This is a genomic window from Massilia yuzhufengensis (genome assembly GCF_900112225.1).
GTDB classification, from domain to species: domain Bacteria; phylum Pseudomonadota; class Gammaproteobacteria; order Burkholderiales; family Burkholderiaceae_D; genus Telluria; species Telluria yuzhufengensis.
Window position 1 is genome coordinate 1 of the sequence record NZ_FOLD01000004.1, and the last position, 113,464, is coordinate 113,464.

The 113,464-nt window shown below is 66.7% G+C and carries 104 protein-coding genes, 1 tRNA gene, 1 pseudogene and 1 riboswitch (1 of these 107 cut by a window edge); of the genes and pseudogenes, 38 read left to right on the plus strand and 68 right to left on the minus strand.

Annotated elements, in window-relative coordinates; genetic code table 11:
• Positions 1-152, plus strand: a pseudogene (locus BM031_RS25860) (transposase); the annotation flags it as partial.
• Between the two features lie 346 nt (positions 153-498).
• On the opposite strand, the gene BM031_RS04755 reads toward BM031_RS25860, so the two are convergent.
• From BM031_RS04755 to BM031_RS04765, 3 genes are read right to left on the minus strand one after another with little or no spacing between them, the layout of a single operon-like run.
• A complete protein-coding gene (locus tag BM031_RS04755; protein ID WP_091871829.1) occupies positions 499-2,061 on the minus strand; it encodes an FGGY-family carbohydrate kinase in 1,563 nt (520 codons plus the stop codon).
• On the minus strand, positions 2,046-3,614 hold the full coding sequence (locus BM031_RS04760) for a glycerol-3-phosphate dehydrogenase/oxidase (RefSeq protein ID WP_091871831.1): 1,569 nt from the start codon (positions 3,612-3,614) through the stop codon (positions 2,046-2,048). The genes BM031_RS04755 and BM031_RS04760 overlap by 16 nt, the downstream gene beginning before the upstream one ends.
• On the minus strand, positions 3,611-5,206 hold the full coding sequence (locus tag BM031_RS04765; protein ID WP_091871832.1) for an FAD-binding oxidoreductase: 1,596 nt from the start codon (positions 5,204-5,206) through the stop codon (positions 3,611-3,613). Before BM031_RS04765 ends, BM031_RS04760 begins: the two co-directional genes overlap by 4 nt.
• A 75-nt stretch (positions 5,207-5,281) precedes the next feature.
• Here BM031_RS04765 and BM031_RS04770 point away from each other — a divergent pair, with 75 nt between their 5' ends.
• Entirely contained in the window at positions 5,282-6,328 is a 1,047-nt protein-coding gene (locus BM031_RS04770) for an AraC family transcriptional regulator (RefSeq protein WP_091871833.1), read from the plus strand.
• A 62-nt stretch (positions 6,329-6,390) separates the two neighbouring features.
• On the opposite strand, the gene BM031_RS04775 is transcribed toward BM031_RS04770, so the two are convergent.
• From BM031_RS04775 to BM031_RS04785, 3 genes are read right to left on the minus strand one after another with little or no spacing between them, the layout of a single operon-like run.
• Positions 6,391-6,780 (minus strand): hypothetical protein, encoded by a 390-nt coding sequence (locus BM031_RS04775; RefSeq protein WP_091871834.1) that lies wholly within the window; start codon positions 6,778-6,780, stop codon positions 6,391-6,393.
• A gap of 1 nt (position 6,781) precedes the next feature.
• A complete protein-coding gene (locus BM031_RS04780) occupies positions 6,782-7,276 on the minus strand; it encodes a hypothetical protein (RefSeq protein ID WP_143084509.1) in 495 nt (164 codons plus the stop codon).
• 11 nt (positions 7,277-7,287) lie between these two features.
• A complete protein-coding gene (locus tag BM031_RS04785; protein ID WP_091871839.1) occupies positions 7,288-7,782 on the minus strand; it encodes an Hcp family type VI secretion system effector in 495 nt (164 codons plus the stop codon).
• Between the two features lie 369 nt (positions 7,783-8,151).
• On the opposite strand from BM031_RS04785, the gene dapC reads away from it, so the two are divergent.
• From dapC to BM031_RS04820, 7 genes are all read left to right on the plus strand, one after another.
• Positions 8,152-9,366, plus strand: coding sequence for a succinyldiaminopimelate transaminase (gene dapC / locus BM031_RS04790; protein ID WP_091871840.1), 1,215 nt, complete (start codon positions 8,152-8,154; stop codon positions 9,364-9,366).
• Positions 9,367-9,395: 29 nt separating this feature from the next.
• The gene (gene dapD, locus BM031_RS04795) at positions 9,396-10,223 is read left to right on the plus strand and encodes a 2,3,4,5-tetrahydropyridine-2,6-dicarboxylate N-succinyltransferase (protein ID WP_091871842.1); all 828 of its coding nucleotides are present in this window, start codon (positions 9,396-9,398) and stop codon (positions 10,221-10,223) included.
• A gap of 91 nt (positions 10,224-10,314) precedes the next feature.
• Positions 10,315-11,460, plus strand: coding sequence for a PilT/PilU family type 4a pilus ATPase (locus BM031_RS04800; RefSeq protein WP_091871844.1), 1,146 nt, complete (start codon positions 10,315-10,317; stop codon positions 11,458-11,460).
• A 133-nt stretch (positions 11,461-11,593) separates the two neighbouring features.
• The gene (locus BM031_RS04805; protein WP_091871846.1) at positions 11,594-11,953 is read left to right on the plus strand and encodes an ArsC family reductase; all 360 of its coding nucleotides are present in this window, start codon (positions 11,594-11,596) and stop codon (positions 11,951-11,953) included.
• Positions 11,950-13,095, plus strand: a complete 1,146-nt coding sequence (dapE, locus tag BM031_RS04810) for a succinyl-diaminopimelate desuccinylase (protein WP_091871849.1) — start codon at positions 11,950-11,952, stop codon at positions 13,093-13,095. Before BM031_RS04805 ends, dapE begins: the two co-directional genes overlap by 4 nt.
• Positions 13,096-13,129: 34 nt before the next feature.
• The gene (gene prmB / locus BM031_RS04815) at positions 13,130-14,020 is read left to right on the plus strand and encodes a 50S ribosomal protein L3 N(5)-glutamine methyltransferase (protein ID WP_091871851.1); all 891 of its coding nucleotides are present in this window, start codon (positions 13,130-13,132) and stop codon (positions 14,018-14,020) included.
• Between the two features lie 54 nt (positions 14,021-14,074).
• Positions 14,075-16,066, plus strand: a complete 1,992-nt coding sequence (locus tag BM031_RS04820; RefSeq protein ID WP_091871853.1) for an ATP-binding cassette domain-containing protein — start codon at positions 14,075-14,077, stop codon at positions 16,064-16,066.
• An 18-nt stretch (positions 16,067-16,084) separates the two neighbouring features.
• Here BM031_RS04820 and BM031_RS04825 read toward each other — a convergent pair whose 3' ends face one another.
• Positions 16,085-16,546 carry a chemotaxis protein CheW gene (locus BM031_RS04825; protein ID WP_091871855.1) on the minus strand — a complete coding sequence of 154 codons (462 nt, stop codon included), beginning with the start codon at positions 16,544-16,546 and terminating at the stop codon, positions 16,085-16,087.
• Between the two features lie 51 nt (positions 16,547-16,597).
• Here BM031_RS04825 and BM031_RS24930 point away from each other — a divergent pair, with 51 nt between their 5' ends.
• Positions 16,598-16,849: a hypothetical protein gene (locus BM031_RS24930; protein ID WP_143084510.1), complete on the plus strand. Its 252-nt coding sequence runs from the start codon at positions 16,598-16,600 to the stop codon at positions 16,847-16,849.
• Here BM031_RS24930 and BM031_RS04830 read toward each other — a convergent pair.
• Entirely contained in the window at positions 16,833-17,492 is a 660-nt protein-coding gene (locus tag BM031_RS04830; RefSeq protein WP_091871857.1) for an NUDIX hydrolase, read from the minus strand. The genes BM031_RS24930 and BM031_RS04830 overlap by 17 nt on opposite strands.
• Before the next feature lie 153 nt (positions 17,493-17,645).
• Between BM031_RS04830 and BM031_RS04835 the strand changes: the two genes are divergently transcribed.
• Positions 17,646-18,488, plus strand: coding sequence for a DUF817 domain-containing protein (locus BM031_RS04835; RefSeq protein ID WP_091871859.1), 843 nt, complete (start codon positions 17,646-17,648; stop codon positions 18,486-18,488).
• A 273-nt stretch (positions 18,489-18,761) separates the two neighbouring features.
• Positions 18,762-19,262, plus strand: a complete 501-nt coding sequence (locus BM031_RS04840) for a nuclear transport factor 2 family protein (protein ID WP_177207655.1) — start codon at positions 18,762-18,764, stop codon at positions 19,260-19,262.
• Between the two features lie 4 nt (positions 19,263-19,266).
• On the opposite strand, the gene BM031_RS04845 is transcribed toward BM031_RS04840, so the two are convergent.
• Together BM031_RS04845 and BM031_RS04850 are read right to left on the minus strand one after the other, a co-directional pair.
• Positions 19,267-21,192 (minus strand): flagellar assembly protein A, encoded by a 1,926-nt coding sequence (locus BM031_RS04845; protein WP_091871863.1) that lies wholly within the window; start codon positions 21,190-21,192, stop codon positions 19,267-19,269.
• Between the two features lie 169 nt (positions 21,193-21,361).
• Positions 21,362-21,661, minus strand: coding sequence for a hypothetical protein (locus BM031_RS04850; protein WP_091871865.1), 300 nt, complete (start codon positions 21,659-21,661; stop codon positions 21,362-21,364).
• 352 nt (positions 21,662-22,013) lie between these two features.
• On the opposite strand from BM031_RS04850, the gene ompR reads away from it, so the two are divergent.
• The 5 genes from ompR to BM031_RS04875 all read left to right on the plus strand — a co-directional run bounded on the left by ompR (position 22,014) and on the right by BM031_RS04875 (position 26,121).
• Positions 22,014-22,715 carry an osmolarity response regulator transcription factor OmpR gene (ompR, locus tag BM031_RS04855; RefSeq protein ID WP_229408641.1) on the plus strand — a complete coding sequence of 234 codons (702 nt, stop codon included), beginning with the start codon at positions 22,014-22,016 and terminating at the stop codon, positions 22,713-22,715.
• Entirely contained in the window at positions 22,715-24,088 is a 1,374-nt protein-coding gene (locus tag BM031_RS04860; RefSeq protein WP_091871875.1) for a sensor histidine kinase family protein, read from the plus strand. The genes ompR and BM031_RS04860 overlap by 1 nt, the downstream gene beginning before the upstream one ends.
• Positions 24,089-24,303: 215 nt before the next feature.
• Positions 24,304-25,272: a threo-3-hydroxy-L-aspartate ammonia-lyase gene (locus tag BM031_RS04865; RefSeq protein WP_091872407.1), complete on the plus strand. Its 969-nt coding sequence runs from the start codon at positions 24,304-24,306 to the stop codon at positions 25,270-25,272.
• Positions 25,273-25,647, plus strand: a complete 375-nt coding sequence (locus BM031_RS04870) for a RidA family protein (protein WP_091871876.1) — start codon at positions 25,273-25,275, stop codon at positions 25,645-25,647.
• Positions 25,648-25,743: 96 nt separating this feature from the next.
• Positions 25,744-26,121, plus strand: a complete 378-nt coding sequence (locus BM031_RS04875) for a DUF4124 domain-containing protein (RefSeq protein WP_091871877.1) — start codon at positions 25,744-25,746, stop codon at positions 26,119-26,121.
• A gap of 156 nt (positions 26,122-26,277) precedes the next feature.
• Here the strand turns inward: BM031_RS04875 and BM031_RS04880 are convergent, their stop codons facing one another.
• The 4 genes from BM031_RS04880 to BM031_RS04895 all read right to left on the minus strand — a co-directional run bounded on the left by BM031_RS04880 (position 26,278) and on the right by BM031_RS04895 (position 31,716).
• Positions 26,278-29,160, minus strand: a complete 2,883-nt coding sequence (locus BM031_RS04880) for a putative bifunctional diguanylate cyclase/phosphodiesterase (protein WP_229408642.1) — start codon at positions 29,158-29,160, stop codon at positions 26,278-26,280.
• 162 nt (positions 29,161-29,322) lie between these two features.
• On the minus strand, positions 29,323-30,108 hold the full coding sequence (locus tag BM031_RS04885; RefSeq protein WP_229408581.1) for an N-acyl amino acid synthase FeeM domain-containing protein: 786 nt from the start codon (positions 30,106-30,108) through the stop codon (positions 29,323-29,325).
• A 237-nt stretch (positions 30,109-30,345) separates the two neighbouring features.
• On the minus strand, positions 30,346-31,182 hold the full coding sequence (locus BM031_RS04890; RefSeq protein ID WP_091871879.1) for a PhzF family phenazine biosynthesis protein: 837 nt from the start codon (positions 31,180-31,182) through the stop codon (positions 30,346-30,348).
• A gap of 69 nt (positions 31,183-31,251) precedes the next feature.
• Positions 31,252-31,716, minus strand: a complete 465-nt coding sequence (locus BM031_RS04895) for a VOC family protein (protein WP_091871880.1) — start codon at positions 31,714-31,716, stop codon at positions 31,252-31,254.
• A gap of 133 nt (positions 31,717-31,849) precedes the next feature.
• On the opposite strand from BM031_RS04895, the gene BM031_RS04900 reads away from it, so the two are divergent.
• The gene (locus BM031_RS04900; protein WP_307185670.1) at positions 31,850-32,137 is read left to right on the plus strand and encodes an autorepressor SdpR family transcription factor; all 288 of its coding nucleotides are present in this window, start codon (positions 31,850-31,852) and stop codon (positions 32,135-32,137) included.
• Positions 32,134-32,808 (plus strand): SdpI family protein, encoded by a 675-nt coding sequence (locus tag BM031_RS04905; protein WP_091871884.1) that lies wholly within the window; start codon positions 32,134-32,136, stop codon positions 32,806-32,808. The genes BM031_RS04900 and BM031_RS04905 overlap by 4 nt, the downstream gene beginning before the upstream one ends.
• Before the next feature lie 4 nt (positions 32,809-32,812).
• Here the strand turns inward: BM031_RS04905 and BM031_RS04910 are convergent, their stop codons facing one another.
• Positions 32,813-33,709 (minus strand): LysR family transcriptional regulator, encoded by an 897-nt coding sequence (locus BM031_RS04910; RefSeq protein ID WP_091871887.1) that lies wholly within the window; start codon positions 33,707-33,709, stop codon positions 32,813-32,815.
• A gap of 106 nt (positions 33,710-33,815) precedes the next feature.
• Between BM031_RS04910 and BM031_RS04915 the strand changes: the two genes are divergently transcribed.
• On the plus strand, positions 33,816-35,021 hold the full coding sequence (locus tag BM031_RS04915) for an MFS transporter (protein WP_091871890.1): 1,206 nt from the start codon (positions 33,816-33,818) through the stop codon (positions 35,019-35,021).
• Between the two features lie 21 nt (positions 35,022-35,042).
• Positions 35,043-35,843, plus strand: a complete 801-nt coding sequence (gene dkgB, locus BM031_RS04920; RefSeq protein WP_091871892.1) for a 2,5-didehydrogluconate reductase DkgB — start codon at positions 35,043-35,045, stop codon at positions 35,841-35,843.
• Positions 35,844-35,849: 6 nt separating this feature from the next.
• On the opposite strand, the gene BM031_RS04925 is transcribed toward dkgB, so the two are convergent.
• A complete protein-coding gene (locus BM031_RS04925) occupies positions 35,850-36,557 on the minus strand; it encodes a glutathione S-transferase (protein WP_091871895.1) in 708 nt (235 codons plus the stop codon).
• 309 nt (positions 36,558-36,866) lie between these two features.
• Here BM031_RS04925 and BM031_RS04930 point away from each other — a divergent pair, with 309 nt between their 5' ends.
• Together BM031_RS04930 and BM031_RS04935 are read left to right on the plus strand one after the other, a co-directional pair.
• Entirely contained in the window at positions 36,867-37,826 is a 960-nt protein-coding gene (locus BM031_RS04930; protein ID WP_091871898.1) for a DUF535 family protein, read from the plus strand.
• 44 nt (positions 37,827-37,870) lie between these two features.
• Positions 37,871-37,977, plus strand: a riboswitch (TPP riboswitch).
• Positions 37,978-38,065: 88 nt separating this feature from the next.
• Complete coding sequence (locus BM031_RS04935; protein WP_091872413.1) at positions 38,066-40,195, plus strand: TonB-dependent siderophore receptor; 2,130 nt, start codon at positions 38,066-38,068, stop codon at positions 40,193-40,195.
• Between the two features lie 439 nt (positions 40,196-40,634).
• On the opposite strand, the gene BM031_RS04940 is transcribed toward BM031_RS04935, so the two are convergent.
• The 3 genes from BM031_RS04940 to pnuC form a co-directional block, all read right to left on the minus strand.
• A complete protein-coding gene (locus BM031_RS04940; protein ID WP_091871901.1) occupies positions 40,635-41,600 on the minus strand; it encodes an HDOD domain-containing protein in 966 nt (321 codons plus the stop codon).
• A gap of 91 nt (positions 41,601-41,691) precedes the next feature.
• Entirely contained in the window at positions 41,692-42,213 is a 522-nt protein-coding gene (locus BM031_RS04945) for an AAA family ATPase (RefSeq protein WP_091871903.1), read from the minus strand.
• Positions 42,210-42,803, minus strand: coding sequence for a nicotinamide riboside transporter PnuC (pnuC, locus tag BM031_RS04950; protein WP_091871906.1), 594 nt, complete (start codon positions 42,801-42,803; stop codon positions 42,210-42,212). Before pnuC ends, BM031_RS04945 begins: the two co-directional genes overlap by 4 nt.
• A gap of 181 nt (positions 42,804-42,984) precedes the next feature.
• On the opposite strand from pnuC, the gene BM031_RS04955 reads away from it, so the two are divergent.
• The 6 genes from BM031_RS04955 to BM031_RS04980 are packed head-to-tail and all read left to right on the plus strand — an operon-like array spanning position 42,985 to position 50,224.
• Positions 42,985-44,232 (plus strand): efflux RND transporter periplasmic adaptor subunit, encoded by a 1,248-nt coding sequence (locus BM031_RS04955; RefSeq protein WP_091871909.1) that lies wholly within the window; start codon positions 42,985-42,987, stop codon positions 44,230-44,232.
• 29 nt (positions 44,233-44,261) lie between these two features.
• Entirely contained in the window at positions 44,262-44,924 is a 663-nt protein-coding gene (locus BM031_RS04960; RefSeq protein ID WP_091871911.1) for an ABC transporter ATP-binding protein, read from the plus strand.
• A gap of 10 nt (positions 44,925-44,934) precedes the next feature.
• The gene (locus BM031_RS04965; protein ID WP_091871914.1) at positions 44,935-46,182 is read left to right on the plus strand and encodes an ABC transporter permease; all 1,248 of its coding nucleotides are present in this window, start codon (positions 44,935-44,937) and stop codon (positions 46,180-46,182) included.
• Positions 46,182-47,402 (plus strand): ABC transporter permease, encoded by a 1,221-nt coding sequence (locus BM031_RS04970; protein WP_091871917.1) that lies wholly within the window; start codon positions 46,182-46,184, stop codon positions 47,400-47,402. The genes BM031_RS04965 and BM031_RS04970 overlap by 1 nt, the downstream gene beginning before the upstream one ends.
• Before the next feature lie 21 nt (positions 47,403-47,423).
• Positions 47,424-48,845: a sigma-54-dependent transcriptional regulator gene (locus BM031_RS04975; protein WP_091871920.1), complete on the plus strand. Its 1,422-nt coding sequence runs from the start codon at positions 47,424-47,426 to the stop codon at positions 48,843-48,845.
• Positions 48,842-50,224 carry a sensor histidine kinase gene (locus BM031_RS04980; RefSeq protein WP_091871923.1) on the plus strand — a complete coding sequence of 461 codons (1,383 nt, stop codon included), beginning with the start codon at positions 48,842-48,844 and terminating at the stop codon, positions 50,222-50,224. Before BM031_RS04975 ends, BM031_RS04980 begins: the two co-directional genes overlap by 4 nt.
• Before the next feature lie 35 nt (positions 50,225-50,259).
• Here the strand turns inward: BM031_RS04980 and BM031_RS04985 are convergent, their stop codons facing one another.
• From BM031_RS04985 to BM031_RS05035, 11 genes are all read right to left on the minus strand, one after another.
• A complete protein-coding gene (locus BM031_RS04985) occupies positions 50,260-52,401 on the minus strand; it encodes a S46 family peptidase (protein ID WP_091871925.1) in 2,142 nt (713 codons plus the stop codon).
• 48 nt (positions 52,402-52,449) lie between these two features.
• Complete coding sequence (locus BM031_RS04990) at positions 52,450-53,325, minus strand: lysozyme inhibitor LprI family protein (RefSeq protein WP_218147565.1); 876 nt, start codon at positions 53,323-53,325, stop codon at positions 52,450-52,452.
• A 74-nt stretch (positions 53,326-53,399) separates the two neighbouring features.
• Positions 53,400-54,260, minus strand: a complete 861-nt coding sequence (locus BM031_RS04995) for a PEP-CTERM sorting domain-containing protein (protein WP_091871928.1) — start codon at positions 54,258-54,260, stop codon at positions 53,400-53,402.
• 146 nt (positions 54,261-54,406) lie between these two features.
• A complete protein-coding gene (locus BM031_RS05000; RefSeq protein WP_370660035.1) occupies positions 54,407-55,810 on the minus strand; it encodes an efflux transporter outer membrane subunit in 1,404 nt (467 codons plus the stop codon).
• A complete protein-coding gene (locus tag BM031_RS05005; protein ID WP_091871933.1) occupies positions 55,807-59,043 on the minus strand; it encodes an efflux RND transporter permease subunit in 3,237 nt (1,078 codons plus the stop codon). Before BM031_RS05005 ends, BM031_RS05000 begins: the two co-directional genes overlap by 4 nt.
• A complete protein-coding gene (locus BM031_RS05010; protein WP_091871936.1) occupies positions 59,040-62,138 on the minus strand; it encodes an efflux RND transporter permease subunit in 3,099 nt (1,032 codons plus the stop codon). Before BM031_RS05010 ends, BM031_RS05005 begins: the two co-directional genes overlap by 4 nt.
• Before the next feature lie 58 nt (positions 62,139-62,196).
• Entirely contained in the window at positions 62,197-63,549 is a 1,353-nt protein-coding gene (locus BM031_RS05015; protein WP_370660036.1) for an efflux RND transporter periplasmic adaptor subunit, read from the minus strand.
• A gap of 248 nt (positions 63,550-63,797) precedes the next feature.
• The gene (gene sppA / locus BM031_RS05020) at positions 63,798-65,654 is read right to left on the minus strand and encodes a signal peptide peptidase SppA (protein ID WP_091871941.1); all 1,857 of its coding nucleotides are present in this window, start codon (positions 65,652-65,654) and stop codon (positions 63,798-63,800) included.
• 30 nt (positions 65,655-65,684) lie between these two features.
• Positions 65,685-67,154: a sodium:solute symporter gene (locus tag BM031_RS05025; protein ID WP_091871944.1), complete on the minus strand. Its 1,470-nt coding sequence runs from the start codon at positions 67,152-67,154 to the stop codon at positions 65,685-65,687.
• Between the two features lie 100 nt (positions 67,155-67,254).
• A complete protein-coding gene (locus BM031_RS05030; RefSeq protein WP_229408588.1) occupies positions 67,255-67,671 on the minus strand; it encodes a hypothetical protein in 417 nt (138 codons plus the stop codon).
• Between the two features lie 128 nt (positions 67,672-67,799).
• Positions 67,800-69,365, minus strand: a complete 1,566-nt coding sequence (locus BM031_RS05035; RefSeq protein ID WP_091871948.1) for an NYN domain-containing protein — start codon at positions 69,363-69,365, stop codon at positions 67,800-67,802.
• A gap of 150 nt (positions 69,366-69,515) precedes the next feature.
• Here BM031_RS05035 and BM031_RS05040 point away from each other — a divergent pair, with 150 nt between their 5' ends.
• A complete protein-coding gene (locus BM031_RS05040) occupies positions 69,516-71,435 on the plus strand; it encodes a PAS domain-containing hybrid sensor histidine kinase/response regulator (protein ID WP_091871950.1) in 1,920 nt (639 codons plus the stop codon).
• Between the two features lie 18 nt (positions 71,436-71,453).
• Here the strand turns inward: BM031_RS05040 and BM031_RS05045 are convergent, their stop codons facing one another.
• On the minus strand, positions 71,454-71,873 hold the full coding sequence (locus BM031_RS05045) for a DUF1810 domain-containing protein (RefSeq protein ID WP_091871953.1): 420 nt from the start codon (positions 71,871-71,873) through the stop codon (positions 71,454-71,456).
• Between the two features lie 70 nt (positions 71,874-71,943).
• On the opposite strand from BM031_RS05045, the gene BM031_RS05050 reads away from it, so the two are divergent.
• A complete protein-coding gene (locus tag BM031_RS05050; protein WP_091872420.1) occupies positions 71,944-72,159 on the plus strand; it encodes a DUF3820 family protein in 216 nt (71 codons plus the stop codon).
• A gap of 22 nt (positions 72,160-72,181) precedes the next feature.
• On the opposite strand, the gene BM031_RS05055 is transcribed toward BM031_RS05050, so the two are convergent.
• Together BM031_RS05055 and BM031_RS05060 are read right to left on the minus strand one after the other, a co-directional pair.
• On the minus strand, positions 72,182-74,095 hold the full coding sequence (locus tag BM031_RS05055; RefSeq protein ID WP_143084511.1) for a PKD domain-containing protein: 1,914 nt from the start codon (positions 74,093-74,095) through the stop codon (positions 72,182-72,184).
• A gap of 192 nt (positions 74,096-74,287) precedes the next feature.
• The gene (locus tag BM031_RS05060) at positions 74,288-75,877 is read right to left on the minus strand and encodes a PAS domain-containing protein (RefSeq protein WP_091871958.1); all 1,590 of its coding nucleotides are present in this window, start codon (positions 75,875-75,877) and stop codon (positions 74,288-74,290) included.
• A gap of 129 nt (positions 75,878-76,006) precedes the next feature.
• Here BM031_RS05060 and ribA point away from each other — a divergent pair, with 129 nt between their 5' ends.
• From ribA to BM031_RS05095, 7 genes are all read left to right on the plus strand, one after another.
• Positions 76,007-76,657 (plus strand): GTP cyclohydrolase II, encoded by a 651-nt coding sequence (ribA, locus tag BM031_RS05065; RefSeq protein WP_091871961.1) that lies wholly within the window; start codon positions 76,007-76,009, stop codon positions 76,655-76,657.
• Between the two features lie 64 nt (positions 76,658-76,721).
• The gene (locus BM031_RS05070) at positions 76,722-78,143 is read left to right on the plus strand and encodes a S1 family peptidase (protein ID WP_091871964.1); all 1,422 of its coding nucleotides are present in this window, start codon (positions 76,722-76,724) and stop codon (positions 78,141-78,143) included.
• Positions 78,140-79,102 carry an FHA domain-containing protein gene (locus BM031_RS05075; protein WP_091871967.1) on the plus strand — a complete coding sequence of 321 codons (963 nt, stop codon included), beginning with the start codon at positions 78,140-78,142 and terminating at the stop codon, positions 79,100-79,102. The genes BM031_RS05070 and BM031_RS05075 overlap by 4 nt, the downstream gene beginning before the upstream one ends.
• 190 nt (positions 79,103-79,292) lie before the next feature.
• Positions 79,293-79,664 (plus strand): ribonuclease E inhibitor RraB, encoded by a 372-nt coding sequence (locus tag BM031_RS05080; protein WP_091871969.1) that lies wholly within the window; start codon positions 79,293-79,295, stop codon positions 79,662-79,664.
• 23 nt (positions 79,665-79,687) lie between these two features.
• Positions 79,688-80,776 carry a sensor histidine kinase gene (locus BM031_RS05085; protein ID WP_091871972.1) on the plus strand — a complete coding sequence of 363 codons (1,089 nt, stop codon included), beginning with the start codon at positions 79,688-79,690 and terminating at the stop codon, positions 80,774-80,776.
• Entirely contained in the window at positions 80,764-81,471 is a 708-nt protein-coding gene (locus BM031_RS05090; protein ID WP_091871975.1) for a LytR/AlgR family response regulator transcription factor, read from the plus strand. The genes BM031_RS05085 and BM031_RS05090 overlap by 13 nt, the downstream gene beginning before the upstream one ends.
• Before the next feature lie 102 nt (positions 81,472-81,573).
• Positions 81,574-82,812 (plus strand): acyltransferase family protein, encoded by a 1,239-nt coding sequence (locus BM031_RS05095; RefSeq protein WP_091871978.1) that lies wholly within the window; start codon positions 81,574-81,576, stop codon positions 82,810-82,812.
• On the opposite strand, the gene BM031_RS05100 is transcribed toward BM031_RS05095, so the two are convergent.
• From BM031_RS05100 to BM031_RS05270, 35 genes are all read right to left on the minus strand, one after another.
• The gene (locus BM031_RS05100) at positions 82,792-83,370 is read right to left on the minus strand and encodes a phasin family protein (RefSeq protein WP_091871981.1); all 579 of its coding nucleotides are present in this window, start codon (positions 83,368-83,370) and stop codon (positions 82,792-82,794) included. The two genes, BM031_RS05095 and BM031_RS05100, sit on opposite strands and share 21 nt — an antisense overlap.
• Before the next feature lie 139 nt (positions 83,371-83,509).
• Entirely contained in the window at positions 83,510-84,400 is an 891-nt protein-coding gene (locus BM031_RS05105) for an ion transporter (protein WP_091871983.1), read from the minus strand.
• A 5-nt stretch (positions 84,401-84,405) separates the two neighbouring features.
• Complete coding sequence (locus tag BM031_RS05110) at positions 84,406-84,828, minus strand: VOC family protein (RefSeq protein WP_091871986.1); 423 nt, start codon at positions 84,826-84,828, stop codon at positions 84,406-84,408.
• Positions 84,818-85,372: an NADPH-dependent FMN reductase gene (locus tag BM031_RS05115; RefSeq protein ID WP_091871989.1), complete on the minus strand. Its 555-nt coding sequence runs from the start codon at positions 85,370-85,372 to the stop codon at positions 84,818-84,820. The genes BM031_RS05110 and BM031_RS05115 overlap by 11 nt, the downstream gene beginning before the upstream one ends.
• A gap of 69 nt (positions 85,373-85,441) precedes the next feature.
• Entirely contained in the window at positions 85,442-85,750 is a 309-nt protein-coding gene (locus BM031_RS05120) for a hypothetical protein (RefSeq protein ID WP_091871990.1), read from the minus strand.
• A 4-nt stretch (positions 85,751-85,754) separates the two neighbouring features.
• Complete coding sequence (locus BM031_RS05125) at positions 85,755-87,011, minus strand: MFS transporter (RefSeq protein ID WP_091871993.1); 1,257 nt, start codon at positions 87,009-87,011, stop codon at positions 85,755-85,757.
• A 77-nt stretch (positions 87,012-87,088) separates the two neighbouring features.
• A complete protein-coding gene (ispF, locus tag BM031_RS05130) occupies positions 87,089-87,598 on the minus strand; it encodes a 2-C-methyl-D-erythritol 2,4-cyclodiphosphate synthase (protein ID WP_091871996.1) in 510 nt (169 codons plus the stop codon).
• A gap of 2 nt (positions 87,599-87,600) precedes the next feature.
• Positions 87,601-88,323 (minus strand): 2-C-methyl-D-erythritol 4-phosphate cytidylyltransferase, encoded by a 723-nt coding sequence (gene ispD, locus BM031_RS05135; RefSeq protein ID WP_091871997.1) that lies wholly within the window; start codon positions 88,321-88,323, stop codon positions 87,601-87,603.
• Positions 88,320-89,018 (minus strand): hypothetical protein, encoded by a 699-nt coding sequence (locus tag BM031_RS05140; RefSeq protein ID WP_091872000.1) that lies wholly within the window; start codon positions 89,016-89,018, stop codon positions 88,320-88,322. The genes ispD and BM031_RS05140 overlap by 4 nt, the downstream gene beginning before the upstream one ends.
• Positions 89,019-89,022: 4 nt before the next feature.
• A complete protein-coding gene (locus tag BM031_RS05145) occupies positions 89,023-89,580 on the minus strand; it encodes an NUDIX domain-containing protein (protein WP_091872003.1) in 558 nt (185 codons plus the stop codon).
• Between the two features lie 133 nt (positions 89,581-89,713).
• Complete coding sequence (locus tag BM031_RS05150; RefSeq protein WP_091872006.1) at positions 89,714-90,043, minus strand: DUF2818 family protein; 330 nt, start codon at positions 90,041-90,043, stop codon at positions 89,714-89,716.
• A 9-nt stretch (positions 90,044-90,052) separates the two neighbouring features.
• Entirely contained in the window at positions 90,053-91,567 is a 1,515-nt protein-coding gene (gene nuoN / locus BM031_RS05155) for an NADH-quinone oxidoreductase subunit NuoN (protein WP_091872009.1), read from the minus strand.
• Positions 91,568-91,574: 7 nt separating this feature from the next.
• Positions 91,575-93,071, minus strand: coding sequence for an NADH-quinone oxidoreductase subunit M (locus BM031_RS05160; RefSeq protein ID WP_091872012.1), 1,497 nt, complete (start codon positions 93,069-93,071; stop codon positions 91,575-91,577).
• A 26-nt stretch (positions 93,072-93,097) separates the two neighbouring features.
• The gene (gene nuoL, locus BM031_RS05165) at positions 93,098-95,170 is read right to left on the minus strand and encodes an NADH-quinone oxidoreductase subunit L (protein WP_091872014.1); all 2,073 of its coding nucleotides are present in this window, start codon (positions 95,168-95,170) and stop codon (positions 93,098-93,100) included.
• A gap of 41 nt (positions 95,171-95,211) precedes the next feature.
• On the minus strand, positions 95,212-95,520 hold the full coding sequence (nuoK, locus tag BM031_RS05170; RefSeq protein ID WP_091872017.1) for an NADH-quinone oxidoreductase subunit NuoK: 309 nt from the start codon (positions 95,518-95,520) through the stop codon (positions 95,212-95,214).
• A complete protein-coding gene (locus BM031_RS05175; protein ID WP_091872019.1) occupies positions 95,517-96,185 on the minus strand; it encodes an NADH-quinone oxidoreductase subunit J in 669 nt (222 codons plus the stop codon). Before BM031_RS05175 ends, nuoK begins: the two co-directional genes overlap by 4 nt.
• Before the next feature lie 17 nt (positions 96,186-96,202).
• Positions 96,203-96,691 carry an NADH-quinone oxidoreductase subunit NuoI gene (nuoI, locus tag BM031_RS05180; protein WP_091872022.1) on the minus strand — a complete coding sequence of 163 codons (489 nt, stop codon included), beginning with the start codon at positions 96,689-96,691 and terminating at the stop codon, positions 96,203-96,205.
• A gap of 9 nt (positions 96,692-96,700) precedes the next feature.
• The gene (gene nuoH, locus BM031_RS05185; protein WP_091872025.1) at positions 96,701-97,783 is read right to left on the minus strand and encodes an NADH-quinone oxidoreductase subunit NuoH; all 1,083 of its coding nucleotides are present in this window, start codon (positions 97,781-97,783) and stop codon (positions 96,701-96,703) included.
• Positions 97,783-100,122: an NADH-quinone oxidoreductase subunit NuoG gene (gene nuoG, locus BM031_RS05190; protein WP_091872027.1), complete on the minus strand. Its 2,340-nt coding sequence runs from the start codon at positions 100,120-100,122 to the stop codon at positions 97,783-97,785. The genes nuoH and nuoG overlap by 1 nt, the downstream gene beginning before the upstream one ends.
• 21 nt (positions 100,123-100,143) lie before the next feature.
• Positions 100,144-101,439, minus strand: a complete 1,296-nt coding sequence (gene nuoF / locus BM031_RS05195) for an NADH-quinone oxidoreductase subunit NuoF (RefSeq protein WP_091872030.1) — start codon at positions 101,437-101,439, stop codon at positions 100,144-100,146.
• Positions 101,436-101,912 (minus strand): NADH-quinone oxidoreductase subunit NuoE, encoded by a 477-nt coding sequence (gene nuoE / locus BM031_RS05200; protein WP_091872033.1) that lies wholly within the window; start codon positions 101,910-101,912, stop codon positions 101,436-101,438. The genes nuoF and nuoE overlap by 4 nt, the downstream gene beginning before the upstream one ends.
• Positions 101,913-101,923: 11 nt before the next feature.
• Positions 101,924-103,177 (minus strand): NADH-quinone oxidoreductase subunit D, encoded by a 1,254-nt coding sequence (locus BM031_RS05205; protein ID WP_091872035.1) that lies wholly within the window; start codon positions 103,175-103,177, stop codon positions 101,924-101,926.
• The gene (locus BM031_RS05210) at positions 103,177-103,770 is read right to left on the minus strand and encodes an NADH-quinone oxidoreductase subunit C (RefSeq protein ID WP_091872038.1); all 594 of its coding nucleotides are present in this window, start codon (positions 103,768-103,770) and stop codon (positions 103,177-103,179) included. Before BM031_RS05210 ends, BM031_RS05205 begins: the two co-directional genes overlap by 1 nt.
• Before the next feature lie 15 nt (positions 103,771-103,785).
• Positions 103,786-104,262 carry a NuoB/complex I 20 kDa subunit family protein gene (locus BM031_RS05215; RefSeq protein ID WP_020654624.1) on the minus strand — a complete coding sequence of 159 codons (477 nt, stop codon included), beginning with the start codon at positions 104,260-104,262 and terminating at the stop codon, positions 103,786-103,788.
• Between the two features lie 3 nt (positions 104,263-104,265).
• On the minus strand, positions 104,266-104,625 hold the full coding sequence (locus tag BM031_RS05220) for an NADH-quinone oxidoreductase subunit A (RefSeq protein WP_026354735.1): 360 nt from the start codon (positions 104,623-104,625) through the stop codon (positions 104,266-104,268).
• A gap of 165 nt (positions 104,626-104,790) precedes the next feature.
• A tRNA-Leu gene (locus BM031_RS05225) sits at positions 104,791-104,875 on the minus strand.
• Positions 104,876-105,109: 234 nt separating this feature from the next.
• Positions 105,110-105,550 carry a preprotein translocase subunit SecG gene (gene secG / locus BM031_RS05230; protein ID WP_091872040.1) on the minus strand — a complete coding sequence of 147 codons (441 nt, stop codon included), beginning with the start codon at positions 105,548-105,550 and terminating at the stop codon, positions 105,110-105,112.
• A gap of 49 nt (positions 105,551-105,599) precedes the next feature.
• On the minus strand, positions 105,600-106,349 hold the full coding sequence (gene tpiA / locus BM031_RS05235; RefSeq protein ID WP_091872043.1) for a triose-phosphate isomerase: 750 nt from the start codon (positions 106,347-106,349) through the stop codon (positions 105,600-105,602).
• A 97-nt stretch (positions 106,350-106,446) separates the two neighbouring features.
• Positions 106,447-107,427, minus strand: a complete 981-nt coding sequence (locus tag BM031_RS05240; protein WP_091872047.1) for an NAD(P)H-quinone oxidoreductase — start codon at positions 107,425-107,427, stop codon at positions 106,447-106,449.
• 64 nt (positions 107,428-107,491) lie between these two features.
• Positions 107,492-107,956, minus strand: a complete 465-nt coding sequence (locus BM031_RS05245) for a hypothetical protein (protein WP_091872050.1) — start codon at positions 107,954-107,956, stop codon at positions 107,492-107,494.
• Between the two features lie 257 nt (positions 107,957-108,213).
• Entirely contained in the window at positions 108,214-110,628 is a 2,415-nt protein-coding gene (locus BM031_RS05250; protein WP_091872053.1) for a catalase, read from the minus strand.
• A 142-nt stretch (positions 110,629-110,770) separates the two neighbouring features.
• Positions 110,771-110,974, minus strand: coding sequence for a hypothetical protein (locus BM031_RS05255; RefSeq protein ID WP_143084512.1), 204 nt, complete (start codon positions 110,972-110,974; stop codon positions 110,771-110,773).
• Positions 110,975-111,040: 66 nt separating this feature from the next.
• The gene (locus tag BM031_RS05260; protein ID WP_091872059.1) at positions 111,041-112,036 is read right to left on the minus strand and encodes an MYG1 family protein; all 996 of its coding nucleotides are present in this window, start codon (positions 112,034-112,036) and stop codon (positions 111,041-111,043) included.
• A 44-nt stretch (positions 112,037-112,080) separates the two neighbouring features.
• Entirely contained in the window at positions 112,081-112,923 is an 843-nt protein-coding gene (gene fdhD, locus BM031_RS05265) for a formate dehydrogenase accessory sulfurtransferase FdhD (protein ID WP_091872062.1), read from the minus strand.
• Positions 112,920-113,464, minus strand: partial view of an FdhF/YdeP family oxidoreductase gene (locus BM031_RS05270; protein WP_229408616.1) — the 3' end only. Its footprint extends 1,759 nt past the window's final position; the window shows 545 of its 2,304 coding nt (coding positions 1,760-2,304); its start codon lies beyond the right edge, outside the window; the stop codon is at positions 112,920-112,922. The genes fdhD and BM031_RS05270 overlap by 4 nt, the downstream gene beginning before the upstream one ends.

A 113,464-nucleotide genomic window follows, 5' to 3' on the forward strand; every position in this document is an offset into this window, starting at 1 on the left:
AATCGCCCAGCGCTATAAGGAACGCTGGGGCATCGAACTGTTCTTTAAGTGGATCAAACAGCATTTGAAGATCAAGTCGTTCCTGGGCCGCTCGGAAAATGCAGTCAGAATCCAGATCCTGACTGCCCTGATCACTTACTTGCTCGTGGCTCTGCTGCACCATTCAAGGCAAGCCACCAACTCGCTGTGGGACTTTCTCTGCCTGATCAGCGCCACCCTTTTCCAACGTCCTGACGCGGAAGCCGCTGCTGTCCGAAGGCGACGAGAATGGCAGACGCACGCCAAAAATCAGGGGTGCCTATTCTGATGAAGAGGTCAACAGAATTATTCCGGACAGCAGTGGGCGAAGGCCGGAACCTAAGTTCGTAGCGCAGCCACGAGCGCTTGAATGTCGTGGTGTGCACACAAAAATCGGGTCCCGGCCTGCGCCGGGAGTCGTAGGCGCCAGTGGCGCGTACGACGGTCTTACGGATAACAATGGGGTTGAGATGAGCTGCCCTAAACCTTCTGCGGATACCCCGTAATCCGCGCAATATCGCGATACATCGGCTGCAACTGCCGGTACATCTTCAGATACACCTCGCGGTACAGCTGCTCGTACACCGCATGGTTCGCCGAGATCGGCGCGAACACCCTCCCCACCCGCGTCATCGCCCCAATCGCCTCCGCGAAATCCGGATACAAGCCCAAGCCCACCGCCGCATCGATCGCCGCCCCCAGCCCCGAAGTCTCATACACATGCGGCCGCGACACCGGCAGCCCGAAGATATCGGCCGTCAGCTGCATCGCCGCGTCGCTTTGCGAGCCGCCCCCGGACACGCGCAGCTCGGTGATCCGGGTGCCGCCGCGCCGTTCGATCCGTTCCTTGCCTTCCCTCAGCGCATACGCCAGCCCCTCCAGGATCGCGCGGTACACGTGGGCGCGCGTGTGCACGTCGCCGAAGCCGATAATGGCTCCCTTGGCTTCGCGCCCCGGCACCCGGATGCCGGGCGTCCAGTAAGGCTGCAGCATCAGGCCCATCGAACCGGGCGGCACGGCATTGGCCAGCTCGTCGAACAGGCGCTCCGGCGCCACGTCTTCCAGCAGAGCGCGCGACTGTTCGTGGTGGCCGAACTGCTCCTTGAACCAGTTGACCATCCAGTAGCCGCGGAAGACCTGCACCTCGGTGCTGTAGGCGCCGGGGATCGCGGCCGGATACGGCGGCACGAACGGGGTCACTTCGATATAGCGAGTGTCGGTGGTGTTGATGGTGGCGGTGGTGCCGTAGCTCAGGCAGCCGACGTGGGGCGCGCTGCAGCCGGCGCCGATCACTTCGCAGGCTTTGTCTGCGGCGGCGGCCAGCAGCGGCAGGCCTTGCGGGATGCCGGTGTCCTGCGCGGCCTGGGCGCTGATCGTGCCCAGGCGGGTGCCCGGCTCGCACAGCTCGGGCAGCATGCGCGGCTCCACCGCCAGCGCCTGCCATTTCCAGTCGCGCCGGCCGGCCCACTTGCGACGCCGGTAGTCGAACGGCACGTAGGCCACCTGCGAGCCGGACGAATCGGCGTAGCGCCCGCACAGGCGGTAGTTCAGGTAGCCCGACAGCAGCAGGAACTTGTGGGTGGCCTGCCAGACCTCCGGCTGGTGGGCCCGGATCCAGTTGATCTCGGCTTCGCCGCGGAAGTAGTCGATGGTGTTGGAGACCCGCGCCAGCCGGAACGCCGCGCGCCACAGCGGGCCGATGGGCGGCACCACCTCGGTGCGGCGCTGGTCGAGCCAGGTGATGGCCGGGCGCAGCGGCTTGCCTTCGCCGTCGACGTTGATGACGGTGCCGCGCTGGGTCGTCACGGCCACGCCGGCGATGCGGGTACGGTCGGCGCCGGGCTGCGTCCACAGCGTGTGGCAGGCTTCGCACAGCGCCTGCCAGAAGCCCTCCGGCGCGTGCTCGGCCCAGCCGGGATGGGCGCTGGTGTAGTCCAGCAGCGCCACCTGCGCCTTGGCGACAATCTCGCCCTTCAGGTCGAACAGCAGCGCGCGCACGCTTTGCGTGCCGTTGTCGATGGCGAGGATCAGCGGGTCATGCATGCGGTAGCTCGCGCGTGGTCGATTGGCATGCCGTAGTGTGCCTGCCACAGCGCCAGATAGGAAGCCTGTTCGGTCTCCCAGCGCGCATCGCTCCAGCACAGCTCCGGCTGGCAGATGGCGCGGATGCGCGGCAGCAGCGCGGCGCCGCCGCCGCGCTGCTGGATGCCCAGGCGGGTGCGGCGCAGCAGCAGGTCGTCGAGCCGGTGCACGGCCTCGGCGCGCGCGGCCCAGCGCAGCTCGGCCCAGGGCGTGAGGGTGCCGGGAATGGTCTCCAGTTCGCCGTCGCGCGCGGCGTCGACCAGCGCCTGCGCGTGCCGGCCATGGCGCCCGCCCAGGCGCGCCAGGACGGTGGTGGACACGCCGCGCGGGCCTTGCGGCAGGCCGTGGCGCGCAAATACCGGCTGCGGCGCCAGGTCGGCGCGCCAGCCGGGCAGCTGGCGCGCGACGTGGGCCAGCGTATCGAGTGCGATCGCGCGGAAGGTGGTGAGTTTTCCGCCGGTGACGGCCACCAGCCCGGGCTCGTCCCAGACGATGTGTTCACGCGTCTCCTTCGACGGCGCGCCCCCGGTACCGCCGGCCAGTACCGGGCGCACCCCGGCATAGGTAGCCAGCACGTCGCCATCCTGCAGATCGAGCTGCGGGAACTGGGCGCGCAGCGCCGCCATCAGGTAGTCCACTTCCGCGCGCGTGACCTTCGCTTCCAGCGCCAGGCCCTCGCCATGGTCGACGTCGGTGGTGCCCACCAGCGTGACGCCCTCCCACGGGAAGGCAAATACCGGCCGTCCGTCGGCCGGGTGCATCAGGCTGACCGCCTGCGCCAGCGGCAGGCGCCAGGCCGGCAGCACCAGGTGGCTGCCGCGCAGCGGGCGCAGGCGCGGCGCCCCGCCCTGCCCGGCGATGCCGCAGGCCCAGGCGCCGGTGGCGTTCACCACGACCCGCGCCGAGACCAGCTGCGCGCGGCCATTGCGCGCATCGCGCAGCAGTGCGCCGGTCACCCGGCCTCCGCTACGCTGCAGCGATTCCACCGCCACGTAGTTGCGCGCCGCGGCGCCGTGGCTGCGCGCCTCGTCCAGCACGCGCAGCACCAGGCGCGCGTCGTCGGTCTTGGCGTCCAGGTAGCGGATCCCGCCAACCAGTCCGGCGCGCGCGACGTTCGGCGCCAGCATCTGGAACTCCTCGCCAGACACCCAGTGCGGCGCGCGCCGTCCGGCCATCAGGTCGTAGATCGCCAGGCCCGCCAGGAAGCTGCGCCGCTTGCGCCGGCTGGCGCCGTAGTCGGCGAAGGCGAAGCCCTGCGGCTCCACCAGGCCGGGTGCATCGCGCAGCAGCGCTTCGCGTTCGCGCACCGACTCCCGGGTCAGGCGCAGGCGGCCTTCGGCCAGGTAGCGCAGGCCGCCGTGCACCAGTTTCGACGAGCGGCTCGACGTCCCCCAGGCGAAATCGCGCTGCTCCACCAGCAAGGCCCTGAGCCCGCGCCGCGCCGCTTCCAGCAAGATGCCGGCGCCGGTGATGCCGCCGCCGATCACCAGCAAGTCCCAGTCGGCGTCCATCATCGCGCCACCAGCTTGCCCGGGTTCATGCGGCCTTCGGGATCGAAATGGCGGAACAGCGCAGCCATGACGCCCAATCCCAGCTCACCCTTTTCAATCCCCAGCCAGCGCGCATGGTCCACGCCCACGCCGTGCTGGTGGCTGATGGTGCCGCCTGCAGCGACGATGGCCTCGGACACGCGGTCCTTCAGCTGGCGCCAGCGCGCCAGGTCGGTTTCGAAGTCGCCCGCCAGGCGAAACACGAAGGTCGAGTACACGCTCGCGCCCTGCGGGTACAGGTGCGACAGGTGGGTATAGGCATGCACCCGCTCGCCCCAGGACTGCAGCGCGCCGGCGGCGGCGCGCTCGATGCCCTCCATCGCCTGGGTCACGCGCGGCCAGTCGAGCGCGGTTTCCACGGTGTCGATCGCGTAGCCTTGCGCCCAGGCCGCATTGCGCAGGTAGACGCTGCGGAAGCGGTTGCGGCGCCAGCGCTCGCCCAGCGCGCGCCCGACATGCACGCCGCCATGGGCCCGCGCCAGCCTGAGCGCGGCGCGCAGGGCCGGCCCGGCCTGTGATTTGGCGCCGCTCACGCCCACCATCAGCATGCACTTGCCGTCGGCGCAGCCACGCAATTGCAGCCAGCCTTCCAGCAGGCGCACCAGCCGCGCGTGCCCCGCCAATGCCAGCATGGTGGTGGTCTCGACCGGGTTGGACAGCCGCAGCATCGACAGCGGCAGCCGCGCCTGCGCCAGTTCGCGCACCGCCTCCAGCGCGCGCTCCCAGCTGGGGAAGAACACCGCGTGGAAGGCCTCATGCTGGGGCAGGCGGCTGACGCGCACCGTGGCGTGGGTGACGATGCCCAGGCGCCCTTCGGAGCCGAGCACCATCTCGCGCAGGTCGACGCCGGCGGCGGACGCCGGAAAGGTGGGGATGTCGAGCGTGCCCGCTGGCGTCTCGACCCGGCCGCCGGCGAACAGCCCCTCGATGCGCCCGTAGCGCAGCGACTGCTGGCCGGACGAGCGCGTGACCACCCAGCCGCCCAGCGTGGAGTATTCGAAGGACTGCGGGAAGTGGCCGAGCGTGTAGCCGTGCGCGCGCAGTTGCGCTTCCAGGTCGGGCCCGGCCACGCCGGCCTCGAAACTGGCCAGCCGGGCTTCGTGGTCGAGCGAGACCAGCGCGCGCATGCGGCGCATGTCGATGGTGAGCACCGGGCGCGCCGCATCGGCCACGCCCACATGGCCGGCCACGCTGGTGCCGCCGCCGTAGGGAATCACGTCGGCGCCACAGCCCTTGGCGTAGGCCAGCAGCGCGCGCACCTGCTCCGCGCCTTCCGGGTAGGCGACGCCGTCGGGCGCGGCGTTGATGCGGCCGTAGCGCAGGCGCAGCCAGTCGGGCAGGCTCTGGCCGAACGCATGCAGCAGGCGCGCCTGCGCACTGGCGTCGACCAGCGGGTGCTGCGGCAGGCGTCCCGGCGGCAGCAGCGCGCAAGCCGCGTCGAAGCGGACATCGAGCAGCGCCGTGCCCTGCCCCAGCTGCTGCGCCAGGAAGCTGCGCGCCTCCACGCCCAGCTCCAGCTCGACCGAATCGTCCCCCCAGCCATTCCATCGCCGCATCGCCGTTTCCCCTTATACTGATCCTTGCCATTGACGCCACAGTAAGGAACTATCCTCTCCCGGTATTGCGCTTTCATGACACCGTCTTGTTCCATTGCGCCATCCGCCGCGCCGGATCGCGGCCGGGTGACCGGCGCCTACCTGCAACCGCTGATCGAGGCCGCCCGCGCCCGCGGCGTCGATGCGGCGCAGCTGGCGCAGGCCGTGGGCCTGGCGCCCGCGGCCCTGTGGCCGCTTCCCGAATCGCTGGCCGCGCGCGACTACATCGCCCTGCTCGACGCCGGCGCCAGGCTCACCGGCGACCTGCATTTCGGCCTGCACGTGGGCGAGCGGGTGCGCCCCGCCACCTTCTCGGTGTATGGCCTGGTGCTGATGGCCTGCCGCGACTTCGGCCAGGCGCTGGAACAGACCCAGCGCTACGAGCAGCTTGCCCATGACCTGGGCCGCTCGCATCTCACGCTGGAGGGAGCGGACGCGCTGTACGGCTGGACCAGCCACTATCCGGCCGCCTCGCGCCACCTGGTCGAGAGCGTGTTCGCGGGCATCCGCGTGTTCGGCAGCTGGCTGGCCGGCCAGCCGCTCGGCTCGCGCCAGATCGCCTTGTGCCACCACAGCGATGCGCCGGCCGACGAATATGTGCGGGTGCTCGGCATGCTGCCGCGGTTCGGCGCCAGCGCCAACGTGGCGCGCTTCGACGCCGCGCTGCTGGCCGCGCCCGTGCCCAACGCCGACCCCAGCCTGTACCCGGTGCTGCGCCAGCACGCCGAGCGCCTGCTGGGCGAACGCGGCGCCGAAGGCGGCAGCATCCTGGTGCAGGTGCGCGCGGCCGTGGTCCGGCAGCTCGCGCGCTGCCAGGCCCGGCTGCCCTCGGTGGCGCAGGAGCTCGGGATGTCGGCGCGCACCCTGCAGCGCAAGCTGGCCGACGCCGGCGCCAGTTTCCAGCAAGTGCTCGACGGCGTGCGCTACGAGCTGGCGCGCGACTACCTGCGCCAGCGCGACCTGGGACTGGTCGACATCGCCTTCCTGCTGGGCTACCAGGAACAGAGCGCGTTCACGCATGCGTTTCGCGAATGGTCCGGCGTCAATCCCGGCGCATGGCGTGAGCGTGAGTGCGGGGGATAGAAGGGCAATTACCGTTCAGTGAGCGGTGTTCTTGTCCCGTCTGAAATTCATACGGCAAATGCTCAGCACGACACAGTAGGTATGCCCTGCCCATTCATCAGGTCGACTCCGATCCAGCACCTGTAACCCTTGCCTGGATCGTTGGCTGCCTTGGCGGTGTACATGCACTGGACGGCTCCCTTGTTTCGCTCTCGGTCGCCCTTCTCGGAACTACATGTTTCGCGAGCGTCAGGACCAATCGAATCGAATATTTCCTTTGCTCCTAGCCCTTTGACGACGATAGCTAATTTCCGATCCTTGGCTGTGGGTGCCTCACCATAAGCGACAGTGTCGCCGGAAAAAATCTTGTAGCGGCCATCCTGAAGCGACTGCCACGTGCCCAACGTATCGGCCGCAACCGCCAGCGAGACAACGCCCAATGCAGCAAGAACAGCTGCTATAGTTTTTCTCATATCATCCTCGCAGGCCTACGTGAAAGTGGTCGTTGTGGCCTATAAGAGGCTTCACGAACGGTACTTTTGGATCATTGAAGTAGACGACCATGACTGGGGCGAAGGTGTGAAATAACCCGATCAGCTTTGCAGTGGCCTCTTGGTCATACTCCTTGTCGCCCCACCTTACCGGCAGATGCAACCCATCCTTTCTGAGCGCCCGAACATCGACCTCGAGTCCTTCCAGGTGAGTCTTGTGTTCATCGTCATCGAACCTGTCTGCCCGGCTTATATTACCGACACCAAAGCGGCGCTTATCGATCGCCTGCCACTCGATACCGACCCGTAGGATGGCCGTCATCATGATCGGATGAGCGTATTGATATCCGCCTCTATCGGGCTTCCCGTCCATCTTGCCGTAGCTGTAGTAACCGGCTTCCATCGGCGCCTGCGGCAACATATAGAAGCCCCGCTTGTCCTGCGTAGGTCGGAGCGGATCGTCCTTTTGATCAGTCATGATCCGCCCCGTCATGCGCACGACTTGTTGCAAGACAGGTCCCAGCCGCCTGCCGTGTTGCCACCCATGCCGCCGCCGATCTTCTGCCGCGCATACTTCCATTTCACTTTGGCGAACTGCAGGCCGATGCGATCACTAAGGATGCTCCCCTCGGTCACCATCTGCTCCATGTTGGCGATCAATACATTCTCCAATTCGAGCTCGTAATACTTGACCCGATTGCCATCGCCATCAGCCCGCATGAATTCCATTTTCGCCTTCGCGATGGTTTTTCCAGACGAGCAGGTCTGCATCAGTGCAGGCGACGCGAGATCGACATGCTTGACGATTGACAGCGTATGGTATTCGCTGCGTCCCGTAGTGCGCCCGCCGGTGGCCGAACCCGGAGCTATCGTCGGCTGCACGACGCCCCATTGGGCCGAGTCCACCTCGATCCATCCCTGGTGCTTGGAGTCCGCCGACTCGCCCTTGATGCCGTCGATTTGCAGGTATACGTCGATTGCCATGTCCACTTCTCCATTTGGTTAACTGCATCCGGCCATTCTTCGCCAGGACGTTTCGTGACCGATTGGGGGCGCGCAATTGAAGACGGTGATAGCTCACAAGCATTGAACAAGTTCCGACCGGTGTGATGCCGCCCGGAATCGACTGATGACTCCGCCTTTGGAGGATTAGGACGAGCTCGGTCACTGCTCCCGATCGCGGCACAACAACTGGTGCTTGTAGGGCCTGGACGAAAAGCCACCCGGCGAAAGATCGACCGGGGCTATGAACCTTGGAAAGGGCAATGCCACAACCTGAGCAGCCGTCCATCGCTTCTTGACGCAAGGACTATAATTGTCGGAATATCGAAGACGCCCAGACCGGTAACCGACGTGAATCCACATCTCGAGCAACTCCATCCCTACCCCTTCGAACAGCTGCGCCAGCTGTTCAGCGGCGTGGTCCCGAATGCCGCATTCAGCCCGATCAGCCTGGGCATCGGCGAACCGAAGCACCCGACGCCCGCCTTCATCGAGAAAGCTTTGACGCATGCAATGGCGGGGCTGTCGGTCTACCCCACCACCCACGGCGGCGAAGCGCTGCGCAGCGCCATCGCGGGGTGGCTGGAGCGGCGCTACGGCATCCCGGCGGTCGACCCGGCCACCATGGTGCTGCCGGTGAACGGCTCGCGCGAAGCGCTGTTCGCCATCGCCCACTGCATCGTCGACGGCTCCCAACCCGGCGCGCTGGTGATGAGCCCCAACCCCTTCTACCAGATCTACGAGGGCGCGGCCTACCTCACCGGCGCCACGCCGTACTACGTCAATTCCGAGCCGGGCCGCAATTTCGCTCCCGGCTACGACAGCGTGCCGGACGAAGTATGGGCGCGCGTGCAGCTGCTCTACGTCTGCTCGCCGGGCAACCCGACCGGCGCCGTGCTCACACAGGAAGACTGGCAGCGCCTGTTCGAATTGTCCGACCGCCATGGTTTCGTGATCGCGGCCGATGAGTGCTATTCCGAGATCTATTTCGGCGCCACGCCCCCGCTGGGCGCGCTGGAAGCGGCGCACCAGCTGGGCAGGAGCCGCGGCGAGCATCCGTATGCCAACCTGATCGTGTTCTCCAGCCTGTCCAAGCGCTCCAACGTGCCCGGCATGCGCTCGGGCTTCGTGGCAGGCGACCCGCGCCTGCTCAAGAAATTCCTGCTCTACCGCACCTACTGCGGCGGCGCCATGTCGCCGCCGGTGCAGGCGGCCTCGATCGCGGCCTGGAGCGACGAGCACCACGTGCAGGACAACCGCGCGCTCTACCGCGAGAAGTTCCAGCTCATCACCCCGCTGCTGCGCCAGGTGATGGATGTCGAGCTGCCCGACGCCGGCTTCTACCTGTGGGCCGACGTGCGCCGCAGCGGCTTGTCGGACACCGAGTTCGCACGCCGCCTGTACGCCGAATATAATGTGACGGTCCTCCCGGGCAGCTACCTGGCGCGCGAAGCGCACGGGCTCAACCCGGGCAGCAATCGCATCCGCATGGCGCTGGTCGCCGGCGTCGATGAAGGACTCGAAGCGGCCAACCGCATCGTCGAGTTCTGCAAGGGCCTCGCCTGAATTCCGAATCCCCCCAACTGAAAAACACCATGACCCAACAACTCCAGAACATCATCGACACCGCGTGGGAACAGCGCGCGGAAATCAGCCCGTCCAATGCCAGCGCCGAAGTGCGCGACGCGGTCGCCCACGTGCTCGCAGGCCTCGACGCCGGCACCTTGCGCGTGGCGCAAAAGGATAGCGGCAGCTGGGTCGTCAACCAGTGGATCAAGAAAGCCGTGCTGCTGTCGTTCCGCCTCGAGAACAACGTGCCGGTGTCGGGTGGCGATGGCATGCAATTTTATGACAAGGTGCCGACCAAGTTCGCCGACTACACGCCGGAAGATTTCGCCAAAGGCGGCTTCCGCGTGGTGCCGCCGGCGGTCGCCCGCCGCGGCAGCTTCATCGGCAAGAACGTGGTCCTGATGCCGTCCTACGTCAACATCGGCGCCTACGTCGACGAAGGCGCGATGGTCGACACCTGGGCCACCGTCGGCTCCTGCGCCCAGATCGGCAAGAACGTCCACCTGTCCGGCGGCGTCGGCATCGGCGGCGTGCTGGAACCGATGCAAGCCAACCCGACCATCATCGAAGACAACTGCTTCATCGGCGCGCGCTCGGAAATCGTCGAAGGCGTGATCGTCGAAGAGAACTCGGTGATCTCGATGGGCGTGTACATCGGCCAGTCGACCAAGATCTACAACCGCGAAACCGGTGAAGTGAGCTACGGCCGCGTGCCGAGCGGCTCGGTGGTGGTGTCGGGCAGCCTGCCCTCCGCCGACGGCAAGTACAGCCTGTATTGCGCCGTGATCGTCAAGCGCGTCGATGCGCAGACGCGTTCGAAGACCGCGATCAACGACTTGCTGCGCGGCGATTGATGCCATAGCCGGACACGACGTAGGGTGGTCGGCTCCGCCGACCGCGCGTCCAACCGGCTTCACCACATATCAAGAGTAACGGGAGACGACGATGGCCATGGACCGCCTGTTCCAGCTGATGAAAGAGAAGAACGCTTCCGACATGTTCTTCGCCGTGAACTCGCCGGTACACATCAAGATCAACGGGAACCTCATCCCGATCAACCAGCATCGCCTCGAACCCGACAACATCATCTCGCTCCTCTCCGAAATCGCCTCGCCCGAGCAGATGACGGAACTGGAACGCGAGAATGAGCTCAACATGGGCGTCTCGGTGCCCAACCTGGGCCGTTTCCGCCTGTCGGCCTTCCGCCAGCGCGGCACGATCTCGGCGGTGTTCCGATTCGTGCCGGCGAATATCCCGCCGATCGGCGAACTGGGCCTGCCGCCGGTGCTGTCCGAGCTGATCATGGAAAAGCGCGGCCTGCTGCTGATCGTCGGCGCCACCGGTTCCGGCAAGTCGACCACCATCGCCTCGATGCTCGACCACCGCAACGACCAGCGCAGCGGCCATATCCTCACCCTGGAAGACCCGATCGAATACCTGTTCAAGAACAAGAAATCGATCGTCAACCAGCGCGAGATCGGCAGCGACGCCACCAGCTTCGGTACCGCCCTGCGCAACTCGATGCGGCAGGCGCCGGACTGCATCCTGATCGGCGAGATCCGCGACAAGGAAACCATGGCCGCCGCCCTGGCCTATGCCCAATCGGGCCACCTGGTGCTGGCCACGCTGCACGCCAATAACAGCTACAACGCGCTGAACCGCATCATCAGCTTCTACCCGATCGAAAACCGCGCCGCCCTGCTGCAGGATCTATCGTCGGCGGTGAAGGCGATCGTCTCGCAGCGCCTCATCAAGTCGGCCGCCGGCGGCCAGCGCCAGGCGGCGGTGGAAGTCATGCTCAACACCCGCTACGTCGCCGACCTGATCGAAAAAGGCGAGATCGGCCAGATCAAGGACGCGATGGACAAGAGCCTGTCGCCGGGTTCGCAATCCTTCGAGACCGCGCTGCTGAAACTGGTGAAGGATGGCCTGGTGACCCAGGAAGAAGCGCTGGCCAATGCCGATTCGGCCACCAACCTGCTGTGGCTGCTCAACAATGGGCCGGACAGCCAGGCGCAGCCGGAAGAGCAGCAAAAACCAGGCAATGAGCCCCCTGGGGCCTCGTTCACCGAATTCACGCTGAATAACTGAGCCGTACCAGCCGTCCGCTGTCCCCAGCCGCCCCTGTGTAGAATCCTCGCAGGGGCCTGGCTGTGCTATTCTTGCCGCCTTTCCAAAATTACCATCGGCCTGCGCATTCGCGCGGGCGCAGCGAGCTACGCCCATGACCATTACCCTGTACGGCATTCCCAACTGCGACACCGTCAAGAAAGCCCGCACCTGGCTGGCGGACAACGGCCACGACTTCGCCTTCCATGATTTCAAGAATCAGGGATTGACGCGCGAACTGGTCGCCGGCTGGCTCGAGCAGCTCGACTGGGAAACCCTGGTCAACCGCAAGGGCACCACCTGGCGCAACCTCCCCGACGAACGCAAGGCACAAATCACCGACAAGGCCGGCGCACTGGAACTGATGCTGGAGAACCCGTCCGTCATCAAGCGCCCGGTGCTGGCCGGCGTGGGCCCGGTCTCGGTCGGCTTCTCGGCCGACATGTACGACACCAAGTTCAAGGCAGCTGCATGAAACCGTCCCGCACCCAGCTCCTCCTTGAAGAGCTGATCGCGCTCGATTCCGTCACGCCGCAGGACAAGGGCTGTCAGCAAACGCTCATTAGCCTGCTCGCACCGCTGGGCTTTGCCTGCGAGACCATCGAATCGAACGGCGTCACCAACCTGTGGGCACGCAAGGGCACCACCTCGCCCGTGTTCGTGTTCGCCGGCCACACCGACGTGGTCCCGCCCGGCCCCGAGCACCAGTGGGCATCGCATCCCTTTGTGCCGACCCGGCGCGACGGCAAGCTGTATGGCCGCGGCGCCTCGGACATGAAAGCCTCGATCGCGGCCATGGTGGTGGCCTGCGAAGAATTCATCGCCGCCCACCCCGGGCACAAGGGTTCGATCGCCTTCCTCATCACCAGCGACGAGGAAGGCCCGGCCACCGATGGTACGGTCGTCGTGTGCGAACGCCTGGAAGAGCGCGGCGAAACCCTCGACTACTGCCTGGTGGGCGAGCCCACCTCGAACCACGTGCTGGGCGACACCATCAAGAACGGCCGCCGCGGCTCGCTGTCGGGCCACCTGGTGGTCAAGGGCGTGCAGGGCCACATCGCCTACCCGCAGCTGGCGCGCAACCCGATCCACCAGGCCGCGCCCGCACTGGCCGAGCTGGCCGCGGAAGTCTGGGACGAAGGCAACGAATACTACGCCCCCACCAGCTGGCAGGTGTCGAACATCCAGGCCGGCACCGGGGCCAACAACGTCATTCCCGGCCACCTGAGCCTGGACTTCAACTTCCGCTTTTCCACCGCCAGCACCGCCGACGGCCTGGACGCGCGGGTGCACGCCATCCTCGACCGCCACGGGCTGGACTACGCGCTGCAGTGGACGCTCTCCGGCCTGCCCTTCCTGACGCCGAAAGGCGTGTTGTCGGACGCGCTGGGCGCGGCGATCCAGGACGAACTGGGCGTGCAGACCGAGCTGTCGACCACCGGCGGGACCTCGGATGGCCGCTTCATCGCCCGCATCTGCCCGCAAGTGATAGAATTCGGGCCTCCGAACGCCAGCATCCACAAGATCGATGAGCACATCGAGCTGCGCTATATCGACCCCCTCAAGAATATCTACCGCCGCACGCTGGAACAGCTGCTGGCGCCGCATGAACAGTAGAACAACAGAACCGGACCACACCAGGAGCGAAGCCATGACCAATACTAACTTCAGCACGCCGCGCGACCTGCTGCGCTATGCCATCACCCGTTTCAATGGCGCCAAATTGTTCTTTGGCCATGGCAGCGCCGAGGCCTTCGACGAAGCGGCCTACCTGATCCTGCACACCTTGAAGCTCCCGCTGGACCGGCTCGACCCTTTCCTGGATGCGAAACTGCTGCAGGACGAAGTGCTGCAGGTGCTGTCGGTGATCGAGCGCCGCGTGTCCGAGCGCGTGCCGGCCGCCTATATCACCAGGCAGGCGTGGCTGGGCAGCTACCACTTCTACGTGGACGAGCGCGTGCTGGTTCCGCGTTCCTTCATCGCCGAACTGATCCCGCAATTCTTCAGCCCCTGGGTGCAGGATGCGGACGGGGTCGAGAACGTGCTGGAGCTGTGCACCGGCAGCGGCTGCCTGGCCATCATGATGGCGGACGCCTTCCCGAACGCCGTGGTGGACGCGGTGGACATCTCCACCGATGCGCTGGCCGTGGCCGAGCACAACATCCGCGAGTACAAGCTCGAGGGCCGGGTGAATCCGATCGCCTCGGACCTGTACACCAACGTGCCGTTCAAGAAGTATGACCTGATCGTCACCAACCCGCCCTACGTCAACAGCGCCTCGATGGGCAAGCTGCCGCCGGAATACCAGCGCGAGCCGCACATCGCGCTGGCCGGCGGCGAAGACGGCATGGACCTGGTGCGCAAGATCGTCGCCGGCGCCGCCGAACGCCTCACGCCGGAAGGCATCCTGGTGGTCGAGATCGGCAATGAAGCGGAATACGCCGAAGCCGCGTTCGGCCACCTGGGCCTGACCTGGCTCACCACCAGCGCGGGCGACGATGCCGTGTTCCTCCTTACTGCAGAACAGCTGCAAGCCAAGTAACCCGCCGGGGCGGACGGCCATGCCGTCCACCCGGGTCACAACGAAAATCCCGCAATGATCCGTTTCCAGAACGTCAGCCTGATGCGCGGCACCAAGCCGCTGCTCGTGAACGCCGACCTGTCCCTCAACCCGGGCGACAAGATCGGCCTGATCGGCGCCAACGGCGCCGGCAAATCGAGCCTGTTCGCCATGCTGCGGGGCGAGCTGCACGCCGACCAGGGGTCGATCGACTTCCCCACCAAATGGCGCATGGCCTACGTGGCCCAGGAGACCCCGGCGCTCGACCGTCCGGCGCTGGAATACGCGATCGACGGCGACGTGACCCTGCGCCGCCTGCAGGCCGAACTCGAGCGCCTCGAAGCGCACGAGGACATGGACGAACACGGGATGGCGCTGGGCGAGGTGCACGGCGCCCTGCTCGACGCCGACGCCTACACGGTGCAGTCGCGCGGCGAACAGCTGCTGCTGGGCCTGGGCTTCTCGCTCGACCAGATGCAGCAGCCGGTGGCCAGCTTCTCGGGCGGCTGGCGCATGCGCCTGAACCTGGCGCAGGCGCTGATGTGTCCCTCCGATTTATTACTGCTCGATGAGCCGACCAACCACCTGGACCTGGACGCGATCATCTGGCTGGAAGACTGGCTCAAGCGCTATCCGGGTACCCTGGTCATCATTTCCCACGATCGCGACTTCCTCGATGAGATCACCAACGTGATCGTGCACATCGACGAGCGCAAGCTCAAGCGCTATTCGGGCAATTATTCGTCCTTCGAGCGCCAGCGCGCCGCCGCCCTGGTGCTGGCCGCCAGCGCCATGGAAAAGCAGCAACGCACGCGTGCCCACCTGGAATCGTTCATCAACCGCTTCAAGGCGCAGGCCACCAAGGCGCGCCAGGCCCAGAGCCGCATGAAGGCGCTGGCCAAGATGGAAGAGCTGGCGCCGCTGCGCGCGGCCGCCGAGTTCTCGTTCGAGTTCCGCGACCCGCTGGCCGCGCCGAATCCGCTGCTGGTGCTCGACGGCGTCGACGCCGGCTATCCGCTGCTGGACGAACATGGCGACAAGGTCGGCGCCAAGACCATCGTCAAGCACATCAACTTCTCGCTGCAGATCGGTCAGCGCATTGGCCTGCTGGGTGTGAACGGGGCCGGCAAGTCGACGCTCATCAAGACCATCGCCGGCGAACTGGCGCCGGTGGAGGGCATCGCCACCCTGGGCAAGGGCCTGTCCATCGGCTACTTCGCCCAGCACCAGGTGGAAATGCTGCGCCACGACGAGTCGCCCCTGTGGCACCTGGCGAAAATCGCACCGACCGTGCGCGAGCAGGAACTGCGCAACTTCCTCGGCAGCTTCAACTTCCCGGGCGATATGGTAACCAGCGCGATCGCACCGTTCTCCGGCGGCGAGAAGGCGCGCCTGGCGCTGGCCCTGATCGTCTGGCAGCGTCCAAACCTGCTGCTGCTCGATGAACCGACCAACCACCTCGACCTCGAAACCCGCGAAGCCCTGACCCTGGCGCTGGCGCAGTTCGAAGGCACCGTGGTGCTGGTGTCCCACGATCGCCACCTGCTGCGCGCGACCACCGAAGAATTCATCATCGTCGCCGACGGCAAGCTGCAACCCTTCGACGGCGACCTGGACGACTACAAGGACTGGCTGTTCAAGACCAAGCTGGGCAAGGGCGCCGTGAACCTGCCGTCGCCGGTGGCCGCGGCCCCGGCGCCGGTGGCGGCCAAGGCCCCGGCCGCGGTGGCGGGTGGCGGCGAGCGCAAGGAACAAAAGCGCATGGATGCCGGCGAGCGCCAGCGCCTGGCCGCGCTGCGTAAGCCAATCGAGAACCGCATCAAGCGCGTCGACGAGCAAATGGCCAAGCTGCAGGCGAAGAAAGCCGGGATCGACGCCGAATTGCTCGACCCGGCCGTGTACGAGGCGGACAAGAAGGACCGCCTGAAGACCCTGGTGGCCGACCAGGCCTTCGTCACGCGCGACCTGGAGCAGCTGGAAGTGGAATGGCTCGAGCTGCAGGAGCAGCTCGAGGGACTGGCGGCCTAAGCGGCCTGGCCGCCCGCCTCAGGCCACCTGGCGTGGCGCGGCGGGCGCCACCGACATCAGGCGGTCGATGTCGATCAGGATCAGGCGCCGGCCCTTGGCCAGGCCGAGCCCGATCAGGTAATCGGCCTTGGGCTGTGCGCCCGGCAGCGGCACCACCTGCTCCGGATACAGCCGCAACACGCCCGTCACCCGCTCCACCACCACCCCCACCAGCCCGGCCGGAACGCGCACGATGATCACGTCGGTGTCGGGCGCGGGCGCGCAAAACGCCGCCGCGAAGGCGGCCCGCAAGTCCACCACCGGCATGATCACCCCGTGCGAGAGCGCTACGCCGCCGATGATCTCGCCATCGCTGGAAAAGCGCTCGAGCGCACTGAATACCTTCAGCTCCTGGACGGCGGCGTAGTCGACTCCGTACTCGAGCCCGCCCAGGGTGAAGGCAAGGAACTGCTGGGGTGCGGCGAGGGTCTGCTGGTGCATGGCGTGTCCTTTCATGGGGCAAGGCCTATGCTAAGGGCTTGCCCAGAAAGAATGTTGACTGCAGTCAACTACAGCACCTTGCCGGGGCGTGCTGCACCAGCATTGCCCCGCTTTCCTCAGGAAACGTCAGGCGACGCGGGATACCTCGACCGGGCGCGCCAGTTCCCTGGCCTGGTCGTGCATCGACTCGGCCGCCGCCGTTCCTGCCAGGCGCGGGCCGCGGCCACGCCGACCTGGAGCAGCGTGTACGTGAACAACATGGACGGGCGCCGCCTGTGGGTCTCGGTCAGCGCGGACTTCTGAGCGACCCCGGCGCGGCCTGCAGCAACGCCACCAGGGCCGCGTCGTTCTGGTTGGCCAGCGCCGCGGCCAGCTGCGCGCGCGGCACCAGCGATACGGCCTGGCTTTCCCAGCACATCTGCGCGGGACAGCCGCCGACGCGGCGGCCCAGATAGTAGCGGGTCTTGCTGCGGCTGCGGTCGACGTCGGCGAGGAAGCCGGTCAGTACCACCTGCAGCCCGCATTCCTCGAAGGCTTCGCGGATGGCGGTGGCGCGCATCGGCACGCCGCTGTCCTGCGTGCCTTTCGGGAAGGTGGCCGGGTAGCCGCCGAACCCATTGGTGGGATGCACGACCCAGACCCGGCCATCGGCTTCCTCGATCACCACACCCGCCGCCACCCGCTTGCCGGGCGCCGGAACGAAGGCCGGCTCGGTGAAGCCGTCGCCGTCCTGGCCTGCCACGTTGGCCCAGCCGGCGTCGCTGTGCGGCGCGTCCTGCCAGGGGGTGAACGGGATGCCGTTCAGGCCAGCCGGGACCGGGCCTTCCGGGAGGACCGTGGCATGCTGCGCAGGGTCGAGCCAGGCGGCCAGCGGGGAAGGCAGGCTGGGGTGGTGGATCGGCTCCGGGCTGCCGTCTTCCCTGCGTTTCGGGTGCATGAGTGTCATGCGGGCATTCTACAGCATCGATTTGACAATCTTTCGTTACGCGGCCGCATCACTGCCCGGCCCTGCCATTGATTCGCGCCTCCTTCTGTGACAACATCGGCTGACCTCCCTGCCTTTCGAAGAATAATGAAAAAACAGCTCGGCTCCGCGCCCATGACGCTTGCGCTCGACAACGTCCTGCTCGATACCCGCCCGCGCCAGCTCGGCGGCTGGCGCCGCGGCGGCGCCGAATTCCTGTATTTCGGCTTCAAGAATGCGCGCGCCTGCCTGTTCGTCGGCCTGTTCTTCGCCGCCATGATGCTCACTCCCCGCGCCGGCGTGTTCGGCGTGCCGCGCTACGACGTGCTGCTGCTGGTGGCCCTGGCCATCCAGCTGTGGATGGTGCGCTCCGGGCTGGAGACGATGGACGAACTCAAGGCGATCTGCCTGTTCCACGCGATCGGCTTCGTGCTCGAAGCGTTCAAGGTGTCGGGCACCATCCAGTCGTGGAGCTATCCGGATTTTGCGTACACCAAGGTGGTCGGCGTGCCGCTGTTCTCGGGCTTCATGTACGCGGCCATTGGCAGCTACATCGTGCAGGCCTGGCGCCTGTTCGACCTGCGCATCCGCCACCATCCGCCGCACTGGATGGCCTGGACCATCGCGATCCTGATCTACCTGAACTTCTTCACCCACCACTACATCGGCGACTACCGCTGGTACCTGGCGGCCTGCGCGCTCGGCCTGTACTCGCGCACCACGGTGGTGTTCCGCCCGCTCGACCGAGACCGCAAGATGCCCCTGCTGCTGGCCTTCGTGCTGATCGGCTTCTTCATCTGGCTGGCCGAGAACATCGGCACCTTCTGGGGCGTGTGGCGCTACCCGAACCAGCTGGGCGCCTGGTCGGTCGTCCACGTGAGCAAGTGGAGCTCGTGGTCGCTGCTGGTGATCATGACCTTCACCATCGTCGCCAACCTCAAGCACATCAAGGAAAAGATCCACGTTGCGCGGGCCTAGCGCGGCGCCGTGCAACAAGCCCGAACCGCCCGCAGCCCGGCCCCGGTACCAAGCTGTATGCCTACTCCGGGGTCGAGCTGTGGCGCTCGATCTTCGACCCCGACGCGGCCGCGCGCATCCACGGCTACGACGGCCCCTGCCCCGCTGGTCCGGCCGGCTAGCGGCCGGCGGCCAGGGCGCCGGGCCGCCACGGCCGCGCTATTGCGTGAGGCGCACGCCTGCTATGATCTGGCCATGCGGCACGCCCGTGCCTGTTTTGACGAAGGAATCGTCATGAAGCCGCTGATCGGTCTTACCCTGTGCCTGGCAGCGCTGCTGCTGCCGGCCGCCAGCCCCGCCGCGCGGGCCCAGAGCGAGCGCGCCGTGGCCGCCGGCGAAGTCGAGCTGCAGGCCCTGATCGCCTCGCTCGAGCGACAGCGCGCCAATGCCATCGTGCGGCGCGACATCCCCTTGCTGCGCAACCTGATGGACCGCCAGTACTACCATGTGGAGGCGCGCGGCAGGGTGCGCAGCAAGACCGAGCTGCTGACGACGCTCGAACGCGACGAATTCCGCATCCGCACCTACGAGCTCGAATCGACCGAAGTACAAATGCTGGACGACGGCGCGGCCCTGGTCACCGGCATACTGCGCACGGCGCAGGCGAGCCCCCAGGCGCGCGTGACGCGCGTGCGCTATGCGCGGATCTGGGTGCGCCAGCCGGACGGCTGGAAGAATACCTTCCACCAGGGCACCATGATCCGCTCGCCCCAGGACAGCTGCCAGTGCGATTGACGGCCTAGGCCGCGGTGGCTTCCGAGGTGCTCCAGCTGAAGCTGCCGCTGCTGCCCGCGAACAGCAGCTCGGCGCCGCTGGCGTCGCGCAGCCGCGCCTTGATCTCGCGCGCCTGCTGGTTGTAGACGGCGCCGCGCTCGGCGGCCGCGGTGTCGGGCTCGATGTTCAGCGCGCGCACCGTGATGTCGCCGGCCACCTGCGCGATCGCGACGCTGACTGCGCCGCTGTGCTCCGCGCGCTGGGTTTCCAGCCGGGCCAGCAGGGCCGCGCCGGCCTGCTGCTCGGCTTCGATGTCCTTGATCTCCTGCGTCAGCGTGGACAGCTGCTTGAGCGCCGGGGCCACGCCCGCCGCCAGCTTCTTGAACATCGGCTGCTGCTCGGGCGTGAGCACCAGTTCTCCCTTGCGCACGCGCCCGGCCAGTTTCACGTAGCTGGCCACGTCCGGCTGGGCCGCCACCGCGCCCATCGCCGCGCGCCGCTGCAGCGCCAGTTCGCCGAACTGGCCGACCCGCTCGCGGATCAAGACCATGGCCGCATCGATGCGCGTGCAGTCCGGTCGCAGTACGAACACCCGCATCTCGCTGTGCCCGCGCGGGGCGGCGCGCTCGATCGCGATGCGCTTGGCGGCGATGGCGCAGCCTTCGGCCTGGCCCAGTTCCACCACGTCGGCGATGATGTCGCAATTGAGCGCCTCCAGCACCGTCACGCTGGCGCCCGAGATCGTGCAGTTCTCGGCGCGCTGCAGGTGCACCTCGCCGTTCTCGCTCTGGATGGTGGCGCCGGACGCCACGCCCAGCACCCGGATCGGGCCATCGGCGTTGCGCGCGCTGCCGCCGATCAGGTTGCGGTTCAGGCACACCACGCCGCCACGCGAGGTGACGTGGCCGAACACGTCGGCGTGCACCGTGATGCTCTCGCCTTCGACCACGCGGTTTTCCTGGACTTCGCCGAACTCTTCGTAGTCGCCTTCGAGGTGCAGGTTGCCGGTGGTGCGGGCGCTGACGCCGTCATGGCTGACGATCTTGTCGCCCACCGCCAGCTTGGTGCTGCCCGGCTCCACGTTCAGGAAGCCGTCCTGCAGCGCCACCACGAACTCGCCCTCGGCGATGCGGTCGATGGTGGTGCCCGGGCCGCTCCAGCCGGCCAGGTCGAGATCAAGCGGCATCTCGGGCGCCAGCGCGATGCCGGACAGCTCGAAGCCCGGCTCGCCCTGCACGCGCGGCATCTTGCGCAGCAGGCGCGTGCCGCGCTGGACCTGCGGGAAGCGGTTCTGGAAGCTCATCAGGTCCAGCTTGCCGTTGGCGAGCTGGCGCGGGGCGTCGCTGCGGTGCAGTTCGTTCGACACCTCGACCACGTGCGCGTCTTCGCCCGGCTTGGGCGGCTGCCGGCGCGCCACCGTGAAGCGCCCGGCCGCATTGGTGGCGATGGCCTCCCGCACGACGGCGATGTCGATGCCGAAGCGGATGCCCTTCATCCACATGTCGGCGATGAATTCGTCCAGGTCGAGCCGGGTCGGCTGCTCGACGCCTTCGGCGTCGGGCATGAAGACCGGCTCGAAATAGTATTCGGCCTGGCCATCGGCGATCTTCGCGGCGCGATACAGTGCGCGGCGCGCCGGGTCGAAGGCCTGGATATCGTCCGCCAGCCGCACCACGGTCTCGCCGCGCGCATTGCGCGGCAGTTCGGGGCCATGGCCGAATAGCGCCTTGACCAGCACCGCGTAGTCCAGGCCGACGAAATACTGGTTCTTGAGCAGGATGCTGTCGACCGCCGCGAGCAGCACCGCGCCGAGTGCGGCGACGTCGCCATAGACGCCGTCCGGCTGCAGCGCGATGCAGGCCTCGGGGCCGGCGGGAATGCCGGACGCGAGCGGGCGCACTGCGGGCGCCGCGAACGATTCGGGTGCGGTGGATGCTACGGGGTTGGACAAGGCACGCTCACTTGGGCTGGATTGTGAACGCTAAGATAGCATGTTGCGATACGCAAATAAACATAAGGCAACAAAATTACTTACGAGAAACCCGCTCGTGGGGGCATGCCGGCGCCGCACATGCAAACGGCGCCCGTAGGCGCCGTTTGGACAGGACCGGCCGGGCCGCTCAGCGGCGCCGTGCGTTCGGGTACAGGTCGACGTTGGCCTCGTTGATCTGGCGCTTGAGTTCGCGGCGCTCGTCGGGGGTCATGCGCGCCCCGCGGCGGCTGTCCTGCTCGCGCATGGACTGCTCGGCGCGCTGCTGCTCGCGCATGGCCTGTTCCTGGCGGCGCGCGTCGTCATAGGCGCGCTGGTCGAAGCGCTGGTCCTGGGCACGGGGCTCGTAGCGCTGCTGCTGCAGGTCGTCCCTGCGCGGCGTACGATCCTGGCCACCGGCGATGGCACCGGCGGCGCTGCAGGCGAGCACGCACGCAACGACGCCATGCCGAACAAGGCGGGCTACACGCTCGCCAGTGACTGCCTGGTTTTTGATATGCACGTCGTTCATAGTGTCCCTCTTCCGCGATGCCATATAAACAGATAAGCTGTGTTTTTCACTTGCAGCCAGTTTATGTGCATACCGTCTGAGGTGTAAGCCTGAATGGGTAAAGTTTGTAACACAATGTAATGGCTGAGCCAATAGAACAGGTTGCTCAAGCGATAAGACGTTACCATAGCGACATGCTTCTGACAATTCTGGAATCCAAATGAATCCATCGACGAACAACAACGGACCTACCGCGACCGCCGGGGCCACGGGCGGCCACAGCGCCAAGATCATGGTCGTGGACGACGACGTGCGCCTGCGCGACCTGCTGCGCCGCTACCTCACCGAACAGGGTTTCCAGGTGGTGACCGCGGAAAGCGCGCCGGCCATGAACAAGCTGTGGCTGCGCGAGCGCTACGACCTGCTGGTGCTCGACCTGATGCTGCCGGGCGAAGACGGCCTGTCGATCTGCCGCCGCCTGCGCGGCGCAGGCGACCAGACCCCGATCATCATGCTCACCGCCAAAGGCGAGGACGTCGACCGCATCGTTGGCCTCGAGATGGGCGCCGACGACTACCTGCCCAAGCCCTTCAACCCGCGCGAGCTGGTGGCCCGCATCGGTGCGGTCCTGCGCCGCAAGGGCCCGGACGAAATCCCGGGCGCGCCAAGCGAAACCCCGCAGACCTTCGAGTTCGGCGACTTCGTGCTCGACCTGGGCACCCGCACGCTCAAGAAGAACGGCGACACCGTGCCGCTGACCACCGGCGAATTCTCGGTGCTGAAGGTGTTCGCACGCCACGCGCGCCAGCCGCTGTCGCGCGAGAAGCTGATGGAACTGGCGCGGGGCCGCGAATACGAGGTCTTCGACCGCTCGCTCGACGTGCAGATCTCGCGCCTGCGCAAGCTCATCGAACCGGATCCATCGAGCCCGCTGTACATCCAGACCGTGTGGGGCCTGGGCTACGTGTTCATCCCTGAAGGACAGCCGCGCTAGTGTTCGCCCCCTTCTCGAACGCGCGGCGCGTGGCGCGCTTCGCCTGGTACCGCAGTGGCCTGTTCTGGCGCACCTTCCTGCTGATGTCCGCCCTCACCGCGGCCTCGATGGGCTCGTGGATCGGCATGATCAGCGTGTTCCAGCGCGGCGCCGAGGTGCAGAAGACGGCCGAACTGGTGAACTCGGTGGTCACCATCACCAAGGCCGCGCTCACCCACTCCGCGCCCCACCTGCGTACCGAGCTGCTGCTCGAGCTGGTGTCGAACGAAGGCATCCGCATTCAGGCCGTCAACGATACCGACATCGTCGAACCGCCGCCCAGCAACCCCTTGATGCCGGAGATCGCGGCCATGGTGCGCGAGCGCCTCGGCAAGCAGACCCGCTTCTCGCGCGGCGTGAACGGCGTGCCGGGCTTCTACATCAGCTTCAACATCGATGAAGACGAATACTGGCTGATGCTCGAGCGCGAACGCATCGCCGGCCTGACCCGCGTGCAATGGCTCGGCTGGGCCACGCTGGTGGGCCTGCTGTCGCTGCTCGGAGCGGCGCTGATCTCGTCGCTGGTGAACCTGCCGCTGGCACGCCTGACCGCCGCCGCGCGCGCCATCGCCAAGGGCGAGAAGCCGGTGCCGCTGCCCGAAAAGGGCTCGCAGGAGATCATCGAGGCCAACCGCAGCTTCAACCAGATGGTGGACGACCTGGCGCAGGTGGAAAAAGACCGGGCGGTGATCCTGGCCGGCATCTCGCACGACCTGCGCACGCCGCTGGCGCGCATGCAGCTCGAGGTCGAGATGGCCCACCTGCCGCAGGATGCGCGCGAAGGCATGCAGTCGGACATCAACCAGATGGACGCGATCATCGGCCAGTTCCTCGACTTCGCCAAGCCGACCGACGCCTCGACCTTCATTTCGGTGAACCTGTCCGAGCTGCTGTCCGACCTCGGCCGCGAGGCCGGCCGCATCCGCGACCTCACCGTGCAGGTCGACCTGATGCCGGGCGTGCACGTGATGGGCAACGCCACCGACCTGCGGCGCGTGGTCAACAACATCATCGAGAACGCCCGCAAGTACGGCAAGACCCCCGGCCAGGACGTCACCGAGATCGCCATCGTCCTGCGCGTCAAAGCCACCGGCCACGGCCGCCGCGCCGTCATCGAGATCTGCGACCACGGCGTGGGCGTGCCCGACGACCAGATCGCCCAGTTGCTCAAGCCCTTCACCCGCCTCGACAGCGCCCGCGGCCAGGCCAACGGCGCCGGGCTCGGCCTCGCCATCGTCGAACGCGTCCTGGCCCGCCACAACGCCGAACTCACCGTGAGCAACCGCGAAGGCGGCGGCCTCCTGCTCCAACTGGCCCTGCCCCTGGCCGGTTAACTTCGGGGTCAGGTCTGACATTTGGACACGGCCTCAGCCCTATTGCTGGTTTACGCGCCGCGCCCAGCTAACATCGCATGGGGTACGGGCTCAGACTCAAGTAATCAGACCAGGGGCGCCTATACCGTTGAGCTCGTGTCCAAATGTCAGACCTGACCCCGAAGTTGCGCGGGCCATTCGCTATACTGTCGGCTTCCGACTTCCGCGAGCCCACCATGACCGACACCGCCCTCTCCTACCGCGACATCGAACTGGCCGCCGGCCTCATCCAGGGCGCCGCCCACCGCACGCCGGTACTCACCTCCAGCACCGCCAACGCGCTTTCCGGCGGCACCCTGTTCTTCAAGTGCGAGAACTACCAGCGCATGGGCGCCTTCAAGTTCCGCGGCGCCTACAACGCCATCGCCAAGTTCGACGGCGCCCAGCGCGCGGCGGGCGTGCTCACTTTCTCGTCCGGCAACCATGCGCAGGCGATCGCGCTGTCGGCGAAACTGGCCGGCATCAAGTCGACCATCATCATGCCCAGCGACGCCCCGGCCCTGAAGGTCAAGGCCACCAGGGAATACGGCGGCGAAGTGATCACCTACGACCGCTATACCGAAGACCGCGAAGCGATCGGCCGGCGCCTGTCGCAGGAACGCGGCATGACGCTGATCCCGCCCTACGACCACCCGGACGTCATCGCCGGCCAGGGCACGGCGGCCAAGGAATTGTTCGAGGAAGTGGGCGAGCTCGATGTGCTGCTGGTCTGCCTGGGCGGCGGCGGCCTGTTGGCCGGCTGCGCGCTGGCGGCACGGGCGCTGTCGCCGTCGTGCAAGGTGATCGGCGTCGAGCCGGAAGCGGGCAACGACGGCCAGCAGTCGCTGCGCAAGGGAGAAATCGTCCACATCGCCGTGCCCAAGACCATCGCCGACGGCGCCATGGTGACCCATATCGGCGAACACAATTTCGAGGTGATCCGGCGCCACGTGGACGACATCGTGACCGTCACCGACGCCCAGCTGGCCCAGACCATGGCCTTCTTTGCCGAGCGCATGAAGATGGTGGTGGAGCCGACCGGCTGCCTGGGTGCCGCCGCGGCCCTGCATGGCGTGGTGGATGTCAAAGGCAAGCGCGTGGGCATCGTGATCAGCGGCGGCAACGTCGACCTGTCGCGCTTTGCCGAACTGGTCACGGCGGCCTAGATGGAATTCGTCCAGGCGCCCGGGCTGCCGCCGCCGGCGGGGCATTATTCGCAGGCCGTCGTCACGCGCGGCGGCATGGTCTACGTGTCCGGCGTGCTGCCGGCGCGCGACCTGGCCGACAACGCGTTCGACGCGCAGTGCGCCTCGGTGTTCGCGCAGTGCGAGCAGGTCCTGCGCGCGGCCGGCTGCGGCCTGGACGACGTCGTCCAGTGCACGGCCTACCTGGCCGGTGTCGAGCACTGGCCAGCCTTCAATACCGTGTATGCGGGCATGTTCGGCGACCATCGCCCGGCCCGTGCGGTGGTACCGGTGCCGGCGCTGCATTATGGTTTCCTGGTGGAAGTACAGCTGGTGGCAGAACGCGCGAATGGCTGAGTGATTCTTGTGCACATATGCCGCACGCGTGAACTAGCGTACAGAGGCGTATCAAAATGACACTGAAAATGGAGGCTCGATATCTAGGAGCCGACCATGAAGCGTCAACTCTCCCTCAGCATTCTCCTTGCGGCCCTGGCCGCCCCTGCCGCGATGGCCGGGTCCGACATCGTCAAGTGCGTCGACGGCGCCGGCCGCGTCACCCTGACCGACCAGCCCTGCGACACCGGCGCTGCCACCGTGCGCCTGGCCAGCATGCCGGCCGACGAAGGCTTCACCCGGGTGGAGGCGGCGCCGGTCGCGGTCGAGCAGGCCGTCCTGCCGCCGGCCGCCGTGCAGCGCCGCCAGGTGCTGCCGCGCGTGAAACCCATCAAGCCGATGATGCGCGACGTGGCCACGCTCAAGGCGGCCAGGGCGCAGTTCTTGCTGGGGGATGCGACGGCGGGGAGGCATACGCTGGCGACGCTGGATTGAGCGTGACGGGTGTTCTGCAAACGTCAAATTAGGATCCCGCCTGCGCGGGAGTCGCAGGCGCCAGTGGCGCCTGCGACGGTCTTTAGGCTACGTAATCAAGCACGTCGCTCCCGCGCAGGCGGGAATCCAAGTTTGCCCGCACTGCGCTAACCTTGATCAGTGCAAATCCCTCACCCTCGTCACCCCCACCGGCACAACCGCTGACGGCCCCTCCATCACCCGCAGCAGATCCAGCAACGCCGGATCCGTAATGAAATCCGCCGCCGACCGTGCCTGCAGCATGCGCTCCGGCGGCAGCGAGCGCGCCACGGCCCAGCCCTGCACATAGTCCACGCCGATCTCCACCAGCGTCTGCACGGTGGCCGCGTCTTCGGCCCATTCCGCGATGGTCTTCATGCCCAGGTTGCCCGCCAGGCTGACGATGGCCTCCACGATGGCCACGTTGGCCGGGTGGGCGTTGATGTTGACGATGAAGTTGCCGTCGATTTTCAGCACGTCGGCCGGCAGTTCCTTCAGATACGAGAACGAGGTGTAGCCGGCGCCGAAGTCGTCCAGCGCCACCTTCACGCCAAAACTGCGCACCTGGTCGATGAAGCGGCGTGTGTTATCCAGGTCGTGCAGGGCGACGCTTTCCGTGATTTCCAGGCACAGGCGGCTGGCCACGTGCACGTAGCGGCCGAGGATGTCGAAGGTGTCCTGCACGAAGCGCTCGTCGTTGAGCGAGGCGCCCGACAGGTTCATGCAGACGAAGCGGGTATTGACCAGCTGGTCCGCGTGCTCGGCGATCCAGGCCAGGGTGGTATTGAGCACCCAGCGGTCGATCACGCTGGCGCGCCCGCTTTTTTCGGCCGCCGAGATCACGCCGCCGGCCGGCACCACGCGGCCGTCCGGCTCGCGCATGCGCAGCAGCACTTCGAAGTTCAGCGAGCCGCGCGGGTCGGTCAGCGACATGATTGGCTGCATTTCCAGCAGCAGGCTCTCGGTCGCGTGCGGGCCCGACAGGCGCGCCACCATGTCCAGCTCGGCCGCGCGCTGGCGGAAGGCTTCGGCGCCGCGCTCGTACACCACCAGGCCTTCGCCGGTGCCCGTCTTGGCTTCGCGGCAGGCGCGGTCGGCGGTGGAGACGGCGTCCTTCATGGCGATGCCGGGCGTGACTTCGATCAGGCCGACCGAGCCGCGCACATGGAAAGCCTTGTCGCCCACGCGGTAAGGCGTGTTGCCGAGGCGGTCGACGATGCCGCGGCAGATGATCGAGGCCAGCGGGATCGCCGTTTCCGGCATCAGCACCACGAATTCGTCGCCGCCGACGCGGCCGATCTGCTGGCCGCCGGCCAGCATGGTGGCCATCCGCTCGCACACCTGCTTGAGCACTTCGTCGCCCGCCGCATGGCCGAACAGGTCGTTGATCAGCTTGAAGCGGTCGAGGTCGACGTAGGCCAGCGCCATCGGCTTGCCCGCCGCCAGGCCGCTGGCGGCCGCCGCGAATTCCTGTTCGATGCCGCGCCGGTTGTAGACCTTGGTCAGCGGGTCGTTGTTGGCCATGAACTGCAACTGCTCGGTGGCCTTGTGCTTTTCGGTGGTGTCCTGCAGCACGCCCTCGATGCGGGCGCGCGCCAGCGTGGCGCTGACCAGGAAGCGCTGGCTGCCGTCGCGGCTGGTCAGCTCCATCTCGGCCTCGGCCTGGGCGTGGACCTGCTCGTGCAGTTCGCTCCAGGTGCTCTCGGTGAAGAACTGGCGCCACGCGGTGCGGCCCGGCACGAAGCTGGCGATGCCGAGCATTTTCTGCAGCGCCGGGTTGACGCTCAGGAAGTGGCCATACATGTCGAGCGTGAATAGGCCCACCGGCATCGCCTGGTAAGCGTGCTCGAGTTCCTGCTGGGCCGCTTCGCGCTGCTCGGTCTCGACCCGCATCTGCTCGGCCACGGCGAGCGCGGCCAGCAGGCTGGACGCGAGCGCGGCGGTGACGCTGTTGATGATGCCCAGCAGCTCGCGCATGCCGAGCGCGGCCGACGCGACTTCGGCGATGGTGGCCAGAAAGCTGACCGCGAACGATGCCGCGAACCAGGACGCAACCCGGTTGCGCGACTCCGCGATAATCTTGAACAGGCCCACCGTCATGACCGAGAAACAGCACACGGTAATGCCCCACAGCAGCGGCAAATACATGCCATAAGGCAGCAGGATGGCGGCCGCCAGCATCGGCAGGCACAGCCACTGCATGATGCGCATCGGCAGCACGTAGCGCAGGGCGGCGATGTTATCGCGCAGCAGCGCCTGGTACAGGGTGAGCGTGGCGATGCCGTACAGGGTAATGGTCACCGAGCGGCTCAGCAGCAGCCAGTCGGAAGGAATGGTCTGGCCCAGCCACTGGATGTCCCAGCCGGCCGACAGCGCGCCGACGCGCAGGTTCAGGATCAGCCAGCCGGCGAACAGCACGTACAGCGGCTGGCGGTTGATCAGGGCGGTAATCAGGACGAACAGGGCCAGCACCACCATGCCGCCGTCGAGCAGGCCCGACTTGCGGTGGTATTGCTCGACCGACAGCGCGTACTGGTCGGCCGGCCATTGCAGCACCGCCAGGCGCGCCGGGCCCGAGAAACTGGCGCGGCACAGCAGAGCGGACGGCAGCGGCGCGAGCTTGAGCGCGAAGCCGGCTTTCGAGCCTTCGATCGCGCCGGTGCCGGCGCCGCGCGTGGCCGCGCCCAGCGGGGCCAGGCTGCCGGCGTCCCAGCAAGCGACGTCCAGTGCATGGCGGGACGGGAATTCGACCACCTGGCCGCCGGCACGCGGCATCGGCTCGAAGGCGAACCAGACCGGGGCTTCGGACAGGTGAGTGTCGTGGCCCGTTACCAGGTTGGAGCCCCTGGCGCGCGCCAGCGCGGCGGCAGGCGGGAGGGATGCTTCCTGCTGGACCGCCACCTGCATCGACAGCGGCACGTCGCCGACGGTGCGGTACTGGTCGTGCCAGAACACCAGGGCGATCAGCGAGACCAGGCCGATCCCCAGGGGGATCAGGTAGTACGAGAAGAATTTCAACACCCGTTCCAGTACCGCGTGCGAAGCGGCCAGGAGCGAAGAACGACGTTTGGGTGCTGGAATGGGCATAGGCGGCATCAAAGCGAGCGAAAGCAGCCGCCGTTGGGCGGCTGCGTCAAAGCGCAAGGATACAGCCTCGAAGGGATGCCGTCATGCAATATCTAATCAGGCGAAGCTGAATTCGCTTTCCAGCAACATGGGCCTTTCGTTCAGATTGGCGCGCCGCGCCTTTGCCACCAGCGGCGCGGCGGAGGCGCCGATATCGATGTCCGGGTGATGGGTGTGGAAGAAGAAGTTCAACAGCGGGTGGCGGGCGTCGGTATAGCGCTGTTCGAAGCTGGCGATCTCGAAGGCCATCACGCGGTGCGGGATGTTGCCGACGTGGCGCAGCGGCACCAGGCCCTGGTCCGGGAACACATCGGTGAACAGCATCTGCTCGTACTGGCGGTCGACCGGCGGGCGGCCGGTGGCCACCGAATAGTCGATCGCATGCTGCTGGCAATACAGGAAGCAGGCCTTGATCAGCGCCACCTTGACCACCCGTCCGACGCGGCCTTCGTCGATGCCCAGGCGCGTTGCTTCCACCAGGCGGCGGCCCTGCAGCCAGTCCGGCAGCACGATCGACTCCTCCACCCCCAGCGGGCGATCGAGGTTGGTGCGGATGCGGGTGCTGCCCAGCGCCGAGCCGTCCAGCTTGGACTCGGCCAGCAGCACGATGGTGTCGGCCTCGTAGTCGGCCGCCTCGGGCAGCGCCAGCGAGCGGGCGAAATCCGGCACGTGGCGGGCGTAGGCCGCGTGGCGGATCTGGACCGCCTTGAGCAGGTCCGCCTCGGTCTCAACCCGGCGAATGGTGAACGGCAGGCGCTCGATCGCGCGGCCGGCGGCGTGCGCTGGAAGAGCGGCGCGTCCCGATGCATTCGGAGCTTGGAAAACTGGGTCGAACAGCGACATGGCGGAGTACTCCTGGGTTGAGAGAATGAAACAGAACTTGTCTGATTCAAATTATCAATCCGTCTACCGACAATCTAACTGCTGAGCAGGCCCACTTTTACGCTTCTGTTTGTCCTACATCAATGCAAGATTTATCCTACATCAACCTGTTCGAAAAATTAACAGTTTGAACACACTCTCCTAAGGGCATGTGACAAAGGCTGACACAAAGAGATTGCCGCTTCCCTGCAAACCGTCCTACATGTTGCGAGCCGTCCCCGACACGCGGATCGATCCGCCCGGCTCGTCGCCAATCTCGGCAGTGAGGCGCGAACGCATGCCCATGTCCTCGCCCTGCACCACCTCGATGCGCCCGCCATGCGGCCAGCCGAGGTCGCGCAGGTAGCCGGCCAAGGCGGCGGTGCCGGCGCCGGTGGCCGGGTCTTCCAGCACGCCGCCGGAGGCGAACGGGTTGCGCGTATGGAAGCGCTGCGGGCCCTCGGCCCAGGCCAGCACGACCGTCACCAGGCCATGCTCGTTCATGAGGCGGCGGCCGGCGTCGAGCTGGTAGGCCATGCGCGCCAGGTGCTCCCGGCTGCGCAGCGCCAGCACCAGGTGGTCGGCGCCGCCATGGGCCAGCGCCGGTGGGATGCGCTCGTCGAGGTCGGCGCGGGTATAGCCGAACAGCGCCAGCGCGGCGTCGACCAGTTCGGGCGGGGCCGGCCGGCTATGGGTGGGCGGCGATTGCAGGCTGGCCGCCACGCGCTCTCCTTCGACCCGCCCTTCCACCGAAATGGTGGCCGCGTTCAGCGCCAGGTCGTAGCGGCCGTCGCCGAAGCGGCGCGCAAGCGCTGCGCCCAGCGCGATGGTGGCGTGGCCGCAGAAGGGCACCTCGGACTCGGGCGAAAAATAGCGCACGCGCCAGAGCTCGCCCTGCGGCGCGGCGAAGGCGGTTTCGGAAAAGCCGATGGCGTGGGCCATCGCCGCCATTTCGCCGGCGGGCGGCAAGGCGTCGCCGATCCAGACGCCGGCGGGGTTGCCGCCGGCCTCGCCATCGGAAAAGGCGGCGATGCGCAGGATGCTGGAAACGTTCATGGCAGGCCCCTTATGTACTTGAGTGACTGCCAATGATAATCCGGCCGCGCACCGGCTGCAGGGGCCCGCCTAAGGACAGCCCTGCTGCATGGCCGCCGCCATGTCTTCGGGCGACACGTCGCGGATATGGGTCGCCATCGACCAACGGTGGCCGAACGGGTCTTCCACCACGCCGTAGCGGTCGCCCCAGAACATGTCGGCCGGCGCCATGCGCGCGATGGCGCCGGCCTCCACGGCGCGTTCGAAGGCCGCGTCCACGTCGGCCACGGCCAGGTGGATGGTGACGGGCGAGCCGCCCAGCGTGGCGGGGCCGGTGGCGTCCCAGTCGGGGAACTCGTCCGTGAGCATGACCATGGAATCGCCGATGCGCACCGCGGCGTGGGCCAGCTTGCCGCCCGGCCCCGGCAGGCGCATGATTTCCGTGGCGCCGAAGGCTCGGGCATAGAAAGCGATGGCGTCGGCGGCGCCGGCGCAGACCAGGTGCGGCGTGACGGTGTGCATGCCGTCTTCGATGGGCTTGACAGGCTTGTCCATGGCTTCTCCTCAGGTGTGGAAAGAATAGAGACAGTAGCCGCCTTCGAAGGTTCAGGCATCTGCCAAAAGGCTTGACCGGGCGCGCGGCTGCGGCTAGTATTTAGACAATCATCTAATTAGAAACTCATCAAACATGGCAGCACCGCTGAACGAAGTGTTCAAGGCGATCGCCGACCCGACGCGGCGCGAGATCCTGCGCCTGCTCAGGCATGAAGAGATGAACGCGGGCGATGTGGCGGCGCGGTTCGACATGACCAAGCCGACCATCTCGCATCACTTTGCAGTGCTCAAGGCGGCCGGCCTCATCACCAGCCGGCGCGAGGGGCAGACCATCTGGTACTCGCTCGGCACCACGGTGCTCGAGGACGTGCTGGCCTGGTCGCTGGACATGGCGCGCGGCGCCGGCGGAGACAAACCATGAACAAGACGCCCACCAAGCCGATGTGGAAGCGCTTCCTGCTGCTGTACCTGGCGGTGCTCCTGCTGACCTTCAACCTGGCCCTGGCCGTCTACGAAGACCTGCCCTCGCTGATTCCCCTGCACTGGAACGCCAGCGGCGAACCGGACCGCTGGGGCGGGCGCGCGATGGTGTTCCTCCATTCGGCCGTCATGCTGGCGGTCGGCGCGCTGTGGATGGTGCTGCCGAAGCTGTCGCCGGCGCGCTTCAAGGTCGACGAGTTCGAAGCGACCTGGTGGTACGTGGGCATGGTGACGGTGTCTTGCCTGGGCTACCTGCAGTGCATGCACCTGTGGGGCGCCTGGCATCCCGGCTTCGACGCCGACCGCGCCATGCTGGGCGGGATTGGCGGGTTCTACGTACTGGCCGGCAACGTCACCGGCAAGCTGCGCCGCAATTTCTGGCTGGGGGTACGCACCCCGTGGACGCTGTCGAACGACCGGGTCTGGTACGCGACACACCGCTTCGCCGCCAAGACCATGGTGGCGGGCGGCGTGCTGGCCCTGGTGGTGGCCCTGGCCGGCTGGTCGCGCTGGCTGGCGCTGGCGGCCCTGGCGGGCGGGGTGTTGGTGCCTGTGGTGTTTTCGCTGGTGTACTACAAGCGCCTGGAACGGGCCGGGATGCTGGAGGCCTGAGCCTTCAGCGATCCAGCACGTCCTGCAGCCGGCGCGCCAGGAAATCCACCAGCGCCGCCACCCGCGGCGCCAGCGCGCCCTGTTTGTAAAAGACGGCCCACACCGGCTGGGTCCAGGCCAGCGTGGCGTCCTCCAGCACCGGCGCCAGCCGCCCGGCGGCAACGTCGGCGCGGGTAAGGAAATCCGACAGCGAAGCCACGCCGGCGCCTGCCAGCGCCAGGTGGCGCACCGTTTCGCCGCTCGAGGCGAGCACCGTCGGCGTGACCGTCCACCCCTCCCCGCCCGCATGCTGCAATGGCCAGGTGTTGAGCGACACCGGCGCCGTGAAGCCGAGCGTGCGGTGCGCCTTGAGCGCTTCCACGTCCAATGGGGCGCCGTACCTGGCGATATACGCGGGCGCGGCCAGCACGCGCAGGTGAGTGCTGCCGAGGCGGCGCGCGTTCAGGGTGGAATCGGGCAGCGCGCCGATACGGATCGCCATGTCGGCCCGCTCTTCGATCAGGTCGACGTAGGTTTCGCCGCTGACCAGTTCCAGCTGCACCAGCGGATAGGCTTCCAAAAATTCCGGCACCAGCGGCGCCAGCAAATGGTCGAGCGCCGGCGTGGCCGCGTTCACGCGCACCAGGCCCGAGGGCGCCGAACGGCGCGCGGCCGCTTCCGCCTCGGTATTGGCCAGGTCCGCCAGCAGGCTGCGCGCACGGGCCAGCAGCCAGCTCCCTTCTTCCGTCATTTGCAGGCGCCGCGTCGTGCGGTGCATCAGCGTCATGCCCAAATGGTCTTCCAGGCGCGAGATGGTGCGCGACACGCCCGAAGGCGTTTGACCGAGTCGCTCGGCGGCGTTCGAGAACGACCCGGTATCTATGACTGCAACAAACGCAATCAAGGCATCTACATCGATCATTCGTGACTCCTAGTCAAAAGTAAATTGTATGCCAAGGCATTTTTCTCCGCATGGCAAAACGGCACACTGCATGCCTGTTTCAACCATTGGCAACAAGGAGAACACCATGCCACTTGCACTCTGGGCGCTGACATTGAGCGCTTTCGCCATCGGCACGACCGAGTTCGTGATCGTCGGCCTGATCCCCACCATCGCCGCCAGCCTGGGCGTGTCGGTGCCTTCCGCCGGCCTCCTGGTGAGCCTGTACGCGCTGGGCGTGGCCGTCGGCGCGCCGGTGCTCACCGCCCTCACGGGCCGCGTGCCGCGCAAGCAGCTCCTGATCGGCCTGATGATGCTGTTCACCGTCGGCAACCTGGTGGCCTGGATGGCCCCCGGTTACGGCGCGCTGATGGCCGCGCGCGTCCTCACCGGTTTGGCGCACGGCGTGTTCTTCTCGATCGGCTCCACCATCGCCACCAGCCTGGTGCCGAAGGAAAAAGCCGCCAGCGCGATCGCGCTGATGTTCACCGGCCTGACCGTCGCGCTGGTCACCGGCGTGCCGCTCGGGACGTTCATCGGCCAGCACTTCGGCTGGCAGGCGACCTTCCTCGCGGTGTCGCTGCTGGGCGTGGTGGCGATGATCGGCAGCTGGATCCTGGTGCCGGCGAATATCGCCGGCAGCAAGCCATCGAGCCTGCCGGCCCAGCTCGCGGTGCTGAAGAAACCGCGCCTGCTGCTGGTGTACGCCATCACCACGCTGGGCTACGGCGGCTCCTTCATCGCCTTCACTTACCTGGCGCCGATCCTGCAGGAAGTCTCGGGCTTCGCGGCATCGAGCGTGGGCCTGGTGATGCTGGTGTACGGCGTGTCGGTCGCGGCGGGGAATATCTGGGGCGGCAAGCTGGCCGACCGCAAGGGCCCGCTGCCGGCGCTGCAGATCGTGTTCGCGCTGCTGGCCCTGGTGCTGCTGGTGCTCACCTTCACCGCGCCGAACAAGTGGCTGGTGCTGGCCACCGTCCTGGCCTGGGGCGCGGTCGCCTTCGGCAACGTGCCGGGCCTGCAGGTCTACGTGGTGCAGCGCGCCGAACGCGATGCGCCGCATGCGGTGGACGTGGCCTCGGGCCTGAACATCGCGGCCTTCAATGTCGGCATCGCGCTGGGCGCCTGGGGCGGTGGGCTGATCGTCGCCAAGCTCGGCCTGATGGCCACGCCCTGGATCGGCTCGCTGATCGTGGTCGGCGCCTTCCTTCTTACCACGCTGGCGGGCTGGCTCGATCGCCGCGACGGCGTGCCCGTCAAGGCCATCCACGGCGCCGCCGTCGCCACCCATTAACGCTTTATTAAAGGACTTACCATGAACATGCCACAACTTGGCCTCGGCACCTTCCGCCTGCAGGGACAAAGCGCGATCGACTCGGTGCGCAACGGGCTGGAACTCGGTTACCGCCACATCGACACCGCCCAGATCTACGGCAACGAGGAAGACGTCGGCATCGCCCTGGCCACCTCCAAGCTGGCGCGCGGCGAGGTCTTCGTCACCACCAAGATCTGGACCGAACACCTTGGCGGCGACGCGCTCGCGCCCAGCCTCAAGGAAAGCCTGCGCAAGCTGCAGCTCGACCAGGTCGACCTGGCGCTGGTCCACTGGCCCTCGCCCGCCAGGGCGGTGCCGGTGGCGGAATCGATGCAGGCCCTGCTCGCCGCGCGCGATGCGGGACTGACGAAGGCGATCGGCATCTCGAACTTCCCGGTGGCGCTGATGCGCGAGGCGATCGACGCCGTGGGCGCGCACAATATCGCCACCAACCAGGTCGAGCTGCATCCCTACCTGCAGAACCGCAAGCTAGCCGCCTTCGCCCGCGAGATGGGCATCCATGTCACCGCCTACATGCCGCTCGCCTATGGCAAGGTGATGGATGAGCGTGTCATCACCGCGATCGCTGCGCGCCTTGGCGCCTCGGCGGCGCAGGTGACGCTGGCCTGGCTGCTGGCCAAGGGCTACGCCGTGATCCCCTCGTCGACCAAGCGCGCCAACCTGGCCGGCAACCTGCTGGCGGACAGCCTGGTGCTGGCGCCGGAGGACATTGCCGCCATCGATGCGCTTGATAACGGCGGCCGCCTGGTCGACCCGGCGTTCGCGCCGGCCTGGGACTGACGCAGCCTACTCGTCCAGCTCCGGATAGTGGCGGAAAATCCCGTTCTCGTTGAACGGGATGCGCCGCGGCGAAGCCAGGTAGGCCGCGATGTTGGGGCGCGCCGCCACGCGGTCGCGCAGCAGGGCCAGGGCCGGGTACTCGCCTTCCAGGCGCTTCATCGCATTCGGGAAGGCGTAGCGCAGGCCCTCGATCACCTGGAACAGCGACAGGTCGGCGTAGGTCGGCTTGTCGCCCACCAGCCAGTCGCGCGCTTCCGGGTTGGTGAGGATGCGCGAGAAGTAGGCGAAGAACTTGGGCAGGCGCGTCTCGATGACATCGGCGGCGCGCCGCTGCGCTTCCGGCTTCTGGTCTTCGTAATACAGCGAGGTGGCGATCGGGTGGTGGGTGTCGTGGATCTCGGTGACCAGGTCGGCGATGGTCAGCTGCAGCTGGTGGGTCCACAGCCGGCCAGGGTCAGTGCGCGGCGCCAGGCCGTGCTGCTCGCCGAGGTAGAGCAGGATGTTGGCGACCTGGCCGATCGTCAGCTCGCCCGTCTTCAGGAAGGGCGGCGCGAAGGCGGGGTGGGATTCGGTGTCGAGCGCGGAGTTCAGGAGCTCGATGCCGCCCTTGCGGCGCGCCACGTCCACGTACTCGGCCCCGGCTTCCTCGAGGGCAAGGCGGACGAACTCGCCGCGCCCCTGGATATCCGGCCAGTAGAAAAGTTCATACGCCATCGCACACCCCGTGTCCCATTCGGCCTGGCGCAATTATGGGTGATGAAACAGAAGCGTGTCGCCGCACAAACATGGTAATCTTGTATTGCCTGTCAGGCGAAAACAAAAAGTCGACATCGAGAGAGACAACATGAACGCAAGCCTTTCTAGCGGTTCCTTTCACCTCCGCCTGACCTACCCGGGCACCAGTTAGCTTGTCGGCCTTCCAGCAAGGCAGGCGTAATTTCTGCTTTGCAAGCCTGCCGTCCCCCAGATAAAGACAGTGGCGCCTTCTTGCGCCCGCACCTTTACGCCGACTGGAGCGCTCCCATGATCCTCGCTCACCTGACCAAGCATTGGCTGGCCCGCCGCAGCCAGTACACGTCCGCCTCCTGGATGCTCAGCATTGCGCGCAGCCTGCGCGTGCTGCGCTACTGGCGCGAGCACCAGGCCCTGTGCCGGCTCGACCTGGTGCGCCGTTTCGTCGCGGCCCCGCACAACGACGACCTGTTCCACCACCTGAGCCACCGCAGCTACCTGGCGCAAGACCTGAGCCCGCGCCAGCGCGTGCAGTGCGTGCTGTCGCATTACCGTTTTGAAGATACCGCTTTCAGCAACGCCTACCACCAGGCCGTGTACGGCGGCGGCGGGCTCACCCTGTGGCAGCACGACACCGGCCCGCACAACTTCCTGTTGCGCCTCGAAATGGCGCCGCGCCACGACGCCGAAGGCGACCTCACCATCTCGCTGGTGGCCGACGGCAAATACCTGCACCGCCTGTCCTATACATGGGTCGACGGCCAGCTGGCCGGCGTCGCCCTGCCCACTGTGCCTTTCGTCACGCGCAACCAGGGCCGCTGGACCGATTCCGGCGCCGCCTTCGACGCCTTCGAAGAAGCCTTTCCCAACAACTCCCCCAGCTTCTTCTGCTTCGCGGCGATGCAGGGCGTGGCGCAGGCCCTCGGCATCGACCAGGTCGTGGCCATCAAGTGCAGCGCGCACATCGCCTACAACCCCGCCGACGTCAAGCACTTCGAGAACGCCTACGACGGCTTCTGGAAGATCCTGGGCGGTATCGAGATGCCGGGCCGCAGCTACCTGATCCGCCTACCCTTCTACCTCAAGCCGCTGGCCGACATGCCATCCAAGCACCGCAAGCGGGCAGCCCAGCGGCGCGAGTTCTGGCGCGCCATCGGCGACTCCACCCGCAGCACGCTGCTGCGCCACATGGTCCCGGCGACCAGCCCGCACACGCGCACGGCCACCGAGCCGCTTACTGCCGAAGCCTGAACATTGCCACTTCCACCACGCCCGCCCGTGGCCGTGGTACACTGCCGCCTCGCTAGGGGTCCTGGTTCGCATGCAAGCGCGATCCGGGTGAGAGATACCCTTCGTACCTGATCTGGATAATGCCAGCGAAGGAAAGCGCAACGCAGTCCACAATCTTGTTTGCCCTTCCCCCACGTTGGCTCCGGCTTTTTTGAAAAGCAGCGCGCCCCCTATGCGTGGCGCGCGAAAACGAGCAAACCATGACATTCAACCTGAAGTATTCCGTCCTCGCCTGCGCTGTCCTGCAGGCTTTCGCACCATTGGCACAAGCCCAGCAACTTGATGGCGTCGCCTCGGTGGTCGTCACCGGCAGCCGCTGGGTCGCCAGCGACCGCGCCAGCATCGGCGGCTTCACCGACGCGCCGCTGCTCGACACCCCGGCCTCGATCACGGCGATCAGCAGCACCCAGATGCTCGACCTGTCGATCCGCAACGTGACCGACGCCGCGCGTTTCGACGCCTCGGTGGGCGACGCCTACAACGCGGTCGGCTATGCCGAACAGTTCTCGATCCGCGGTTTCGCGCTGGATAACGCCAGCAGCTACCGCAAGGACGGCATCGCCATTTCGGCCGATACCCAGATCCCGCTGGAGAACAAGGAACGCATCGAGGTCCTGCGCGGCCTGGCCGGCCTGCAGGCCGGCGTTGCGGCGCCGGGCGGCATGGTCAACTTCGTTACCAAGCGCCCGACCAGCACCTCACTCCGTTCGGCGCTGGTCGAAGTGAGCGAGCGCGGCACACTGCACGGCGCCATCGACCTGGGCGGGCGCTTCGAAGACCGCCGCTTCGGCTACCGCATCAACGCGGCCGCCGATAAGCTGCAATCCTATGTGCGCGGCGCCGACGGCGAGCGCCAGTTCGTGTCCGGCGCTTTTGACTGGCAAATCACCCCGGACGCCCTGCTGCAGCTGGACCTCGACCACCAGCACCGTTCGCAAATCACCGCGCCCGGCTACCAGCTGCTGCGCAACGAAGTGCTGCCGACCGGCGTGTCGCCCAAGACCCTGCTCAACGACCAGCCCTGGACCCGCCCGGTGGACACCGACAGCAGCAACGTGGGCCTGCGCTTCGAGTACCGCCTCAACCCCGACTGGACCCTGACCGCCAACGCCAACAAGCACTGGTTCAAGCGCGACGACTACACCGCCTTCCCCTACGGTTGCAGCAACGAGGGCGACGGCTTCTATCCGGGCTACTGCTCCAATGGCGACTACGACGTGTATGACTACCAGAGCGTGGGCGAGCGCAAGACCCCGTGGGGCGCCCAGGCCATGCTGCAGGGCCGCTTCGCCACGGGCGCGGTGCGCCACGCATTGACCGTCGGCGCCAGCGTCTCGGAGCGCCACGACAGCTACGGCGAATACGTCTACGACTACGCCGGCTACAGCAATATCTGGAACAACCAGGCCGTCGCCCCGGCCCCGGGCACCCCGTCCACCGGCCCGGTGATGGAACGCCGCAACGACGTCGAACGCGCGCTGTTCGTGCAGGACGTGGCCACGCTCACCGAGCGCCTCACGCTGCACACCGGCCTGCGCTACGTGAAGCTCAAGCGCGACGAGCTGGAAGACATCGAGCAGGGCTGGGTGCATTCGAAGGACTCCTTCGTGCTGCCGAGCGTCGCGATGGTGTACAAGCCTGCGCGCGACTGGAGCGTGTATGGCTCGCTGAGCCACGGCCTGCAGCACGGCGGCATCGCCGAGATGGGCACCGCCAATGAAGACGCGGTACTGCCGCCGAGCCGCTCGAAGCAGGTGGAAGTGGGTCTGAAAGGCATCGTCAACAACGCAGTAATGGTGTCGGCCGCGGCCTTCGACATCCGCCAGGGCCTGGAGTACGTCAACGCCGCCAACAGCTTTGTCCGCGCCGGCCAGCAGCGCCACCGCGGCGTGGAAGTGGCGGCGCAGGGCAAGCTCGATGCGGGCCTGAACTACAGCCTGTCGCTGATGGCGCTGGACGCGAAACAGACCGGCACCGGCGACGCCGGCGTCGAAGGCAAGCGCGTGACCAACGTGCCGGAACTGCGCTCGACCGCCTGGGTGGAATACGCGGTGGCGGCCCTGCCTGGCCTGAAGGTGGACGCGCTGTGGCAGTACGCGGGCAGCAAGGCGTTCGATCCCGCCAACCGCGCCATCGTGCCCGGCTACCACGTGGCGGCGCTGGGCGGCTCGTACGCACTGCGCGTTGGCGGCGTTTCCACCATCCTGCGCGCGCGCGTGGACAACGTGTTCGACAAGTTCTACTGGCGCGATGTGACGCAGTCGCTGGGCGGCTACCTGCTGCCGGGGGCGCCGAGGACGTTCAGGGTGTCGGCGCAGTTTGATTTTTAAGGGAATGCGTGTCGCCTCCCGGGGGCGATACGAAGGACGACAGCCTTGAAACCGTCGTACCGGCGAAGGCCGGTACCCAAGTTCGCTGCATTGCGTTAGCGTGGCAAAGCAGGCGCATGCGGTTTGCGGAAGAATTGGGTCCCGGCCTGCGCCGGGACGACGGTCTTTCGGTTAACGAAAAAAGCGGGCGTTAGCCAGATTGCTAAGGCAATACGAAGGACGACAGCCGCGAGACCGTCGTACGCGCCACTGGCGCCTACGACTACCGGCGAAGGCCGGTACCTAAGTTCGTTGCGTTGCGTTAGCGTGGCAACGCAAGCGCGTGAGGTTTGAAAAGGAAATTGGGCGAAATGATGCCAGCGGCATCATTTCGGCCTGCGCCGGGACGACGGTCTTTCGGCTAACGAAGAGAGCCGGCGTTAGCGCTACGCAGCGTAACTCAATCCGCCAAATCGGCCAGCTTGCCCAAGCACCGCCGCTGGAACCCGTTCAAGCCCACGGCCACGAAGCTGTCTTCCGCTTCGATCACGCCTGCATCGAGCAGCAGGCGCAGCTTGGCGATGCGGTCGCCCTGGGCCAGGGCCTCGGCCAGGTGCGAGGGGTCGGGCTGGCCGGACTCTTCGATCGCTTCCACCACCTCAGGCGGGAAGTCCCAGTGCAGTGCGATCACCGCCGACAGCTGGCGGCTGGCCGCGAACAGGTCGGTCCCGAAGGCGCCCGAGCCCGGCACCTTGCCTGCGCAGATGCGGTCGGCCACCTGGAAGGCGACCTGCAGGCCCACGTTCTGCATCAGGCCGGCCAGGTAGGATTCGAACACGCCGGCCGACAATCCGGGCGCCATCACGCTGGCGGCAAAGGCGCAGCGTTCGGAGTGGCGCCACACGTTCGGGGCCACCTGGCGGGCGACGCCCTGTACCTTGACCTTCACCAGCGGGCGGAAGGCGATCCGGGCCAGCAGCATGCGCAGGCCGTTCAGGCCCAGCATGGTGACCGCGCCTTCGAGCGTCTCGATCGGCTTGACCGGGCGGTAGTAGGCGCTGTTGGCCTCGCGGATCACTTCGGCGACCAGCACCAGGTCGCGCCCCACCTCGGCCGACAGCGCGGCGGTGGAGATGTTTTCGTCGGACAGGGCGCCCAGCAGCTGCGCCACCAGTTCCGGGATGCGCGGCACCAGGCCGGACGCGTTCTCGGGATCGGCGCTCAAGGCGCGCACCTCGGCCAGGATCTGCTCTTCCACCTCGCTGGTGGCGTTGGTGCCGCTGGACGCGGTCAGCCAGCGGTAGAAGGCGGAGTCGATCTCGGCCGGCATGTCCTCGTTGTCCAGCACGGCGGCCGCGACCGCGCCGGCAGGGGTTGGCGTTTCCTTGTCGCTGCCGCCCAGCAGGCGGCCTATCCAGTTTTTCACAGCACACCACCGTCATGGGAAGCAGAGAAAACTATTTTAATACTATACGGCAATAAATTACCAGACTGGCGCAGCTTTTCTTGTCGCCGATCTAGGCAGCGCCAAGCAGCGCCTCGACCTGGCGCAGGCGTTCAGGCAGGCTGCCCGCCAGCAGCACATACGGGATCGCGCGCGCGTCCAGCGTCTGCACCAGCATCCGGTGCACCTTCTGGCGCACTTCTTCCGATTCGCGCTGCAGGCCGTCCGGCTCCCACGGGCCATCGGGCGCGGTGACGAAGGTAAAGGCGTAGTCGTGGCTGCCGTCCAGGCGCGCCAGCTGCGGGTCGACCCGGCCCCAGTACTGGCGGCTGTACAGCGCCGTCATCAGCGGCGTGGTGTCGCAGAACAGGAAGCGCGTGGCGCGCGCGGCGGCGGCATCTTCGCGCGCGCGCTGGGTGCGGGCGATCGGGTACTGGTCGCTCTCGAAAGGCACGCGCGCGTGGGTGTCGACGAATTCGCGCAGGTATTCGGGCACCCATACGCTGCCGTAGTGCGCGGCCAGCGCTTCGGCCAATGTCGACTTGCCGGACGATTCGGCCCCGAGGATGGCGACCCGCTGCACAGCCCCGCTCACGCATCCCTCCGCGCGATGTTCGACCAGGCGCGCAGGCCCGTATAGGCCATCAGCACGAAGATCGCGTACAACACCGCCGTCAGGTTCAGGCCTTTAAAGACATACAGGCCCACGTAGAGCACGTCCACCACGATCCAGACCAGCCAGTTCTCGACCTTCTTGCGGCCAAGCAGGAGCTGGCCCACCAGGCTGCCGGCGGTCAGGAAGCCGTCCGCATGCGGCACGTCGGTGTCGGTGAGATGGTCGAGGAAGGACGACAGCAGCACGAAGCCGAGGATCCAGCCGCCGATCGCCCAGGACCATCCCCGCCGCGTCAGGCGCGTGACCACCAGCTGCTGCTCGCCCGCGCCATGCAGCCACTGGTACCAGCCCCATACCGACGCGGCGATGAACACGAACTGCAGGCCCATGTCGCCATACAGCTTGGCATCGAAGAACACCACGGCATAGGTCGCGGACGAGGCGATCGAGAACAGCCAGGCCCAGTGTTTCTGGCGAATGTTCAGCGCTACGGTCGTCACCGCCAGCAGGAAGGAGATCAGTTCCAGCGGCGTGGTGCCGAAACCGAGGACGGTGAGCGAGTCGTTCATGGAAGCAGTCTTGGGAGGGCGCAGCCGGGTCAGCGGGCGATTATGGGAGCTGGCCGCCGAATGCGCAAGCCGTACCGTCCGGATCCGGACACCATTGCCCGCAGCCGGGCAAGCCGCAAGCGCGAAACCGGCCCGCGCCCGGGCAAACGGTGCTGGCACGGTGCTTGCAATAGTGACCAGCATGGACCAAGCACTCAACCCTGAATTCATCCGCCGCCGCCAGCGCATCCGCGCCGCCATCGGCATCCTGCTGCTCGCCGGCCTCCTCGCGAGCTGCTGGTTCCTGAACCGCCTGCTGCGGCCCAGCGTGCCTGAAGCGGACATCGTGGTGTCGACGGTGCGGCGCGGCGATGTGGCCAACACCATCAATGCGGCCGGCGTCGTGATTCCGGTGCACGAGGAAGTCGTGGCCAGCCCGGTGGTGAGCCGCATCGCGCGGGTCCATGCCAAGCCTGGCCAGCAGGTCAAGGCGGGCGAGCTGCTGCTGGAACTGGACGACCGCGATATTCGCCTGGCCCTCGACGCCCTGCACGAGCAGCTGGCGCAGCAGGAGAACCGCATCCTGGCCATGCGCATCGACCTGGAACAGAAGCACAAGCAGCTCGCCAGCAGCATCGAGCTGCTCGAGCTGGACCTGCTGTCGGCGCGCGCCAAGCAGGAGCGCAACCAGAAGCTGCGCCAGAGCGGACTGGTGTCGGGCGAGGACCTGCTGGCTTCGGAGCTGAACGTCAAGCGGGGCGAGATCCAGCTGCGCCAGCAGCGCGAGCTGATCGCCGACAGCCGCCGCTCCACCGCCAGCAGCATCGACGGCGCCCGGCTGCAGAAGGAGATCCTGCAGAAACAGGTGGCCCAGCAAGAACGCATGCTGGCCCAGGCCCGCGTGACCGCGCCCTTCTCCGGCATGCTCACTTCGCTGGTGCAGGACGAAGGCGCCAGCGTCGCCGCCGGCCAGCTGCTGGCGCGCGTGTCGGAGCTGAACAACTACCGCGTCGAGGCCACGCTGTCCGACTTCCACGCGCGCCTGCTGGCGCCCGGCCAGGTCGTGCGCGTCGAGCAGAACGGCGAGGTCATGGCCGGGCGCGTGAACACGGTGCTGCCCGAAATCCTCAATGGCACCGTCAAGCTGCTGGTCGACCTGGAAAAACCGGGCAACCCGCTCCTGCGCAACAAGATGCGGGTCGACGTCAACATCGTCACCGCGCAAAAGAATGGCGCGCTGGTGCTCGATACCGGCGCGGCCTTCAACGGCAGCGGGCGCCAGGCCGCATTCGCGGTACTGGACGGCGTGGCGCGCAAGACCACCCTGCAACTGGGCAGCAGCGACGGCCGCCTGGTGGAAGTGGTGGCCGGCGCGCGGCCTGGCGAGCGCTTCATCGTTTCCGACACCAAGGCTTTCGAGAACCTCGACAGCATCCGCATCACCAATTAACCACGACGAAAACAAGACTGGGGCAAGCCATGATCAAACTGAACAAGGTCAGCAAGACCTACCGCACCGACAAGGTGGAGACGCTGGCGCTGAAGGATGTCGACCTGCACGTGAAGAAGGGCGAGTTCGTCGCCATGATGGGGCCCAGCGGCTGCGGCAAGAGCACCCTGCTCAACCTCATCGGCCTGCTCGACCGTCCCGGCCAGGGCAGCATCGAGGTCGAAGGCATTCCTGTCACACGTTACCGCGACAAGCAGGTCGCCAGCCTGCGCAACAGCACCTTCGGCTTCATCTTCCAGAGCTTTCACCTGATTGCCGACCTGCGCGTGATCGACAATGTCGAGCTGCCGCTGCTGTACCGCAGCATGGCGGCGGGCGAGCGGCGCCGGCTGGCGCGCGCGGCGCTGGAAAAGGTGGGGCTTGGTGCGCGCATGGACCACTATCCCAACCAGCTCTCGGGCGGCCAGCAGCAGCGCGTGGCGATCGCGCGCGCCATCGTCGGCCGGCCGCAGGTACTGCTGGCCGACGAGCCCACCGGTAACCTCGACAGCAAGATGGGCGAGGAAGTGATGGACATCCTGCTCAAGCTCAACGAAGAAGGCACGACCGTCGTCATGGTCACCCACGACGAACGCGAGGCGCGCCGCACCAGCCGCATCGTGCGCGTGTTCGACGGCCAGCTGGTCGCATAAGGGGAGCCGCATGTTCCGCAATTACCTGCTCACCGCGTGGAAGGTCTTCATGCGCCGCAAACTCTTCACCCTGATCAACCTGCTGTGCATCGTGCTGACGCTGGTGGTGCTGATGGTGATCGCCTCGCTGCTCGAAACCGCGTTCCGCCCGTCCGGCGTGGAAGGCCGCAGCGAGCGCTTCCTGCAGGTGTTCATGATGCGCATGGACAGCCCCAAGGGCGACGCCCGCAGCACCTCGCCGCTGGGCTTCAAGCTGATCGACAAATACCTCAAGCCGATGCCGGGCGTGGAGCGCGTGGCCGCGGTCACCATGCCGCAGCCGGTCTCGGTCTACCAGGGCGATGCCGTGAGCGAGCTGCAGATGCGCCGCGCCGACGCCGACTACTGGAAGATCCTCGACTTCCGCCTGCTGGCCGGGCGCCTGCCCACCAGCGCCGACGATGCCGCCGCGCGCCACGTCGCGGTGCTCAACGCCACCACCGCGCGGCGCCTGTTCCCCGGCACGCCGCAGGTGGCGGTCGGCCAGCGCATCGACGTGGGCGGCCAGTCGTTCGAGGTCATCGGCGTGGTGGGCGACGCCATGCACCTGAACGCCTACGCCGACATCTGGGCGCCGATCAGCACCTATGCCTCGAGCGACTACCGCAGCCAGCTCACCGGGCCCTTCATCGCGCTGATCCTGGCGCACAGCGCGGCCGACCTGCCGCGCATCCAGCGCGAGGTGCAGGCTATTGCCAGCGGCGTGCCACCGGACGACCCCAAGCAGTGGAAGACCATCCGCTTCTGGGCCGACAGCAAGCTCGACCTGTTCGCCCGCATGACCATCGGCGGCAACGAAGACACCGATTCGGGCGCCGCCAAGCTGGTCTCGATCATCGTCGTCGCCATGCTGCTGTTCATGCTGCTGCCCGCGCTGAACCTGGTCAACCTGAACACCGGCCGCATCCTCGAGCGCCGCGCCGAGATTGGCGTGCGCAAGGCCTTCGGCGCCACCAGCGCCCAGCTGGCGGTGCAGCTGGTGGTCGAGAACGTGCTGCTGTGCCTGTGCGGCGGCCTGCTGGCGCTGGGCGCCACCGTGCTGGTGCTGGCCTGGCTGGAAAGCGCCGACCTGATTCCCTACCTCGAAGTCAACCTGAACCTGGCCGTGTTCGGCTGGGGCATGCTGATCGCCACCGTCTTCGGCCTGGTGTCGGGCGTCCTGCCCGCCTGGAAGATGTCGCGCCTCGACCCCGTCCACGCCCTGAAGGGAGCCACCTGATGTTCCGCCATTTATTGACACTGACCTGGAAGCGCAAGTCCAGGAACCTGATGCTCAGCCTCGAGATCCTGCTCGCCTTCTGCATCGTCTTCGCCGTCGCCGCCTTCGGCCTGCGCTACTGGCAGCTGTGGGGCATGCCGATCGGCTTCGAGAGCCGCGACCTGTGGTCGGTGTCGCTGCACGTGGGCGACGAAGAGAAGACCCGGATCGACGCCGCCACCTACGACAGCCTCCGGCGCGGCCTGGCCGAACTGCCCGAGGTGCGCGGGGTGTCCTTCGCCAGCTTCGAACCCTATGCCGGCTCGACCATCTCCACCGACCTGCACCGCCCCGGCGCCGACGGCGGCAAGGGCCGCGGGGTGCGGGTCGAGATGCTCGATGCCGACGACCGCCTGGCCGGCGTGCTGGGACTGCGCGTGGTCGAGGGCCGCTGGTTCTCGGAACTGGACAACGGCAGCGCCGAAGGCGGCGCGCGGCCGGTCGTCATCAACCGCCGCATGGCCGCCGCCATGTTCCCCGGCGAGCGCGCGCTGGGCCAGGTGTTTACCGACAAGGACGGCGACCAGCCGACGGTTTCCTACCGCGTGGCCGGGGTGGTCGACGCCTACCGTCCCAAGGGCGAGCTGTCCTCGCCCGTCAACTTCGTATTCACCCGCTTCGAGGCCGGCCGCAACGACCGCGACGCCCGCACTATCATCCTGCGCGTCGCGCCAGGCACCGAGCGCGCTTTCGAGAAGCGCCTGAACAGTCGCCTGAAGCTGATCCGCAACGACTGGTCGTACCAGATCACGCCGCTGCCGGCGCTGCGAACCTCGGTGCTGAAGGCGCAGATGGTGCCGCTGGTCGTAGTGGGCATCATCGCCGGCTTCATGCTGCTGATGGTCGCCTTCGGCCTGTTCGGCGCGCTGTGGCAGAACACCACCCAGCGCATCCCGGAGATCGGCCTGCGCCGCGCGGTAGGCGCCAGCGCGGCCCAGATCTACCGCCAGATCGTGGCCGAGCAGTTCATGCTCAGCTCCGTCGCCATCGTGCTGGCGCTGGCCCTGCTGGTGCAGCTGCCGCTCACGCAGGTACTGGGCGAGAGCATGAACTGGACCGTCTTCGCGGCCGCCGCCGGGCTGTCGATGGCCGTGATCTATCTGCTATCCTTGCTGTGCGCCCTGTACCCGGGCTGGCGCGCCAGCCGGCTGAGCCCGACCGAAGCGCTGCACCATGAATAGAACCATGAAAGACATCGCCTGATGGAAGCACCCCGCACCCCGCGCATCCTGGTCATCGACGACGATGGCGCGGTCCAGATCTCGCTGGCCCTGCTGCTCAAGCAATCCGGTTTCGACGCGCTGCGCTGCGACGGGCCGGACGAAGCCCTGGCGCTGCTGGGACGCGACCCGGCCGAGCGCGGACCGATCGACCTGGTGCTGCAAGACATGAACTTCTCGCTGCAAACGGGCGGCGCCGAAGGCCTGGCGCTGCTGGCCGCCATCCGCGAGCGCCACCCTGCCCTGCCGGTACTGCTGATGACGGCCTGGGGCTCGATCTCGCTGGCGGTGGCCGGGATCAAGGCCGGCGCCGCCAACTTCTTCACCAAGCCCTGGGACAATACCCAGCTGGTCGAGCTCATCGCCGCCACGCTCGACCTGGCCGCCCCGGGCGCGGCCGGGCCTGGCCGCAAGGCGCTGGACGACAGCTTCGACTTCGGCGCCATCGTCGGCGAACACCCGAAGCTGCTGCGGGTGCTGGCCACCATCGGCCAGGTCGCGCGCACCCGCGCGCCAGTGCTGATCCTGGGCGAGAGCGGCACCGGCAAGGAGCTCGTGGCCGACGCCATCCACCGCAACAGTCCGCGCGCCGGCCAGCCCATCATCAAGATCAACATGGGCGCGATCACGCCCACTTTGTTCGAGAGCGAGATGTTCGGTCACGTGCGCGGCGCCTTCACCGACGCCCGCAGCGACCGCAAGGGCCACGTCGCCTGCGCCGACGGCGGCACCCTGTTCCTCGACGAGATCGGGGAGCTGAACCGCGGCGACCAGGTCAAGCTGCTGCGCGTGCTGCAAGACCAGCGCTACCAGCCGGTCGGCGCCAGCCGCAGCGAACAGGCCGACATCCGGGTAGTCTCGGCCACCAACCGCGAGCTGGCCGAACTGGTCGCGGCCGGCGAATTCCGCGAAGACCTGTTCTACCGCCTCAATCTGATCACGATCCGCCTGCCGCCGCTGCGCGAACGGCGCAGCGACATCCCGCTGCTGGCGCGCCACATCGCGGCCAAGGTCGCCGACAGCTACGGCCTGGGCGAAGCCGCGCTCACGCCGGGCGCGCTGGACTGGCTGGGCGCGCAGGCCTGGCCGGGCAACATCCGCCAGCTCAAGCAGACCCTGGAACGCACCCTGCTCCTGGCCGGCAAGCCGCAACTGAGCCACCACGATTTCGCCGCCGCCGGCCAGCTCGACGACGCCGCCGGCTCGCCGCGCCTGGGGCTGGAAGGCATGACGCTGGAGCAGGTCGAACGGCGCATGATCGAACAGGCGCTCGACCAGCACAGCGGCAATATCACCCGCGTGGCCAAGGCGCTCGGCCTGTCGCGCACCGCACTGTACCGGCGCCTGGAACGCCACGGCCTGGCCGAGCCAGGCCACGAACCGGGCGCCGGGGCCATGGAATGACGCTGCGCCTGCGGCTGGGCGCCTACCTGGTCGGCCTGCACCTGCTGCTGTTCATCGCGGCCGGCCTGCTCTTCATCAAACAGCCGCTGCTGTTCGTGGGCGCCGAAGCGCTGCTGGTCCTGAGCCTGCTGGCCGGCTTTGCGCTGTTGCGACGGGCGCTCGAGCCGCTCGGCTACACGCGCCGCTTCCACGACCTGCTGCAGGACCAGAACTATGCCAACCGCCTGGCCGCGCCGGCCTCGCACGAACTCGAGGAGCTGGTCGGCATGTTCAACACCATGCTGGCGGCGCTGCACCGCGAGCGCCTGGCCGCCGGCGAGCAGCAGGGCTTCCTCGACCGCCTGCTGGAAGCCACGCCGAGCGCGGTGCTGGTGTTCGATTTCGATGGGGCGATCAGCCTTGCCAACGCCAGCGCGCTGTCGCTGCTGGACCTCGGGCCGGGCCGCCCGCAAGGCAAGCCGCTGGCGGCCTGGCTGTCGGGCGAGGCCCCGCTCGCGCCCGGCCTGGATGCGCGCGCAAGCGAGCGCAGCCTGGACCTGATCGCCCAGCTCGACGCGCTGGCGCCGGGTGACAGCCACATGCTCACCGATACCGAAGGACGCCGCTACCGCGCCCAGCGCGGCCAGTTCTTCGATCGCGGCTTCGCCCGCCACTTCCTGATGCTCGAGGAACTGACGACGGAACTGGAAGACTCGGAACGCGCGACCTACGCCAAGCTGGTGCGGGTGCTGGCGCATGAAGTGAACAACACGGTGGCCGCCACCCGTTCGGTGCTCGATTCGCTGCTGTTCTACCGCAGCCAGCTGGTGGACGCCGATGCGGTGGATTTTTCCACCGCCATCGAGGCGGTCAAGCGGCGCAACGTCAGCCTGGGCGAATTCATCGACCGCTTCACGCGCGTGGTGAAAATGCCGGCGCCGGAACTGCGGCCGACCAGCATCCGCGACATGGTCGAGGACATCCTGTGGCTCAACCGCGATCAATGCGCGAAGAACGGCATCCGCCTCGGCTGGCGCCGCTGCGACACGGCGCCGCCGCAGCTGCTCGACGTGCAGTTGATGGAAGGGGCGCTGCTGAACATCGTGAAGAATGCGATCGAGGCGGTGCTGGCGCGCCAGGCGATGGGGGTGGCCGGCGGCTATGTGGAACTCATCCTGGAGCGGGACGATGAGGGGACTGTACTGGCGGTGGTCGATTCGGCCGATTTGCTGGGCGAGGTCGCGCCGCGCCAGCTGTTCACGCCCTTCTTCAGTACCAAGCAGGGTGGCCAGGGGATCGGCCTGATGTTCGTGCGCGAGGTCCTGATGCGGCACGCTCTGGCGTATTCGCTGGCGTCCACCGGCCAGGGCGAAACCCGTTTCGAAATCCGGTTTGCGTAGGGTGGGCGGGAGACCCGTCCACCCCAGCCCCCTGCTTACTTCTTCGGATACTTGATCGTCATTTCCTTGAGCAGGTTATCCGCCCCATCGACTTCCTTCATCAGCCACAGCATGTAGCGGATGTCGACGTGGATCGCGCGCGTGATCTCGCTGTCGAAATACCAGTCCTTGGTGATCGATTCATAGGTCGAATCGAAATTCAGGCCCACCAGTTCGCCGCGCTTGTTCATGACGGCCGAACCCGAGTTGCCGCCCGTCGTATCGGCGCTCGACAGGAAGTTCACCGGCACCGTGCCCAGTGCCGCATCCTTGAACACGCCGTAGCGCTTCTGCTTGATGGCCTCCAGCAGCGGCGCCGGGACGATGAACGGATCCTTGCTGGTCGCTTTCTCGACAATGCCTTCCACGGTCGTGAACGGGCCCTTCACCAGGCCGTCGCGCGGCGAGTATGGCGCCACGGTGCCGTAGGTCACGCGCAGCGTCGAGTTGGCGTCCGGGTAGACCGGCTTGCCCTGCGACTTCTTCCATGCGATCACGGCGCTCATGTACTGCGGGATCACGCGCTCCAGGTTGCCGTCGATCTCGCTGCGGCGGTTTTCCAGGACCATGCCGGTATCGTGCAGGCGCACGGCCAGCTGGATGAACGGGTCGTTCGATTTGCGGAAGGCCTCCGGATCCTTGCCGATCCAGGCCAGGCGCTTGGCGGTGTCGCCCAGCTCGCTCGACTTGACCATGGCATTGAGCGCAGCGGGCGCCGGCAGCAGCGCGTCCAGGCCCTGCGGGCGCACTTTCGCATCCAGGCGTGCGTAACGCGCCAGTGCCGCGCCGTAGCGGGCTTCGTCCACGCTCGGCACGAAGGACTGTTCCAGGCGGGTCAGGCGCGCCTTGATGAAGGACAGGTCGCGCTCCTGGTAGCCGGTCTCACGCTGGGCGTCCGGCTTCTGGCGCTCCAGCGCCAGGCGGTACAGGGTGCGCGCGCTTCTCAAGAGGTCGCTGTGGGTGGCTTCCAGCCATGCCGCTTCCTGGCGCGACTGCGCCATGTCCTGGGCGATCACGGTGTCCAGCTCGGCCAGCAGGTTCTTCGGCCCATTGGCGCCATGCTGCTTGTGCCAGGCGCGGAACTCGGCGTCCTGCACGTCCTTGATCGCAGCGATGTCCTTGCGCGCGAAGCCGTCAAGCAGGCCCTGGGTTTTCTTAAGCACGTTGTTCAGGCTCTTGGCGACGCTGGCGTAGCGCACGTCCCAGGCCGGGTTGCCCATGGTGGCCGCGGAGATCACGGACAGGTCGGCGGTGATGCTGTCCACCTTGGCCGGGAAATCGACGTCGCGCGCGAAGCGGATTTCCGACGGCAGCTTGTAGCGGCTGGTGCGGCCCGGGTAGCCGGCCAGCAGGATCGGGTCGCCGTTCTTCAGGCCTTCGGCGGATACCACCAGGAAGTCCTTCGACTTGTAGGGCACGTTGTTCGGCGACGGGTCGGCCGGGCGGCCGTCCGGGCCGACATAGGCGCGCAGGAAGGAATAGTCACCGGTCTGGCGCGGCCACTCGTAGTTGTCGATGTCGCCGCCGAAGTTGCCGATGCGGTCCGACGGCGCATACACCAGGCGCACGTCGCGGATCATCAGCTGCTTGATGCGGTAGTACTCGAGACCGCGGTGGAAGGCCGGCACCGAGCAGCGGACCGATTTGTCGGTCTCGCATTCGGCGACCAGGGCCTTGATGCGCGACTCCACCAGTTCGTGGCGCTCGCGCCCCGACATGGACGGGCTCAATCCCTTGAGCACGCGCTCGGTGACGTTTTCCAGCTTCTCGGTCACGTAGACCAGGGTGTTCGGGCCGCCCGGCAGTTCCTCGGCGCGGGTCTTGGCCAGGAAGCCGTTGATGATGTAGTTCTTTTCCGGGGTCGAGTTGCGCTGGATGGCGCCGTAGGCGCAGTGGTGGTTGGTGACCACCAGGCCGTTGGGCGACACGAACGACGCCGAGCAACCGCCCAGCGACACCATGGCGCTCATCGGGTGGCGGGTCAGGTCGGCCAGTTTCTCGGCCGGCATGGTGATGCCGATGCGCTTGAGTTCGGATTTGAGTTGCGGCAGCTGGTGCGGTTGCCACTGGCCTTCATCGGCGACGGCGGTGGTCGCGACGCCCAGGAGGACGACAGGCAGGACGATGGATTTGAACAAAGTTTGACCCCAGGTGAATAAAAAAAAGCAGCCCGGAGTATAGCTTTCTTACATATGCATGGGGTCGTTTTTTGGCGTATTGACGGGCTCGCGCGCCGCACCTGACGGTACCCAGTTGCTGATTCGTTCATGCTGGGCGCGGTACTGCGCACCGATGCAGGCGGCCTGGCCGGCAGGCTGCCCGCAGCGTGCATCGCGCTCCCTGAGCCAGCGCCGCTGCAGCGCCAGCAGCTCGGCGCGGGCGTCCAGCGTGGCATGCCCGTGCCGCACCTCCCTCACCAAGCGGGCCAGTTCCAGGTCATGCCGCGACAGCGCAGCGTCGGCGCAGATGGCCTGCTCCACCGACGTCGCGGCCTTGCCGCAGTCAAAGGACGGGCCACCGCGCGGCGCTTGAAAATACGAGCGCGGGACGAAGGGCGCTGGCGGCAGCGGGGTCGGCCGGCCGCTGCGTGAAACGAACGAGACCGTTTCCGGCCTGAGGCCATATTCGCCCAGCCAGGCGACCAGGGCCTGCTGCGCCGGCGCTGGAATACGCTGGGCATCGACGGCGTTGGAGCCGAGCCGCAGCACGCTGCCGGCTTCGGCGAAGTAGGCGCCCAGGCCGGCGCCAGTGCGGCTGTCGATCCAGAAGAAACCCTTGTCGGGACAGTAATGGTGGACGCAGGCGGAGGCCGCCATATAGCGGCCGGCCTCGACGAGCACCGGGCCCGGGGGGGCGCCCAGCCCGGCCAGGACATCGCGCGCCAGCGCGGCGGGCACGCGTGACTGGACCAGGGCTCGCGCGCGCTTGTCCCAGATGAAGCTGTTGGTGGATTTTCCTGCATACGCCAGCACCCACGCGCTCGGGTGTGACGCGGGCGCGGCGCCGGCGGCCGCACTGGCCGCAAGTAGCGCCAGCGCGAGGATCTGCTTCACGTCAGTCATGGCGATTCGGGAGCCGTTGTCGGTCCCCGATCATACCCAGCCGCGCAGCAGCTGGCCACACTGCAGGCCGATACTTACTTCTGCTTGCGGCGGCGCGCAGCGGCGAAACCGAGGACGCCCTGGCCGAACAGCGCCAGGCTGGCCGGCTCGGGAACATCGGCAGCCGCAAGTTCAAAATTGAAGTTGGTCGGGGTCTGGCCGGCAAAACCGAAACGGACGTTGTCGACGTTACCCTGGAACGAATTGGACCAGCCCGAGCCGATGCCGAATTCGATGCCGAGGATGGCCGATCCGGCGCCCAGCTTGTCGGCATTGGCCGGGGAGGAGCCGTTCATCCATTCCGTCAGGTCGATGTTGTAGTCCTCGATGGTGACGCCGGCAAACTTCTGTCCCGTTGGCGAAGTCCATGGCGACTGGCGCTGCCAGAAGTCGCCTTGCAGGATGTCGCTGGAAACCCAGGTGTTTTCCGGCGCCGCGGTTGGCGCGCCGGTACCGATGTAGGCGTGCTCCCAGATCAGGTAGCCGAGGTCGTCCGTGGTGCTCGCCAGGCCGTCGCGGTCGTACCGCAAGCGCATGGCCGGCGCCAGGTGCGCAGTGGTGTCGCTGCTGGTAGCGCGGAACCAGTCGAAGCCCAGGGTGTTCAGGTTGCCCAGGGTGCGGCCCGGGACGTAGCCCCAGGTGAAGACATAATCGGCCTTGCTGCTGTTGCCGCCGCTCAGGGCCATCTCGACCGAGCCGTTGCCGTTGCGCGCTTGCGAGCCGTTGATTTCCGCCACCGTGCCGGTGCCGGCCACATTGGCGCGGTACCAGGTGTTCAGCGCCGGGACGCTGGCGACCTCGGTCACCTTGACATTGGCGGGAATGACGGCGGCTTGGGCGATGCCGGTGGCGCCAAAGGCGGCCAGGATCAGGGCAGAGCGGAGCAGGTTTGGCATGCTAAAGATCTTTCGTGTAATTGACACGAAAGTATAAGCAATTTCGATGCCAGCAAGAAATCTAAATTTCTTTTGGATAATAATCAATGACTTGCATAAAGAGGTCGATAATATCCTTTCCGAAGTGTAAGATTTTTCGACAGAAATTATCCTGCGTGCCAGCCTCCGCCCAGCGCCTGGATCAGCGCCACCGCCGCCGACTGGCGATCGGCCTGCACCTGCACCAGCGAGCGCCGCGCGTTCAGGGCCGTGGCCTGTGCCTGCACCACTTCCGAATAGCTCACCTGCCCTGCCCGATAACGGTTCATGATCTGCTGCTCCACCTTGTCGGCCGACTCTGAGGCAATGCGGCGCAGGTCCTGCTGCTGCTCCAGCACCCGCACCGCGGTGAGCTGGTCTTCCACGTCGGCGAACGCCGTCAGCACGGTCTGGCGGTAGCGCGCCACCGCCGCCTGGTGGCGCGCCTCGGCGCCGGCCACGCTGGCGCGGGTCGCTCCGGCATTGAAGATCGACTGCGCCGCCGACAGCCCGAACGACCAGGCCGCATTCGAGGCCGAGAACAGGTCGCCCACCCGGCTGCCGCCCGTGCCCAGCGAGCCGCTCAGGCCAATGTTGGGGAAGTAGGCGGCGCGGGCGATGCCGATCTCCGCATTCGCCGCCGCCACGTCGCGCTCCGCTGCGGCGATGTCGGGACGGCGCTGCAGCAGCGTGGCCGGCACGCCCACCGGAATCGCCGGCACGCTCACGCGCCATTCCGGCAGCGCCGCCAAGGTAAACTCGGCCGGGGCCTTGCCGACCAGGATGGCGATGGCGTGCTCGAACTGGGCGCGCTGGCGGCGCAGCGACAGTTCGTCGTTGCGGGCGTTGGCGAGCTGGGTCTCTGCCTGCAGCACGTCGGTGCGCGCCACGATGCCGACATTGAAGCGGTTCTGGGTGATCTGCAGTTCGCGCTCGTAGCCGGTGATGGTGCGGGCCAGCAGCGCGCGCTGGGCGTCGAGGGCGCGCACGGTGAAGTAGTTGGCGGCCAGCTCGCCCTGGGCCGACAGGCGGGCGCTGGCCAGGTCGGCGGCGGTGGCGTCCGCGCCCGCCTGGGCGCTGGTGACGCCGGCGCGCAGGCGTCCCCACACGTCGGGTTCCCAGCTGCCGCCCAGGTTCAGGCGGTAGGCACTGTCGGCGCCCTGCCCGCGCACCCCGCTGCGGTCCCCGGACAGGCCAAGGCTCACGCTCGGGAACAGCGCGGCGCGCTGCTGCGCCACCTGGGCCCGCGCCTGCGCATAGTTGGCCACCGCCACCGCCACGTTCTGGTTCGAGACCTCAACGCTGGCCGCCAGCTCGTCGAGCAGCGGATCGTTGAACAGCTGCCACCACGGCCCGCGTTCGAGCGCATCGGCGGGCGCCGCCGGCACCCAGCCTTCGGCTTCCTTCCAGGCCACCGGCTCGGGCGTCGTGGGCCGCTGGTAGGCGGGACCGACGGCGCAGCCGGCAAGCAGGCTGGCTGCCAGGGCAAGGACGTGCAGGCGGAAGATGGAGTGGATTCGCATGGGCTTCATGGTTTAACGGGAGTCGGGTCGTCCAGGTCGGCGTGGCGGGTCAGCGCGCGCTCGTCCTGCTTCTTGCTGCGCAGCTTGTCGAGCAGGACGTAGACGACCGGGGTGGTAAGCAGGGTCAGGACCTGGCTGGCGATCAGGCCGCCGATGATGGCGATGCCGAGCGGGCGGCGCAGCTCCGAGCCTTCGCCGAAGCCGATCGCCAGCGGCAGTGCGCCCAGCGCCGCGGCCAGGGTCGTCATCAGGATCGGGCGGAAGCGCAGCAGGCAGGCTTCGCGCACCGCCTCCATCGCGCTCAGGCCGCGCGCCCGTTCCGATTCGAGCGCGAAGTCGATGATCAGGATCGCGTTCTTCTTCACGATGCCGATCAGGAGGAAGACCCCGATCAGCGCGATGATCGAGAACTCCATCTTGAACAGCAGCAGCGCCAGTACGGCGCCGACGCCGGCCGAGGGCAGCGTGGACAGCACCGTCACCGGGTGCACCAGGCTTTCGTACAGGATGCCCAGCACGATGTAGATCACGACGATGGCCGCCAGGATCAGCATCGGCTGCTCCTTGTTCGATTCCTCGGCCGCGCGCGCCGTGCCCTGGAAGCTGCCGCGCACATTGTTCGGCATGCCGATGTCGGCTTCGGCCTGCTTCACGGCCAGCTTGCCATCCTCCAGGTTGACGCCGTCGGGCAGGTTGAACGAAACGGTCGTCGCCAGCTCGCCGTCCTGGTGGCTGACCGAGCTGGGCGTGGAGCTCTCGGCGAAGCTGGCAATCGCCATCAGCGGCACCATGGTGGTGCCGGTGCTCGACAAGGCCTGGCCGCTGGAGGGGTCGCGCGCGGCCGTCAGGTTGCCAGGCGTGGCCGGCGTAGCGGTGGTGGCAGTGCCAGTGCCCGACGTCGTGGGACGCGCCGGCACGTAGACGTCGCGCAGGGCTTCCGGCGACTGGGCGTAGCGCTGCGCCACGCCCATGATCACGTGGTACTGGTTCAGCTCATCGTAGATGTTGGCTACCTGGCGCTGGCCGAAGTTGTTGTACAGCGCATTGTTGATGTCGCGCGTATTGATTCCCAGGCGCGAGGCGGTGTCCTTGTCGACGGTGACGAAGGTCTCGACACCGTTCTCGGCCTGGTCGGTGTCGACGTCCACCAGCGCCGGCTGGCGCTTCATGGCTTCGGCCAGGCGCGTGGCCCACAGTTTCAGGTCGGCGGCGTTGTCGCTCTTCAGGGTGTACTGGTAGGTCGAATTGCTGGAGCGCCCGCCCATGCGCAGGTCCTGCACCGGGTTCAGGAAGATCGACACGCCGGTGACGCGCGCCAGCTTGGGCCGCAGGCGCGCGATGACGGCCTGGCCGGTGTCCCCGTCCGCGCGCTCGCGCACCGGTTTGAGGTTGATGAACATGAAGCCGCCGCCGGCGCGCCCGCCGCCGGTGAATGCCACTACCGTGTCCACCGCCGGGTCGCGCTTGATGATGCCCACCAGCTGGCGCAGCTTGCCCTGCATGGCCTGGAAGGAGATGCTCTGGTCGGCGCGCAGGCCGCCATTGAGCTGGCCGGTGTCCTGCTGGGGGAAAAAGCCCTTGGGCGCGGCCGAGAACAGGTAGACGTTCAGGCCCACCACGAAGGCCAGGATGATCATGACGAGCAGCTTGCTGTCGAGCGCCCAGTCGAGCGAGTGCTCATACCCGCGCAGCACGCGGGCAAAGCCGTTCTCGGACCAGCGCGCCATGCGCCCCGGCTTGCGCTCCTTGTTCTCCTTTTTCAGCAGCCAGGCGCACATCATCGGCGTGGTGGTGAGCGAAATCACCAGCGAGATCAGCACCGCCGCCGACAGCGTGACGGCGAACTCGCGGAACAGCCGCCCTACCTGCCCGCCCATGAACAGCAGCGGAATGAACACCGCCACCAGCGACAGCGAGATCGACAGGACAGTAAAACCCACTTCGCGCGCGCCCAGCAGCGCCGCCTTCATGCGGTCCATGCCCGATTCCAGGTGGCGCGCGGTATTCTCCAGCACCACGATGGCGTCGTCGACCACGAAGCCGGTGGCCACCGTGAGCGCCATCAGCGACAGGTTGTTCAGGCTGAAGCCCAGCATGTACATGACGCCAAAGGTGCCCAGCAAGGACACGATGGTGGCCACCGCCGGAATGATGGTGGCGCGCACGCTGCGCAGGAACACGCTCACCACCAGCACCACCAGCAAAATCGAGATCACCAGCGTGAATTCGATCTCGTGCAGCGAGGAGCGGATCGAATTGGTGCGGTCCGACGCCACCTGCAGGGTCACGTCGCCCGGCAACTGGGCCTGCAGCGAGGGCAGCAGCGCGCGCACCCCGTCCACGGTCTCGATCACGTTGGCGTCCGGCTGGCGCGTGACCAGCACGATGACGGCCGGCTCGCCGTTGAACAGGCCCAGCGTGTTGATATTCTCGACGCCGTCGATCACGTCCGCCACATCCTGTAGCCGGATCGCGCCGCCGTCGCGCCAGGCCACCACCAGCTCGCGGTAGTCGGAGGCGGTGCGCCCGCCATTGCTCATCGACGGCGCCGAATAGATCTGGAAGCGGTTGCCGCTGCCTTCGATCGCGCCCTTCGGGCGATTGGCGTTGGTGGCCTGGATCGCGGCGCGCACGTCTTCGCTCGAGACGCCATATTTGTTCAGCGCATACGGCAGCAGCTCCACCCGCACGGCCGGCAGCGAGCCGCCGCCGATCTCGACTTCGCCTACCCCCTTCACCTGCGCCAGGCGCTGCTGTACCAGGTTGGAGACCGATTCGTAGATCTGGCCGGGCGAGCGGGTTTTCGACGTGAGCGCCAGGATGATCACCGGCGCGTCCGACGGGTTGGCCTTGCGGTAGGTCGGGTTGCTGCGCAGGGTGGCCGGCAGGTCGGCGCGGGCGGCGTTGATCGCGGCCTGCACTTCGCGCGCGGCCGAGTCGATCTTGCGGTTCAGGTCGAACTGCAGGCTGACCCGGGTCGAGCCGTTGCTGCTGTTCGACGTCATCTCGTTGACACCCGCGATCACGCCCAGGCGCCGTTCCAGCGGCGTCGCCACGCTCGAGGCCATGGTCTCCGGGCTGGCTCCGGGCAGCGAGGCCGACACCGAAATGGTCGGGTAGTCCACCTGCGGCAGCGGCGACACCGGCAGCACGAAAAAGGCGGCGATGCCGGCCAGCGCGATCCCCAGCGTCAGCAGGACGGTGGCGATCGGGCGTTCGACGAAGGGCCGCGACAGATTCATGCGCCGACCCTCTCGGCTTTGTTCGGGGCTTTTCCGGTGCGGCGTTGCGCCAGGCGGTCGAACGCCAGGTAGATCACCGGGGTGGTGAACAGCGTCAGCAACTGGCTGACGATCAGGCCGCCGAAGATCGCCAGGCCCAGCGGCCGGCGCAGTTCGGCGCCCTCGCCCCAGCCCAGCATCAGCGGCACGGCGGCAAACAGCGCGGCGAGCGTCGTCATTAAAATCGGGCGGAAGCGCAGCAGCGCGGCCTGGCGGATCGCGTCCAGCGCGCTCTTGCCCTGGTCGCGCTCGGCCTCGATGGCGAAGTCGATCATCATGATGGCGTTCTTCTTGACGATGCCGATCAGGAGGATGATGCCGATGATGCCGATCACGCCCAGTCCCTGCCCCGTCACCCACAGCGCCAGCAGCGCGCCCACGCCGGCCGAGGGCAGCGTGGACAGGATGGTCAGCGGGTGGATATAGCTCTCGTACAGCACGCCCAGCACGATGTACACGCACACCACCGCGGCCAGGATCAGCCACAGCTGGTTCGACAGCGAAGCCTGGTAGGCGCCCGATGCGCCGAGGAAGGTCATCGCGACCGAGGACGGCATCTTGATGTCTTCGCCGGCCTCGCGGATCGCGTCGACCGCCGTACCCAGCGACACGCCGGCGGCGGTATCGAAGCCGATGGTGGTGGCCGGGTACTGGGCCACGTGGGTGACCTGCAGCGGCGCCTGCGCTTCGCGAACGGTGGCCACCGCCGACAGGGGCGTGGCCTGGCCGGAGCCGGTGCGCAGCTGCAGCCCATCGAGCGAGGCCGGCGACATCGGCCCGTCCTGCTGGGCTTCCAGGATCACGCGGTACTGGTTGGTTTCGGTGAAGATGGTCGATACGATGCGCTGGCCAAAAGCGCTGTACAGCGCGTCGTCGATCGAGGCCGCCGTGATCGACAGGCGCGAGGCGGTGTCGCGGTCGATGTCGATGAAGGCCGCAGCGCCGGTGGCGCCGGCGTCGGTGACGACGTTGCGCAGCTCCTTGCGGGTGCCCATTTGCGCGACCAGCTTCCTCGCCCATTCGTTGACGGTGGCGCTGTCGGCGCCCTCGATCGACAGCCGGTACTGGGTCGGGCCGCTCTCGGCGTCGATGGTCAGGTCCTGCGTCGGCTGCAGGAACATGGTCACGCCGGCCACATTCGCCACGCGGCTGCGCAGGCGCGCCATGACCTCATTCTGGTCTTCGCGGTCCTCGCGCTTCAGGTTGATCAGCATGGTGCCGGTATGGAGCATCGTATTGTTGGCCGCGTCCACGCCCACGTAGGAACTGAGCGACGCAACCGCCGGGTCCTTCAGCACTTCGGCCGCCGCCTGCTGCTGCAGCTTGGCCATATCGGCATACGAGATCGACTGGCGCGCCTGGAGCCTGGCCTGCAGCTGGCCGGTGTCCTGGGTCGGGAACAGGCCTTTCGGGATGATCATCCACAGCAGCACCGTCAGCAGCAGCGTGCCGAGCGCCACCAGCAGGGTCAGGCCCTGGCGCGCCAGCACCCAGCCCAGCGCCACGTCGTAGCGCTGGATCACGCGGTCAAAGAAGGCCTGGGTCTTCTGCGCGAAGCGGCCCGGGCGTTCTTCTTCATGGCTCTTGAGCCAGCGCGCCGACATCATCGGCACCAGGGTCAGGGACACCACCCCCGAGATCAGGATGGTCACGGCCAGCGTCACCGCGAACTCGCGGAACAGGCGGCCGACCACATCGCCCATGAACAGCAGCGGGATCAGCACGGCGATCAGCGAGACGGTCAGCGAAATGATGGTGAAGCCGATCTGCGCCGCGCCCTTTACTGCCGCCGCCATCGGCTGTTCGCCCTCTTCGATATAGCGCGCGATGTTCTCGATCATGACGATCGCGTCGTCCACCACGAAGCCGGTGGCAATCGTCAGCGCCATCAGCGAGAGGTTGTTCAAAGAGTAGCCCATCAGGTACATGATGCCGAAGGTGCCGATCAGGGAGATCGGCACCGCCAGGCTGGCGATGATGGTGGCGCGGATGCTGTGCAGGAAGGCGAAGATCACCAGCACCACCAGCACCACGGCCAGCAGCAGTTCCAGCTGCACGTGTTCCACCGAGGCGCGGATGCCGGCGGTACGGTCGCTCAGCACGTCCATGCGCACCGAGGCCGGCATGCCGGCCTGCAGCTCGGGCAGGCGTTCCTTGATGGCGTCGACGGTGGCGATCACGTTGGCGCCCGGCTGGCGCTGCACGTTGAGGATGATGGCCGGCTTCAGGTTGGCCCAGGCGCCGATGCGCACGTTCTCGGCGCTGTCGACCACGCGCGCCACGTCCTTCAGGCGGATCGGGGCGCCGTTGCGGTAGGAAACGATCAGGTTCTGGTAGTCGGGGACCGTGACCAGCTGGTCGTTGGCGTTGATTGCATACGAGCGCGTGGGGCCGTCGAAATTGCCCTTGGCGCTGTTGGCGTTGGCGCCGGTGATGGCGGTGCGCAGCGTGTCCAGGCCCAGGCCATACGAGGCCAGCGCCTGGGTATCGGCCTGGATCCGCACGGCCGGGCGCTGCCCGCCCGACAGCGACACCAGGCCCACGCCCGAGACCTGGCTGATCTTGAGGGCCAGGCGGGTGTTGACCAGGTTCTGCACTTCGGTGAGCGGCAGCGTGTCGGACGTGATCGCCAGGGTGAGCACCGGCGCGTCGGCCGGGTTGACCTTGGCATACACGGGCGGGGCCGGCAAGTCGGTCGGCAGCAGCGAGCCGCCGGCATTGATGGCGGCCTGCACTTCCTGCTCGGCCACGTCGAGCGTCTGGCCCAGGCCAAATTGCAAGGTCACCACCGACACCCCGGCCGCGCTGGTGGAACTCATGCGCGTGAGGCCCGACATCTGCCCGAACTGGCGTTCCAGCGGCGCCGTGACGGTACGCGCCATCACTTCCGGGCTCGCGCCCGGGTACAGGGTCTGCACCTGGATGGTCGGGAAGTCCACCTGCGGCAGCGCCGACAGCGGCAGGAAGCGATAGCCCACCATCCCCGCCAGCACGATCGCCAGCATGAGCAGGGCCGTGGCAACCGGCCGACGAATAAACGGCGCCGATGGACTCATTCGTCAGCCCCGTCGTACCCGCGCAGGCGGGTACCCAAGTTTGGATGAGCAGCCAGCATCATTGCTGCGCCCCCTGCCGTTGCCGACGCCCCTCGCCCTGCCCTTCGCCGGCTCCACGCTGGCCGCCCGCACCCGCCGGCCGATCGCCCGGCAGGGTCACCTTGGCCCCATCGCGCAGCCGGTCCGCCCCTTCCGTGATCACCTGCTCGCCCACCTTCAACCCGGTGACGATCTGCACCTTGTCCACCGTGGCCTGCCCGCGCGTGACGGGCCGCTGCGCCACGGTCTTGTCGGCCGCATTGAGCACGTACACGAAGTCGCCCTTGGTCCCGTGGCGCAGCGCCGTCACCGGCACCACGATGGCGTTCTCGATGCGGTTCAGCTGCAGGCGCAGGTTGACGAACTGGCTGGGGAACAGCTTGCCGTCGGTATTCGGGAAGCGCGCCTTGGCGCGCACGGTGCCGGTCTGGACGTCCACCTGGTTGTCGAGCGCGATGAAGCTGCCCGCCGCCAGCGTGTCGGTGCGGGTGCGGTCCAGCGCGGTGGCCGGCAGCTTGGCGTTTTGCACGATGCGCCCCTGCAGCGCCGGCACCTGGTCTTGCGGCACCGTGAATTCGACGTCGATCGGCGCCAGCTGGGTGATCACGGCCACGCCGTTGGCGTCGCTGCTGCCCACCAGGTTGCCGATATCGACCGTGCGCAGGCCCACGCGTCCGGAAATCGGCGCCTTCACCTGGGTGTAACCGACATTGAGCTGGGCCACGCCTTCGGAGGCGCGATCGGTCATCACCGTGCCCTCGAGCTGCTTGACCAGGGCGGCCTGGGTGTCGACTTCCTGGCGCGCGATCGAATCCTGGTCGAGCAAGGTGCGGTAGCGCGACAGGGTCAGGCGCGCGCTTTCGAGCTGGGCTTCGTCGCGCTGGCGCTGGCCGCGCGCCTGCAGCAGCGCCATCTGGAACGGACGCGGATCGACCGTGGCCAATACCTGGCCGGCCTTGACCAGCTGGCCTTCGGTGAACTGGATTTTTTGCAGCACGCCCGAGACCTGCGGCCGCACGGTCGCCGTGGCGGCGGCCACCACCGTGCCGAGGGCATCGATATTGACCGGGATATCGACCTGTTCGGCCGTGGCCACGCCCACCGTGGTGGCCGGCCCGCCGCGCCCGCCTCGCCCCCCGCGCCCACCGCCGCCGGGACCGCCGGCCGGGGCGCCGCCCTGGGCTGCCGCCCCCTGCGGGCCGCCGGCCACGCCGCCGGCCGGACGATGGGTCAGGTACCAGGCGAGCGCAGCCAGCCCGATCATCGCCAGCACGGCCACGACGGTACCGATCAGGCGCTTGCGGCGCTTCGCTTCGGGCGAGGGCAGCGGCGGGCTGGTGAGGGCGGACTTCGGGGGAGTGTGCAAATCCATGCTCATCTTGTGCTTTCGGCCAGAATGTTATTCAGTCAACTGAGTCCCGAAAAGGGTAGCACGGCGGTCCGACTTCATATGTTTCATAACGTACATTGCGCGCACCCCGCTGTTACATAGCCGGTTCAGTCTTTACACCGATTGACACCGATGCCCGCCATTGGCGGAAGTAAACGGAAAACGGGTGCGGAATCGCTCCCGCACCCGTCTTTTGCCTGTCGCAGCCAGTTACAAACCGGCTACAAATCTCAGGGCGTACCGCACATGCAGTGGGTCACGGCGGCAAAAGGACGGCGGCCGTCGGCCACGTCCTTCAGCCAGGCCATGTCTTCGGCCACCTGGGCCATCGGACCGGCCGGCAGGGCCGCTTCCATCAGGCCCAGTTTCACCTGGATGTTGATGGCCTGGGCGGTCGATGCACCCATCATGTTCAGGAAGCGCTCGACGCGGCTGACCGGGCGCTCGATGTAGGCCACGCGGTAGTCCTCGCCCAGCTTGGCGCGCTTGGCGGCCGACTGCAGCGCGTCGCGGTAGTTACCCAGGCGATCGACCAGGCCGCGTTCCTTGGCCTGGGCGCCGGTCCAGACCCGGCCCTGCCCCACTTCGTCGATCTTGGCGACGGTGGTCTTGCGCGCCGCCGCGGCCCGGGTGGTGAACTCGTTGTACACGTGGTTGATGCTGCTCTGGACCAGCGAGCTGAAACGCGGGTCGAGCGGGCGCAGCGGATTGTAGGCGTCGGCCAGCCAGGTGGTGGTATAGCCGCCCGTGTGGATGCCCAGCTTGTCGCTCACCTTCTCGGCGGTCGGCAAGATGGTGAACACGCCGATCGAACCGGTGATGGTGGCCGGGTCGGCAATCACTTCGTCGGACGCCATCGAGATCCAGTAGCCGCCGGACGCCGCCACGCTGCCCATCGACACCACCACCGGCTTGCCGGCGGCGCGGGTGAGTTCCAGCTCGCGCCGGATCAGTTCCGATGCATAGGCGCTGCCGCCGGGCGAATCGACGCGCAGCACGACGGCCTTGATATGTTCGTCCTCGCGCGCCTGGCGGATCAGGTTGGCGGTGGTGGTGCCGCCCACGTTGCCCGGGCCGCTGCTGCCATCGACGATATTGCCGGCGGCGACAATCACGCCCACGGCGTCACCAAAGGGCTTTTGATGCTGGCGCTCGAGGTAGTCGCCGAAGCCGACCTGGCGGAAGGACTTGATCCGCTCGTCGTAGGCGCCGCGCTTGACCAGCATCGCGCGGATCTCGTCGCGGGTCTTGAGGCCGTCGACCAGTTTGGCCTGCTGGGCCACGCGCGCCGCACTGCCGCCGGCCGCTTCCATTTGCTGCGGCAGGGTCTCGATCCACTTGGCAACGGTGCCGCCGGCAAGCTTGCGGTTCTTCTCGACCTGCCCCGTGTAGTCCTGCCACAGCGCGTTGTACAGGAAGCTGTCGGCTTCCTGCGCGGCTTCGGACGGCCCGTTGGCGATATACGGCTCGGCGAAGCTTTTGTAGGTCCCGACCTTGATCAGGTTGACGGTCACGCCCAGCTTGTCGAGCGCGTCGCGGTAGTAGTTGCGGCGCCCGCCGAAGCCTTCGATCAGCACCATGCCCATCGGGTGCACGTAGACTTCGTCGGCGTGCGAGGCCAGCAGGTAGCGCTTCTGGTCGTACATGCCGCCCCAGGCCACCACCTTCTTGCCGGACGCCTTGACGCGGTCGATGCCGGCGCCGATCTCGCGCAGCATGGCCAGGCCGCCGCCGTCGAGCTGGTCGAGCATCAGCACGACCGTGTCGATGTTCTTGTCCTTGGCCGCCGCATCGAGCACGGTCAGCACGTCGCGCAGGCGCACGCTGCGCTTGCTGTCGCCGCCGACGCTGTCGAGCAGCGTATCCTGGAAGCTCGACTGGTACTGCTCGACCAGGTCGCCCTTGAGCTCGAGCACCAGGGCGCTCTTGTCGCCGATCGGCTTGACGCCGCCGGAGGTCATGACCATCACGACCAGGATCACGAACAGCAGGAACAGCAGGTTCATGAAGGTGCGGCGGCTGACGTCGACCGCGGTCCACAGCATGCCGAAGGCGCGGCGCAGCGCACTCAGGGGTTTGAAAGCCATCGAGACTCCGTTAATAGTGAAATTGGTTGCTCAGGCGGGGACGGCGGCAGCGCCGGCCTTTTCCTTGTGCGAAATCGCAAACAGGCCAGCGTACACGAGTATGCCATTTACCATGAGCAATTCCAGCCCGAGACGGTAAGAACCGAGCAGGTGTTCCTGATTGTACTCAAGGAGGGCGCAAAGAATCGGTGCGCCGATCGTAACGAACGGTACCAGGCGGTCGGTCAGGCTGCGGCGGGTCAGCATGCCGAAGGCGAACAGGCCCAGCAGAGGACCGTAGGTATACGCCGCCAGCTTGAGGATGACCACGATCATGCTCGGGCTGTCGGCCATCTTGAAGCCCATCACCAGGACCAGGAACAGCGCCGCGAAGCCCAGGTGCACGCGGCGGCGCAGGCTTTCCTTGCCCGCCTCGCTCAGGTCGGTGCGGCGCTTGATGCCCAGGATATCGATGCAGAACGAGGAGGTCAGCGCCGTGATGGCGCCGTCCGCGCTTGGGAACAGCGCCGAGATCAGGGCCACCAGGAAAATGATTTGCACCGTGGCCGGCAAATGGCCCATGACCACGGCCGGGAAGATCTTGTCGCCGGTCGCGGTTACGCCGGCCACCGGGGCGTACAGATACAGCAGGCCACCCAGGAACAGGAAGCTCATCAACACCACCACCAGCACGGCGGTGAGCGTGAGCAGGTTCTTCTGCGAATCCTTCAGGGTCTTGACCGAGATGGTCTTCTGCATCATCTCCTGGTCCATGCCGGTCATGGTCAGCACGATGAAGATGCCGGCCAGGATCTGCTTGAGGAAGAAGTTGGGGCTGTCGAAATCGGTCGTGAAGATGGTTGATAAGCCCTGCGACTGCATCGCGTCCAGGCTTTGCGGCACCGACATGCCCAGTTCGCCGAGCAGGAACCAGACGCAGGCGAACAGGCCGAACAGCATGCAGGTGGTCTGCAGGGTGTCGGTCCAGACGATGGTTTTCACGCCGCCCTGGTAGGTGTACATCAGGATCATGCCCAGGATGACGAGGGTGGTGATCCAGAACGGGATGCCCAGGCTGTCCAGAATGATCGCCTGCAGGATGTTGACCACCAAATACAGCCGCGCGGTCGCGCCCAGCAGGCGCGAAATGATGAAGAAGCCCGCCCCGCTCTGGTAGGAGCGGCGCCCGAGGCGCACGTCGAGGTAGTGATAGATCGAGGTGAGCTGGAGCCGGTAGTACAGCGGCAGCAGGATATAGGCCACGGCGATATAGCCGAACACATAGCCGATCAGGATCTGGGCGTAGCCGAAGGCGTCGGCGCCGACCGCGCCCGGCACGCTGACGAAGGTCGCGCCGGATAGTGTGGTGCCGACCATGCCGAAGGCCACCAGCATCCAGTTGCTGCTCTTGTTACCGATGAAGAAGCTGTCGTTGTCGGCATTGCGCGAGGTGGCCCAGGCGACGCCGAGCAAAAGGGCGAAATAGCCGATGAGGATTGCGAAGAGTAATACCGGGGACATGGAATTCCAGTGCGTTGTCGTTTCGCCCAGCAATATACACCTAAGCGTTGCGACCGGGAACGCCGTGAAACTGTTCTAACCATATCTGCGGGTTATGGATTTAGGCTTCCTCGCCCTTCACCCGCTCGAACGGCCCGATGCACGCATTCATGGTTTCATCGGCGCACATCAGGAAAATCGCCCCCGACGGGTGAAAACGAATGAAATTGATGGCCTTGGTGCCGACCTTCATGATCGCCCCGGAACAATCCTTCTTGCCGTTGTCCTTCACGATACGGTCTTCCAGCCGGTAATAGCCCTTGGCGCTGGGTTTGTCGGGGATGCGGTATTCGCTTTCGGAGACTTCTTCGGCGCTCGTCACCAGGGTGGTCCCGTCGCCGCGGAAGCGGTAGGTTTCCGAGCAACTGAGGTCGGGCAGGCTCAGTTTCCAGATACCGAGGATGGGATGGTCGGCCGGCGGGGCAGCCTGCGCGAGGTGGATGACTGACAGCAGGAACAGTCCGGCAAGGGGTCGCATGGCAGCTTCCTTCGCACGTCGCTCACGCCGGGCGGGCGCACCGGCAGGTCCGCCAGGGGCGGACGATGTCATTATTGCAGCAGCGGCGCGCACGCGGCGCACGCACCGCTGCTGCAATCAGCCGGGCATCACGCCTTCGGCTTGGCCGGGCGGCGACCGCGCGGCGCGGCGCCGCGGGCGGCCGGCTTGCGGGCCGAACCGGCTGGCTTCTTGCGCACCGGCGTGCCTTCGGCGACGTTGCCATCGACGTCGTCGCTGGTATCGTCGTCGTAGTCATCGTCGGCGACCGGCGCGATTGCGGCCACCGGCGCCGGTTCGGCTGGCGCTGGTACAACAACAGCTTCCTCGACGACCGCCGCTTCCTCGGCTGCCGCAGCAGCCTTGCGCGCGGCCGGCTTGCGCGGCGCGCGGCGGCGTTCCTTGGCTGCCGGCGCCGGGGCGTCGGCCACCTCGTCGGCAACGGCCTCGACGACGGGCGCCTCCGGCTCGTCAAGCAGCGGCGCTGTTGGCGCGTCTTCCTGGCTCGCGCCACCCATGTCCAGCGCGGCCGGCATGGCCTCGCCACGGCCGGCGCCCTTGTTGCGGCCGCCACGGCTGCGGCGGCGCGTGTCCGGCTTGTCTTCGGTCGCCACGGCGACGTCTGCTTCGGGCGCTGCCGGTTCGGGTTGGAGTTCGATCGGTTCGGGAGCGGCATCGACGGCTGGCGCTGCGACCGCGGCGTCGCCCCGGTAGGAGGCCTTGTTGCGTCCGCCACGGCGGCGGCGCGGATCCGGGCGCGCTTCCGCTGCCTCGGCCTCGTCCGGGCCCTCTTCTTCCTCGTCGGCGCGCGCTTCCGGCACCACCACCAGCTCCGGCGCCGGCATCGCCACCGGAGTATTCACGCTGCTGCGGAATACGTAGGTGCCCGATTTTTCGTCGCGGCCGAATTCGAACAGGCCGCGGGTCTGCGCTTCTTCGAGCAGGTTGCCGAAGGTGCGGAAGCCGTAATAGGTTTCGGAGAAGTCCGGACGGCGGCGCTTGAGGGTGTCCTTCAGCAGCGAAGCCCAGATCTTGCCGGTGTCGCCGCGTTCGGAGATGAGCGCGTCGAAGGTCTCGACGACCATCTCGAGCGCCTGCACCTTGCGCGCTTCCAGTTCTTCCTTGCGCTTGTCGTCGGTCGGGCGCTTGTTGTTCTGTGGGGCGGCCTTGCGTTCGTCGCGCTTGGCGGCGACGCGGCGCACTTCGCGCACCAGGTCGTCATAGAAAATGAATTCGTCGCAATTCGCCACCAAGAGGTCGGAAGTCGACTGCTTGACGCCCACGCCGATCACGCGCTTGGCGTTCTCGCGCAGCTTCGAGACCAGCGGCGAAAAGTCGGAGTCGCCCGAAATGATCACGAAGGTGTCGACGTGCGACTTGGTGTAGCACAGGTCGAGTGCATCGACCACGAGGCGGATGTCGGCCGAATTCTTGCCGGACTGGCGCACATGGGGGATTTCGATCATCTCGAAATTCGCCTCGTGCATCGGGGCCTTGAAGCCCTTGTAGCGATCCCAGTCGCAATATGCCTTCTTGACGACGATGCTGCCCTTGAGCAGCAGGCGCTCGAGCACAGGCTTGATGTCGAATTTTTCGTAGTTGGCGTCGCGTACGCCAAGTGCGACGTTTTCAAAGTCGCAGAACACCGCCATGCTGATGTTGTCGGAAGAAGCCATGAGTTGTTTATTTCTATTAATAAGTGGGCAAGCTGACCGGATTATACGCAACACTTCCGTTCCCGCGCGCCCGCCGCCACGATTCAGTCGTGCGCGCCAGCAACTCCCCTATAATTCCTGCTTCTCCGGACCCTGACCCGCGATCGCACCATGCTCTCACCATCCGTCTTCGAGTCAGCATTCAACAGTTCGCCAATCGGCAAGTACCTGTTGTCGCCGACGCCCGACTCCGTCATCCTCGCGGTCAACGACGCCTTCCTGATAGCGGCGTCGCGCCGGCGCGAGGACCTGCTGGGCGTGAGCCTGTTCGTGGCCTTCCCGTCCGACCCGAACGACCCGGACAGCACCAACGAAGCCGAGCTGCGCGCTTCGCTGGCGCTGGTACGTGAAACAGGCCAGCCCGACACCCTGCCCGTGCAGCGCTACCCGATCCCCATCCGGCACCCGGACGGCAGCACCGGCTTCGAGGAACGGTTCTGGAGCGCCTACAGCGCCCCGGTGTTCGACGCCGACGGCAGCCTGATCTGCATCGCCCATACCACCAAGGACGTTACCGAACAGATCCGCTCGGAGCGGGCCCTGCGCGAAAGCGAGAACCGGTTCCGGGCGCTGACCACGGCCGGCCAGGTGGTGTACCGGATGAATGCCGACTGGACCGAATTGCGCGAGCTGGACGGTCGCGGCTTCCTGAAGGACAGCGCCGGCCCGCATCCATTCTGGCTCCGGGACTATATTCCCGCCGACGAGCAGGAGCGCGTGCATGCGGCCGTGCTGGAAGCGATCAAGGCCGGCGCCGTCTACGAACTGGAGCACCGGGTGCGCCGCCTCGACGGCAGCGACGGCTGGGCGCTGTCGCGCGCGGTGCCGATCTGCGACGCGCATGGCGAGGTGATCGAATGGATCGGCGCCGCCAGCGACATCAGCGAGCGCAAGGCGGCCGAGGAAAAGTTGCGCGAATCCGACCGCCGCAAGGACGAGTTCCTGGCGATGCTGGCGCACGAACTGCGCAACCCGATCGCGCCGATCAGCGCCGCCGCCGAACTGCTGCAGCGCATGAAGCCGGACGAAGCGCTGGTGCGGCGCACCAGCCAGATCATCGCGCGCCAGGTGCGCCACATGACCGGCCTGATCGACGACCTGCTCGACGTCTCGCGCGTCACCCGCGGGCTGGTGGAACTGGAACAGGCGCCGCTCGACCTGCGCGAAGTGCTGCACGACGCCGTCGAGCAGGTCACGCCGCTGGTGCGCGCGCGCGACCACGAGCTGGTGCTGGCGCTGCCGGACCAGCCGATGCTCGTCATGGGCGACCGCAAGCGCCTGGTGCAGGTGGTGGCCAACCTGCTCAACAACGCCGCCAAGTACACGCCGGAAGGCGGCATCCTCACGGCGAGCGCCGGCCTGCGCGATGCCCTGGCCTGCATCGAGGTGCGCGACAACGGCATCGGCATGGCGCCCGAACTCACCCAGCGCGTGTTCGACCTGTTCGCCCAGGCCGAACGCAGCGCCGACCGCGCGATGGGCGGCCTGGGACTGGGGCTGGCGCTGGTCAAGAGCCTGGTCGAGCTGCACGGCGGCACGGTGGCCTGCGACAGCCCGGGCCTGGGCCAGGGCAGCCGCTTCACCGCCTGCCTGCCCTGCCTGGCCGGCGCGACGCAGCCGGCGGCGGCGCCGGGCGACGTGGCGGTGGTGGCCGCGGCGCAGGCAGCGGCCCCGCTGCGGGTGCTGGTGGTCGACGACAACGTTGACGCGGCCATTACGCTGGCCATGCTGCTGGGCGCATCCGGCCACCAGGTCCTGGTCGAGCATGGCGCGCAAGCGGCGCTGGACACCGCGCGCCGCTCGTCGCCTGCGGTCTGCCTGCTCGACGTCGGCCTGCCGGAGATGGACGGCAAGGAACTGGCGCGCCGCCTGCGCGCCGAAGCGGGCACCGCGAACGCGCTGCTGGTGGCGGTCACCGGCTACGGCCAGGAGAGCGACCGCGAGCAGATCCTGGCGGCCGGCTTCGACCACCACCTGGTCAAGCCGGTGGATATGGGGCAGCTCGAAGCCATCCTGGCGGCCGTGGCCTGAACGGAAGGCCTGGTCCTGCTACAGGCGCGCCAGCGTCTCCGGATCCGGCTGGCCGTCGAAGTACTTGTCGATGCAGGCCTGGAACACGCCCTCGTCGGGCGCGACGTCGGCGAACAGGCTCATCGACGAGTGGAACTTGAGCTCGTCCGGGTGCCCGAAGATCGCGCTTGCGCTGTCGCTGTCCAGGCTGGCGACGATGGACGCGCATTCGCGCAGGCGCTTGCCCAGTACCGGGTGGGCCAGGTAGGCGGCCGCCTCGTCGCCCGAGGCGATCGCATAGCGCTGCGCCATCTCGCTGCGGCCCAGGCCGGCGATCTGCGGGAAAATGAACCACATCCAGTGGCTGCGCTTGTGGCCCGCGCGCAATTCATCGATGACCTTGCCGTAGACCGGGGCCTGGGCCTGGACAAAGCGTTCCAGGTCGAAATGAGTATCCATATTGTCCTCCACTCGCACACATGCTACAACGTCGCGTTCGCCAGCCCATGTGCGCTACCTCGCCGACTCAATGAATACAGACCATTTACCCCTCCTGCTGGTTCGCGAAATGCCTTACGGTAAATACCAGGGCCGCAAGATCGCCGACCTGCCCGGCCATTACCTGGGCTGGTTCGCGCGCGAAGGTTTCCCGCGCGGCGAGCTGGGCCAGCTGCTGGCCCTGATGTATGAACTGGACCATAACGACCTGCGCAGCCTGCTCGATCCCCTGCGGGCGCGGCGCTGAGCACCGGCGCCCGCGCCGTTCTTCATCGCAGCAGCTGGATCGATCCCTGCCGCAGGCTGCCGGCCACCACGTCGGCGGGAGCATGCGCGGCGGCAGCCGGGTCCCCGGCGACAGCGGACCCGGCGCGCTGGGCCGCGCCTGGCGCATCGGCCTTGACGATGCGCACCGACACCTGGCCCGGGTCGCCCCCGCCGGCCGCCCCGCCCGCCGTGGCATCGACGATGAAGCGGTAGCCGGCCTTGTCATCGAGCTGGCCGCTGCCTTCCAGCCGGACCTTGTTGCCGTCCTGCGTGATCCGCTCCAGCTGTTCGCCCCTGAAGCTGGTGCGGCCGATCAGCTGGAAGCTGAAGGGCGTGGCGCTGCCTTCCTTGAGCGCCAGCGGCGCCGACAGCCGGAACGCCAGCGGCGCAGCCGCCTTGGTCGTGTTGGCGCCGTCGGCCAGCAAGCCCTGGCCGCTCAGGAGCGGCGTGCCGAGTTCGCGCAGCGTGAAGCGCTTGTACTGCAGCGTGGTCTTGCCGGTGGAATCGGTGACGCGGACGATGATGCTGTAGTCGCCTTCCGCCGTATAGGTGTGGGTGGCGCTCACGGCCCCCCGGCCCTTGAACCCGCTGATCGCGGCCGGCAGCGGCCCGGCGCCGTCGCCCCAGTCGATGGTCGCGCGGTGGGCGTCGCCCGGGTTGCGGTCGCGGTAGGACAGGCTCAGGTTGAAGGGCTGGTTCAGGCGCGGCGCCGGCATCACGATCGGCCCCACCACCGGCGCATCGGTGCCGCCGCCGTTGGCGCGCAGCAGCACCACCCCCACATTCGAATTGGCCAGGATGTCGCCGTTGCCGCCGATGGCCAGCGCCGTGTTGAGCACCAGCCCGTCGGGCGGGTTGAGCAGGCGCGTGTTGAGGTCGACGCCGGCCCCGCTGCGCAGCCAGCGCCAGGCACGGGTCTCGGCGAACATCGTGCGCTGGGCGGCGCCTGCGCTGGCGCCGCTATCGTTCACGTCGATGGCTTCGGACGCGTAGAAACCGGCAGGATGCAGGCTGACGAAGCCGCGCGCGCGCGAAAACAGGAAGGCGCTGTTGTCGTTGGCGAAGCGCTGGATCCGGCCGACCAGTTCGCCCACCTGGTTCAGCGCCGTCACGACGGAGCGCGGCCCGACCCGCAGCGTGGGCTTGTCCCGGCTCCACAGGAAAGCCTGGAAGTCGGTGCCGGTGGCCGGGTTGAGCATGCCGGCGATGTCGGCCCGGTTGTTGATGTGGTGCGCCACCGCCCCCGCCGCGCCGAAGGTGCCGAGGTTGTAGGCCCGGTTGGCGCTGTCCCACACCAGCGCGTTGGCCGCGCCGCCGGGACCGACCCCGTAGCCGACGCTGTTGTTGTACTCGTTGATATCGCTGAGATAGACGTCGCCGATGCCGGTGGGCGCAGGCAGCGAGGCCAGCCCGTTGGTGGCCGACCAGCGCGCGCCCCGGTAGAAGGCCGGGTCGGGCGAGGTCGACGACGAGCCGACGATGACCCCGAGGTTGTTGATGCCGGAGGTGAACGCGTCGGCTGCGGGGTTATACGAAGGCAGCGTGACAGGACCGCGCGCGGCGCTCCAGCGGCCCGGCCGGAACGGCGCGGACAAGGGGCTGGAGGGGTCGGGGTGGCGCGCGTAGTAGGCGACCTCGCCCTTGTCGTTGAGCCCGCCCAGTGCGCTGACGAGGCCGGGCGGCGAGATGGGATCGAGCACGCGTTCGCCGTTGAAGTAGCTCACGCGCAGGATGTCGTCGATGGCGACATACTCGAACGCGGCCTGGCCGCGTACGTTGACGTAGCCGCCGAAGGCCTGCAGCGGGGCCAGGTTGACGATGCCATACAGGTCCCTGGGGGGGCTGGCCGCGACCGTGCCGCCCAGCGCCAGCAAGGCGGCTGCCAGTGAAACCTGCCTGATCGAAAAAGTTCGCATGATTGCCTCCGGTTAGTATGCTCATGCGCGTGCATGAGGCAGCACCAATGGTGAGCGCTGCAAGGCGGGGCAAGGCGAACTGGCGCAAACCGGCGCACCGCTGGGGTCGGCGCCAACGGGGCCTGATGGCAAAAGGGCTTGTGCGATGAAAAGACTTTTTCCGGCAAGCGATGCCGGGGTGCATGCGGGCGCTCAGCGGGGTTCAGAAATTTCGCAAATGAACACGCTGAAGAACGCATCCTCGCCCTCGCCGACCAGGCCGGCGGACATGCGCATCGTGAACTCGCGGCCCAGGCGGTCGACCACGATGCGTTCCAGGCGCCGCTCCAGCATCGCCAGGTGGCCGGTCTGGCGGAACACCCGCAGCGCGCGCCCCAGGCTGTCGCGGTAGCGCTCGGGCAGCACCAGTTCGGCCAGCGGCCAGCCGATGGCTTCCTGGCGGCGCCAGCCGAACATGCGCTCGGCCGCGCGGTTCCACTCGAGGATGATGCCGCGCTGGTCGACCGCGATATACGCATCCTGCGACGCCTCGACGATCGCATTGACGCGCTGCTCGCTGGCCCGGACCGCGGCCAGCGCCCGTTCCAGCTCGGCGGTACGCTGCCCGACGCGGGTCTCCAGCGTGGCGTTCAGGTCGCGCAGCTCGGCGCGCTGGCGCAGCAGGTCGGCCACCAGCACGTTGAGGGTGCCGGACAGCGCCTGCACCTCGTAGTAATCGTTAGCGTTCGGCACCAGCTGCAGCGTTTCGCCGCGTCCCAGCCGTTCGGCCGACTCGGCCAGCGCCCCGAGCGGCTGCGTAATGCGGCGCGCCACCAGCACGCCAGCCAGCGAGACCAGCAAGGCCAGTGCCGCGCCGCTCCACAGCGCCTGCGCGCGCAGGCGCCGCACCGGGGCGTAGGCATCTTCCACGTCCTGGCGTACCAGCACGGTCCAGCCCAGGCCCGGATACAGCCCGCGCCCGGTGGTGGCGCCGTAGCCGACCAGGTAAGACACGCCGTCCGGCCAGGTTTCGACCCGGTAGCCGGTGCGCTTGCGCTGCGCCAGTGTCAAGCTGGTGGTGGCGAGCGTGCTGCCCTGCAGGCCGGGTGGCCCGAGCAGCACCGTTCCCTCGGCGCCGGCGATCAGGGCCTGCACCCGGCCGCGCGCTTCCAGCGGGGCGATGATCGAGCGCTCGACGTCCTGCGCCCACTGCCAGGACAGGTGCACGCCCAGCACGCCGGCCGGCCGGCCCTGCAGATCGAAATACGGGAAGGCCACATCGACGAAGCGGCGCGGTTCGCCGTTCTGGCCGGGCAGCAGCGTGGCCAGCTTGACCGCCTCGTGCACGTCGCCCACGTGGACCCCGGCCAGCGCGTTCGCGAACCACGGCCGCTGCGACACGTCGGCCCCTTCCAGCAGGCCGCGCGCCTCGACGATCACGCGGCCGTCCAGGCCGGCCATGCCGAGCCAGTCGTAATAGCCATAGCTTTGCTGGATGTCGGCCAGGATGCGGCGGCGTTCGGCGAGGCTGGCGCCGGGCTCGCGCAGGTCGCGCCGGCCCGCCATCAGGCTGACCTCGCGGTAGCGCTCGGCCATGCCGCGATCGAGCTTGTCGGCGGTCTGGCGCGCCAGTTCGGCCAGGCCGTGTCCGATGGTTTCCTTGGCCTGGTCGGTCGATGCGCGCTCGATCACCTGGACCAGCAGCAGGGTCAGGATCACCGTAAGCAGCGAAAACGCCAGCGCCAGCCACGCGCCGAGGCCGGGCCTGCGGCGCCGGGTGGAAGGAGCGGATCGTGGGTCCATGCTGGCCTCGCGCGTCAAGGTGACGTGTTGCTAACATACCATGGCTACCGCCGGGGCCGCCGCACGGCCGGGGCGGATTTCCGGTAAACTACGCGGTTACTGCACACCGCCGCAAAGATGAGAAACGCCATGTCCACCCAACCCGCCGCCAGTAACCAGCTGCTCGACTATGTCACGTCGTGCGCCCTGCCGACCCCGTGGGCGCAGTTCACGCTGCATGCCTTCGTCGAGCACGGGACCGGCAAGGAGCACCTGGCCATGGTGCTGGGCGAGATCGGCGACGGCGAACCGGTGCTGGCGCGCGTGCACTCCGAATGCCTGACCGGCGACGTGCTGTTCTCGCAGCGCTGCGATTGCGGCGCCCAGCTCGAAGGCGCGCTGCAGCGCATCGCCGAAGAAGGCCGCGGCGTGCTGCTCTACCTGCGCCAGGAAGGCCGCGGCATCGGCCTGCTCAACAAGATCCGCGCCTACCGACTGCAGGAAGCCGGCGCCGACACGGTCGAAGCCAACCTGCAGCTGGGCTTCCACGCCGACGCCCGCAACTACGAACTGTGCAAGCCCATGCTGGCCCAGTTCGGCGTGCGCTCGCTGCGCCTGATGACCAACAACCCGCGCAAGATCGACGCCCTGACCCGCCTGGGCATCGAAGTGGCCGAGCGCGTGCCGCTGCTGGTCAACCGCAATGCCTTCAACAACAGCTACCTCGATACCAAGCAGGCCAAGCTGGGCCACATGATGACGCCGGCGGCCGAGGCAAGCGCCGGGCCGGGCCTGCCCTAACGCGCGCACGGGTGGGCCATCCGGTGGCAAGATAGGCTTTCCTCCTTTGCCATGATCGGACTGCATGAAACGGACTGCCGCCGCCCTCCTGCTCTCCTGTCTTGCGGCGGGCGCAGCCACGGCGCCGCCGCCAAGCCAGACCACCCCGCCCGCCCGCGCCGCCAGCGCCACGCCCGCGCCGCCGCCGCACCTGCCGCCGTCGGCGCCGCCCGGCGTGACCCCGCCAGCGCCCGGCGCCGGTGACACCGACAGCCAGGACGCCCTGCCGCTGCCCTCGTCCGCCGCGCAAGACCTGTATTCCGCCGCGCGCGGCGACCTGCTGCAGATCCGCATGCTGCTCAAGAACGGGCGCACCCAGTCCACCGTCGGCTCGGGCTTCCTGGTCGGCACCGGCAAGCTGGTGGTCACCAACTACCACGTCGTGTCGCAGATGGCGCTCGACCCGGACGTCTACACCGCGGAATTCGTCGACACCGACGGTAACAGCGGCCCGGTCGAACTGATGGCGGTCGACGTGCTGCACGACCTGGCGGTGCTGCGCGTGAACCGGGAAGGCAGCGGCTTCTTCAAGATGCCGGAACGCCCGCTGCGCCTGAACCAGGGCCAGCGCCTGTACTCGCTCGGCAACCCGCTCGACCTTGGCTTTGCGATCTCGGAAGGCGCGTACAACGGCGTGGTCACGCGCAGTTTCTACGACCAGCTGATCTTCAGCGGCACGATCAATTCGGGCATGAGCGGCGGGCCGAGCGTGAACGGCAACGGCACCGTGGCCGGCATCAACGTTTCCAAGCGGCGCGACGGCGAATCGGTCAGCTTCCTGGTGCCGGTGAAGTACGCGCAGGACCTGCTGCGCAAGGTGGCGCACCAGCTGGCGCCGCCGAAGGATTTCAACCGCGTGATCGCCGCCCAGCTGCTGGAACACCAGCGCGTGATGGTCGACCGCCTGCTGGAAGACCCGCTGTCGATCAAGAGCATGGGCCCCTACCTGGTGCCGGTGCGCGAGTCCGGCCAGCTGCGCTGCTGGGGGCGCGCGAACGTGAAGGCGGCCACCGCCTACACACTCGACGCGATGAGCTGCGCGATGGAGTCGGCGGTGTTCGTCTCGGCCCAGCTGCAGACCGGCCACGTGTCGATGACCCACCAGTACATCCGTTCCGACAACCTGGCGCGCCTGCCCTTCGCCGCGTTGGCCAGCCGCCTGTTCCGGGTCGACCAGCCGGGCAGCGCCGGCGACGCGCGCCTGACCAAGCCGGTGTGCACCGAACGCTTCGTCCATACCCGCACCCTGCCGCTGCGCGCCGTGACCTGCGTGCGCGCCTACCGCAAGTTCGAAGGCCTGTACAACTTCACCCTGCTCACGGCCAGCACCAACGCGCCCGAATCGAGCCTGCAAAGCCGCCTCGACGTCACCGGCGTGTCCTACGAAAACGGCATGCGCACCACGCGCGCCTTCCTCGGCGCCTTCGGGCGCAACGTCAAGCGATGAATGGCCCCTGGACCATCGAAATACTGGCCCGCAATGGCGAGGTGCTGCACCGCCACCGCGCAGCCACGCTGCCGGTGCGGGTCGGGCGCGCCTACGACAACGACGTCATCCTCGATGACGACTACGCCGCCGCCCACCACGCCGTGATCGAGGCCGGCGCCGACGGCGCGCTGGTGATGCGCGACCTCGGCACCCGCAATGGCCTGAACCACGGCCGCAAGCGGGTCAAGGAGGTGCAACTGTCGGGCGACACCGTGGTGCGCATGGGCCACACCACGCTGCGCGTGCGCCCGGCCGGCTATCCGGTACCGGCCGAGCTGCTGGACCGCACCATGCACGGCTGGGAAGGCCTGCTGCCCGGCGTGGTGGGCGTGCTGCTGGCCGGGCTGGTGGCGCTGCTGGTGCACTGGCTGCTCGACGCCCAGCCCTTCGAGCTGCTGAACTACGTGCTGGCGCCGGCCGCCGGCATCGGCGTGGGCCTGCTGTGGAGCAGCCTGTGGGCTTTCGTCAACCGCCTGTTCGGGCGCCATGCGCGCCTCGGGCGGCACCTGTTCATCTTCGGCTGCGGCCTGGCGGCGCTGGTGGGCGTGCGCCTGCTGGCGGCGATGGTGGCCTACGCCTACTCGCTCGAATGGCTCACCCGCTACGGCTCGCACGCGGCGGTGGCGACGGTGGCCGGCGTCATCTACTTCCACCTCGCGACCATCAAACCGCCACTACGCCGCCGCCTGCGCGCGATCTGCACCGCGATCGCCCTGGTGGGCTCCAGCCTGGTGCTGATCGCCAACCAGCAGCGCCATGGCCGCGTGGCCGACGAACTCTACATGGCGGTGCTGCTCCCGCCCGAAATGCGGGCCAGCCCGGATGCGACGGTGGCCGAGTACATGGCATCGGTCGACGCCATGCGCGCCGAGCTCGACGCCGAGCGCGGCGGCAAGCCAACAACCGCAGGAAAATAAGGCACTTCGCACTTCGGGGTCAGGTCTGACATTTGGACACGAGCTCTGCATTACTTCGCATCGCACGGCGAAGCCGGCGGGCGTAAGACATGGCCTGGCTACGCTGGCCTAGCAATCTCCGTCGTCTTTGCTTGCCTTGGTGCAATGACGCTCGTACACTGAAATTTCTTGTCGATGAACAGGAAAACTCATGGGCTTATCAGCGTGGTGGCGTAACCGGGGCCGGGACAGTTCGCTTTATCCGCAGGACGAGAATGGCGACGTCTTGTGGGAGATGGCCAAGAGCGGCGATGACCTGGCGAAAGCGAGGAAGATGGATTTTTTCTTCATCTTCCCGGAGAAGGGCGCTGCGCAGCAGTTCTGCGAGCAGGCCGGCCGGCAAGGATATAGGACTTCGCTGTCCTATTTCGAAGCGAAGCAACGGTGGGACGCCGAATGCTCGATGACGCTCGTGCCCACGCATGCGCGGGTCAGCGCGGTGGAAAACCACCTGTCGCTAGCGGCGCAGGCATTGGGCGGCCAGGCCGATGGCTGGGGCTCGTTCTCGCAGGACCAAGATTGATATACAGTCGAGACCGTGTCCAAATGTCAGACCTGACCCCGAAGTTGCCGGTGAACGGGAATCGCAACAGGATCGCCGCCGGCATGGCCTGGCTCCTGTTCTGGGGGCTGATGGTACTGGTCGCGCTCGAGGATCATCGGCGCGACGGGGGGACGGCGTACTGGCAGCCGGTGCTGTGGGAGACCTCGTCGGCGCTGGTCTGCACTGGCTTGCTGCTGTTCCATCGGCGCCTCATGGCGCGCCACGACGCGCTGATCGCCTCGCCCTGGCGCTGGTTCGCGTTGCAGGCGCGCATGCTGCCGGTATACTGGGTCGCCTTCGTGCCGCTGGTGTTCGGGCTGCGCCACGCGGTGTATGCGCTGGCGGGGGCCAGCTACGAGCACGAGACGTGGCCGCAGGTGTTCGTGTACGAGTCGCTCAAGCTCACTGTCTTCATCGGGCTGTTCACCGTCATTGGCTTTGGCTTGCTGTCCTACCGCGAGCTGCTGGGGGCGCGGGTGCGGGCGGAGCAGGCGCATGCCCTGCTGCGCGAGGCGCAGCTGCAGTCGCTGGCGCGGCAGATGCAGCCGCACTTCCTGTTCAACGCGCTCAATACCATCTCGTCGCTGATGCACACCGACGTGGCGCGCGTCGACGCCACCCTGCTGCAGCTGGCCGACATGCTACGCGCCGCGCTGGCGCTGGGCGAGCGGCCGCAGGCAACGCTGGAAGAAGAGCTGCGCCTGGCGCGCGCCTATGCGGGGGTGATGGCGGAGCGCTTCGATGGCCGCGCGACGGTCCACTGGCAGGTCGACGATGCGGTGCTCGGCGTGGCATTGCCGGCGATGAGCGTGCAGCCGCTGCTGGAGAACGTATTCAAGCACACGGTGGAGCGGCGGCGCGCGCCCACCCGCATCACGGTCGGTGCGGTGCGCGAAGGAGCGCAGCTGGTGCTGCGGGTGGAGGACGATGCGGGAATCCTTGGCCAGGACAATGGCGAGGGGCGCGGCATCGGCCTGGCCAACCTGCGCGCGCGGCTGGCGGCGCTGCACGGCAGCAGCGCCAGCGTGGAACTGAGCCAGCTGGCGCCAGCCGGCGTGCGCACGGAGCTGCGGCTGCCATGCGCATCCTGATCGTCGACGACGAGCGCCCGGCGCGCGAACGCCTGCGCCGCATGCTCGCGCTCGAGCCGGGCATCGACGCCATCGTCGATGCGGCCGATGGCCACGAGGCCCTGCGCGTGCTGGAGGCGTTCCGGCCGGACGCGCTGCTGCTCGATGTCGAGATGCCGGAGCTGTCGGGCTTCGACCTGGCCGCCTCGCTGCCCCTGCCTGCGCCGCTGGTGGTGTTCGTCACGGCCTACGACGCGTATGCGCTGCGGGCCTTCGACGCCAATGCCATCGACTACCTGCTCAAGCCCTTCGACCAGGCGCGCCTGCGGCGGGCGCTGGAGCGGCTGCGCACGCGCCTGGCTGCCGCCAATGGCGCCGCCGCGGCCACCGGGCTGCCGCCACGCCAGCTGCTGGTGACGGAACGCGGCGCCACCCGCGTGGTGCAGGTGGCCGACATCGAATGGCTGGAGACCGCCGACAATTACGTGGTGCTGCATACGGCCCAGGGCAGCCCGCTGCTGCGCCAGACCCTGGCCGCTCTGCTGGAGCAACTGGGCGGCGGCTTCGTGCGCTGCCACCGGCGCGCGGCGGTGCGAGTGGGCGCGGTCGAGCGCATCGTCGCGCTCGACAAGGGCGACTGCGAACTGGTGCTGCGCAGCGGCGCGGTGGTGCCGTGCAGCCGCCAGTACCGGGCGGCGCTGATGGCCACGCTATAGCCAATCCGCTTCGCCCCAGCCCCGACCCGGTTCGCCCCAAAGCGCTCGCCGCGCTCGTTCCGCCCGGGCATGCTGGCATCACTTCTTCAACGTGAGCCAGCCATGACCCGTGACCTCCCCTTGCCGACAACGCGCCTGTACTTCCTCGACTGGGTGCGCATTCTCGCCTTCTTCGCGCTGATCCTCTACCACACCGGCATGTACTACGTGAGCTGGGACTGGCACGTAAAAAGCCCGTTCGCCGGCACCGGTCCCGAGCCCTTCATGATGATGTCCTCGCCCTGGCGCCTGGGACTGCTGTTCTTCATCGGCGGCGTGGCTGCGAGCCTCATGCTGCGCCGGGCCGGCACCGCCGCCTTCCTGGGCCGCCGCAGCATCCGGCTGCTGGTGCCGCTGGTGTTCGGGATGCTCGTCATCGTGCCGCCGCAGCCGTATTTCGAGGTGGTGGAAAAGCTCGGCTACAGCGATGGCTACGGCGCCTTCATGCGGCTCTACCTGCAGGCCTACAATGGCTTCTGCCGCGAAGACTGCTTGATCCTGCCGACCTGGAACCACCTGTGGTTCGTCGCCTACCTGTGGATCTACACGATGCTGCTGGGGGCCGGCATCGCCCTGCTCGGTCCACGCTTCGACCGCATCGCGGCCCGCACCGGCGCGCTGCTGCAGGGGTGGAAGCTGGTGGTGCTGCCTGCGGCGCTGCTGGCGGCGGCGCGCATCGCGCTGGTCGAGCACTACCCCACCAACCACAGCGTGGTGGGCGACTGGACCAACCACGCGATGTCCTTCCTGCCCTTCGTGCTCGGGGCGCTGGTGGCGCGCGTGCCCGGTTTCTGGAGCCGGCTGGCCGTGCTGCGCTGGCAGGCCTTGGGCGTGGCCGCCTTCGGCTGGACCATGTTCGTGATGTGGGATGCGGTGACCCATGACGTGTTCACGCCCGCGGCGGTGCGCGTGCTGCGGCCGTTCATGGTTGCCGCCTACGCCTTCATGGCCTGGAGCGCGGTGGTGGCGGCCTGCGGATTCGCCCAGCGCCACCTGGACGCCGACGGTCCGGCGCGCCGCTACCTGAACGAGGCGGTGTTTCCGGTGTACATCCTGCACCAGACCCTGATCGTGGTGCTGGCGCATGCGATGCAGCCGCTGCGCATCGCGCCGGGCGCCGAGGCCGTGCTGCTGGTCGTGCTGACCATCACCCTCAGTTTCGCCAGCTTCGAAGTGATACGGCGTGTGCGTGTGCTGCGGCCGCTGTTCGGGCTGGCGCCGCAGCGTCCGCAAGGCTTGAAGGATGCCGCACAGGACGGCACCGGCGCAGGCCCGGTGAGCTCAGTGCGTAGCAGCGCCTGAAGGCCGGCTGTCCTGGGCGCCACGCTGGCCGCCCTGCCCGCTGGCCTGGGCGCCGCGCTGGGCCTCGCCGTCGCCGCTGGCCGCACTACCGGCAGCGCCATTCGGACGCACGAACGGGTCGGCAACATTGCGCATCGCGGCCTGCTGGTCGCGGATGCTGCGCTCGGTTTCCTCGGCGGTGGTGCGCGCCACGTCGTCCACCAGCGCGCGTGCGGTGCGGCTGGTGTTCTGGACGTGCTGCTCGGTCACGCGCGCCAGCTCCACCTGGGCGTCGGCGGCCAGTTGCGAGATGTGGTGCTGGTAGGCGCGCAGTTTTTCGGTGGTGGGCTGGGCCCGCGCCGACGCGGCGCTGAACAGGGTCGACTGGCGTTCGTTGCTCAGCACCTGCTGGCTGGCCAGGGTGCATTCTTCGACCAGGGTTTGCGCCAGCTGGATGTTCAGGTCGCATATTTGCTGGAATGAACGGAATACCGATTTGGACATGTCGTTCAAGAAAGCGGTCTGCGCGTCCATGTGGGAGCGCACGGCCGGGGTCACGGATTGCGAAAAGGGATACATGCATTGACCTCGTGATGGATTGGACTAAATGAGTGGCACGCCACGTCCGGCCGGGCCGGCTCCGCAGCACGAAGCTAGTAGGCTAAAGCCGCTGGCTGGTACGCGGTTGATCTGCGCCAAACGTGCGTGGGTCCTGCTGTCAGCCAGTTGTGCTAGCCGCCGGCAGCGCGGCGCCGCAATCCTTGCAGAACTGCGCATCCGCGGCATGCCCTTCGCTGCCACAGGCGCCGCAGGCGCGCGCCGTCCGCAAGGGGCCGTGGCGGCGGTCGGTGCGCAGGGCCGTCATTTCGGCCGTGACGATACCGGTCGGCACTGCCAGGATGCCCCAGCCGAGCAGCATCATGAACGAGGCGATCGCCTTGCCGAGCGTGGTGTGCGGCGTGATGTCGCCGTAGCCCACCGTGGTCATGGTCACGATGGCCCAGTACATCGCAGTCGGGATGCTGGTGTAGCCGTGCTGCGGCCCTTCGATCACGTACATCAGGGTGCCAAGGATCAGCACCGCCATCAGCACCACCGACAGGAACACCAGGATCTTGCGGCGGCTGTTGGCCAGCGCCTCGGCCAGGCGCGTGTATTCCTCGATGTACAGGGTCAGCTTGAAGATGCGGAACACGCGCAGCAGGCGCAGGATGCGGATGTCGAGCAGCGCTTCGCTGCCCGGCACCAGCAGCGAGACATAGGTGGGCAGGACCGACAGCAGGTCGACGATGCCGAAGAAGCTGGTGGCGTAGCGCAGCGGATGGCGCACGGACAGCAGGCGCGCCACGTATTCCACCGTGAACCCCAGCGTGAAGGCCCATTCGAGCAGGTGCATCGTCCCCGCGTGCCGGCCGCGGATGGCGGGCACGCTGTCGAGCACGACGACGAGGATGCTGAGCAGGATGGCCGCCACCAGCGCGATATCGAAGCGGCGCCCGGCCGGCGAATCGCTGAGGAAGATCAGGTCGTACAGGCGGCCGCGCCAGCCGTCCGGCCGGCCGTAGCGGGCCAGCGCCTTGCTTGCTGCTGGTGCTGGCGCGGCTGTCATCACGGTCACCTGTACGGCGGCCCCTTGAGCTCGACCGTGTTGCGCTCGGGGTCGAGCAGGTACATCGACGGCCCTTCGCCCTCGGCGCCATAGCGCGGCTCGACCGGCCCCGCCGCTACCCCGTGCGCGGCGAGATGGCGCCGGATCGCCGCTTCGTCGAAGGGCTCGAGGCGCAGGCACAGGTGGTCCAGGTTGCGCCCGCCCACGCCCGGCGCCGCGCCCCCTTCGCGGCCGAGCGGGCTGTCCGCCGGCACCAGGTCGATGATCGAGCGCCCGGCCCGCAGCTGGATCAGGCCGATGTCGTCGAGCCGGCGCTCGACCTGGCAGTTGAGCACCGCGCCGTAGAAGGCGATCATGGCATCGAGGTCGGACACGCGCAGCACGACATGGTCGAGCTCACGCACCGCGATCGGATGCTCACCGGGCATGGCGTTCGACCCAGCCGGCGAAGGTGTCGATGAAGGACTGGAAGAAGGCGCGCGAGGCATCGTCGACCAGCCGGTCGCCGTCGTACTTGGCGGCGACCCCGCCGACATAGGCTTCCGGCGCCGGCATGCAGGGCATGTCGAGGAAGGGCAGCATCTGGCGCAGGTGGTGGTTGGCGCCGAAGCCGCCCAGCGCGCCCGGCGACACGCTCACCACCGCGCAGGGCTTGCCGGCGTAGGCCGCCTTGCCATACGGGCGCGAGCCGACGTCGATCGCGTTCTTGAGGGCGCCCGGCACCGAGCGGTTGTATTCCGGCGTGCAGAACAGGATGCCGTCCGCCTGCTTGACGCGCTCGCGGAAGGCAGTGAAGGCGGCCGGCGGATGCTCAGTCTCGTCATCCTGGTTGTACAGCGGCAGGTCGCGGATCTCGACGATCTCGAGCCTCAGGCTGGCCGGGGCCAGTTCGATCATCGACCGCGCCACCTTGCGGGTGAACGAGTCCTTGCGCAGGCTGCCGACGATGACGGCGATATTCCGTGTGGCCATGGTGTTCCTTTCCGGTTCAGACGCAAAACCTGATGTTAACCATTTTTGCAAGATTGCGTTGCTCGTCCGTCAGATGCGCAGGCGCCGCCGCTCCTCGATGAAGCGTTTTAGCCGGGCGGCGCTCATCACGTCCACCGGGTCGCCATGCCAGGCGTAGAGGAAAGGCTGGCCGCCCAGGCGGTCGGTGAGCTTGGCCGACAAGAGAAAGCGCGTGCCGGGCGGATAGCGCCCGGTGTCCAGTAACGCGCGCGAACACTGCACGCGCAAGGTGGTCGCGTAGGCCTGGCCAGGCACCGGCTGGATGCGTAGCCGGCCCGTGCGCGGGTCGGCCTTCGATTCCACCGCCACCTCGCGGTAGGCCCAGGTCTCGCGCGCCATGCTGTCAGCCCTTCGCCACCAGCGCGGCCGGACGCGCCACCGGCGCCTCGCGGATCGGCAGGTTGATCAGCGCGGCGGCCAGCGCCAGCAGGATGTCGGCGTACCACATCCACGTATAGTCGCCGAAGCGCACGAAACTCAGGCCGCCCAGCCAGGCGCCGAAGAAGCCGCCGATCTGGTGCGACAGAAGCGTGAGGCCGAACAGCGTGGCCAGGTAGCGCATGCCGAACAGCTTGCCGACCAGGCCGGCCGTGGGCGGCACGGTGGCCAGCCAGGTGACGCCGAGCGCGCCGGCGAAGATATAAAAGGTCAGCGCGGTCTTGGGCGCCAGCAGGTAGAGCACGATCAGCACGGCGCGGCTGGCGTAGATGATCGCCAGCATCGACTTCATGCGGTAGCGGTTGGCCAGCGCGCCGGCGCCCAGGCTGCCGACGATGTTGAACAGGCCGATCAGCGCCAGCGCCGTGGCCGAGACCCCGGCCGGCAGCCCGCACAGCGCCACTTCCTGCGGCAGGTGGGTCACCAGGAAGGCAATGTGGAAGCCGCAGGTGAAGAAGCCTAGATGCAGGCACAGGTAGCTGCGGTCGCGCATGGCAAGGCGCAGCTGTTCGGTAAGGGTGACGCCGGGCGCGCTGGGTGCGGCGGGAGCGGCCGTTGAAACCAGCGCCGGCGCGGATGGCTTCTTGCCGCGCATGCCCAGCGCCAGCGGGATGGTGAGCAAGGTGGTGGCCGCCATGGTCAGCATCGCCGCCACCCAGCCGGCGCTGGCGATGATTGCCTGCATCAAGGGCGCGAACACGAACTGGCCGAAGGAGCCGCCGGCATTGATGAAGCCGGACGCGAACTGGCGCCGCTCGGCCGGCAAGCGCTGGGCGGTGGCGCCGATCAGGATCGAAAAGCTGCCCGCCCCTGCCCCGGCTGCCGACAGCAGGCCCATGGTGAGTAGCAGGCCCCATTCGGAATCGACGAAAGGCGTGGCGGCGGTGCCGGCGGCGAGCATGATTCCACCGATCACGATCACCCGCGCCGGCCCGTATTTATCGGCGATGGCGCCGAAGATTGGCTGCGAAGCGCCCCACATCAGCTGGGCCACTGCCATCACGAAACTGATGGTGGCGATGCCCAGGCCGGTTGAGGTATTGATCGGCGACAGGAACAGGCCCGTGGTCAGGCGCGCGCCCATCGTGATCATCAGGATGGCGCTGGCGGCCAGGATCAGCATCCAGGCGGCGCGCGGCGTCATGCTTGGTTGGTGGGTCATGTGCGGCTCCTCGGCAGACGGGCCCGACGCCGTTCCCGAGCATTATAGTGCATATGCACGCACATGACACAAGAGCATTATTCCGCCCGGACCAGCAGCGCCACGGCTTCGGCCGCCATGCCCTCTTCGCGCCCGAGGAAGCCGAGCTTCTCGTTGGTCTTGGCCTTGATGTTCACCTGCTGCGGCGCCACGCCCAGGTCTTCGGCGATGCGCGAGACCATCTGCGGGATGTGCGGCGCCATTTTCGGCTGCTGGGCAATGATGGTCGCGTCGATATTGCCGATGGTGTAGCCGGTGGCGACCACCCGGTGCGCCACTTCGCGCAGCAAGGTGCGCGAATCGGCGCCGGCGAACATCGGGTCGGTATCCGGGAAGTGCTTGCCGATGTCGCCCAGGGCGGCCGCGCCCAGCAGCGCATCGATGATGGCGTGCAGCAGTACGTCGGCGTCCGAGTGGCCGAGCAGGCCCAGGCGGTGCGGGATGGTCACGCCGCCGACGATGAGCTTGCGCCCTTCGACCAGCGCGTGGCAGTCATAGCCGGTCCCGATGCGGAAAGGCGGGGTAGGATTATAGGAGGCTTGTACCATGGTTATCTATTCTGTCCGTTGTCGGTGTGCTGCGAGAACGCTGCCAGGTAGAGTTCGGCGATGCGGATGTCGGCCGGCAGCGTGACTTTAAGGTTGCGGGGATGCCCTTCCACCAATCTGGGGGCCAGGCCCAGCGCTTCAACCGCACTGGCGTCATCGGTAATCGCGGACGGGTCGGTCGCCGCGTCCAGCGCGCGGCACAGCAGCTGGTAGCGGAACATCTGCGGGGTCTGGGCCAGCCACAGCCCGTCGCGCGACACCGTCGCCACCTCGCCCGCCACTGCCCGCTTGACGGTGTCGACCACCGGCAGCGCCAGCAGGCCGCCGACCGGGTGCTCACCCGTTTCGACGACCAGGCGCTCGATGAGTTCCGCATCCAGCCCCGGCCTGGCGGCGTCATGCACAAGAACCCAGTCATTCAGGGCCACGCTGCCGTGCAGTGCGCGCAGGCCATTGCGAATCGATTCCATGCGGGTGGCGCCGCCGCAGCGCAGCACCGTCACGCCCTGCCCCGGCACGATGCTATCGATGAACGGATCATCGGCGCTGACCACGACATAGGTATGGGCGATGCGCGGGCTCGAGAGGAAGGCATCGAGCGTGTGGCGCAGCATCGGCTTGCCCCCAATGGGCAGGTACTGCTTGGGACTGCCCGCCGCCATGCGGGCGCCAACCCCGGCCGCGGGAATCAGGGCAAGGTAGCGTGGTACTGCAGCGTTGGTCATGATTTCTTGGGTTTTCGTACAGGACGGATCAGCGACTGTACCTCACCTCCGCAAACCTTGCCGAGGCGGGCATATTCCTGCGGCGAATCGATGGCGGCCTGCAGCGCCTCGACCTTCGCCATTTCGCTTTTAATATACGGCATCCAGCTGCGGTCGATTTCGCGCTGGAGCAGGCCTTGCGCGTGGCCGATGCGCGCATACAGCGGCTTGTCGGCGAAGCGCCGCTCGAGCGCCAGGCGCACCCGGGCCTCGGCCTTGGGCAGGTAGTCGAGGTAGGCGGCCAGGTGGCGCTTTTCGTGCGCCAGCACTTCATCGTAAGCGCAGGAACCGGGCGCGAACTCGCGGCTCACGTAGACCACGATGGGCGGATAGACCAGGCCCACTTCGATGTGCGGGGCGATGCATTCGTAGCCGCTGGCCGGGTCGCTCAGCAGGCGCCCGCCGACGTTGATGCTCACGCGCGACTCGGTGCGCGTGAGGCCCAGCACGACCTGGCCGGCGCGCGCGCCACCCTTCATCGCGGTCAGCGAGCGGTAGCCGATGCTGTTATCGATCCGGAAGCCGTTCTGGGTACCGGTGAGCACCGACAGGGTCTCGCCGATCGTGTCTTCGCAGCGCGCCTGGAAATCGGTGCGCTGGGCCGCGCATGCAGCGGCTGCCCAGCACCACAAAGCGAGCGCGAGCAGCCACTTCATGGGCTCACGCCGGGGTCCAGCTGCCGGACAGGATCTTTTCCAGCCAGAAGGCGCCGATGATGGTCTTCACATCGGTGATCTCGCCGCGCCGCACCATCTCCAGCAGCTCGGGCACGGTAGCGGTGAAGGTTTCCAGGAATTCGCCGTCGTCGAGCTTTTGCTCGCCATCCACCAGGTCTTCGGCCAGGAACAATTCCAGGTGCTCGTCCGAATAGGCAATGGCGTTGTGGATCGTGCAGACGAAGCGCCACTTGCTGGCCGAGTAGCCGGTCTCTTCTTCCAGTTCGCGCTTGGCGCAGGCAAGGTGGTCTTCGCCCGGATCGATCTTCCCGGCCGGGAACTCAATGAATACCTGGGAATTGGGATAGCGGAACTGGCGTTCCAGCAGCACGCGGCCATCGGGCAGCAGCGGCAGGATCACGACGGCGCCCGGGTGGCGGATCAGCTCGCGGTGGCTGGTCTTGCCATCGGGCAGGCGCACCTGGTCGCGTTCTACTTTGAGGAAGGGGCCGTCATAGACGACCCCGCCGTCGATGCGGGTTTCTTTGAGATTGACCGTCATGCAGGCTCCGTTATTGATACACGTAGGGTAGCCGGCTCTGCCGGCCGCGCGTCCAGACCTGGCATGCGCAGCGCAAGGACGTCGCGAGACGCACACGCCGCGCGAACGCGGCCGGCGAAGCCGGCCACCCTACCTAGCGGCGTTGCTTGCGTAAGTACCGAAGGACGAATCCGGGAAACGCCAGCACCAGGAACAGGCAGCCGGTGATCGCATAGAACTCCCAGTTCTGCGCGAACACGCCACCGATCCGGGATTCCAGGGCGCGCGCCAGGAAGCCGACGACAAAGTATAGAACAATTAACTCAAGCAAGCGCAGGGCAAGCGGCTTGGTGCGCGGGGAGCCGTCACCGGCGGGCCTGGCCTTGAGGGAAACAAGGCCGAACACGCGCTCGGTGAGGAAAGGCAGGTTGGCAGCCGCGATCGACATCGCGACTACCAGCCACACAGCCAGGGAAGAATCCAAGCTGGTCTCTTACTTGGCGAGGGTCGCCTGCATGGCGCTGTAGCACACCGCCAGCAGCCAGCCCGGGATCACGCCCAGCACGATCACGGCCAGGCCGTTGAGCGACATCACCACGCGCATGTCGGCCGGGGTGTGGATCGCCGCGGTGTCGGCTGCGTCGTCGAACCAGATGGTCTTGACGATGCGCAGGTAGTAATACGCGCCCACCAGCGAGAACATCACGGCCACGACGGCCAGCCACACCATGCCTGCGTTGGCCACTGCCTGCAGCACGGCCCACTTGGCCATGAAGCCGACCATCGGCGGCACGCCGGCCAGCGAGAACATCAGGATGGTCATGACGATCGCGAACCACGGCGAGCGCTTGCCGAGGCCCTTGAAGTCCGCAATGTTCTCGGCTTCGTGGCCGGCGCGCGCCAGCATCATGATCAGGCCGAAGCTGCCGACCGTGGTCAGCACGTAGGTGATCATGTAGTAGACCGCGGCGCTGTACGAGGAAGCGGCATCGCTGCTGTCGCCGTTCACGACCCCGGTCATCATGCCGAGCAGGACGAAGCCCATCTGCGCGATGGTCGAATAGGCAAGCATGCGCTTGATGTTGGTCTGGGCGATCGCGGTGATGTTGCCGATCGCCAGCGACAGAACGGCCAGCACCATCAGCATCTGCTGCCAGTCGAAGGCCATGGCAGGCAGGGCTTCGACCAGGATGCGGATGGTCATGGCGAGGGTGGCCAGCTTCGGCGCACCGCCCAGCAGCAAGGTGACCGCGGTCGGCGAACCCTGGTAGACGTCCGGCACCCACATGTGGAACGGGACGGCGCCGAGCTTGAAGGCCAGGCCGGCGACGATGAACACCAGGCCGAACACCAGGATGGTCGGGTTGGCGCCATTGGCGGCGGTGACCTGTCCGATGGTGGTGATGTCGAGCGTGCCGGTGGCGCCGTAGACCATCGAGATGCCATACAGCAGGAAGCCCGAAGCCAGTGCGCCGAGGATGAAGTACTTCATCGCCGCTTCGGTCGAGACCGCGTGATCGCGGCGCAGTGCCACCAGCGCGTATAGCGACAGCGACATCAGTTCCAGGCCCAGGTAGAGCGACAGCATGCTGTTACCCGAGATCATGATCATCTGGCCCAGCATCGAGAACAGGGCGAGCACGTAGAACTCGCCGCCCAGGTTACCGGACATCATGCCGCGGTCGCCCGAATACTGGCGCGAATACACCAGGGTCATGGCGGTGGCCAGGTAGGTGAACAGCTTGAGCAGGTTGCCCAGCGGGTCGGACACGTACATGCCGCTGAAGGTGTACACCGTCGCGCCGGAATTGAAATCGGCGAACGAGAGCACGGCGCAGCCGCCGATGGTCAGCAAGGTCAGCGCGTAGGTCAGGTTGCGCTTGCCTTCCTTCAGGAACATATCGATCAGCAAGATCGCGGAAGCCGCGATCAGCAGGAAGATTTCGGCATAGACCGGCACCAGGTTGGTGTCGGCCGCCGTGAGCAGGGTGGAGTTGATTTCGTTCATGGCTTATTTAGGGCACTTTGCTGACTGCGACGTGTTGCAGGAGGTCCGAGACCGAGACCTGCAGCGTTTCTGCGATAGGCGCCGGGTACAGGCCCATCCACAGGGTGGCGATGGCCAGCACGCCCAGGATGAAGAATTCGCGGCCGTTCAGGTCGGTCAGGGCGGCGACGTTCTTGTTGCCCACCGGGCCGAACACGACGCGCTTGACCATCCACAGCGAGTAGGCCGCGCCCAGGATGAGGGCGGTGCCAGCCAGCAGGCCAGTCCAGAAGTTGAACTCGACGGCGCCCAGGATGACCATGAATTCGCCGATGAAGCCCGAGGTGGCGGGCAGGCCGGCATTGGCCATCGAGAACAGCACGGCGAAGGCGGCGAACTTCGGCATCGTGTTGACCACTCCTCCGTAGTCGGCGATTTCACGCGAGTGCACGCGGTCGTACAGCACGCCGATGCACAGGAACATCGCGCCCGACACGAAGCCGTGCGAGATCGACTGCATCAGGCCGCCCTGCACGCCCATGTCGTTGAAGATGAAGAAGCCCAGGGTCACGAAACCCATGTGCGCGATCGACGAATAGGCGACCAGTTTCTTCATGTCCTTCTGCACTAGGGCCACCAGGCCGATGTAGATCACGGCAATCAAGGAAAGCACGATGACGACCGGGGCCAGGTAGTGCGAGGCGTCCGGGGTGATCGGCAGCGAGAAGCGCAGGAAACCGTAGGCGCCCAACTTCAGCATGATCGCGGCCAGCACCACGGAACCGCCGGTCGGCGCTTCCACGTGGGCGTCCGGCAGCCAGGTGTGCACCGGCCACATCGGCACCTTCACGGCGAAAGCCATGAAGAAGGCCACGAAGATCAGGATCTGCTCGTTGAGCGTGAGCGGCAGCTTGTGCCATTCGAGGATGTCGAAGGAGCCCGAAGCGTTATACAGGTAGACGATCGCGACCAGGGTCAGCAGCGAGCCGAAGAACGTGTACAGGAAGAACTTGAATGCTGCATACACCCGGTTCGGGCCGCCAAACACGCCGATGATGATGTACATCGGGATCAAGGTGGCTTCGAAGAAGAAGTAGAACAGCAAGCCGTCCATCGACACGAACACGCCGATCATCAGGCCCGACAGGATCAGGAAGGAACCCATGTACTGGCCGACGCGCTCGTCGATCACTTCCCAGGCCGCCAGCACCACGATGATGGTGATGAAGGCGGTCAGCGGGACGAACCACAGCGACAGGCCGTCGACGCCGAGCTTGTAGAACACGTTGAAGCGCTCGATCCAGCTGGCCACTTCATAGAACTGCATGCCGTGGGCGGCGCTGTCGAAGTTCATGATCAGCGGCAGGGTCGGCAGGAAGGCGACCACGGCGCCGCTGAGTGCCAGCATCCGGGTCAGCCCCTTGTTGCCTTCGCGTCCGATGGCCAAAATAATCAGGCCGAACAGGATCGGGAGCCAGATCGCCAGGCTCAGGTAAGGAGGAAATGTAGAAATTGACTGCATCATTTTTCGCTTTTCTTATCGTGTCCTGATTAACCGCGCCAGAACGGGAAGAAGTACAGCAGGGTTGCCAGCACGCCGGCGATCATGAAGAACGCGTAGTGATAGATGTAGCCCGTCTGGATGTTCCGCACCACGGTCGAGAACCAGCCGACCAGCTTGGCCGAGCCGTTGACCAGCAGGCCGTCGATCAGGCCACGGTCGCCCACTTTCCACAGGCCGCCGCCCACGGCGCGCGCGCCGCCGGCGAACACTGCCTGGTTGAACTTGTCCATGTAGTACTTGTTGTCCAGCAGGGTGTGCAGGAACTTGAACTTGGCATAGAACCAGGCCGGGACGCGCGGGTTGATCATGTAGCAGTAGTAGGCGGCAACGACACCAGCCAGCGCCAGCCAGAACGGTGCGGTCTGCAGGCCGTGGATCGCCATCGCGGCCGCGCCATGGAACTCTTCGCGCAGGGTCGCCATCGCGGTGTGGTTCTCGCCGATGAAGATCACGTCCTTGAAGAAGTCGCCGTGCAGCATCGGGCCGATCGCCAGGTAACCGATGATCACCGACGGGATCGCCAGCAGGATCAGCGGCAGGGTCACGACCAGCGGCGACTCGTGCGGCTTGTCGCCCGGCTGCAGGCCATGGTGGTGATGGTCGTCGCCATGGTCGTCGTGAGCGTCTTCTTCGTGGTGGGCATCCGAATCATGCCCTTCGCTGTGCTTGACCGGATGGTTCCAGCGCGATTCGCCATGGAACACCAGGAAGTACATGCGGAACGAGTAGAAGGCGGTCACGAACACGCCGGCCAGCACCGCAAAGTTCGCGAAGCCTGCGCCCGGGATGTTCGACGCGTGCACCGCTTCGATGATCGAATCTTTCGAGTAGAAACCGGCGAAGAACGGGGTGCCGATCAGGGCCAGCGAACCGAGCAGCGAAGTGATCCAGGTGATCGGCATGTACTTGCGCAGGCCGCCCATGTTGCGCATGTCCTGGTCATGGTGCATGCCGATGATGACCGAACCGGCGCCAAGGAAGAGCAGCGCCTTGAAGAAGGCGTGGGTCATCAGGTGGAACACGGCCACCGAGTAGGCCGAGGCGCCCAGCGCCACGGTCATGTAGCCCAGCTGCGACAGCGTCGAGTAAGCGACCACGCGCTTGATGTCGTTCTGGATGATGCCCAGGAAGCCCATGAACAGCGCGGTGATCGAACCGATGACGATGACGAAGCTCAAGGCGGTATCGGACAGCTCGAACAGCGGCGACATGCGGGCCACCATGAAGATGCCGGCGGTCACCATGGTCGCGGCGTGGATCAGGGCCGAGATCGGGGTTGGGCCTTCCATCGAGTCCGGCAGCCAGACGTGCAGCGGGAACTGGGCCGATTTGCCCATGGCGCCGATGAACAGGCAGATACAGGCGGCGGTGAGCAGCGGCCAGTCGGTGCCCGGCACCGTCATGGTCGCCAGCGTGGCGCTTTTCGCGAACACTTCGTCGTACTGCATCGAGCCGGCGGCGGCCAGCAGCAGGCCGATACCGAGGATGAAGCCGAAGTCGCCCACGCGATTGACCAGGAAGGCCTTCATGTTGGCGAAGATCGCGGTCGGGCGGGTGTACCAGAAGCCGATCAGCAGGTAAGAGACCAGGCCCACCGCTTCCCAGCCGAAGAACAGCTGCAGGAAGTTGTTGGACATGACCAGCATCAGCATCGAGAACGTGAACAGCGAGATGTACGAGAAGAAGCGGTTATAGCCTTCGTCCTCGGCCATGTAGCCGATCGTGTAGATGTGCACCATCAGCGACACCGAGGTCACCACGCACATCATCATTGCCGACAGCGCGTCGATCTGGAAGCCCACCGCCAGCTTGAGGCCGGCGACGTTCATCCAGGTATAGATGTCGCCATTGAAAGTCGCACCATCCATGACGGCCATCAGGGTCTGCACCGAGATGACCAGCGCAATGAACACGCCGAGGATGGTTGCCGTGTGGGAGACCTTGCGGCCGACCACGTTGCCGAAGAACTTGGTGCCGAGCAGGCCGGCGATTGCCGAGCCCACGAGCGGCGCCAGCGGTACCGCCAGCAGAAGATCAGGATTGAGGATTTGCCCCGCCATATTGAACCTTAGTCGTTATTTTATCTATCCAGCCGAGACCGTCAGCCCTTGAGGCTGTCGAGGTCTTCCACATTGATCGTGTCCAGGTTACGGAACAGGACCACCAGGATCGCCAGGCCAATCGCCGATTCGGCGGCCGCGACGGTCAAAATGAAGAACACGAAGATCTGCCCCGCCGCGTCGCCCAGGTAGTGAGAAAACGCGATGAAGTTCAGGTTCACTGCCAGCAGCATCAGCTCGATGGCCATCAGCAGGATGATGATGTTCTTCCGGTTCATGAAGATACCGATGATCGAGATCGCGAACAGGATCGCGCCCAGGATCAGGTAGTGTGCGAGCGACAAAGTCATGGAGCCTCCTTCGGTGCTGCGGCAGCTGCAGCTTGCGCTGCCGCCTCGACGTTCGCGGCGTCGATCGCGCGCTGGTTGACCGCATCCATCTTGACGATGCGCAGGCGGTCGTTACGCTGGACGCGGACGGCGAGGCCCGGGTCGATTGCTTTGGTGTCCTTGCGCTTGCGCAGGGTCAGGGCGACTGCGGCGACGATCGCCACCAGCAGGATCACGGCGGCGATCTCGAAGCCGTAGATGTACTTGGTGTAGATCAGCAAGCCCAGTTCCTTGGTGCCGCCGATGTTCAGCGCGGCGGCCTCGGCCGACAGATCGGTCAAGTTGTACGCGCGGTACAGCACGGCGGACATTTCCAGCACGATCAATGCCCCGATGGCCGACGCCAGCGGCAGGTAGCCCCAGAAGCCTTCGCGCATGCGGTCGATATTAATGTCGAGCATCATGACGACGAAGAGGAACAGCACCATCACGGCGCCGACATACACCAGCACCAGCACGATGGCCAGGAACTCGGCCTTGAGCAGCAGCCAGATGCCGGCCGCGTTGAAGAAGGCGAGCACCAGGAACAGCGCGGCGTGGACCGAGTTCTTGGTGGTGATGACAAACAGGCTCGCCACCACCATGACGGTGGCGAACACGTAGAACAGACCAGTTGTGAATTCCATGACTTGACAGCCTTTTCTTATCGGTACTTCGCGTCCGCCTCGCGGGCGGCGGCGATGTCGGCTTCATAGCGGTCGCCCACGGCCAGCAGCATCTCTTTGGTGTAGTAGAGGTCGCCGCGTTTCTCGCCGTGGTATTCCAGCACGTGGGTTTCGACGATCGAGTCCACCGGGCAGGATTCTTCGCAGAAGCCGCAGAAGATGCACTTGGTCAGGTCGATGTCGTAGCGCGTGGTGCGGCGGGTGCCGTCCTCGCGCTGGCTCGACTCGATCGTGATCGCCATGGCCGGGCAGACTGCCTCGCACAGCTTGCAGGCGATGCAGCGCTCTTCCCCGTTGGGGTAGCGGCGCAGCGCATGCAGGCCGCGGAAGCGGTTCGACATCGGCGTCTTCTCTTCCGGGTACTGGACCGTGATCTTGCGCGACAGCGCATACTTGCCGGTCAGGGCCAGGCCCTTGAAGAGTTCGGTCAGCATCAGGCTGCCGACGATTTCTTTAATCCGATTCATTTTTCTCTCTTACTTCCAGATGTTCCATGGCGTCTGCATCCAGGCGGCGACGAACACCAGCCAGATCAGGGTCAGCGGAATGAAGACTTTCCAGCCCAGGCGCATGATCTGGTCATAGCGATAGCGCGGGAAGGTGCCGCGGACCCAGATCATCAGCGAAACCAGTGCGAACATCTTCGCGAACAGCCAGAAGAAGCCGACCAGCGGACCGAAGTCGAGGAAAGCGAACGGCGCCGACCAGCCACCCAGGAACATGATCGATGCCAGCGTGGCGATCAGGATCATGTTGGCGTATTCGGCCAGCATGAACATCGCGTAGGACATGCCCGAATATTCCACCATGTGGCCGGCCACGATTTCCGACTCGCCCTCGACCACGTCGAACGGGTGGCGGTTACATTCGGCCAGGCCGGACACGAAGTAGATCACGAACAGCGGGAACAGCGGCAGCCAGTTCCACGACAGGAAGTTCAGGCCCATGCCGGCGAAGGTACCGGCCTGCTGGCCCAGCACGATGTCCGAGAAGTTCAGGCTGCCCGACACCATCAGCACCACGACCATCACGAAGCCCATCGGGATTTCGTAGGAGATCATCTGGGCCGAGGCGCGCATCGCGCCCATGAACGAGTACTTCGAGTTCGAGGCCCAGCCGGCGATGATGATGCCGTAGACTTCCATCGAGGTGATCGCCAGCAGCAGCAGCAGGCCGGCGTTCACGTTGGCCAGTGCGGCTTGCGGGCCGAACGGGACCACCGACCAGGCCGCCAGCGCCGGCATGATGGTCATGATCGGACCGATCACGAACAGGCTGGTGGTGGCCTTGGTCGGGATGACGATTTCCTTGAACAGCAGCTTGACCGCATCGGCGATCGGCTGCAGCAAGCCGCCGGGACCGACGCGGTTCGGACCGACGCGGATCTGGATCCAGCCGATCAGCTTGCGCTCCCACAGGGTGGCGTAGGCGACCAGGCCCATCAGCGGCAGCAGCACGCACAGGATCTTGATCACCGTCCAGATCACTGGCCAGACCGGCGCGATCGGGCTGGCGGCGCCCATGTCATAAAAACTATCGATAAATCCGGGCTGTGCCATTACTTGCCCTCCCCTGCTTTTTCAACCGCTTTTTCCACGTTAATTGCTCCGAACATTGCACCCAGGCCGGCCACGGCCGAATGGCCGGCGGCGACGCGCACGGCGTTCGACGGCAGGCGTGCATCCACGCCGGCAACCAGCACGGCGCTGCCCGAACCCTGGATCACGCGCACGCGGTCACCGTCGACGACGCCGATCTGCTCGGCGATGGCCTTCGAAAGCTTGACCAGCGGCGCGTTGGCGTCGACGGTGCGCTGCAGCGGCTCGGAACGGCGCGCCAGGGCGTCGGTGAAGTAGATCGGCACGTCGGTGACGCGCTCGAACTGGCCGGCGGCGTTGTAGGCGGCAGCCGACGGCGCCAGCCTGGCGACGTTGTTCAGCTTGGCCGACAGGTCGGTATTGCCCTTGCCGATGGCTTCGTCGCGGATCGATTCCGAGGTTTCGTAGTCGAAGCCCGACAGGCCCAGCAGGTTGCCCAGCACGCGCAGCACTTTCCAGGCCGGGCGGGTCTCGCCCAGCGGTTTCACGGTGCCGTTGAAGCTCTGGGCACGGCCTTCGCAGTTCACGAAAGTACCGGCGGTCTCGCTGAACGGCGCGATCGGCAGCAGCACGTCGGCGAAGTCCATGCCGTGCTTGAAGGCCGACATCGCGACGACCATCTCGGCGCCATCGAGGCAGGCGCGCGCCTGCTGCGGATTGGCCGCATCGAGTTCCGGCTCCGCGTTCAGCAGCACATAGGCCTTCTTCGGCGTGGCGAACACGGCTTCCTTGCCGGTGGCGCCAACGATGTGGCCGCCGACGGTGTTCGCTGCTTCGACCAGGTAGCCGAAGCTGCAGCCGGTCTGTTCGGCGATCCATTGCGCCGCAGCGTGGATCTTGGCCGCTTCCGGATGGTGCGCAGCCGAGTTACCCAGCAGGATCGCGCCAGGGAAATCGTTGCCGGTCAGCGACTCGGCGATGGCTTTCGCCGCGTTGCCCACTTCCGTGTTTTCGAAACCGGCCGGGGCAGCACTGCCCTTGGCGCCGGCAATCGCCGACACCACTTCCGACAGCGCAGCCAGCCAGTCGCCCGGCGCTGCGATCAGTTTGTTCGCAACCGGCATCAGCAGGTCGTCGTCAAGCGCTTGCAGCAGCGACAGCTTGGCGCCGCCCTTGGTGGCGGTGCGCAGGCGCGTGGCGACCAGCGGATGGTCCTTGCGCAGCGAGGAACCGATGACGAAGGCGCGCTTCAGGGCCGAGATGCCGGTGATCGGCATGCCCAGCCATGGCGTGACCTGGCCGTCGAGCGAGAAGTCGGTCTGGCGCAGGCGGAACTCGATGTTGTCGGAACCGATGCCGCGCACGGTCTTGTTGAGCAGGTAGAGCTCTTCCAGCGTCGAGTGCGCAGTGGCGACGGCGGCGATGCTGTCCGCGCCATGCTCATGACGGATGTTGCGCAGGCCGTGGGCCACGTATTCGAGCGCGGTCTGCCAGTCGGTTTCCTGCCACACGCCGCCCTGCTTGAGCATCGGGGTCGTCAGGCGATCGGCATTGTCCAGCGCTTCGTAGGAGAAGCGGTCCTTGTCCGAGATCCAGCATTCGTTGATCGCTTCGTTTTCCAGCGGCAGCACGCGCATGACCTTGCCGCCCTTGACCTGGACGATCAGGTTGGTGCCGAGCGAATCGTGCGGCGACACCGACTTGCGGCGCGACAGTTCCCAGGACCTAGCCGAGTAGCGGAATGGCTTGCTGGTGAGCGCGCCGACCGGGCACAGGTCGATCATGTTGCCGGACACTTCCGAGTCGACAGTCTTGCCCACAAACGTCGTGATTTCCGAGTGCTCGCCACGGCCGACCATCCCGAATTCCATCACGCCGGCCACTTCCTGGCCGAACCGCACGCAGCGGGTGCACTGGATGCAGCGCGCCATCTCTTCCATCGAGATCAGCGGGCCGGCCTCTTTCGGGGCCACCACGCGCTTTTCTTCGTCGTAGCGCGAATTGCTCTTGCCATAGCCGACGGCCAGATCCTGCAGCTGGCATTCGCCGCCCTGGTCGCAGATCGGGCAATCCAGCGGGTGGTTAATGAGCAGGAATTCCATCACCGACTTCTGCGCCTGCACCGCCTTGTCGCTGTGGGTGCGCACGATCATGCCGGGCGAGACCGGGGTCGCGCAGGCAGGCATCGGTTTCGGCGCCTTTTCCACTTCGACCAGGCACATGCGGCAGTTCGCAGCGATCGACAATTTCTTGTGATAGCAGAAGTGCGGAATGTAAGTTCCGAGTTTGTTTGCGGCGTCCATCACCATGGAACCTGGTGCGACTTCGACTTTTTTGCCGTCTAATTCAATTTCAACCATTTGATCGTTACCTGACCTGGTTTAAAGGTATGCGGGCACGAGACAGTGCTTGTGCTCGATGTGATATTCGAATTCCTCGCGGAAGTTCTTGATCATCGCTTCCACTGGCATCGCCGCGGCATCACCGAGGGCGCAAATGGTGCGGCCCTTGATGTTGAAGGCGATGTTGTTCAGCAGGTCCATGTCTTCCGGACGGCCTTTGCCGTTTTCAATGCGGTGCACCATGCGGTACATCCAGCCGGTGCCTTCGCGGCAAGGCGTGCACTGGCCGCAGGACTCTTCGTAATAGAAGTACGACAGGCGCAGCAGCGACTTGACCATGCAGCGGGTCTCGTCCATGACGATCACGGCGCCCGAACCGAGCATCGAGCCGGCCTTGGCGATCGAGTCGTAGTCCAGGTCGGTGTCCATCATGACGTCGCCGCGCACGACCGGCGCCGACGAACCGCCAGGAATCACGGCCTTGATCTTCTTGCCGCCGCGCATACCACCGGCCAGCTCCATCAGCTTGGCGAACGGGGTGCCCAGTGGGACTTCGTAATTGCCCGGACGCTCGACGTCGCCCGAGATCGAGAAGATCTTGGTGCCGCCGTTGTTCGGCTTGCCCAGCGCCATGTAGTTCTCGGCGCCGAGGTTCAGCAGGAACGGAACGGCTGCGAAGGTCTCGGTGTTGTTGATCGTGGTCGGCTTGCCGTACAGGCCGAACGAGGCCGGGAACGGCGGCTTGAAGCGCGGCTGTCCCTTCTTGCCTTCGAGCGACTCGAGCAGCGCGGTTTCTTCGCCGCAGATGTAGGCGCCGTAGCCGTGGTGGGCGTGCAGCTGGAAGCTGAACGACGACCCCATGATGTTATCGCCCAGGAAACCGGCGGCGCGCGCCTCTTCCAGTGCCTCTTCGAAGCGCAGGTATTCCGCGAAGATCTCGCCGTGGATGTAGTTGTAGCCCACGGTGATGCCCATCGCGTAGGCGCCGATGGCCATGCCTTCGATCAGCGCGTGCGGGTTATAACGGATGATGTCGCGGTCCTTGAAGGTACCCGGCTCGCCTTCGTCCGTATTGCAAACCAAGTATTTCTGGCCCGGGTACTGGCGCGGCATGAAGCTCCACTTCAGGCCGGTCGGGAAACCGGCGCCGCCGCGGCCGCGCAGGCCCGAGGCCTTCAGGTCGGCGATGATCTGTTCCGGCGAGATGCCTTCTTCGATGATCTTGCGCAGCGCCGAATAGCCGCCACGTTTCACGTAGTCGGCCAGGTGCCAGTTCTCGCCGTTGAGGTCCTTGAGGATCAGCGGATTGATGTGACGGTCGTGCAGGCTGGTCATTTGTTCAGTTCCTCAAGCAGGGCGTCGATCTTCTCGTCGCTCATGAACGAGCACATCTGGTGGTTGTTCACCAGCATGACGGGCGCGTCGCCGCAGGCGCCCATGCACTCGCCTTCCATCAGCGTGAACTTGCCGTCCGCCGTGGTGTCGCGGAAGCCGATGCCCAGCGCGTCCTTGATGCGCTTGGCGGCGCGTTCGCCGCCCGACAGCGCGCATGGCAGGTTGGTGCACACGGTGATCTTGTGCTGGCCGACCGGCTTGATGTTGTACATGTTGTAGAAGGTCGCCACTTCCTGCACGGCGATGGCCGGCATGCCGATGTAGTCGGCGACTTCCTGCATGGTGTCCGGCGACAGCCAGCCCAGTTCGACCTGGGCGTGGGCCAGCGAGGCCATCACGGCCGACTGGCGCTGGTCGGCCGGGTACTTGGCCAGCTCGCGATCGATTTTTTTATAGCATTCCTGCGATAACATAATTCTTCCTCTTACCGGTCGATACTGCCGAACACGATGTCCTGCGTGCCGATGATGGTGACGGCGTCGGCGATCATGTGGCCGCGCGCCATTTCGTCCAGGCTCTGCAGGTGGGCATAGTCCGGGGTGCGGATCTTCAGGCGGTACGGCTTGTTGGCGCCGTCCGACACGATGTAGATGCCGAACTCGCCCTTCGGGTGCTCGATCGCGGCATACGCCTCGCCTTCGGGCACGTGGAAGCCTTCGGTGAACAGCTTGAAGTGGTGGATCAGCGATTCCATGTTGGACTTCATGTCCATCCGGTTCGGCGGCACGATCTTGTGGTTGTCGATCATGACCGGGCCCGGGTTGGTGGCCAGCCAGGCGACGCACTGCTTGATGATGCGGTTCGACTGGCGCATCTCTTCGATGCGCACCAGGTAGCGGTCATACGAGTCGCCATTGGTGCCCACCGGGATGTCGAAGTCCATCTTGTCGTAGACGGCGTAGGGCTGCTGCTTGCGCAGGTCCCAGGCCACGCCCGAACCGCGCAGCATGGCGCCGGTGAAGCCCATGGCCTTCGCGTCTTCCGGCGACACCACGCCGATGCCGACCGTGCGCTGTTTCCAGATACGGTTATCGGTCAGCAGGGTCTCGTATTCGTCGACATAGCCGTCGAAGCGCTTGGTGAACGCGCTGATGAAGTCGAGCACCGAACCCTGGCGGTCTTCGTTCAGGGCGTCGATGGCTTTCTTCGAACGGATCGGCGATTCGCGGTGCTGCGGCATGCGGTCCGGCAGGTCGCGGTAGACGCCGCCCGGGCGGTAGTAGGCCGCGTGCATGCGCGCGCCCGACACCGCCTCGTAGACGTCGAACAGGTCTTCACGGTCGCGGAAGGCGTACAGGAACGGACCCATGGCGCCGATGTCGAGCGCGTGCGCGCCCAGCCACATCAGGTGGTTCAGGATGCGGGTGATCTCGTCGAACATGACGCGGATGTACTGCGCGCGCACCGGGGCTTCCACGCCCAGCAGCTTTTCCACGGCCAGCACGTAGCCGTGCTCGTTGCACATCATCGACACGTAGTCGAGGCGGTCCATGTACGGGACCGACTGCAGGTAGGTGCGGGTCTCGGCCAGCTTCTCGGTGCCGCGGTGCAGCAGGCCGATGTGCGGGTCGGCGCGCTGGATCACTTCGCCGTCCAGCTCCAGCACCAGGCGCAGCACGCCGTGCGCTGCCGGGTGCTGCGGACCAAAGTTCAGGGTGTAATTCTTAAGCTCAGCCATTATTTCGTCCCGTAGGTTTCTTCGCGGATCACGCGCGGGATGTTCTCGCGCGGTTCGATCGTCACCGGCTGGTAGATCACGCGTTTCTGTTCTGGGTCGTAGCGCATTTCGACGTAACCCGTGATCGGGAAGTCCTTGCGGAACGGGTGGCCGATGAAGCCGTAGTCGGTCAGGATGCGGCGCAGGTCGCCGTGGCCGTCGAACAGGATGCCGAACAAATCGAAGGCTTCGCGTTCGTACCAGTTGGCGGCGCGCCAGATGCCGGTGACCGACTCCACCAGCGGCATGTCGTCGTCCGGGCAGAACACGCGCACGCGCACGCGCCAGTTGTGTTCGACCGACAGCAGGTGGGTGGTGACGGCGAAACGCAGGCCGTCCCAGGTGCCTTCGCCGTACTGCGAATAGTCGACGCCGCAAAGGTCGATCAGCTGTTCGAAGGCCAGGCTTGGCGCATCGCGCAGGGTCTGCATCGATGCCAGGTAGTCGGCGGCCTTGACCACCACAGTTACTTCGCCCAGCGCCGAACTAATGGCAGCGCCCTCGCCCAGAGCATGTTTCAGGGCGAGTTCAAGGGATTCGAGTTTAGTCGTCATGGTGTGTCGCTGTTCTTAGCGCGCGATGGTGTTGGTGCGCTTGATCTTGTTCTGCAGCTGCATGATGCCGTACAGCAGGGCTTCCGCAGTCGGCGGGCAGCCCGGCACGTAGACGTCGACCGGGACGATGCGGTCGCAACCGCGCACCACCGAATACGAGTAGTGGTAGTAGCCGCCGCCATTGGCGCAGGAACCCATCGAGATCACCCAGCGCGGCTCGGCCATCTGGTCGTACACCTTGCGCAGCGCCGGCGCCATCTTGTTGCACAGCGTGCCGGCGACAATCATGACGTCGGACTGGCGCGGCGATGGGCGGAACACAATGCCAAAACGGTCGAGATCGTAGCGGGCTGCGCCCACATGCATCATCTCGACCGCGCAGCAAGCCAGGCCGAACGTCATCGGGAACATCGACCCGGTACGCGCCCAGTTGATCAGCTTATCGGCTGTGGTGGTAATGAAACCTTCGTTTAATACGCCTTCAATTGCCATGGCTTATTCCCAATCAAGGGCACCTTTCTTCCAGATGTACCAGAAACCGACGACGAATTCGGCGATAAACACCATCATCGTGACAAAGCCGGTCCAGCCCAGTTCGCGCATCGAGACGCCCCATGGGAAGAAGAATGCCGTTTCCAGATCAAACAAAATAAACAGGATCGCGACCAGGTAGTACCGGACGTCGAACTTCATGCGCGCGTCTTCGAAGGCTTCGAAGCCGCATTCATACGGGGACAGCTTGGCTGCGTCGGGACGGTGCGGACCGAGCAGGCGGCCGAGCACCTGGGGAGCGACACCAACGCCGACGCCAATCAGGATAAAGAGAAGAACGGGGAAATAATTTTCGAGGTTCACGTTGAAGCCTATCTGAACGATCGGTTAATGAAACACTGCAGGGCTGCAGCGCCGATTCGAACGGCCGATCGTGCGACTTCCACAATGACCACCCGAATCGTAAAAAAAGCCAGCGCAGGCAGGAGAGCGATTGCTCGTTGCGCCCTTGCTGGCTTCTTTGCATCTTGGTGCCGACGGCGAGACTCGAACTCGCACAGCTTGCGCCACTACCCCCTCAAGATAGCGTGTCTACCAATTTCACCACGTCGGCTGGAGACCAGTATTTTACCCTGCTTTAGCACTACTTTTCAATGCACAAATTGCGCTATCACAAGGAAATTACGCAATTACTCAACAATTTCTTGAGGCTTGCCGAACTTTACAGCAGGGTCGGCAGCATTGACTGGGAATTACGCCCAGGCTACGGGCAAAGGGCCCCACAGCGAGCCGCATTCTACCCCTAAACGCGAACCGGCGTGCGGCGCGTTCAGGATCACAATATTGCTTACTTGGTAGCGGGCGCCGGTGCGGCTGGCACGGCGGCGGCCGGGGCCGGTGCGGCGGCGGCAGGAACGTCGTTCACCGGTGCGGCCGGGGCCGTAGCCGCCGGAGCGGCTGCCGGCACGTCGTTCGGGATACCCGAAGCCGGCGCCTGCTTGACCGGCACGGTCACGCGGTCCATCACGCCGCCGTCGGGGCCGCTGCTGCGGGTGTTGCTGAAATATGCCAGCGCCAGGGTCGAGGCGAAGAAGATGGCGGCGGCAACGGCGGTCGACTTCGACAGGAAGTTCGAGGAGCCCGAGGCGCCGAACAGGCTGCCCGAGGCGCCCGAACCGAAGGCGGCGCCCATGTCGGCGCCCTTGCCGTGCTGGACCAGCACCAGGCCGATGATGGCCAGGGCCGAAATAACCTGCACAACAATAACCAGATTCAACAGGGTGTTCATTGCAATTCCATTTCCAAGTTAACGACGTGTTTAAATTCTGTACTGTAAATTAAGGTGCGGCGCGGATGATGCTGAGGAAATCCGCCGCTTTCAGCGCGGCGCCACCGATCAGGCCGCCGTCGATGTCCGGCTGCGCCATCAGGTCCGCCGCATTATCCGGCTTCATGCTGCCGCCGTACAGCACCAGCGTGTTTTCCGCGGCCTCGGCGTTGCAGGCACGCAGCTTTTCGCGCAGGGCGGCGTGGACTTCCTGGGCCATTTCCGGGGTGGCGGTCTTGCCGGTGCCGATCGCCCACACGGGCTCGTAGGCGACGACGATCCGGGCCACGGCGTCCTGGCCAATCTTGTCCAGCACCGCGCCGAGCTGGGCGCCGACCACTTCCATGGTCTGCCCTGCTTCGCGCTGCGCCAGCGTTTCGCCGACGCAGACGATCGGGGTCATGCCCGCGTCCAGCAGCGCCTTGGTCTTCTTCGCCACCAGTTCGTCCGACTCGCCATGGTAGGCGCGGCGCTCGGAATGGCCGACGATGACGTAGCGGCAACCGAACTCCTCCAGCATCGCCGCGCAGACTTCGCCCGTGTACGCGCCGCTCGGCTGGCACGACACGTCCTGGGCGCCCCAGGCGAGCAGGCTGCCCTGCAGGAGGTCCTGGCACTGGTACAGGTAGGGAGCGGGCACGCAGACCGCAGCGGCGGCCTTCGCATTGGCCAGTCCATCGAGAATTCCGGTGAGCAACGTGGCGTTGGCCGCACGGCTGCCGTTCATCTTCCAGTTACCTACGACGAGTTTCTGACGCATAGAAGCCCATGTTTTTAATTAACCCGCTATTCTAGCGGTCGAATATGTGGCGGTCAAACAATGGCTGAGCTAAGCACTTTCCTTTTGATTCAATCCCTTAGATCACTTCCAGCACAATCTTGCCCACGTGCGTGCTCGATTCCATCAGCGCATGCGCTTCGGCCGCCTGGGCCAGCGGGAAGGTCTTGAAAATGACCGGCTTGAGTGTGCCCGCTTCGAACAGGGGCCAGGCGCGCTCGCGCAAGCTGCGCGCGATGGCCGCCTTGAACGCGACCGGGCGCGGGCGCAGGGTCGAGCCGCTGATGTGCAGGCGGCGGCGCAGCACCTGGCCCAGGTCGATCTCGGCCTTGGCGCCACCGAGCAGCGCGATCAGGGCGATGCGTCCGTCGTCGGCCAGGCAGTCGATTTCGCGCGGAATATAGTCGCCGGCGACCATGTCGAGGATCACGTCGACGCCCTTCCCTGCCGTCAACTCCTTGACGACGGCGGCGAAGTCTTCCGTGCGGTAGTTGATGCCGCGCTCGGCGCCGAGCTGTTCGCAGGCGCGGCACTTGTCGTCGGAGCCGGCGGTGGCGAACACGCGGTGGCCCAGGGCGACGGCGAGCTGGATGGCGGTCACGCCGATGCCCGAGGTACCGCCCTGCACCAGCAGGGTTTCACCGTCTTTCAGCTGCGCACGGTCGAAGATATTTGACCATACGGTAAAAAATGTCTCGGGCAGCGAGGCCGCTTCCAGCGGGCTCAAACCCTTCGGGATCGGCAGGCACTGCTCGGCCGGCGCCGTGCAGTATTCGGCATAGCCGCCGCCCTGCACCAGGGCGCAGACCATGTCGCCCTTGCTGAAGCCCGCGGCGGCGTAGTCGCCGTCCACGATCTCGCCGGCCACTTCCAGGCCCGGCAAATCGGAGGCGCCAGGCGGCACCGGGTATTTGCCGAGGCGCTGCAGCACGTCGGGACGGTTGATGCCGGCGGCGTGTACCTTGATCAGCACTTCGCCGGCTTTCGGGACCGGCGTCGGGCGTTCGCACAGCTGCAGGACGCTGGGGGCGCCCGGTTGGGTGATCTCGATGGCGCGCATGGCAGCTCCCGTGTTAAAAAAACCACAATTGTACGGGAGCTGGGGAAAACCCGCGCGGGACGTCTCAGCGCAACGCGCCCACCGCGTCTGCCCGCCGCGTGGCGCTCGCCTGCTCGTGCGGGGCGCAGCGTCCCGTGTGCTCGAGCGTCACGCGGCGGCCATCCGGCGCCTGCAGGGTGAGCGTGCAGGTGTAGGGGTCGCCGAACCTGGTGTCCCAGCGCGGTTTCGGCGCAGGCGGCAGGCCGAAGGCCAAGGACAGGGTGGCCGCCGCGAGTGCGCCCGGTTCGCATCCATGGGCGGCCAGGGCGCGGCGGAGGAACGCGGCGTAATTGCGCGCGACGCTGCAACAGGCGGGTGCTTCAGGATGCGCGCGGCCGTGCAGGAGGTCGAGTTCGACGTGGTTGCCGTGGGGCAGCGCTTCGGTATGGAGGACGCCGAGCGCCCAGTAGCGGTCGATGTCGTTGTTGCGGCTGTTGAAGGAGCCGAGCAGTCCGGCTGCGCTGTGGTGGAGTTTGTGGTTGGTGATCATGGCGGCCCGCCTTTGCCGAACGACGGATGCCTGGCGTCATGCGACGTATCGACCGGTGAATTTTGGGCCAGGGGGTTAGGTTAGCAGAATTTGATGTGCATGCAAAATTGGGTACCGGCCTTCGCCGGTACGACGGTCTTGGGGGTAGCGAAAAAAGCACGTAACGTCAGCTCTTGCCGCTACCCTTACCCCGTCGTTCCGGCGCAGGCCGAAATGATGCCACCGGCATCATTTCGCCCAAGTTTACCTTGCCACGCTTAAATCACCGGCGGATCCGTCTCCCGCACGAACGCCCGGTGCCCCGCCAGCGCCAGCTTGAAGCCGTCGAGCGCGGCGTCCGGCGTGGTGGCGTTGCCGATGAAGAGCCCCGGATCGGCCGAGCCATCCGGCAGCGCCTTCGGCACCATCGCCTTGTCGAGCAGGCCCTCGCCCGCGCCCAGCACCAGGATCGGCTTGCAGTGGCGGTACTGCTCGCGCACGAAGTCGATGGCGTGGGCGTTGCGCGCCAGCGCCTCGACCGCGGCGGCGCCGTCCGGCACGATCACGCCGTCGTACAGCACCGACGGCCCGGCCTCGAGCGACACCTCGACATCCAGCACGGCGCCGTCGGCTGCCTTGACCTTGCCGAGCAGATTACCCACCAGGCGCGGCACGGCTCCCTCTTTCACCAGGTCGGCGTAGATGGACTGCACCATGGCCGCGTCCACGCCCGGCGCCACGAAGATCGCGACGCGGCGGGTGCGCACGCCCGTGATGCCGGCGCGTGCGAGCAGCGACAGGGATGGCGATGGCGGATACTCTGGAATCGGCGCGTCGGTGGCCAGCGGCAGCGGATCCGGCACCTCCAGGCCCAAGCCTTCGGCTACTTTCGCCACCAGGGCGTCGTCCACATTGGCCAGCAGCGCCAGCATGCGCACGCGGATCGCCACCGTCTGCACGCGCGTGAGCTCGAAGCGGAAGGCGTTGGCGATGTGGGCCTGTTCGACCGGGGTCTGGCTCTGGTAGAACAGGCGCGCCTGCGAGTAGTGGTCGGCGAACAGTTCCGGCTTGCCGCGCACCTTGTCTTCGGCGACGCGTTCCGGGAAGCTGGTAAAGCCCTTGCTGCCGGCCTGGAACGGGCAGCCGCCGCCCAGCGAATTGGGCTCGTAGCTCACGCGGCCACGGTGGATGGCCTGGCGGTGCATGCCGTCGCGCTGGTTGTTCTGCACCTGCACGATCGGCGCGTTGATCGGGATCTCGTGGAAGTTCGGGCCGCCCAGGCGCGAAAGCTGGGTGTCCAGGTAGGAGTGGATGCGCCCCTGCAGCAGCGGATCGTTGGAAAAATCGATGCCGGGAATGATGTGGGCGGTACAGAAGGCCACCTGCTCGGTCTCGGCGAAGAAGTTGTCCGGGTTACGGTCCAGCACCATGCGGCCGACCTTCTGCACCGGCACCAGCTCTTCGGGAATCAGCTTGGTGGCGTCGAGGATGTCGAAGCCGAAGGTCTCGGACTGCGCTTCGGTAAACACCTGCAGGCCCAGTTCCCACTCGGGGAAGTTACCCGCTTCGATGGCTTCCCACAGGTCGCGCCGGTGGAAATCGGGGTCGGCGCCCGAGATCTTCACCGCCTCGTCCCACACCAGCGAGTGGGTGCCGGCCAGCGGCGTCCAGTGGAATTTGCAGAACTGCGATTCGCCCTGCGCGTTCACCAGGCGGAAAGTGTGCACCCCGAAGCCCTGCATGGTGCGGTAGCTGCGCGGGATGGCGCGGTCGGACATCACCCACATCAGCATGTGCGCGATTTCCGGAGACAGCGAGGCGAAGTCCCAGAAGGTATCGTGGGCGCTGGCCGCCTGCGGCATGCCGTGGTGCGGCTCCGGCTTGACGGCGTGCACCAGGTCGGGGAACTTCATCGCGTCCTGGATGAAGAACACCGGGATGTTATTGCCCACCAGGTCCCAGTTGCCTTCGTCGGTATAGAACTTGACCGCGAAGCCGCGCACGTCGCGCGCCAGGTCGGTCGAGCCGCGTTCGCCGGCGACGGTCGAGAAGCGCACGAACACCGGGGTGCGCTTGCCCTTGGCCGCGAACGGCGCGGCGCGGGTGATGGCGCCCAGGTCTTCGTAGGCCTCGAAGAAGCCGTGGGCGGCCGAGCCGCGCGCATGCACCACGCGCTCCGGAATGCGCTCATGGTCGAAATGGGTGATCTTTTCGCGCAGGATGAAGTCTTCCATCGCGGTTGGCCCGCGCAGGCCGATCTTCAGCGAGTGCTGGTTGTCTGCGACCGGCACGCCCTGGTTAGTGGTCAGGTGGCGGTCGCTGGCGTCGACGCGCACGCGGTCGAGCGGGTCATTCGCCGGGTTGGCGCCGATCGGCGGCTGGCCGCTGCCCACCTTGTCGGACTGGACGATCTCGCTGCTGGTGCTGCCGGTGGCGGCCGGCGACGCCGGCTTGGCCGTGGCGCCCGGCTGTGGCGTGCGCGCAGCCTCGCCGTATTCGTCGGGCTTGTTCGGATTGAAGGGCATGTCGGCCGCCAGCTCCTGGCCGGCCGCGACCTTTTCCAGCAGCCGCTGGTTGACGGGATCGTTCGACCCCAGGGTGGACGGCGGTGTCGGGTCCGACGGGCCCGCCATGGTGCTCATGATCGAACCGGCCCCTGCGACCGATGTCGGCGCGTTCTTGCCTTTAGCCATCTCTGCCTCACTAGGTGTGTTGTTGTTGGAAACTACCGACCAACAACATAGCCTTGTGGGGCGAATGCGAACTGTTGTGTATCTAACGGTGCCGCATAGAGCGTGCTTATTTATTACTATCGGGGCGATAGCATTTTACTATTTAACTGCGATGGACTTCAGGGCAGACGCCCACCAGGGTGTCGCGCCGCAGGCGCAGGCGCGTGTACTGGGTGCGGATGCCGGCCGACATGCCCCATGCCGCAGCCCAGCGCAAGGCCCGGTCCGTATCCGGACCGAAGGGCCGCGCCGCCGACGCGCGGTTGAGCGCGGCCGACATGCGCTGCATTGCGTAAAGCTTTCTCATGGAAACGATTTTCGCCATGAGGCCAAGATACGGTTTCCATCGCAACTTCACAGTGCCTTACTTAACTCAAGTCGCAAGCGCGGCGCGCGGTTCGCGCTGGGCCATGAGCGGTGTCAAGCCATTGTCCACGGCCTGCAAGGCCTGTTTCGCCATGGCATACGCCCCCTCGTAGGACTTGGCAGCGGCAATGAAGCGGCCGTTGTGGCAGAACTTGGCGTCCGGCACGCCGGTCACGGCGGCAAGGTCGGCGTCGCGCAGGCCGGCCCAGGGCGCCGGCAGGTCGGCGCGCGCGTCGAAGGTGTCGGGCGTGGCCGGCACCGTGTGCAGCATGTAGCGGTCTTCCGACAGGCTGTGGCTGATCACGAACAGCACTTTCGGCATTTCCTTGCGCACCACCGAGCTCCACGGCAGCGCCGCGTTCTTCAGGAACAGCAGGCGGCCCTCTTCCAGCGGCTGCGACTGGCGCACCTGGGCCAGCGCCAGGATCGCGCCGACCCGGTACTTGACGGCATTGACCATCACGTCGGCCAGGAAGGCCATCGCCTTGCGGAACTGGGCCAGGCGGTAGGCTTCGGCCTCGGCCCCGTAGCCAAGGCGCTGCTCGTCGAGCCAGTTCGGGTTGTAGCCGGACACCACGGCCGACATGCCGTAGCCGCCGGGCGCATTCCTGGCCGCGCCCACGTCCGACAAATCGAGGTACTGGACGATGTCGGCATCGATGGCATGGGCCATCTGCTGGGCCGTGTCGTCGTCGAGCTGGTGGTCGACGTGCTGGGCGGCCAGCGCGGCGACGCAGCGCGCCCCGTACTCGCGCCACACCAGGCCTGCGCTGGCGTAGGGCACGCCGCTGGCGCGGGCGCCGTCGAAGCCCTTCTGGTGGTGGTCGAAGCGGCCGGTGGCCGGGTCCCAGCTGCCGCCGACGTCGACGACGAAGTCGGCCGCGTCGATGATGGCCGTGTCGCGGGTCCGGACGATGTCAGCGTCGGGAAAGAGGATATGCAGGACGGCGACTGCCCACGCGTCGTCTGCATGGAACTTGCCGTTGTGGGTCACGATGACCATGAGGACTCCAGGATGCTCGAATGAAGCTGCGCATCATACCGGCTTCACCCCGCCAGCGGCGCAATGCGTTGCGGATGGGTGTAGACGACGTGGCGCCCTCCCCGCACAAATCCGAGCAGGGTGACGCCGGCTCCCTGCGCCACTTTGACGGCCAGCGCGGTCGGCGCCGAAATGGCGGCCAGCAATGGAAAGCCTGCGCGCGCGGCTTTTTGCACCATCTCGAAACTGGCGCGGCTGGTCACCACGGCGAAGCCGCGGGTCACGTCGGCGCCTTCGCGCACCAGCGCGCCCACCAGCTTGTCGAGCGCATTGTGGCGGCCGATGTCCTCGCGCACGCACAGCAGCTCGCCCTCGAGGTTGGCCCAGCCGGCGGCGTGCACCGCGCCGGTGGCGTGGTGCAGGTGCTGGCGCTGCCCCATCGCCGCCATGGCGCGGTGCAGGGCGTCCGGCGTGACGCCCGGTTCCCGCGTACCGGCGATTGGCGTGGCAAACGTGTCGTCGTCGAACCGCTCCAGGCTCTCGACGCCGCACAGGCCGCAGCCGGTCTTGCCGGTGCGTGCGCGCCGCGTCTCTTTCAGGCGCAGCATGGCGCCGCCGGCGATGCGCATCTCGATGGCGATCCCGTTGACCGCCTCGTCCACCTCGATATCGTAGATGTCGCGCGCGTCGTGCACGATCCGCTCGCCAAGCGAAAAGCCGACCGCGAAATCTTCCAGGTCCTGGGGCGAAGCAAGCATGACGGCGTGGCTGATGCCGTTGTAGCTCAGCGCCACCGGCACTTCGTCGGCCACCAGCTCGGTGCCGTGTTCGAGCATGCCGTCGCGCCAGCGGTCGGCCGGCAGGCGGCTGGCGCCCGCGGGATCGAAGAAGCCTTCACCCGCGTTCATGACGCGCTCCCGGCGCGCTCGAGGATGACGTCGATCGCCTTCGCGGCCGGCACCTTGCTTTCCTTGGCGTGGTGCCACAGCGGGATCAGGGGGTTCAGCTCCGGGAAGTAGCCGGCGATGCAGCCCTGCGGCACGTCGTAGGGCACCACCGTGAGGCCATCCACGCGGCGCTCGACGCCGTCCTGGGCCGCGCAGCGCAGCGCCACCACATCGCCTTGCGCCAGCGCGTAGCTCGCCATGTCGGCGCGCGCCATGAACAGCACCATGCGGCTGCCGTACACGCCGCGGAAGCGGTCGTCATGGCTGTAGATGGTGGTATTGAACTGGCCGTCGCTGCGCACCGTGAACAGGCGCAGCGTGGCCGGGCCGCCGCGCAGGTCCGGGTTGCCCTGCAGGCTCTCCGGCACCGTGAACCGGGCCATGCCGCCCTCGGTCTTCCAGACCCGGTGGGCCGCCGCAACCGGCTTGCGAAAGCCTCCCGGCGTCCACATGCGCGCATTGAAGTCGTGGAAGATCTCGGGATAGGTCGCCTCGATGGCCT

What these genes read in the sequence shown, in the direction of transcription:
- dapD (WP_091871842.1), top strand. Translation starts at nt 9,396, where the DNA reads ATGACCCAACAACTCCAGAACATCATCGACACCGCGTGGGAACAGCGC.
- BM031_RS05085 (WP_091871972.1), top strand. Translation starts at nt 79,688, where the DNA reads ATGTCAGACCTGACCCCGAAGTTGCCGGTGAACGGGAATCGCAACAGG.
- BM031_RS04785 (WP_091871839.1), bottom strand. Translation starts at nt 7,782, where the DNA reads ATGGCAATCGACGTATACCTGCAAATCGACGGCATCAAGGGCGAGTCG.
- BM031_RS04990 (WP_218147565.1), bottom strand. Translation starts at nt 53,325, where the DNA reads ATGACTGACGTGAAGCAGATCCTCGCGCTGGCGCTACTTGCGGCCAGT.
- BM031_RS04870 (WP_091871876.1), top strand. Translation starts at nt 25,273, where the DNA reads ATGGAATTCGTCCAGGCGCCCGGGCTGCCGCCGCCGGCGGGGCATTAT.
- nuoH (WP_091872025.1), bottom strand. Translation starts at nt 97,783, where the DNA reads ATGGCACAGCCCGGATTTATCGATAGTTTTTATGACATGGGCGCCGCC.
- BM031_RS04875 (WP_091871877.1), top strand. Translation starts at nt 25,744, where the DNA reads ATGAAGCGTCAACTCTCCCTCAGCATTCTCCTTGCGGCCCTGGCCGCC.
- nuoE (WP_091872033.1), bottom strand. Translation starts at nt 101,912, where the DNA reads ATGTTATCGCAGGAATGCTATAAAAAAATCGATCGCGAGCTGGCCAAG.
- BM031_RS04825 (WP_091871855.1), bottom strand. Translation starts at nt 16,546, where the DNA reads ATGCACCAGCAGACCCTCGCCGCACCCCAGCAGTTCCTTGCCTTCACC.
- BM031_RS05110 (WP_091871986.1), bottom strand. Translation starts at nt 84,828, where the DNA reads ATGCCCGGTGAGCATCCGATCGCGGTGCGTGAGCTCGACCATGTCGTG.
- ribA (WP_091871961.1), top strand. Translation starts at nt 76,007, where the DNA reads ATGTCCACCCAACCCGCCGCCAGTAACCAGCTGCTCGACTATGTCACG.
- BM031_RS05035 (WP_091871948.1), bottom strand. Translation starts at nt 69,365, where the DNA reads ATGGCTTCTTCCGACAACATCAGCATGGCGGTGTTCTGCGACTTTGAA.
- BM031_RS04925 (WP_091871895.1), bottom strand. Translation starts at nt 36,557, where the DNA reads ATGGCGTATGAACTTTTCTACTGGCCGGATATCCAGGGGCGCGGCGAG.
- ompR (WP_229408641.1), top strand. Translation starts at nt 22,014, where the DNA reads ATGGTCGTGGACGACGACGTGCGCCTGCGCGACCTGCTGCGCCGCTAC.
- BM031_RS04780 (WP_143084509.1), bottom strand. Translation starts at nt 7,276, where the DNA reads ATGACTGATCAAAAGGACGATCCGCTCCGACCTACGCAGGACAAGCGG.
- BM031_RS05080 (WP_091871969.1), top strand. Translation starts at nt 79,293, where the DNA reads ATGGGCTTATCAGCGTGGTGGCGTAACCGGGGCCGGGACAGTTCGCTT.
- BM031_RS04755 (WP_091871829.1), bottom strand. Translation starts at nt 2,061, where the DNA reads ATGCATGACCCGCTGATCCTCGCCATCGACAACGGCACGCAAAGCGTG.
- nuoI (WP_091872022.1), bottom strand. Translation starts at nt 96,691, where the DNA reads ATGAATCGGATTAAAGAAATCGTCGGCAGCCTGATGCTGACCGAACTC.
- BM031_RS04915 (WP_091871890.1), top strand. Translation starts at nt 33,816, where the DNA reads ATGCCACTTGCACTCTGGGCGCTGACATTGAGCGCTTTCGCCATCGGC.
- BM031_RS05070 (WP_091871964.1), top strand. Translation starts at nt 76,722, where the DNA reads ATGAAACGGACTGCCGCCGCCCTCCTGCTCTCCTGTCTTGCGGCGGGC.
- BM031_RS04930 (WP_091871898.1), top strand. Translation starts at nt 36,867, where the DNA reads ATGATCCTCGCTCACCTGACCAAGCATTGGCTGGCCCGCCGCAGCCAG.
- BM031_RS04970 (WP_091871917.1), top strand. Translation starts at nt 46,182, where the DNA reads ATGTTCCGCCATTTATTGACACTGACCTGGAAGCGCAAGTCCAGGAAC.
- BM031_RS05145 (WP_091872003.1), bottom strand. Translation starts at nt 89,580, where the DNA reads ATGACGGTCAATCTCAAAGAAACCCGCATCGACGGCGGGGTCGTCTAT.
- BM031_RS04765 (WP_091871832.1), bottom strand. Translation starts at nt 5,206, where the DNA reads ATGCGGCGATGGAATGGCTGGGGGGACGATTCGGTCGAGCTGGAGCTG.
- BM031_RS05140 (WP_091872000.1), bottom strand. Translation starts at nt 89,018, where the DNA reads ATGAAGTGGCTGCTCGCGCTCGCTTTGTGGTGCTGGGCAGCCGCTGCA.
- BM031_RS04840 (WP_177207655.1), top strand. Translation starts at nt 18,762, where the DNA reads ATGAAGCCGCTGATCGGTCTTACCCTGTGCCTGGCAGCGCTGCTGCTG.
- nuoK (WP_091872017.1), bottom strand. Translation starts at nt 95,520, where the DNA reads ATGACTTTGTCGCTCGCACACTACCTGATCCTGGGCGCGATCCTGTTC.
- BM031_RS05260 (WP_091872059.1), bottom strand. Translation starts at nt 112,036, where the DNA reads ATGGTCATCGTGACCCACAACGGCAAGTTCCATGCAGACGACGCGTGG.
- BM031_RS05210 (WP_091872038.1), bottom strand. Translation starts at nt 103,770, where the DNA reads ATGACGACTAAACTCGAATCCCTTGAACTCGCCCTGAAACATGCTCTG.
- nuoN (WP_091872009.1), bottom strand. Translation starts at nt 91,567, where the DNA reads ATGAACGAAATCAACTCCACCCTGCTCACGGCGGCCGACACCAACCTG.
- BM031_RS05160 (WP_091872012.1), bottom strand. Translation starts at nt 93,071, where the DNA reads ATGATGCAGTCAATTTCTACATTTCCTCCTTACCTGAGCCTGGCGATC.
- fdhD (WP_091872062.1), bottom strand. Translation starts at nt 112,923, where the DNA reads ATGAACGCGGGTGAAGGCTTCTTCGATCCCGCGGGCGCCAGCCGCCTG.
- BM031_RS04800 (WP_091871844.1), top strand. Translation starts at nt 10,315, where the DNA reads ATGGCCATGGACCGCCTGTTCCAGCTGATGAAAGAGAAGAACGCTTCC.
- prmB (WP_091871851.1), top strand. Translation starts at nt 13,130, where the DNA reads ATGACCAATACTAACTTCAGCACGCCGCGCGACCTGCTGCGCTATGCC.
- dkgB (WP_091871892.1), top strand. Translation starts at nt 35,043, where the DNA reads ATGAACATGCCACAACTTGGCCTCGGCACCTTCCGCCTGCAGGGACAA.
- BM031_RS04900 (WP_307185670.1), top strand. Translation starts at nt 31,850, where the DNA reads ATGGCAGCACCGCTGAACGAAGTGTTCAAGGCGATCGCCGACCCGACG.
- BM031_RS05245 (WP_091872050.1), bottom strand. Translation starts at nt 107,956, where the DNA reads ATGATCACCAACCACAAACTCCACCACAGCGCAGCCGGACTGCTCGGC.
- BM031_RS05040 (WP_091871950.1), top strand. Translation starts at nt 69,516, where the DNA reads ATGCTCTCACCATCCGTCTTCGAGTCAGCATTCAACAGTTCGCCAATC.
- BM031_RS05125 (WP_091871993.1), bottom strand. Translation starts at nt 87,011, where the DNA reads ATGACCCACCAACCAAGCATGACGCCGCGCGCCGCCTGGATGCTGATC.
- BM031_RS04995 (WP_091871928.1), bottom strand. Translation starts at nt 54,260, where the DNA reads ATGCCAAACCTGCTCCGCTCTGCCCTGATCCTGGCCGCCTTTGGCGCC.
- BM031_RS04865 (WP_091872407.1), top strand. Translation starts at nt 24,304, where the DNA reads ATGACCGACACCGCCCTCTCCTACCGCGACATCGAACTGGCCGCCGGC.
- dapE (WP_091871849.1), top strand. Translation starts at nt 11,950, where the DNA reads ATGAAACCGTCCCGCACCCAGCTCCTCCTTGAAGAGCTGATCGCGCTC.
- BM031_RS04975 (WP_091871920.1), top strand. Translation starts at nt 47,424, where the DNA reads ATGGAAGCACCCCGCACCCCGCGCATCCTGGTCATCGACGACGATGGC.
- BM031_RS04905 (WP_091871884.1), top strand. Translation starts at nt 32,134, where the DNA reads ATGAACAAGACGCCCACCAAGCCGATGTGGAAGCGCTTCCTGCTGCTG.
- tpiA (WP_091872043.1), bottom strand. Translation starts at nt 106,349, where the DNA reads ATGCGTCAGAAACTCGTCGTAGGTAACTGGAAGATGAACGGCAGCCGT.
- BM031_RS04895 (WP_091871880.1), bottom strand. Translation starts at nt 31,716, where the DNA reads ATGGACAAGCCTGTCAAGCCCATCGAAGACGGCATGCACACCGTCACG.
- secG (WP_091872040.1), bottom strand. Translation starts at nt 105,550, where the DNA reads ATGAACACCCTGTTGAATCTGGTTATTGTTGTGCAGGTTATTTCGGCC.
- BM031_RS04885 (WP_229408581.1), bottom strand. Translation starts at nt 30,108, where the DNA reads ATGTCGCTGTTCGACCCAGTTTTCCAAGCTCCGAATGCATCGGGACGC.
- BM031_RS05250 (WP_091872053.1), bottom strand. Translation starts at nt 110,628, where the DNA reads ATGGCTAAAGGCAAGAACGCGCCGACATCGGTCGCAGGGGCCGGTTCG.
- BM031_RS05055 (WP_143084511.1), bottom strand. Translation starts at nt 74,095, where the DNA reads ATGCGAACTTTTTCGATCAGGCAGGTTTCACTGGCAGCCGCCTTGCTG.
- BM031_RS05000 (WP_370660035.1), bottom strand. Translation starts at nt 55,810, where the DNA reads ATGAAGCCCATGCGAATCCACTCCATCTTCCGCCTGCACGTCCTTGCC.
- BM031_RS04935 (WP_091872413.1), top strand. Translation starts at nt 38,066, where the DNA reads ATGACATTCAACCTGAAGTATTCCGTCCTCGCCTGCGCTGTCCTGCAG.
- BM031_RS04775 (WP_091871834.1), bottom strand. Translation starts at nt 6,780, where the DNA reads ATGAGAAAAACTATAGCAGCTGTTCTTGCTGCATTGGGCGTTGTCTCG.
- BM031_RS05050 (WP_091872420.1), top strand. Translation starts at nt 71,944, where the DNA reads ATGAATACAGACCATTTACCCCTCCTGCTGGTTCGCGAAATGCCTTAC.
- BM031_RS04770 (WP_091871833.1), top strand. Translation starts at nt 5,282, where the DNA reads ATGACACCGTCTTGTTCCATTGCGCCATCCGCCGCGCCGGATCGCGGC.
- BM031_RS04980 (WP_091871923.1), top strand. Translation starts at nt 48,842, where the DNA reads ATGACGCTGCGCCTGCGGCTGGGCGCCTACCTGGTCGGCCTGCACCTG.
- nuoG (WP_091872027.1), bottom strand. Translation starts at nt 100,122, where the DNA reads ATGGTTGAAATTGAATTAGACGGCAAAAAAGTCGAAGTCGCACCAGGT.
- BM031_RS05030 (WP_229408588.1), bottom strand. Translation starts at nt 67,671, where the DNA reads ATGCGACCCCTTGCCGGACTGTTCCTGCTGTCAGTCATCCACCTCGCG.
- BM031_RS05255 (WP_143084512.1), bottom strand. Translation starts at nt 110,974, where the DNA reads ATGAGAAAGCTTTACGCAATGCAGCGCATGTCGGCCGCGCTCAACCGC.
- BM031_RS05005 (WP_091871933.1), bottom strand. Translation starts at nt 59,043, where the DNA reads ATGAATCTGTCGCGGCCCTTCGTCGAACGCCCGATCGCCACCGTCCTG.
- BM031_RS24930 (WP_143084510.1), top strand. Translation starts at nt 16,598, where the DNA reads ATGTTGACTGCAGTCAACTACAGCACCTTGCCGGGGCGTGCTGCACCA.
- ispF (WP_091871996.1), bottom strand. Translation starts at nt 87,598, where the DNA reads ATGGTACAAGCCTCCTATAATCCTACCCCGCCTTTCCGCATCGGGACC.
- BM031_RS05025 (WP_091871944.1), bottom strand. Translation starts at nt 67,154, where the DNA reads ATGTCCCCGGTATTACTCTTCGCAATCCTCATCGGCTATTTCGCCCTT.
- BM031_RS05010 (WP_091871936.1), bottom strand. Translation starts at nt 62,138, where the DNA reads ATGAGTCCATCGGCGCCGTTTATTCGTCGGCCGGTTGCCACGGCCCTG.
- BM031_RS04835 (WP_091871859.1), top strand. Translation starts at nt 17,646, where the DNA reads ATGACGCTTGCGCTCGACAACGTCCTGCTCGATACCCGCCCGCGCCAG.
- BM031_RS04820 (WP_091871853.1), top strand. Translation starts at nt 14,075, where the DNA reads ATGATCCGTTTCCAGAACGTCAGCCTGATGCGCGGCACCAAGCCGCTG.
- pnuC (WP_091871906.1), bottom strand. Translation starts at nt 42,803, where the DNA reads ATGAACGACTCGCTCACCGTCCTCGGTTTCGGCACCACGCCGCTGGAA.
- BM031_RS05015 (WP_370660036.1), bottom strand. Translation starts at nt 63,549, where the DNA reads ATGGATTTGCACACTCCCCCGAAGTCCGCCCTCACCAGCCCGCCGCTG.
- BM031_RS04805 (WP_091871846.1), top strand. Translation starts at nt 11,594, where the DNA reads ATGACCATTACCCTGTACGGCATTCCCAACTGCGACACCGTCAAGAAA.
- BM031_RS05060 (WP_091871958.1), bottom strand. Translation starts at nt 75,877, where the DNA reads ATGGACCCACGATCCGCTCCTTCCACCCGGCGCCGCAGGCCCGGCCTC.
- BM031_RS04760 (WP_091871831.1), bottom strand. Translation starts at nt 3,614, where the DNA reads ATGATGGACGCCGACTGGGACTTGCTGGTGATCGGCGGCGGCATCACC.
- BM031_RS04830 (WP_091871857.1), bottom strand. Translation starts at nt 17,492, where the DNA reads ATGACACTCATGCACCCGAAACGCAGGGAAGACGGCAGCCCGGAGCCG.
- nuoF (WP_091872030.1), bottom strand. Translation starts at nt 101,439, where the DNA reads ATGACCAGCCTGCACGACCGTCACATCAATCCGCTGATCCTCAAGGAC.
- BM031_RS05115 (WP_091871989.1), bottom strand. Translation starts at nt 85,372, where the DNA reads ATGGCCACACGGAATATCGCCGTCATCGTCGGCAGCCTGCGCAAGGAC.
- BM031_RS04965 (WP_091871914.1), top strand. Translation starts at nt 44,935, where the DNA reads ATGTTCCGCAATTACCTGCTCACCGCGTGGAAGGTCTTCATGCGCCGC.
- sppA (WP_091871941.1), bottom strand. Translation starts at nt 65,654, where the DNA reads ATGGCTTTCAAACCCCTGAGTGCGCTGCGCCGCGCCTTCGGCATGCTG.
- BM031_RS05120 (WP_091871990.1), bottom strand. Translation starts at nt 85,750, where the DNA reads ATGGCGCGCGAGACCTGGGCCTACCGCGAGGTGGCGGTGGAATCGAAG.
- BM031_RS05045 (WP_091871953.1), bottom strand. Translation starts at nt 71,873, where the DNA reads ATGGATACTCATTTCGACCTGGAACGCTTTGTCCAGGCCCAGGCCCCG.
- BM031_RS04910 (WP_091871887.1), bottom strand. Translation starts at nt 33,709, where the DNA reads ATGATCGATGTAGATGCCTTGATTGCGTTTGTTGCAGTCATAGATACC.
- BM031_RS05100 (WP_091871981.1), bottom strand. Translation starts at nt 83,370, where the DNA reads ATGTATCCCTTTTCGCAATCCGTGACCCCGGCCGTGCGCTCCCACATG.
- BM031_RS04955 (WP_091871909.1), top strand. Translation starts at nt 42,985, where the DNA reads ATGGACCAAGCACTCAACCCTGAATTCATCCGCCGCCGCCAGCGCATC.
- BM031_RS05095 (WP_091871978.1), top strand. Translation starts at nt 81,574, where the DNA reads ATGACCCGTGACCTCCCCTTGCCGACAACGCGCCTGTACTTCCTCGAC.
- BM031_RS04960 (WP_091871911.1), top strand. Translation starts at nt 44,262, where the DNA reads ATGATCAAACTGAACAAGGTCAGCAAGACCTACCGCACCGACAAGGTG.
- BM031_RS05215 (WP_020654624.1), bottom strand. Translation starts at nt 104,262, where the DNA reads ATGGCAATTGAAGGCGTATTAAACGAAGGTTTCATTACCACCACAGCC.
- BM031_RS05105 (WP_091871983.1), bottom strand. Translation starts at nt 84,400, where the DNA reads ATGACAGCCGCGCCAGCACCAGCAGCAAGCAAGGCGCTGGCCCGCTAC.
- BM031_RS05090 (WP_091871975.1), top strand. Translation starts at nt 80,764, where the DNA reads ATGCGCATCCTGATCGTCGACGACGAGCGCCCGGCGCGCGAACGCCTG.
- BM031_RS05075 (WP_091871967.1), top strand. Translation starts at nt 78,140, where the DNA reads ATGAATGGCCCCTGGACCATCGAAATACTGGCCCGCAATGGCGAGGTG.
- BM031_RS05205 (WP_091872035.1), bottom strand. Translation starts at nt 103,177, where the DNA reads ATGGCTGAGCTTAAGAATTACACCCTGAACTTTGGTCCGCAGCACCCG.
- BM031_RS04890 (WP_091871879.1), bottom strand. Translation starts at nt 31,182, where the DNA reads ATGAACGTTTCCAGCATCCTGCGCATCGCCGCCTTTTCCGATGGCGAG.
- ispD (WP_091871997.1), bottom strand. Translation starts at nt 88,323, where the DNA reads ATGACCAACGCTGCAGTACCACGCTACCTTGCCCTGATTCCCGCGGCC.
- nuoL (WP_091872014.1), bottom strand. Translation starts at nt 95,170, where the DNA reads ATGGCGGGGCAAATCCTCAATCCTGATCTTCTGCTGGCGGTACCGCTG.
- BM031_RS05240 (WP_091872047.1), bottom strand. Translation starts at nt 107,427, where the DNA reads ATGCGCGCCATCGAGATCACCCAACCGGGCGCCCCCAGCGTCCTGCAG.
- BM031_RS05175 (WP_091872019.1), bottom strand. Translation starts at nt 96,185, where the DNA reads ATGGAATTCACAACTGGTCTGTTCTACGTGTTCGCCACCGTCATGGTG.